This is a genomic window from Bacillus cereus group sp. N12, from assembly GCF_016483575.1.
GTDB lineage: Bacteria > Bacillota > Bacilli > Bacillales > Bacillaceae_G > Bacillus_A > Bacillus_A toyonensis.
The window spans coordinates 1-96,472 of the sequence record NZ_JAEHBO010000013.1 but is presented as its reverse complement, the minus strand read 5'-3'; the positions used below and the strand labels follow the sequence as shown (position 1 = coordinate 96,472).

Below are 96,472 nucleotides of genomic sequence, written 5' to 3'. Positions count from 1 at the left end.
CATCACGATGATTTTTTAAAGCACCCATCATAAAAAATCTCTCCTTTACCTCTTTTTTATCAGTGTTGACACATAAAAAGAGGTTCAGACACATAAACAGGCTGTGGAGAAGACTTTCTCCACAGCCTGGAAAACTCCTCTTAATTAGAGGAGTTTTTGTATTTATTAAGAGCAGCACCATATCGCTTTATCAAATGATTTTTTCGGAATATATACTTTATCATTTTCGATTTTGTATTGAATATTATTTTTCTTAAAAGCTGCTGTGTCAACAGAATGAATACTATCACCCCACCGAACAAATTCCCTATCGTCACCGATGTCCCCAAAATACAAACTTACAAATACGATAAGAAGACATGAACATAGAGCGAGCAACTTCTTTTTCTGCAAATATCTCACCTCATCTGTGTTTCCTTTTAACCGCAATTAAAAACGCAATAAATAATACGTTCACACCGACGATTAAGGAGATAAATAACCAATTCACACCTGTTTCTTTACTAACAGTATACACATTCGATTCTTCGCGCTTTAAAACGAGATAGAACTTCCCGTTTTCTTCTCTTATAATTTCGTCTTCTAACAATCCTCTTAACTGTTGTTTTTCACCAATTGCACTTGCAGGTAAGGCAACTTTTTGTGTTTCTTTCGTATTATTAATTGCTACTAATGTTACTTCATCTTTGTACTTTCGTTTTAATATACTCATTCCATCTTTATCATATAAAAGTTCAAACGTACCACGTCGTAAAGATGGTCTCATTTGTCTAAGTTCGCCAAGCTTTGTTATGTGCTGCATAAACTTTTCATCTGATTTAAAATCCATTAATCGGCGATTATCCGGTACGCTTCCTCCATCTAATGCGATTTCAGTTCCGTAATAAAAATTCGGAATCCCTGGTGATGTTAATAAATAGGTAAGAGCTAGTTTCAAACGTGATGGCGGGTAATACATATTTTCTTTTGCGATACGTGCAAACCTTTTTGTTTCTTGATTATCTAAAAACGTAACAAACTCCTCTTCTTTTTTACTCACATCATATAACGATTTCACCGATACATCCGCTTCGGAAAACGATTCTACTATTTTTTCATTGTATTCACTATCTTCTTTTGTCATAATACGAAAATCTTTCTTTATCACTTGCATATCCTTTTGAACGTCACCCCAGAAAGAACGCGGCTTTTTTTCACTATGTATTACATAACTTCCATCTAAATCGACTTCTTTTACCCACCATTTCATCGAGTCGATTACTTGTTGTTCGTTTTCTCCAAATGGAAATTGAAATACAACTTTCATTCCTTTTTCGTGAGCTTCTTTTACAAGCTCTTTCACATCATTTTCTGTTCCGAAATGTTCATTTACTTTTTGAAAATTTCGCACGTCTAATCCATCATACTGTCCACTTTCAAAAAGCGGCGAAAGCATAACAGTCGTAAAACCCATTTCTTTTATATAATCCAGCCTTTTTATAATCCCTCTTATATCTCCGCCCTGATAACCTTCTAAATTACCAACGTCTAACTGCTTGTCATTTTTCGGTTCTCCATTATTGAAGCGATCAATCATAATCGAATATATGACTTCATCTCGCCACTCTCTTTTTTCATCTGCAAAAGTATGTATTGGTACAAACAAAACGACAGCTAAACAAAAACAAATGAATAGGTTCCTAGTCCATATTTTTTCCACACGCATCCCCCAAGTTTTTTAATTGTAAGAATATTATACCAATTATCCAAGCAAATCGCATACGCTGATTTCATTCCTTCAAAAATACATAATGTTAGATTTTCTTACATGATTAATAAAATTTTCTAAAAATTCAGTTGATTTTCACCTCAATTTCGAATATGATATAAAACATAACAAACAATGTAATATTTTCTAACATTATAGGAGGGGATTGAATGAATACGGGAGATACAGTTTTTATGTTTGTAACGACAGTAATGGTCATGTTAATGACACCAGGATTAGCACTTTTTTACGGAGGCATGGTTCGTAGTAAAAATGTATTGAGCACAACGATGCACAGCTACAGCGCAATGGCTATCGTCTCAATTCAGTGGATTGTAATCGGTTATTCTTTATCTTTCGGACCAGATTGGCACGGACTTATAGGCAATCTCGATTGGTTCGGCTTAAACGGAGTTACCTACGTACCAAATCCAGACTACTCATCTACTATTCCTCACAATTTATTTATGATGTTCCAACTCATGTTCGCTATTTTAACTCCAGCTTTAATTTCAGGTGCATTCGCTGAAAGAATGCGTTTTTCTGCCTTTCTTATTTTTATTCTTCTATGGACAACACTCGTTTACAATCCCGTCGCTCATTGGGTATGGGGCGTTGGCGGATGGCTAAGAGAACTTGGCGCGTTAGACTTCGCTGGTGGTAATGTCGTTCATATCACTTCTGGTGTTGCCGGTCTTGTATTAGCGATCTTCCTCGGAAAACGAAAAAACATAAACGGTACCTCTCCTCACCATTTACCATTTACGATGTTAGGTGCAGGTTTACTATGGTTCGGGTGGTTCGGTTTTAACGTCGGGAGTGCATTATCATTAAACGACGTCGCTTTAACTGCATTTATTAATACAAATATAGCCGCCGCTGCCTCTGCTCTAACTTGGATGCTATCTGAATGGTTCTTCCAATCGAAACCGACTGCGATGGGAGCTGCTTGCGGGGTTGTTTCCGGTTTAGTCGCAATTACGCCAGCTTGCGGATTTGTTACACCTTTCTCCGCCCTTCTTATCGGAGCAATCGGGGGCGTATTATGTTTCGGTGCTGTCTTCTTCTTGAAAACGAAATTTGGGTACGACGATACACTTGATGCATTCGGATGTCACGGCATTGGAGGAACTTGGGGCGGTATTGCAACTGGACTTTTCGCAACTACTACTGTAAACGGTGATGGCGCTAACGGTCTGTTTTACGGAAACGCAGCTTTACTATTTAAACAACTTGTCGCAATCGGAGCAACATATGCATTCACAATTATAATGACATACGCCATTATTAAAGCGATCAACTACTTCCTCCCTGTTCGGGTAGATGAGCACGAAGAACATATGGGACTTGATATTTCGATGCACGGTGAGAAGGCTTATGAGTATACTGAGCGAGTGAATTAAAAAAGAGATGCAATCTACTACTAGTAGATTGCATCTCTTTTTATTATACTGTCGGTGGTATACCCTAGTTGGTATATTCATGAATATATCAGCGATTATTCGGATATATCGACGATTTTTTAAATATATCAGCGATTCTTTCATTATATCGACGTTTCGACACAAAATATCGATTTACCAACAAATTCCGACATGATAAAAACGAAAAATACCCCGTGTAAAGCTTATTTTACACATAAAAAGACGACCGAAAACCGGTCGTCTTTTTCTATTTATTTCGGAGCATTCCCTACATATTGCGTAATATCAACATTTAACGCTTGAGCTAAACGCATACCGTACTCTTGATCTGCACGGAAGAAGTTACAAACAGCTAATAATTTCGTGCGCTCATTTACGTCTTTTAAGTCGTTTGTTAAGTTTGCAATTAAGTTATCTTGCTCTTCTTTAGAAAATGAACGGTAACGCTCCCCTGCTTGTTTGAAGTCATTTGGTTTCTCAATTTTTTCACGAGATACGTAGCCTTCTACTTTCATAGTTGAATCGCGGTAAGTTGGATCTTCAACCGGATTTTCCGTATGACGGCTCGGTTCGTAGTTTACCGTAGATGGGTTTTGATTTACTTGCATTGCACCATCACGTTGTTGGTTATGAACAGCTGCATATGGGCAGTTTACAGGAATTTGTAAGTAGTTTGCACCAAGGCGATAACGCTGTGTATCTGGGTAAGAGAATAAACGTCCTTGTAATAATTTATCTTCAGATGGTTCAATACCATTTACAGTTGCACTCGGAGAGAACGCCACTTGTTCTACTTCCGCAAAGAAGTTTTTCGGATTACGATTTAACGTCATTGTTCCTACTTCCATTAATGGGAAACGATCTTCGGGCCATACTTTCGTTGGATCTAGTGGATCAAAGTCTAAAGAATCCGTTTCATCTAGTTGCATCACTTGTACGTGTAAATCCCACTTCGGATAATTTCCTTTTTCGATTGCATCGAACAAGTCACGAGTTGCATGGTTGAAGTCTTTCCCTTGCACTTCTTGCACTTCTTTTGCATTTAAGTTACGTACACCTTGCTGTGGTTTCCAGTGATATTTAATGTAGACGATTTTACCTTCTGCATTAATCCATTTAAATGAATGGACACCGAAACCTTCCATTTCACGATAACTCGCTGGTGTACCGTAATCAGAAAATACCCACGTCATCATATGTGTAGATTCCGGACTTAACGTCATGAAATCCCAGTAACGATCTGGCGTTTGAATGTTTGTATCAGGTGCTGGTTTTAAAGAATGCACCATATCAGGGAATTTAATTGCATCACGAATGAAGAAGACTGGTAAGTGGTTACCTACGATATCGTAATTTCCTTCTTCTGTATAAAATTTAACAGCGAACCCACGTGGATCACGAGCTGTTTCCGGAGAACCTTGACCATGAATAACCGTTGAGAAACGAACAAATACAGGCGTTTCAGTTCCTTCATTTTGTAAAAATGCGGCTTTCGTATATTGCTTCATGCTGTTTTTCGTTACGAATACACCGTGAGCACCTGCACCACGCGCATGCACAACACGCTCTGGAATACGTTCACGATCAAAATGTGCAAGTTTTTCTACTAAATGATAGTCTTCTAACAATACCGGTCCACGGCGACCAGCTGTACGAGAGTTTTGATTATCTCCAACTGGAGCACCTTGGTTTGTTGTTAAGCGATTATTTGGATTCATCTGGGGATCCTCCTCTTTCTTTCGTAGTAATTATTATTTATTTAAAATAATTATAAACTAATTATTATTCAAAACTAAATCTTTGTCAACTATTCCCTTCATTTTTTTGGAAACAATTTCAGCTAAACAATCAATAAATACAGGTTGTGCATTTGGCATATTCGGTCTAAAATATTGGGCGTTTAATTCATCCGTTACAACCTTACATTCATAGTCGTTGTCATATAAAACTTCTAAATGCTCTGCCACAAATCCAACTGGGCAATATACGAAAGATTCATATCCATGCTCTTCAAATAAATCTCTCGTTAAATCTTGCACATCTGGTCCAATCCATGGGTCTGGTGTATTTCCTGCACTTTGCCAACCAATTGTATAGTGCTTTACACCTGCTTCTGTAGCAATTAAATCTGCTGTTTGCCGTAATTGCTCTACGTATGGGTCACCTGCTGCAATAATCTTCTCTGGTAAACTATGCGCCGAAAAAATTACGACTGCTTTTTCTTTATCTTTAACTTTTGTAAACGTTTCTTTTATTTGATCTGCCCAATAGGAAATAAACTTCGATTCGTCGTACCATTGTTCAATTGGTTCAATAACAGGGCCACCAATTTTTTCCGAAAGACGAATCGCGCGTTCATTATACGCTTTAATGCTGAATGTAGAGTAATGCGGTGCTAATACGATACTAATCGCATGCTCAATCCCATCTTTCTTCATCTCTTCTACTGCGTCTTCTATAAATGGTGCAATATGTTTTAATCCTAAGTAACAAGTAAATTCATACTCTGTAAATATATTATTCATTGAATCCGTTAATTTATGCGCTTGCTCTTTCGTAATTTTCGCAAGCGGTGATATTCCACCAATTGCTTTATAACGCCCGATTAAATCTTGGAGCGCTTCTTCTGTTGGCTTACGCCCATGACGGATATGTGTATAATACGCTTCTACATCATCCAATGACTCCGGCGTTCCATACGCCATTACGAGTAAACCTATTTTTTTCTTTGCCATCTATTTCACACCTCAATTTTTGAAAATGAGAATCTTTTTCAAGAACGTTTGTTTCCAATTATAACAAGCAATAATAAGTACGTCAAAATAATAATTCTAAATAAATATTATTTATAAGGTGGTTTTTAATTTTATATGACAATTTATTTAATAAAAAAAGCGGCTCACGTACATGTAAGCCGCTTTTTTGCTATTCTTTAATATTTACCCCATACTCTTTAAACCAAACGTGAATTTGTGCTAAATGAGCTAGAAGTTGCGGCCCAGTCATTAATTGACCGAACCAAGGTGTTTGGAATGCACTTCCGCCTGAGTGGATTAATCCATTCAATTGCTCTTTATCAAACAATTCATGCAAAATTGAGCCTTTATCCGTTAATAAATCCTGTAGCCATACTGTTACCGCTTTTGTATAATGCGGGTTATGCGTTTTCGGATAAGGACTCTTCTTTCTATATAAAATGTCATGTGGAAGTATCCCTTCTAAAGCTTTACGCAATAGACCCTTTTCGCGGTTTTCATACATTTTCATTTCCCAAGGAATATTCCACGCATATTCGACAAGTCGGTGGTCCGCAAATGGAACGCGCACTTCTAAGCTTGCTCCCATACTCATGCGGTCTTTTCTGTCTAATAATGTTGTCATAAACCATACCATATTTAAATAAAATAATTGTCGTCTCTTCGCTTCTAGTGGGCTTTCTCCCTCTAAAATAGGAACTTCTTGAATGGATTCTTCATAGCGCCTTTGTACATATTGTTGTAAATTTAATTTACTTCTCCATTCTTTCTTCAGAAGTTGTTCACGTGCTTCTGTAGAGCGCATCCATGGGAATGCACTTGATTGTAAATCATCTTCTCTATAAAACCACGGATACCCACCGAAGATTTCATCTGCACATTCTCCAGATAAACCGACGACAAAGTCTTGTTTAATTTCGCGGCAAAACCATAATAATGAGGAATCGATATCTGCCATACCAGGCAAATCACGAACGAGCACCGCTTCTGTTAAACACTCTGCTAGCAGTTCATTTGAAATGACGCAACGATGGTGAGTCGTTTGAAACGTTTCAGTCATTAAGTTAATAAACGGCGCATCTGAATTGGGTTGGAATGCATTTGCTTTAAAATATTTTTCATTATCTTCATAGTCAATAGAATACGTGTGTAATGGCCCTTTCCCTGATCTTTCATATTCTTTTGCAGCAATTGCTGTTATAGCACTTGAATCTACACCACCTGATAAAAAAGTGCATAACGGTACATCAGAAACGAGTTGCCTTGTAATAGCATCTTGTAATAAAAAGCGTGTTTTCTCTACTGTTTCTTCAAAGGAATCTTCATGTTTTTTGCTTTCTACATTCCAATATCTCCATATACATAAACCATTTTTTGAAAATGTCATTGCGTGGCCCGGTCGTAATTCTTTTATACCAGCATAAATACCGTGACCAGGCGTTCTAGATGGTCCGAGGCCGAATATTTCTGATAACCCTTCTAACGTTACTTCAGCCTTCACATCAGGATGCGCTAGTATCGCTTTTAACTCTGAGCCAAATAGTAATCGTCCACTATCATATTTATAAAATAGCGGTTTTACACCTAATCGATCTCTTGCAATAAATACTTGTTCTTTCCGTTCGTCCCATACAGCAAACGCATATATACCGTTTAAATGATCGACACATTCTTCTTTCCATTCAATATACGATGCTAATAATACTTCCGTATCAGAATGACCTTTGAACGTATATCCTCTTCTTAAAAGTTCCTTTCGAATGTCTTCCGTGTTATAAAGTTCGCCGTTATAGCAAATTGCATAATTCGCTTCATCCTTTAAACAAGTCATCGGCTGTTTACCACCCTCAGGGTCAACAACGATTAACCGTTTATGCCCAAACGCGACATTACCCTTAATCCAAACTTTATTATCATCTGGGCCACGCTTCGCTAACGTCTCAGCCATCTTCATAACGACGGCCCTTTCTCCTTCTAATGAGCGTTTATAATCCACCCATCCTGTAATCCCGCACATATAAATCATCCTTCCATCTTATTACTTTTCCTGAACGTGCAGTAATCCCCACTCTAAAAGTGCGGATACAAAAAAATGACAAACTTGACGATAACCTACCATCCGTATACGGAATAGTAATTTCACTCAGTAAAACGTGTTTTATTGTATGCCCACCTATGTCCGGATGTGTCTAGTTATAAAGAACGCGCGAACTGTCTATAACAAGAATAACTACTTTTCATAAAGGAGAAATCATGTATGATACAACGTAAACATATTTTATATAACCAGCCTCGTGCTCATTCAGTCGGTAATGTAGAATATATAAACAATGAATGGGTATTCTTTGATGATGAAAATGACGAAGCATTTTTATTAGAAGATATTGCCGAAGATGGCTTTGAGGTTTTATATAACAACAACTGGCTACCAGCTCGTTTTTATGAACAAAACATATTGCAAATCGCAAATGAACAACATCCCCTCCAAAACGGGGAAATGATACGCATTCGTAAAAAATTACTCCTTAGCTATCATGAATGGCTTGAGGAATTACCCGATTCTGTTTTTGCGTTATTAACAGAATCATTGCAATCACTTCATTACTCTCTATATGATTGCATGTATTGCCATAATTATTTATCCTTCTTACCGAAAGAGGAAGCATGCGAGGGAGTAAATATTCTTTTATTTGATAATGAAGAGATGATCTGTACACTGCAGCACCATTTCGTTCGTCACTCTTCTTCAAATAAAAATATTTTCCGTTTTACGAAAGTAAATGGAGAAGAGTTGCATATCGATGCGACATAAAAATAAAAACCACCGTATCCCCCAAACATTTGAGAGATACGGTGGTTTTATTTTTTATTAGAATACTTGCCAACCAATCGGTAATTTCAGTCCAAGGTAAAATACCGCTACTAGTGCGACAATAAATAATCCCCAAACTGCCCCTGTTGCCTTATTCTTGCTCATTTTCACAAGAACCATTTCCATTCCACCGATAACTAAAATACCAGCTATCATTTTTAAACCGTACCACATGTGCATGTTACTTGTTGCAGTCTTCATAATACCCATGTACAACATGAAACCTGTCACAATAATGATAATGTACATAAGACGAAGCCCCATATGTACACCTTTCCCTTTTCTTCCTGCTGAATAAAGTGAATACGCAACGAAGAATAAAATTAAACCTAACGCCCATGCTGTAATATGCATATGTACCATCGTATCCCCTACCTCCTCTTTTCACACTTTTTCACTCTATATGATAACATGTTCATTTATTTTCAGGAAATGTTTCGCTTTTTTACATTTAAATGATATAATATTTAGAGTATTTACAAACTTCTTGTAATAACAAAAGGGGGAACAATCATGATTCAAACTAAGGATATTATCGAACTTACAGACACATACGGAGCAAATAACTATCACCCACTTCCAATCGTTATTTCTAAAGCAGAAGGCGTTTGGGTAGAAGATCCTGAAGGAAATCGCTATATGGACTTATTAAGTGCATATTCTGCAGTTAACCAAGGTCATCGTCACCCAAAAATTATTAACGCTTTAATTGACCAAGCTAATCGTGTTACGTTAACTTCTCGTGCTTTCCATAGTGATCAATTAGGCCCTTGGTACGAAAAAGTTGCGAAACTAACTAATAAAGAAATGGTACTTCCAATGAATACAGGTGCAGAAGCTGTTGAAACTGCAATTAAAACAGCTCGCCGCTGGGCTTATGATGTGAAAAAAGTAGAAGCAAACCGCGCTGAAATCATCGTTTGTGAAGATAACTTCCACGGACGTACGATGGGTGCTGTTTCTATGTCATCAAACGAAGAGTACAAGCGTGGCTTCGGTCCAATGCTTCCTGGCATTATTGTAATTCCTTACGGTGATTTAGAAGCGTTAAAAGCTGCAATTACACCAAATACAGCAGCATTCATTTTAGAGCCAATTCAAGGTGAAGCAGGAATTAACATTCCACCAGCTGGTTTCTTAAAAGAAGCTCTTGAAGTATGTAAAAAAGAAAACGTTTTATTTGTAGCAGATGAAATCCAAACAGGCTTAGGCCGTACTGGTAAAGTATTTGCTTGCGACTGGGACGATGTAACTCCTGACATGTACATACTTGGTAAAGCACTTGGTGGCGGCGTATTCCCAATCTCTTGCGTTGCAGCAAACCGCGACATTTTAGGTGTATTCGAGCCAGGTTCTCACGGTTCTACATTCGGTGGTAACCCACTTGCATGTGCTGTTTCTATCGCAGCTCTTGAAGTGTTAGAAGAAGAAAAATTAACAGAGCGTTCTCTTCAATTAGGAGAAAAATTAGTTGGGCAATTAAAAGAAATTGATAACCCAATGATCACTGACGTTCGCGGTAAAGGTTTATTCATCGGTATCGAATTAAACGAGCCAGCTCGTCCTTACTGTGAACAACTAAAAGCAGCTGGTCTGTTATGTAAAGAAACACACGAAAATGTAATTCGTATCGCACCACCTCTAGTAATCTCTGAAGAAGATTTAGAGTGGGCATTCCAAAAAATTAAAGCTGTTTTATCGTAATGATAGAGAGGTTGTCCTACGCGTTAGGGCAACCTCTTTCCTTTTATAGTGATTTATATTAAAGTTTAATTGTAATTTTCTGTTTTTTATTCATAGAAGGAGGTGCGACATGCTATTAAGATATGGTAAACATATTAACTATTTAGCTACAGCTTTTATTTTAGTTACATTCTTTGGTTTCATCCTTTCCACAACATGGCTTCATTACTCAACTCCTACTACACTCACACTACTGAAAGCATCATTTTGGACTGCTGTTATTCTTACTATTATTGGATTTGGACGAGAAAAAAGCGCACTTGCGGTTATATTATTTGGCATTTGTACACTTGCATTAATTGGTCTTTACACTTTTGCCGTTATCGATTACCTCTATAACCCGAGACCATAGAAAAAGCTATCTTTATACAAGATAGCTTTTTTCTTCATTTCACTACATTTCGCAAAGTACCAATTCCCTCTACTGTAATGACCACTTCATCACCAGCGTGTAAAAACTTCGGTGGTGTAAAGCCCTTTCCGACACCAGCCGGCGTTCCTGTTGCGATAATATCGCCTGGTTCTAATGTCATCCCTTTACTTATCGTTGAAATAATTTCTTCAATTGAAAAAATCATTTTATTTGTGTTTGAAGTTTGTCTTACTTCTCCATTTACTACTGTTTCGATGTGTAATGCGTTCGGCGTTTCAACCATTGATTTATGCATTAAATACGGTCCCATCGGACAAAACGTATCGAAGCTTTTCCCAAGGAAAAACTGTTTATGTTTCCTTTGAATGTCACGAGCGGTTACATCATTTATAACTGTATATCCGAAAACATGGTCTAGCGCTTTTTCTTTTTTTATTTGCTTCCCGCGCTTACCAATAACAATAGCTAGTTCCCCTTCATAATCTAGTTCATTCGTTGCGTGGGAATGCCCATTGATTTTCTCATCAATTCCAATAACTGTTGTTGGTGCTTTCGTAAAAATCATTATATTTTCCGGAATAGACTCTACTCCGCCCATCTCGATTGCATGTTCACGATAGTTTTTCCCAACACAAAGTATATTCTTTCTTGGCCTTGGAATTGGTGCTAATATTTTCACCTCTGTTAACGGATAATACGCTACCCCTTCATTTTCCTTTGCCCAATGTACAATTTCACATATTTTCTCAAGACATTCAGTCCCTCTTTCAATACACTCTAACATTGTAATCGGAATCGTAACTTTTTCCCCTTTTTGTCTTTGCGCTTCTCTTAAGTGCAGTACTTTTTCTTCCTCTTCGTCTACAATACCTACAAATACCTTTTCCTCTTTCTTCGCCGTTACAAAACGCAATATTTCCACTCTCCATCCTAAAACTCATACCATTTAATTGTATTCGCATCTATAAGAAAAAAACCTTCTCATGCACGCTAATTTTTACAATATTCTTCTCACGCCTTATTCGTTACTCATTCATTATTTGACATAAAATGTAGAATTTTTACTTTTTTTAGCGAAGTTGTTTCTTTTTTATGCGATTTTTGTATAATATGTACTACATATATACTAAAAATTTCATTTAGAGATGGAGCCGATTTCAATGTTTGAGCAAGCTATTGAAAAAAAACGTGAAAAAATGATCTATTTTGCTGAACGCTACGGAATGACTTCTCAAAAAACAGTGGATTGTAGCCAAGAACTGGACAGGCTCTTAAATGTAATTTGGCATGTACATACGAATTTTCACCATAATCAAACACTCGATACACACACGCAATAACGTGTGTGTTTCTTTTATTTCAAAAAAACACACATTTTATTGAAAACGCCCATACAATAGTAGAAAAGAAAATTTTAAAAACGAAAGGTGTTTTATATGCCAGCTATGGTCGGACATATTCGTATCGTCAATATTGGGTCAAGTGGTATTTTTCACATTGGAGATGTATTTGCGATTAGGCCTATTAGTTATTCACGTGCTTTCGCTGGGGCCGGCTCTTTTAACGTTGGAGATAATGTTTCTGTCTACAATTATCAAAGCGCAACGACTGTCAATGATTCAGATGTAATCGATCAAGCGATAATTGGTTCAACTTAAAGGAGGCAATTGCATTGAATTTTTACGTGAACCAAAGTATTATCATTAACAGTATTAGAATCGATAGCATTACGACTTCTTCTGTATTCCAAATTGGTACAGCCGGAAGTATTAAAGCTCTATCTAAATTTTCAAATACGGGTGGATTTACAGAGCCTCTTCGCCCATTACAGGCGAAAGGACAAATTATTTCTATCAAACCATCAAATAGTTCTTCTTAAGGCATCCTTGTCATAAATATATAGCAGGAATATATTTACCCTCCCTATTGAAAAGGAGGTTTCACAAAATGAATCAAGATATATATACTTACTTACACCAACTTCAGCAAGCTCTCCAAATACAACAAGCAACCATCCTTAGCCTAGAAGATCAAGTCCGCCAATTACAAGAAGAGCTTAATGAATTAAAAAGTCGCCCCTCCTCTTCTATAGGAAAAGTGGAATACAAATTCGATCAATTAAAAGTAGAAAATTTAAATGGCACTTTAAATATTGGTTTAAATCCATTTTCAACAAAAGGACAACAAATTGAAGATTTTCAAGTTGATACAGAAACATTGAAGGTCAATCCTGAAACTGACACCAACCCTGACTTTTATCAAGGTATCCTTCAAGAAATGCATCGCTACTTAGATGAAGAAGCATATAATCGAATTCTCCATTTTGAACAAGAAGAGAGAACACCGCTTGATGAAATGTATCGACAAATGATGGTTGATGACATAAAAAAACAGATGGAGCATAGACTTCCTTATTATTTATCACAAGCTCAATCATATGAAGGTATTTCAACGGATCCAGATTATTTACGAGACCTCATTATTCAAGCAATGAAACAAGATATCGACAAAGCCTTTCTATCCTTTATTCAGCACATACCGGGAAATTTCCGAAAGGAGTAAGTATGTATGAATCTTAACGTTGTAAATCGTGAGTTAAAAGTCGGACAGATTAAAATGAACGGTGTATCTTCGTCCGCTCTCTTTTTAATTGGGGATGCAAATTTCCTCATTTTATCTTCTATTCTTGATACACCGTTTGAAACTGTTACAGAGGGTCCATTTGTACCATTAGTAACAGATGTCCCTCCTACTCCAGGTTAAGGAGACTGAGAAATTATGTTACATCATGTGTCTATTGTCCAAAATGTTTCTATTATTTCTTTAGGGATTACTGCTGTATTTCAAGTTGGAGATGCAAATCAAATGGAATTAAAAAGTAGAGCTCTTGCCGTCCACAGGGAAATCCCTTGTTATATAAAAGGTGAAGGGCGCTTAGATGCATTTGAAATCTTTACAGATGAACACATTACAATCCCAAAGCGAACGACAGATGTCAAATTAAATATTATAAATGAATGCCCTTTTATTGAAGTAAATAACGTTGAATTGCGAACACTTTTAAATTCTGGTTGCTTTCAAATTGGAAATGTTGATTATGTTTTTAATAACTCTCGTATTATGCAAATCCGCCAATATATTACGGATGAACCTTCCGCTCAATAATTCATATAGTAATTAAAAAGCTTAGTAAAGTAGGTGGATGGTATGCCTTCTGTTGTTGGAAATCTCGTCGTTCAAAACAGTAACGGTTCTTTCAATTTAGGAGATTTTTATAACGTGTCTCCGAAAGAAAACACGAAAGCTTATAACGGGTCCGGAGCTTCTAATGTCGGATTTGTCGTCAACACTTTTAACGGCGTTAGTGCAACAAATACGTTTGATTCTGATGTGGCAGATCAAGACCAGATTGGAACGGCATAAAAAAGAGGTGTCTCCTATAGGTGACACCTCTTTTTTATATGAAATAGTAACGGATCTTTTCTTTGAAAATTATTCATCACATCACCATTTATTTAAATGATAACCCGCTCTCCTCCAAAGCCTTCCTAAGCTTCGGCAAAGACGCAGGTCCCATACCATGCAGTTTTAAAATTTCTTTTTCACTATATTTTGAGAGTTCTTCTACAGTTTGAATTCCATGGTGTTCTAATGCCCTTCTTGCTGGCGCTGAAAGAAGAGAGAGAAAACCTTCTTTTGGCTTTCTCTCTTTCTCACAGGTTGGGCAAGTTGGACAATCGCTACTTTTATAGTACTCGTGTCCCTGTTCACAAGTTCTTAACGTTGTCATTTTTTATAGCCCCTTTCTGTTGTCTATTCCTCAATTTTCACAACATGATTCCCATCAAAGAAGTATAAGCATTTCTCTTTCACAGGATGTTGTAAGCTTTTTTCGAGTGCTTTTGCATATAACGAAAGCTGCACTTTATAGCGATCTTCTAAAATTGGTTTTGCTTGTTCAAATCCGCCTGGGAATTTACCTTCAATCGTATCTGTTTTGAAATCGATTAGCGTAATACCATCTTCTTCTTCAATCATGCAGTCGATAACCCCTTGGACAAGAATCGATTCCCCGCTATTCCCTTGCCAATCTTGATATGCTTCTTCTGCTGATAGCATCATCGTAAATGGAACTTCACGCTCAACACTTTTCGCCGCTAATACCCTTTTACCTAAGTCACTGTCAAAGAATGAAATTACTTTTTCAATCGCTATTTCTTCCGCCTGCTCGAATGTTAATAATTCCTTATTTACCATTCCAGCAATTTGTTCTTGAAGAACTTCAACCGTAATCGGCTTCTTCAAATCAACATGTTGCATAACGGCATGGACTGCCGTCCCACGCTCTGCGTACGTTAATCCTTTTTTCTCCATAAAGCGCGGACGTGTTTTAATTGGTGCACGTAGTTTTTTAATAAAGGCGTTATCGCTACCTTCTTCAGATTGATAATTTCTCTTTATTTCTGTAACAGATTGCTTCGCACGATGAGAGGTTGCTTCCTCATACCCGTACTTCCACATTAACCTATCGTACACTTCTTCTTTTCGTTCACTTTGTAACGGCACAGCCTTTTTCTCACGAAGTGCTTCTAACAACTCTTGTTTCTCTTCTTGAACTGGCTCTGGTGCAAGTAGCGTGTTACCGTCCACAACTTCTACTTTCCAGCTAGTGTCATACCCGTAAATTTCATCTGGAATACTTCCTTGTCCTAATTCAAGAAGCATTTCACTATCACGGTGTCTATATAATGAAGGTGCAATCCAGTCTAAATAACAAGACGCTCCAGCACGTATGTGATCTGGTAATAACCATTCACTATGTTCCCTCGCATCGAGCCATTTTTCCATTTCCTTATTTGCATCCTTAACTGTTCCGATTAAAATTAACTTCTCTTTTGCACGCGTTAAAGCTACGTATAATACGCGCATTTCTTCCGCAATTAATTCCATTTTCATTTTACGTTTAATTGCAAGCTGTGATAATGTCGTATATTTAATTCGTTTACGCGGATCAATGAACTGTGAACCGAAACCGAAGTCTTTATGCAGTAAGAAACGCTTCATTAAATCTTGTGTATTAAAACGACGACCGAGTCCAGCTACAAATACGACCGGGAACTCAAGTCCCTTACTTTTATGAATCGTCATAATGCGAACAACATCTTCTTGTTCACCAAGAGCTCTCGCCGTCCCCATATCGTCACCGCGTTCTAAAATACGTTCAATAAAACGTAAGAAGCGGAATAATCCTCTAAATGATGTTGCTTCATATTGCCTTGCGCGGTCATATAATACGCGCAAGTTTGCCTGCCTTTGCTTTCCAGCTGGTAAACCGCCGACAAAGTCATAATACCCTGTCTCACCGTACACTTTCCAAATTAAATCAGAAAGTGATTGTTGGCGCGCAAATTCACGCCATCCTTGCAGTAAGTTATAAAACCATTCTAGTTTTTCATGAAGTTCTTGTTCTTCTTCAAGCGGTGCACCTTTTAAGAATGAGCTCATTACTTCATAAAATGACCCTTTCTTTCCGTGGGCACGAAGCGTCGCAAGTTCTTCATCATTTAATCCAACGATCGGTGAACGAAGTACTGCTGCAAGTGGAATATCTTGCATCGGATTATCAATAACGCGGAATACGTTCATCATAATATTTACTTCTGTCGCTTCAAAGTAACCAGTCGCAAGGTCTGCATATACTGGAATTCCTTGTAGCTTTAACTCTTCCATAATTTGCGGTGCCCACGGCATAGAGCGAAGTAAAATAACGAAATCACGATATTGCACTGGTCGCATACTATCCGTTTTTCGGTCATACACTTCATAACCTGAATCGACCATCGCTTTAATGCGCTGCGCCATAAGACGAGCTTCCAGTTGCGCCTTTTCGACTTCCGTACCTTCTTCACCCTCTAGCACTTCTTCTTCAGTTTGCTGAATGCATAATAATTCAGCCGCTACATCTTCACCTTCTGGATAACTAGCGCCTAGTTTTAATTCAGCGTCAGCGTCGTAGTCAATCTCTCCAACTTCTTCGCCCATAATTTGTTTAAAAATAAAGTTCGTACCTGCTAGTACTTCATGACGACTACGGAAGTTTTTCGCTAAATCAATCTTCATTCCGCCGCCCGATCCTTCTTGCGTGAAGCGTTTATACTTTCCTAAGAATAAGCCTGGTTCTGCTAGTCGGAAACGGTAGATTGACTGTTTTACGTCACCAACCATGAACAAGTTCCCTTCACTCTCAGAATCTTTCGTTACAAATTTAATAATCGATTCCTGTACGAAGTTCGTATCTTGATATTCATCGACTAATACTTCAGCAAATTTATTACGATATTGAAGCGCTACTGCAGACGGCTTCATTTCACCGTCTTCACTTTGCTCGCTTAAAATTTGTAAACAGAAATGCTCTAAATCTGTGAAATCAACCATTCCTTTATCTCGCTTCATCGCTTGGAAACGCTCTGTAAATACTTTTACGAGCTTCACGAGTTTTTCTAATACAGGATGCATATCTTGAAAATCTCGTAAGAAACTTTCAGGTTTGCGGCTAAATAACTCTTCTTGTAATTTCTTCACTTCATCTTTCGCTTTATTACGAAGAGAGTCTACTTGTTTTACAACATCCTCGTTGTAATCACTTTTCTTAATACGCTTTAACGTTTGCCACGATACGTTTTGCATCGCTTCATACACGCTTGTCCACGATTCACGAGCTGCTGATGATAACATTCCAAGTAAAGCTGCATCCGCTTGTAGGGTTTCAACGCGAGGCGCCGGGCCGTCAGGAAGCATTGCGAGTTCGGTTGCTTTACGAATATGTTGTTCCGCTGTTTCAAGCTGGAATCTCACATCTTCTAATAAGTAAGAAGCATACACTAAATCTTCAATTGTCTTTCCTTCCACGTCGTATGCTTCTACTAATTTATCAAGCCATTTTTCCGGATTTGGATGCGCTCTTGATTCTGTATGAAGCGCTAAAATCATTCTTTGTAAGTCATCATCACTACGGTCACTCGTATAGCGATCAACTAATTCAAAGAAAATACTATTATCTTCGATTCCATACTCTTCTTCTAATATGTCATCTAGCACTTCTTCTTTTAACAACTCATTTTCTGTTTGATTTGCAATACGAAAACGAGGATCAACATCAAGCATGTAGTAATACCCTCTAATTACTTGTAAACAAAATGAATGGATCGTTGAAATAGATGCTTTATTTAATAGGCTCAGCTGTTTTCTTACATGCTGAGATCCTGGCTCATCAATTAGTACTTTTTCTAACGCTTCTCCAATTCGATTTTTCATCTCTTGCGCCGCTGCATTCGTAAATGTTACAACGAGCAGGCGATCGACATCGACTGGATTTTCCTCATTAATAATCTTTTTAATCATACGTTCAACTAATACTGCTGTTTTTCCCGATCCAGCTGCTGCTGCGACTAAAATGTCACGTCCATTCGCTACAACGGCTTTCCACTGGTCATCTGTCCATTGACTACCTTCTGGTTTTTTAGGCCAATTTTCTATCATTCTCCGTCAACCTCCTCTCTAATTTTCTCCATCGCTTCACTATCTTTCATATCTTTTAACGTACGGAATTGATTATCTTCAAGTGATTCATCAAACTGACAGACAGATTTGAAGTTACAGAACGTACATGCCGCTTTATTCCCCTTTTTGTAAGGAGCAATATCAATAACACCTTCTGTAATGTCTTTTCCGATATTTTCAAACGTATGGTGTACATATTTTTGCAGCACGTTAAACTCTTGCTCACTTGCAATGCTAGAACGCGCACTAAAACTACCGTCTTTTTTCAGACCAGCAGAAATAATATCTGAAGTTCCTGTTGAAAGTTTATTATCCATTAAACGAACAACGTCAGCATCTCCTAGTACGAGGCCTTTCATTTTAAATTTCTTTAAAATTTCTTTTTCAATTTCAGCTTCAGATGCGTCACCTTTCATTTCAACAATCGGGTTATGAATATGAAAGTACAGTACACCAGCGGGTGATGCTGCGTGGCCTTTTTTCATCCACGTTTGTGCATTTGTAGTAACGACATCTAAATACGTTAACATTTGAAGTGCCAATCCGTAATACACTTCCGTTAAGTCTAACGCTTTTGAACTTGATTTATAATCAATAATACGAAGGAATGTTCCGTTTTCATCTTCAGCCTTATCCACACGGTCAATACGGCCGATAACTTCCATCTTCACACCATTTGGTAATGAGAATTCCATCGGCGGAAGCGATCCCGTACCGCCCATACCGAATGGCACCTCTAAATCAACTGGTACGAAACCACTCGACTTCGCGTGTTCACGAAGAATGATTGACGTACGGAAAATGATTTGTTGTAGTTTTTGTTTTAAATAGAAATGACGATTTGAGCTTAATAAAATTTGTCTTTGTAATAACGGTGCGATTTCTTCTATTACTAAAACAGAAAGATGCTCACACTCTTTTATTGATAAATCCGCCCAAGTGCGGTTTTCGCGTAATAGCCTGTCTGCAATTCTCTTCAGTGCTGCATGGAATAGTTCACCGATATCTGGTGCATCTAGTTTAAAAATATCACGCTCTCTTAACGATAAACCGTGCTGCGCGAAATGAGCGTACGCACAACGGTTGAAGAGTTCCATACGAGAAACGCTTCCTTTTATTTTATCTCCGTATAAATCTCTACTTACTACCGTACTTAGTTTCTGCGCACGATTTCGATAGAATAAACTTGATAACACGCGACTACTTTTTTGTTTCCATTCATCCGAAGTGACGTAGAAGTTATAGACGTCCCACCAAAAATCTAGATTTCCTTCAAATCCGTATCGCTTCCACGTTTGTAGTTGCTGCATGATATAAGATAACGTCACTTCTGGCGTTGCTACGTATGAAATTTGTTCCGAACGCGATAAGTCGTTTACGTCATTCGTAATAAACGAGTCTTTCACATTAGGAAACATTCTTTTTATTTTCTTAATAAAGCTAGATGCAAGTAATGTCTTTCCTTCTTCATCTGCAAGTGGGCATGAAATATATAATTTCTCAGACGCTCTCGTTACCATCTGATACATAACGAACTGCTCTTCTAATAAAGTTTGTCTCGTCGTTGGCGCGAGTTCAATTCCTGCCGCACCAAGAACTTCTCTTTCCTCATCAGAAAGCATCCCTTCATCCATCGGTGCTGCTGGAATAACTCCTTCATTTACGCCGATAATAAACGTTGCTTTCACATCTGATAACCTGGAGTGATCAATATTAGCAACTAATACTTGATCTAATGATGGCGGAATGTTAGCGAATTGAAGTGCCTCAAGTCCTGTCGACATAACGTCCGTGAACATAGATAGTGACATCTTCTCCTCACCAAGCATTTCTACAAACGTATCAAGAAGGCTCATTACTTCTTCCCATACTTGTTCATGGTCTGTTGCAAATAAGAAATCTCCGCTCTCTTCTGCACGTATACGTAATTCTTCTAACTTCTTTGGAACGTCAAGTTCTTCTAAAAATAAGTAAACCGCTTCGCACATTTGCATCACTGTTCCCGCACGCTTTAACCTTTTTTGCATGCGAATAACTGGCGTTCTTACAACGTCACGCAGCCTGTTTATTTTCTCTTCCATTTCACGTTCAATATCTGTTATCATTCCGTTTGTATCGTCAAGTGAACGGTAACGGCGATACATCCACGGATCCTCAGAAGTCCATCTCTTCCCTTGTACACCGTACGCTAAACAGTAGTTTTCGAACTCATCCATCTCTTCACGCATCATTTCTTTCCTTACGTCTAATGGATATAGAAGCTCTGTTTTCACGCAGCGAAACACCGCGTCATAACGCCAATTTCCGCTAATAATTTCTAAGGCAGAACGAATACACTCTACTAATGGATGATGTGACATCGGGCGTTTTTCATCGATGAAGTGTGGAATATTATAATCTGTAAATAACGTTCGCATCACATCGTAATAACTTTCCCCGTTACGAAGAAGTACTGCAATATCTCGGTAACGATACGTTTCATCCGCGACAAGTCTACGAATTTCACGAGCAACCCCTTCTACTTCAGCTCGTAAATTCGCCGCTGTACTAATTGTTACACTTGCTTCATCATAATACTTTTCATTCGGACGCGCTTCATAATGCGTTTCTAAATGAGCTAATGCCGGAGAATGAAAACGCGGTTGTTCCATAAGTGGAATTGTTTTTTCAATTTCTATTTTCTCTTCACGCGCTACTTGTTTTATTTTTTCATATGTTAACGTCGTTTCATAAAATAAATCCAGTTCATTCACTGGCTGCGCTAATGTTTTTTCATCTATCGTTAACGTAATTGTGACTCTCGCTCCACAAATCATGAGCTGTCTTACAATTTCAAGTTCTTGCGGAGAAAATGAATGAAACCCATCTATATAAATTTCAGCACCATTTACATACTCAGACTGCGGAAGCTTTTCCACTAGCAATTGTAAATAGTCTTCTGAATCTAAATATTTCCCGATTAAAGCACGTTCAAAATCATCATATAATAGCTGTAAATCATATACTTTATTCGCTAATAACTTTTGCTCAGCACTGCTACTATGCGCATCTAATTGTTGCCACATTTCATATACGTTAGATGGCGTCACATTGTAACGTTTAAACTCCGCAATCATACTGCCAAGATGTTCAAAGAAACCGTTTTGCTCCGCTGCTTTTTGGAACACCGATAATCCATCTTTACGAGATTCTACAATTTTACGAAGTAACATATGCACACCCGCTTCATCAATATGAAGACGACTCGCTCCGCCAACTTCTTGCAACACCTTCCAAGCTAATCGTGAAAAACTAAAAACTTGTGCCCGAATAGAACCTCTTACATCCTCCCTTTCAATTAACGCCTGCTGCGTCTGGAATGTCATCTGTTCTGGCACAAGATATAATATTGTTTTGCCTCTCGGGCGCTGTTTTAACTCTTCTTGCACTTCTCGTAAACAAAGTGTACTCTTTCCACTTCCCGCTCTACCAATCACCAATCGAAGTGACATGTAACCCCACCTTTCACTTACACAACGAACGTTAGTTTGCTACTATAATTGTATTATAGTACACGAAAAAAGACAAACGGAGTTGTTTGTCTTTTCTATACTTCTACTTCATTATATCAACCTTTTGAAAAATTCGTTTGCACCTCTTGAATTGGCCAATATCGTAAATCGACTTTACCGACAACTGTATCAGCCTTCACAAAGCCAAAGTGTCTACTATCCCAGCTCCCAAGGCGGTTATCGCCTATTACAAAAATATGACCAGCTGGCACCACCTTTTCTTTCGTTAACTCTTCTAATGTAAAATCACCTGTTAGTTGCCTTCCATTTATCTCTTTCTTGTACTTCTCTAAATAAGGCTCATCAATAAATTGACCGTTTATATACAACTTATCATGCTTATATTCAATATGGTCTCCAGGTAAACCGATAATTCGCTTTACATAGTCTTCTTTTTTATTCGCATGAAAAACGACGACATCGAACCTGTTCAAGTCCCCCACTTGATAACTCACCTTATTTACAACGAGCATATTACCATCTTGCAATGTCGGCATCATTGACTTCCCCTCTACAACGTACGTTGAAAAGAAAAACGTTCGAAAAAATACAGCTAATAGTACACCAATTAAAATTGTTCGTATCCACTCTAGGCCTTCTTTTTTCAAAGTTTTCTTCATCCGCTTCTCCCCTTACCCTTTAATAATGAAGCTTGCATTTATAAAGTGAAACTTAATCGGTGGGGGTTTTGTTCATCCCGCACCGATCGGGCAGTTTGATCCCCACCTAACTTCTCTGCTTCAGCCGAATTTTTTGGAGGGAGTTTCACGGCCCTCAAATAGTGGGACAAAGAAGACTATTCTTAATGTAGTTCTAACTTTACTTCAATTCTTTTACCGACATACCATAAAATAAAAATAACAATCGCTACAATAACTGATTTCACCGGCTTATGAATAAACGACATTAAATCATGACCGATGTACGTTAAAATAAAAATCATCACAAGCTTTCCGAATGCGAGCGCAAGTCCGAACTGTTTTACGCTAATGCGAGATAAACCAGCTACAACGTTTATAAGCGCAGACGGTGTAAACGGAAAACAAAATATAACAAACACTGGCGCGAATCCTTTCCTTTCAATCCACCCCATTGCCTTCCGCACTTTCTCATGCTTATTTACAAAAGAAAAGAAACGGCTTCGTCCAAAATGGCGGATAATGAAAAAAACAAGCATAGCACCGATTACTGATCCAAGCCATGAATAAAGGAAACCCAGCCAAAATCCAAATGCAACAGCATTCGCTAGTACAAACACAATAAGTGGTAATGCTGGAATAAGTGCCTCTATCATCGGCAAACCGATGCCAAGAAGCGGTCCGAACGCCTTATAACTTTCAACAATATGATCCATATTTTCTGGTGAAAAATACTCTTTGATTGACTGAAAATCCATTCTACACTTTACCCCTTTACTCTAATTACTACCTCTACTGTATCATTGCTTTTCTGAAAGAGGAAATGGTAGATACGACATATGGAGATGTAATTATTAAGTTTCCATGTCCTTCATTAGAATTCCTTCATTATTTAGCTATGATAATCTTTCAATATTCGACAGGATATGAAGATAATTTAGACACTATACACAAATTGTAACTTAACGGTTACGTTTGATGAAAAAGCAGAAACTACAGAAAGTAATAATTCGTCTTTTTCAAAAAAATACCCTTACTGCACGTAAGGGTATTTCTACCTATATAGAAAGAAGTATCATGTATGCCACAAATATAAAATGATATATATTCACACGACATTAAATATATATAAGGAAATCACCATTATATTGTTCCATTAAAGAACAATATATTTGTACATCTCGCTCGTTTTATTTATGAATCTTACAGCGTAAACTGTATATATAATGAAATAAAAAAAAGGATGAGTTTCCTCATCCTTTTCCTCTCACACATCTTCTTCCCTAACAAAATACACTTTCTCATAAGCTGGTCTTAATGTTGATTCATCTCTTTTATCAATTTCTTTAAAACAAGGATTTCCTTGTTTCTTCTTTCGATCTTCATATTCTGTACGCAGTTTCGCTGTACGATTTTGTTGATTTTCAAAACTACTTTTTGATATTTCTAATTTCACAGCAAGGCCATTTATAAATCGAATAATAAGATTTCCATCTTTTAATTCTCGATTACTTTCGATATAAAAATGCGACAGCCACGCGCACTCTTTTCTAGAATAAGAATAAGTAGGGAAAAAATAAAGTTGATCTGTCGGACTGATTGCAATCGGTGCTTTATGTGTAATGTGCGTTAACTCTTTCGTTCCTTCTTTTCTGCCCAAAAAACTAGATCCATGCTTACGACAACTTCTCTCTATAATATCTAGAGGCTTTTGAAATACGAAAAAAGAATCTTCCATTTCAACAACTCGCGTAACAATTTTCTTTTCACTTAGAATAACAGGAAGTAAGGCCATTGTATTTTTAGTTACAACATAATTTTCGACATAGCGTTCTACTTTACTTTCCATATCCTATTATCTCCTTTTTTCATTTTCTATTTATATTAGCAGCTGCATATATAATTTTAGCACCTATGAAAAGGAAATAGGTAACAGGTTCCGCTTTTTTACAATTTTTTATCATTTATCAAACATTTGTTAAATTATTAAATAATAGTATGCACATTCACATATTAAAACCTATACACAAAGCATTTATACTAACTAAAAATACTTATAATTACTTCTTCTTTTCACAGCATTACAACAATTAACTTTGCTATAATTAAAAGACAAATCCAATATATGGAGGTTCTTTATGGAAGAAAAAGAGATTCAACCAACTATTCACATGAAAAACAGTAGCATTGTGATCGTGAAAAATTCAGCTAGTATTATATTCGGTTTATTTTTCATTCTGCTATTCTTCGCTAAACCATTTCGTAAATCGAAATGTCCTGAATGTAAAAAACGCGAGAAGAAAAAAGCAGGGATTGAAGAGTAAAAGGCCTTCCTTTTTGGAAAGCCTTTTACTCTTCTTCATTACCTCTATAAACGTCGAGTACAACTTCATTTACATATATCTCAACAACAAAAAAAGGATGGCATGAGCCATCCTTTTTTCCATCATCAACTATAAAATTATAGTTTGATTACGTTTTTAGCTTGAGGTCCACGGTTGCCTTCTTCGATTTCGAAGCTAACTTTTTGACCTTCTTCTAAAGATTTGAAACCTTCAGTTTCGATTGCAGAGAAATGTACGAATACATCGTTTTCGCCTGGAACTTCGATGAAACCGAAGCCTTTTTCGTTGTTAAACCATTTTACTTGTCCTGTTACTGCCATGATTATTTCCTCCTAAGAAAATACAAATTATTTTAGTCTTCCTGTATAAAAAAAGAATCCACACATTATCAAACACGAAACATAAACTAGTTCTCACATACTTTTTCTCGTTCGTTTTCGGCACTTGATAATATATGGATTGCTTAATTTAACTATTCAACTGACATCATCATAGCATACTTAAAATAAAATGTACAATCTTTTTTGAAAATAACTGACAAATTAAGTTGAGTATACGCTCACAAATATATTATATTAACATGTGCAAATTTCAATATTAAATAAACAAACACAACATTTGAATACGATTACATTTCTTTTTCCGAACTGTTAAAATATAATCATATAGTGTTTACTGGAGGGGATTTATTAGATGTCAAACTACACTAACGAAGAAAAGCTAACAGGGGGAAACGTCTCAAACGTATATCGTTCTGAAAATACTGTTCGGCGGGAATTAAAGCCAGACAGTACAAAAATTCATAAGCTATTACGTCATCTAGAAAACAAAGGATTTCATTATGCCCCAAAGTTTTTGGGCATAGATGAAAAAGATAGAGAGATTTTATCATTTATAGAAGGCGACGCAGGCAATTATCCTTTAAAAGAATACATGTGGTCTAATGATGTGCTGAAAGAAATCGCAAAGATGCTCCGTCTGTACCATGATGCTGTAAGTGACTTTCCGTTATTAGATGATTGGAAACCGATGGATCATACCCCACATAACATTGAGGTTTTATGCCACAATGATTTTGCTATATATAACATTATTTTCAATAATGAAAAGCCAGTCGGTATTATTGACTTTGACGTCGCTGCTCCTGGTCCAAGAATGTGGGATATCGCTTATACGCTTTATACTTGTGTACCTTTAAGTCGAGTGTATTATACAGAATCAGGAGAAGCCGTTCATTACGACTCATCGCAACACGCAGGTCGTATTAAAGAAAGAGTGAAGTTGTTTGCTCAGTCCTACGATAAAGATATGGACGAAGATTACTTCGAAATGGTGTTACTACGTTTAGAAGGGTTATGTACATATGTGAAAAGAAAAGCACAAGAAGGAGACGGAAATTTCCAAAGAATAATTGATGAAGGACATCTAGATCATTATGAAAAAGATATGACGTTTATTCGTAAGCATGGGAAAGAATGGATCTAATATTATTTCTATTTTTGTTAGTAAATATATTTTAAGTTGTGTTACATATATCCGAATAATCGTTCATATCGTTTCTTTTCCTACCGGAACTATCACATCACTATCAAGCTAAAATCTCGAGATACCCCCTAACGAAATTTTAGCTTTCTATAGTTATGTAAGAGAATTCAGCCCATTTTTTCGTTTCACAAAAATTTTATAATAATTAAAATCACATTATAAAAATATTATATTATAATGCAACTAGTTAAAGGGAAACTTTAATCAGTGGGGTTTTGTGCATCTCCCACGTAACTTCTTTGCTCCAGCCAACTTTTGAGGCGGGAGTCTTACTGCCGCAAATAGCGGGATAAAATTACAAGGCCGTTTGCCATGGGGGATTTACATACATGAAAAAGATTTTATTTTTGTTATTGGCTACTATTATTACGTTAACATACCTTCTAGTTTTTAATAAGACTATTGATTCTGAAATTAAAGGATTCCCTATACCTTATGAAGCTAAATTAATTCATACTACTGAGGAGATAGGTGAGTATGTATATAAAGGCGATTGTTTTGAATCAGGTTTATCTATATGGTATCAAATACATATAAAATTAAAGGGATGGGATAAAACTTTTGCAGAGGGTGGAATGAAAGTTTATGAGAAGGATAATAAAAAAGTAACCGTAATATATTTAACGGGAGAAGATGTTATCAGTTTATATAAAGAGTAATAAAAGGAAGGTGATCACTTAATTGTGATCACCTTCCTTTTATTTCGTAAACTGAGCTTCTTCTGTAGAACCTTTTAACGCTGTCGTTGATGAAGTACCGCCTGTAATGACTTGTGCTACTTCATCAAAATAACCTGTTCCTACTTCGCGTTGATGGCGAGTTGCAGAGTAACCGTGTTTCTCTGCTGCGAATTCCGCTTGTTGTAATTCAGAATATGCTGCCATACCACGGTCTTTATAGCCACGTGCTAATTCAAACATGCCGTAGTTTAATGAGTGGAATCCAGCAAGTGTTACGAACTGGAACTTGTAACCGTAAGATGCGATTTCTTTTTGGAAGCTCGCAATCGTTTTTTTATCTAATTTTTGTTTCCAGTTAAATGACGGTGAACAGTTATAAGCAAGTAATTTCCCTGGATATTTTTTATGGATTGCGTCTGCAAATCGTTTTGCATCTTCTAAATTTGGTTCAGACGTTTCACACCAAACGAGGTCTGCATACGGTGCATACGCTAAACCACGTGCAATTGCTTGATCCAGTCCTGCTTTCGTACGATAAAATCCTTCTGGTGTTCTTTCTCCTGTAATAAACGCTTTATCAACCGGATCGATATCACTCGTAATTAAATCGGCTGCATCTGCATCTGTTCTTGCAACGATAATTGTCGGCACTCCCATTACGTCCGCAGCAAGGCGTGCGGAAATTAAATTACGTACCGCTGTTTGTGTCGGCAGTAATACTTTTCCACCTAAATGTCCGCATTTTTTCTCTGAAGATAATTGATCTTCAAAGTGTACACCTGATGCACCCGCTTCAATCATACCTTTCATAAGCTCGAATACGTTTAATTGTCCGCCAAATCCAGCCTCTGCATCTGCTACAATCGGTACGAAATAATCTGTATCATCGCTTCCTTCCATATGCTGAATTTGATCCGCACGTTGAAGTGTTTGGTTAATTCGTTTTACTACAGCTGGTACGCTGTTCGCTGGATATAAGCTTTGGTCTGGATACATATGTCCAGAAAGGTTTGCATCAGCCGCTACTTGCCAACCACTTAAGTAAATTGCTTTTAATCCCGCTTTCACTTGTTGCATCGCTTGGTTTCCTGTTAATGCACCAAGTGCGTTAATATAATCTTCCGTATGAAGCGATGCCCAAAGCTTCTCAGCACCGCGGCGTGCTATTGTATGTTCAATATCAATCGAACCACGCAAACGAATTACATCTTCAGCTGAATACGGACGTGTTATTCCTTTCCATCTCGTATCTAATTCCCAGTTCTCTTGTAATTTATCGATTCTTTCGTTTTTCATTTATTCCATCCCCTTTTCACTTTATAAAATTTCATAACCCGGTAATGTTAAAAATGGTACGAACTCATCATTCCGAACGAGGTTTGTAAACAATGTTGTCGCCTCTTGGAATCTCCCTTTCTTAAAGGCTTCTTTACCAATCTCTCTTTCTATCTTTACTAATTCTTCTTCTTTCCATTCTTCCATTAATTCGAGCGTAATATTGCGGCCATCATTTAGCTTTCCGCCTTCATGACGAATCCATTGCCATATTTGTGCTCTGGAGATTTCCGCAGTTGCTGCATCTTCCATTAAGTTATAAATTGGCGCTGCTCCCCGTCCACTTAACCAAGATGCAATATATTGAATACCTACACTAATATTCGTGCGAAGACCTTCTTCTGTAATCGTTCCCACTGGTACTTCTAATAAATCTTTTTCTGTAACACGTATTTCTTCACGTTTCCTAAAAATTTGATTCGGCGTTTTCATAATGTGATTAAATACTTCCATTGCAACCGGTACAAGTCCCGGGTGGGCAACCCAAGTCCCATCATGACCGTCTAAAGCTTCACGCTCCTTATCAGCACGCACCTTTTCGAAAGCCGCTTCATTCGCTTCTGGATTATTTTTAATCGGAATTTGTGCTGCCATTCCTCCGATTGCTGGTGCATTACGGCGATGACATGTTTGAATTACTTTTAAAGAATACGCGCGCATAAACGGCGCCGTCATCGTGACTTGCGCTCTATCTGGCAGTAAAAATTCATTATGATTACGGAAACCCTTTAAGAAGCTGAAAATGTAATCCCATCTTCCGCAGTTTAAGCCAGCAGAATGATCTTTTAGCTCATACAAAATTTCATCCATTTCAAACGAAGCGTGAATCGTTTCCAATAGCACAGTCGCTTTAATTGTTCCGTTTGGAATACCGATGTATTTTTGAGCAAATACGAATACATCGTTCCATAATCTCGCTTCTAAATAACTTTCCATTTTCGGTAAGTAAAAGTACGGGCCACTTCCTTTTTCTAAAAGTGCCTTCGCATTATGGAAAAAATACAGACCAAAATCCACTAAGCTGCCGGACATATTTTTCCCATCAACTTGCATATGCTTTTCCTCTAAATGCCATCCTCTTGGACGCACAATGAGTACAGCTGTTTTATCATTTAATCTATATTCTTTTCCTTTATCATTTTTGTGTGAGATCGTTCCCTTTACTGCATCTCGTAAGTTAATTTGGCCTTCAATTGCATTTTCCCAAGTTGGTGAATTCGAATCTTCAAAATCCGCCATAAAAAGATGAGCTCCTGAATTTAAAGCGTTAATGACCATCTTTCTATCTACCGGCCCAGTAATCTCTACGCGGCGATCCTCTAAATCTTTCGGAAGCTTGGCGATTGTCCAATCCGTTTCACGTATGTGCTTTGTTTCTTCTAAAAACTTCGGAAACTCCCCTGCATCAATTCTTTTTTGTTTCTCTACACGTTTTTGTAATAGTTCTGTGCGGCGCTCATTGAAATTTTCATGTAGTTCCTTTAAAAAACTAAGCACCTCAGGTGTCAATATTTCGTTGTACGCTGGTAACATTTCTCCGGGCAATGTAACCCGTGAAGTTTGCGTCGACATATTAGCATCCCCTTCTTAAACTGTTTTATAACAGATTTGATTTTATGTTTTATATTATATAACAAATCTTCAGAAAAGGAAGTTTTTTTTGAAAATTCATTTCATTTTTTTTTGAAAACGCCGTTCTTTCGTGCTCTATTCCATACAAAAAAGGCTACTGTTATACAACAACGGCCTTTTCGTAACATCTTCCAAAATTAAAAATGAAATTATATCAAATACAACTTTACATTTCAGAGGTAGCACTTCCCTTCACCGATAGCTCCTTTTCTCTTCCTTTACGAAAAGTGAGTGCCATTCCTACAAAAATAAGGACAATCCCTGCAACTTGCATACTAGTCGGTCTAAATCCGGTAAAGACCGTATCTAACAAAATTGCAACAGCAGGATCTAAAAACACTAATACAGAAATAAGTCTCGTCGATAAATCTCTTAAACTGTCAAAAAACAAGTAATATACAAACCCAGTATGTATAAGTCCTGTTGCCGTTATCATCATCCAGTTCGTCTCTGTTAAACCTTGAAACTGTCCGAAATCCACAAATGGTAACAATAAAAATATACCTAAAAACGTTTGTACAAATGTCATCGCATATGCACTCGTATGCTTGATTCCTTTTCCTAATAAAGTCGTAAAAGCATAAAATAACGCTGCAAGTAGTGCCCATACCATTCCAGATGACATGAGTTTCTCGAGCGACACACTTCCATCTACTCCAGCTACTAAAACCGTGCCGAGGAAACAAATGACAATGGACATAACGGCAAACGCTGTTAGCCTCTCTTTAAATACGATACTCCCAATCATTAATACGATAATTGGAGCGAGATGATAGACAGAAATTGCAATTGTAATTGACATAACTTCAAACGCTTTAAATAGAAATACCCAGTTAAAAACGAGAAATACGCCGCACGCTAATATTTGCACAATCTCTTTTTTATTCCACTTTTCATTTTTATATTGTCCAGTCACTAACCAACATAACGCTAAAAATATAGTTGCACAAATACAACGAACAAATACTAATTCAAAAGACGGTAAACCTGTTTGGACAGAAAAAAATCCAATTGATCCGAAAATAGACATCGAAAGGATCATTTTTATAGTCGGCATTGATTTTTTATTGTACACCCTTTCTCTCCTCCTACAATCACTCTCTTATAAAACTAAAAATTCTAAAAACATTACTTATTATTATATATTACAATCAAAAAATTGTAAAAAACTAGAATATAACGAGTGACATCCACACAAAATTTTCATAATAAAAAATCATCCTTTTGTATTCCATAGGATGATTTTTTATACGTATTGAGAGGTCTATATATTTATAAAGACTTACATATACTCTACTATTTTTGAAGAGTAAATTGGGAAACTATTTGTTTTAGTCCTCCTGCTACGTTGTGCAGATGTTCAATTGAAGTCGAAATCTCTTGAACAGATTTTTCTTGCTGTTGAATAGACTCTTTTACCCTATCAGTTCGATCAGATGATCTTTGAGAAATTTGCGCCATATCTTCTGTAGAAGCAGAAATCTCCTCACTACTCGCTGCAATTTCATCTGTAGACATAGATACCGTTTGAATTTGCTCAGATACTTGCTGCACTTTTTCTGTAATAGTTCCAAATACTTTTTCTGTATGCATTACTACTTGTGTACCTGCCTGTACCTCATTATCTACTTTCCCCATCATATGTACCGTATGATTCGTTGTTCCCATAACTTGAGTAATAAGCTTCTCAATTTGTTTAGCAGAATCACTAGATTGTTCTGCTAATTTTCGTACTTCATCTGCCACAATTGCAAATCCTCTACCACTTTCTCCAGCACGTGCAGCCTCAATTGCGGCGTTTAATGCTAATAAGTTAATCTGAGAGGTAATACCTTGCATAACATCAATGATTTTAACAATTTCTTCTGATTGTTCTTTCATCGTCTCTACTTGTTTCACACCGCTATGTACTGAATTTTGGATTGTATCCATCTGCTGAATCATTTGTTTCATTAATTTGTTACCACTCTCTGCATCTAATGCTGATTGAGCAGACAATTCATTTACAGAGGATGATGTATTCACTATGCTCTGCATTCCTTGTGTCAACTCTTCCATCGCACCCGCAGTCTGTTCCATTGCTTGCATTTGGCTCTCTGCGCCATTGGCAACTTCTTCAATATCCATAGTGATTTTCTTTGCTGCACCGCTAGATACTTCTGATGCAGATACTACTCCGTCTGCATGTTGGAATAAAAGCTGAATATTATTCTCTACTTCTTGCATATTTGTTCTTAGCCCTGCAATCATCTCGTTAAAATCACTTACTAATATACCTAATTCATCTTTAGCATTATAATCACCATGTACAGTTAAATCTCCCTCTTTTGCTCTTTCCATCATACGACTAACCGTTTGTAAAGGAGCAACTATAAGCTGGCTAATAATATAACTTACTATACATATAATGATTGTAGTAACTACTGCAAGAATGATAAAGGTAATAACGGACCGATCTATCATTTTTTGAGAATCTTTAAATACTTGGTCAGCTAAGTTTGAAACATAAGTTTCTAAATCTACAGCATAACCAGCTAACTCTACTCCCTTCGGTTTTAAGTCCTTTTGAAATTCGTTTACCATTTGAGATTCATTTGTTCCCTTCGCTTTGTCAAACAACTTCTTATATGTCTCCATATAACTTGGCAAAGATTTCTTCATCTTCTGAAACAGCTCATCCTCTTGCTTACTTAAATTAACGCCATCATCATATTCTTTTAATAAAGAATCATATTTTTTAAGATCCTTTTCAACATTACTAATAATCCCTTCTTTATTTGTCTCCTCATTTTGTGACGTTGTAATTAATTCTAGTAAGTTATATTCTAGTGAATTTTGTGTACGAAGCATTCCTTCTAATATAACTGCAGAATTTTGATAATCATCTACTACAATCTCTGTATCGCGCTTAATCTTATTAATAGAATTAATTGCTACACAGCTCATAATTGTCATGCCCAAAACTGCTAATGAGATAAGTAAGAATAATTTATGTTTCACTTTTAAATTTTGTAAAAAATACATATTTCCACCTTTATTCCTTTATATATAGATTTTTAGAATTTTATAGCTTATTATTTACAAAATCTCAATAAAAAGCAATGATAAATATTCCCAATACCAAACTGATATTTCTATAAAAAAGAAGTAGCATAATCGCTACTTCTTGTTTTTTTGTTTCTCATATTGTTCAAACGTATGAATTCTTTCAAAAATTGGTGGATGTGTGTATAAGAAAAATTTTACTAACGCTGGTGGATTCACTTGACTTAAACTTGTTTTTGATAAATATTGAAAAGTTTTCACACCTGATTTCCCATCTTTCGTCATATTTAAAGCGTATTGATCGGCCGCGCGTTCTTCTATTCGTGAAACGTAGTTTGTTGCTGGTTGTGATGCAAAGGATAGTACAGAAGAAATTAAGAAAAATAAAGGTAAAATTGAAAAACATGCCATTTTGGAAATTTGCAGCGTATCTCCCCATTTTCGAATACACATATTTAAAATACGACTAATTACATACATACCTATAAACGATATGAAAATATAACTCGCAACGCCCCAATATATATGTTTCATTACGTAATGTCCCATTTCATGGGCCATAATAAATAAAATCTCTTTATCTTTTAATTGCTTAAGCGTTGTATCCCACATTACAATACGCGAGTTAAGGCCAATTCCTGTTACATATGCATTTAACGAATTCGTTTTTTCCGACATATTTACTTCATATACGTGTTTAGCAGGAATGTCAGCTTTGTCTGCCATCGCTAAAATTTTCGTTTCTAACTCTTTATTTTTCAGCGTCGAGAAGTCATTGTAAAGCGGATCAATAATAACAGGTTGCACGAACGTTAAGAAAATTGTAAACGGTACAGAGAGTGCCCATCCTGCTAGCCACCATCTCTTCGGAAATTTACGGATAAGCCATAAAAGAACTGTAACAATGAGTAACATCGTCGCATAATTAACCCAAAAATCGATAACGTGATCTTTTATCCAGCTTTGTGTACTTTGCGTGGAAATACCGTAATCAACGGACACTTTACGGCCGATCCATTGCATCGGTAATGCAAGAATGGTTGTCAGTAGTGATAAATAAAAGAAATAAATCGCAATTTGTAAGACATTTATTTTGGTCGTTTCCTTCGACCACTTCTCAAACTTTTTTGAAATACCGAGCACGAGTACAAATAATAAAATAATCCATTCAAGGGGCGTCGCTAAAAAGAAAAGTAAATTTTTCACGCGCGAATAATCTTGGCTTAGCGTAAGCTCTTTCGCATTCATAAAGGTTTCTGGATCTGCACTCGTTCCTTTATACATGTCCGGAATGAGTTCATGATTCCATCCAAATAAATACCAATATATAAATAACGCAAATCCAACGTACAAAAAAAGCGACCACCCAATAACTTTCCTCACGTTATTCCCTCCTCTATGCTGCCTGTCTATTATTATTGTAAGTTCGTACATGCTAAATTAGAACAAGCTAATTACGAGAATTGCTCGAGAGCCTTCTATTTACATAAAGTGAAACTTTAATCAGTGGGGGTTTTCTTCATCCCCCACTGATTATTAGCCTTCACCAATCGGGCTTTTACGGGCAGTTAATGCGGGATAAAAAAAACTCTTCTACATAAGAAGAGTTTCACCTATTTTTAGACACTTTCCTCGGTTCATAATTCGGAATAAGAAAAGCACTTACAAACCAGCACATTAAACCAGCGCCTTTTACATATTTTACATATTCATAGTCTTGAAAAAATAGCGTCGTTATAATAATCGTAAAAAAACCTACTAAAACAAATATATACCCTATTTGTTTCTTCGATAACATAAGTACTTATCCCCCTTAAGGCAGTACATCTATTAACAAACTGAAATCTTGTACAGAAAAAGAACTATATTTCATAATACCTTGTACAGCTAAAAGTAAAACAAGACCGATCACACACATATAGTTAACACTTTCGCCACCCTTTTTTTCAGTAACCATGCCACCACTTATACATAAGACCCCTAATAAATGGAGCGCTAAATACATGAAAAAGTAGGCTTCCTCCCAGCGGAGAATAACATTTACTGTCGTTATTAGCACTATGCTAAGTAAAATCAAATAAAAAAACTTATTTGATGATATTGTTTCATTCATATAATTTTATACATTCCTTTCAAATTTAGAATTAATGATGTCTCAAAGCTATAAAGTAAATGATTGTTTTCATACCATAAAACAAAAGGAAAGCTCCCATTACTTTCGCGAATACTTTATGAACCCGCACATACTTCTCTTCATTTTTTCTGAAGATACGCTTCATCATTGCTTCTAACATTAGACTGAATATTATTAAAATCCCTAATACAATAAGAAGAGAAATAATATTTTCTTTTAAATGAGTACTAGAAAATAAGTAATACTCCGGAAACACAATTGTATCTACTACAGGTTAAAAAGCCAATGACAAAAGCCTTTATCACACATATCTGTAATAGACGTAGCATCTATAATGTCTTTCAATATTTTTTCAATCGTTTTCTTCGTCTCATTTATCTCCCACTACATCTGCAAAACTCTCTACCTGCTCTGCGTATATAACTGGCACTTCTTTACTCCAGTATTTGCGGTTAACAAATAAAAAGATGAGTACTAAATTTAATCCTGTTATAAAAATAATCAGTCCTGGAAAGAACGTCGTATAGTTTGAGAAATCTGCAAAACTCATGATCTTCTCTCTACTTACTAGGAACGATGCACAAAGTACAAATGTATTATTTAACATATGTATCGCAATTGGCATGAGTAAGCTTTTCGTACGAATATATACGATTGATAATACGATACTAAATACGGCGGCACCGAGAAAATCGACATGTAATATCGCAAATAAAAGTGCCACTGCAATCATCGCTATACTCGTTCCCCATTTCGCAGCAAAGCGCTGAAGTAAAAATCCACGAAAAACAAATTCTCCAATAATAGGTGCGATAAATACAACCATAATAAATTGATATATATATCCCCCGGCACTATCTACAATCGGTTTGTGTAAAGCATTCATAATAAAATCTGGTGTAATCCATGCAAAGCTGTACATGTATAAAATCAGATACCCGTAACTGAACATGCACAACATAATCGTAATGTATATAACTTGCACCAAGTTAAATGTTTCATTTTTATTAAGAAATAATGAAAATGAAACACGGTGCTTTCTATACTCATAAAAAATCCATGCAATCGGAAGGATATAAAATATAAGTATATTTATAAAAGATGAATTTTGTATATGAAATGTACTTTCTAGCAATTTTTCACTACTTCTCGCTACTAAAATTAATAGTGCAAATACAATTAAAAAATATCTAGCTCGCATCATTTGAAACGGATTCACACTCATCTCCTCCCCTATGTTACTTTTATCATATCATTTGATTCTTAATTTTTTATAAAAGAAAACCTTAAATTTTCCTTAAAAATTCCATATGTTACAAAAAGATGATATGATATTCGAGGAAATTAAGGGGGATTCTTATGTATCAAGCAAATATATTACTCGTCGATGATGAAACAGCAATTTTACAACTACTAACTACCATTCTTGAAAAAGAAGGTTTTTCTCATATTACAACTGCAACATCAGCTGAATTAGCTTTATCTCTCATCGAACAAAACAATTACGATTTAATTATTTTAGATGTCATGCTTCCTGGACAATCTGGTTTTGATATTTGTCCAATTATTCGCCAACAAACAGATTGTCCGATTTTCTTCCTATCAGCGAAGGCATCTGATCTAGATAAAATATCTGGATTTTCATACGGTGCAGATGATTATATTACGAAGCCATTTAATCCATTAGAAGTCGTAGCTCGTATGAAAGCACAACTTCGAAGACATATGAAACAAACCGTACCACACGAACAAAAAGCACACTCCATTTCATTTGGGAGATTTGAAATTGATCAACATTCCGCAGAACTTACAGTAAATGGACACGTTGTCGAATGTTCCGCTCAACTGTTTCAACTACTACTCTTCTTTTGTGAGAATCCGAACTACGTATTTTCGAAAGAAGAAATATACGAAAAAGTTTGGGGAGCACCCGCCTATAATGGCGATGACAATACTGTTATGGTCCACATTCGAAAGCTACGCGAAAAAATTGAACAAGACCCAAGTAAACCAGAATACATAAAAACTGTTCGCGGACTTGGCTATAAGTTCGTTACAAAGTAGGGTGACAATATGAATCTTAATAAACGACTTATCATCCAATTTATACTGCAACACGTTTTTGTTTTAGTTACATTACTTATTGCTGTAGTCGCTGCTTTCACTTATTTAATTTTTCTTGTTACTAGTATTTCATACGAACCTAATATTCCGGATTCTGATAGTTTTACAATTTCAAGATATATCTCTTCAGAAGATGGCGATATTACGTTAAAAAAGGAAGTAAAAGATTTAATTAAAGAGAAAAATGATTGGATTCAGATTGTAGAAGAAAACGGCAAAGTCCTCTATCAATTTAATACACCAAGTGATGTCCCAACTTCTTATACGAAAACATCTTTACTCGCACATATACAGAATCATATAGAAAGCCCTTATACATTTACATATTGGGAAATTGAAGTAGAAGAAAAGAACGTACTTGTTATTTATGGCGGTATGTTAAAAAGTAATGCATTACTAAAAACAATTCAGAAAGAACACCCTTCTGTTTCTACAGATTCGTTCACATTAACGGAACAAGAAAAACAGTTACTCTCTAAAGAAAAAGCAACAATGCAAATATTTAATCATAATGGCGAAGAGGTTTTTTCCTATCCGACTGGAAAGAAAAAAACACTTTCAACAATACAGACTGCTCTTAACGAAAAAGAACCGTGGAATCATAAAGAAAACACGTCTAGCTTTTACGATGCAAATAGCGGTCAGCTTCTCGTCATTACCGCAAAAAATGAACGCTACTATCCAGATGATGAAATTGAGGATATATTTACTAAGAAGTTTCTAATCGGATGTGGATTAATCCTTCTTATCGTCTTTGTTTATTTAGTCATTCTATCTATTTGGTACGGAAATAAGTTTGGGAAACCGTTACTACACGCAATGCGTTGGCTTAAAAATATCGCTGGTGGAAAATATGAAGAGCCTGTTAGTAAAAAAGGAAAACCAGTTCGATTCAGGCGATCTGGTAAAGAAAAATGGTCATTTCGCTTATTTAGAGATGTTACTAGCTCACTAGAGCACCTTTCAATTACACTCAAAAAAAATGATGCGATGAGGCAAGTACTGCAGCAAACACGTGAAGAATGGATTACCGGTCTAACGCACGATTTAAAAACACCACTTAGCTCTATATATGGCTACGCATTATTACTAGAATCAAAGCAGTATAACTGGACTGATCGTGACATTCAGCAATTCGGCAGCGTTATGAAAGAGAAATCTCAATATATGACTACACTAATTGACGATTTAAGCTTAACGTATCAATTAAAAAACAATAGCCTTCCTGCCCAGCACGTAAACATTGAAATGAATCAATTCGTCCAAAAAGTATTATTACAATTTATTAATAATCCGACACTGCAAAATCAAAATATTGAATTCGTACCGAGCTCAAATAAAATTCAATATTTCATTGAAGAAAAATGGTTCCAGCGTATTATCGAAAACTTACTAGCAAACGCTGTGAAACATAATAATGAAACGACAAACGTAATCGTAAAGCTTTCGCAGGATGTAAATTCATTTACACTATCTATTTCAGATAACGGAAAAGGAATGGACGATAAAACGAAAGAACTTCTATTCGAGCGATATTACAGAGGAACGAATACAGAAGAAAGCAACATCGGAACTGGACTTGGTCTCGCCATTACGAAACAGCTCGTTCATGCCCATAACGGGACAATTTCTATTGATAGTGAACTCGGGAAAGGAACGACGATTGTTCTTGTATTTCCGTTTCGTTCGTAGGAAAGGCGCTATGTGGCGTCTTTTCTCTTTTGGAGTGATTTTTTGGTAAATGAAATTATATCGCGTGTCTTTTATCAGTGGTTCGTCGGTAAAAGAAATTATATCGGCGATTTTCTAAATATATCGGCGCAACTCGAAATATATCAGCGATTTTTCAAATATATCGACCGCAACTCGAAATATATCAGCGATTTTCCAGATATATCGATTTGTCGACAAAAATCATCAAATATAGCAATCTATATGATAAGAGGATCTGTATTTCATACTTCTTACAAAAAACAATTCAATATTCTCCCCGTATTACGGATAAAAAAGCGAACCTCTCTGGTTCGCTTTTCCCCTATTATTTCTTCTTCACTGGTAGCCAAAGTTCAATTTGAGCAAACTCACTTTTATCTGCATGGGAACGCTCATCATATAGTTCAAACTCTGTAACGCCGCAATGTTCATATCCTGAATGCGGGAACCATTCTGAGAATACTGCATTCCACGTTTGATGAATAGACGACACCATTTCTGCATGAGGAACTTTCGGTGTTGTAAATACGGCATATGTTGCTGCTGGGAATGTACGCTTTGCAATTTCATTTGGTACATTTTCAAAGCCTGTAACTTCCATTCCGATAATATAAGTGAAGTCCCCTGTTTCTAAATTAAAATCAGTACATAATCCAAGCTCTACCCATTGACTCGTATCTTTACGATTCGGAATTGTCGTTCCAAGATCTTTTTGTAAATATTCTTGCCAAAATGTTGGAATGTCTTGATGGTTTTTTCCTTCTTTACTTGTCGTCTTCAGTTCATAACCTGCCATTAAAAATTCTGGTTTATTTACAATACGATATTCCATTTGTATGCCCCCTAAATACGGATTTAATTTTCTTTGTTTTACATTCACACTGTAATACATCGGTGTTTCAATTTCTTGTTTTCGATATTCACTCGGTGTCATTTGAAATAATTTTTTAAAGGCTCTCGTGAACGTTTCGTGAGATTGAAAGCCATGCTCAAATGCGATATCAATAACTTTTTCATCCGTATGAGAAAGTTGATAAGCTGCCCGGGCTAACCTCCTCTTTCGAACATACTCCATTACCGTATCACCTACTAACGCCTGAAATACACGATGAAAATGCGACTCAGAAAAACCTGCAATGCGAGCTAAATTACGCAGCGTCTGTTTTTCCATTACATCTTCCTCAATATAATCAATGGACCTTTGAATTTGTGTTTCATAGCTTTCCATCTCTGTTCACCCGCCTTATATGTATTATGATAAAAGAGAATCCTATCCAATTCTTGACGTTTTTTACTATAATTTTAAAAACAAATGTAACTTTTTTATATGTATTTCGTTGTTATGTATGAAGGGAGGGAAATTAGTGAAACGCAAACAATCATTAGAAGACATTTATTCAGATCATATGCATGATTTATTTCGCTATCTTCTCTCCCTAACCGGAGATTCCCACTACGCGGAAGATCTTATGCAAGAAACATTTTACCGAATGCTCGTCCATATTGACTATTACAAAGGAGAAGAAATTAGACCTTGGTTATTTACAATTGCCTACAACGCCTTTATCGATTGGTATCGAAAAGAAAAGAAAAGAAATATAAAACAACTGAAGTTGCAGAATTCCATTTACCAAACGTGCCAAGTACAGAACATGCATATTTCGTAAAACATGAGATTACTAGTTGGTTAGACCGTTTATCCTCACTTCCGCTCGAAAGACGAAACGTGCTGCTACTACGAGATTACTACGGATTCTCTTATAAGGAAATAGCAGAAATGACCGGTCTCTCATTAGCGAAAGTGAAAATTGAATTACACCGCGGACGAAAAGAAGCAAAAAGCATAAAGGAGTGATACAGATGGGTTGTGCAGAGTTTAAAAAACTATGGGAAAAGTACGAAAACGGAACGCTCACGCATGATGAACAAGAGCAGTTAGAAAGTCATATAGAAACTTGTGCAGAATGTGAAGCTCATTTAGATGAATTGCTTACGAAGAGTGAACCCGTAAAGAAAAAATTACCGCCAAAAAATCTTAAAGTTCCTTTTTGGAGAATTAAGTGGAAACATCGGTTACAAACGTTTGGTTTTATATTATCCATTTGCATCGTTATATATATAATCGGCGGGGTATTATCAGCCTTTTATTTTCAAGCTAATAATGATAAAAGGCTAGAAGAAATTAGAGAGGTTCCTTCACTTGCACTTGAAGCAACGATCCCAAATAGCCGCGTTATGGGGGGCGGAACAAGTGTAGAAGCTTTTTTCCGTACGAACAGCAGCTTTGATTTAGTAAGAACCGTCGGTAAAAAAGAAATGCCACTCGGTACAGTAGAAACAAAAAGCTTCTTATCATCTGTAGATGTCACGAAACAAACTTGGATGAATCCGTTCTATCAACCAAAGCTTTTCTTTGTTCATCCTAAAACAAAGCAGGGTGATGATCTAAAGGATTCCTCAAAAAAAGTATGGGATACACTTGCAAAAGTACATGATGGCACGGTTGCAGAAGCAGCAATTTCTTTTGATAAAGCTTACACTTTAAAAGAATTAGAACCGCTTTTATATAGCATATTTGAAGCACAAGAACTCCCCCCAACTCCTGTATGGTACGCTTTAGATACAGGACAAGAAAGAAAAAATGCAGAAGACTATATCCTCCATGGCGGAGAAACTATAGGATTTCCAGAACATGTAAGATTCCTCGGTAATGAAACTGACAGGCAGAAAACGCAAGAAGACAAAGTAATCGAAATGATGCGCGTCCTTTCTACCCATAAAAAAACGGTAAGCAAAATAGCTGCGCTTCCAGAAAACGAACTAAACTTAGATAAACGTTATCAATATGTAAAAGATAACGGCGTAAAAGTATATGGCATTGTCATTACCGGCCCGTCGAAAGAATTATTAAAATTACAAAACTCCCCGCACGTACGTTATGCGACTCTTGGAGATATTGAGATGTGGAATTGGTTTGATAATTAACAGGAAAGAAGTAGAGCATCCAAAAGTGATGCTCTACTTCTTTTTAATTAGAAATCACTTTCACATACATCCCTCTCACCGATTTTTCATAAGCGATATCGCTCATCTCTCTTATTTTTTCTGATACGACAGTTGACTGAACGATTTTCCCTTCACGAAGTAATGGCGGATCAATAAGACGGACTTTATTTTTCTGATGTAAATCATACTCACTTCTATCTTCTCTTACTTTTACATTTGGATGGACTTTTCTTAATAAAGCATGTATTTCTGAATCGTTACATAGCTGCAATTTTACTATAAGCTCATGATCTTCAAGAAGAAAATCCTCTGCATGAATAACTTGTTTATGAAGAGCTAACTTTAACGTCTTAGCTAACATATCATTTCCGTAAATATTAGTTGGTTGCATAAAGAAATCGATTACTTCTTTGTAATACGTTTCTGTAAACCATTCTGCCATTTTGATATTTTGAAGAACCATTTTCCCATCTACTTCGATGACATCCGATAAAAAATTGTGAACTTCTTCTAAAGAAACATATCCGTATGTATACATATCTCGTAATGTGTAATCCACCCGGTCTGCACATAATTCCGGCGCGGATCTTTCCAGTAACGTCCACTTCGAATCATCTAACAAAATATCTTCATAGTTATAACCATACTTTGAAAGAATTGCTGGAATTTCTGAGTTTTTCACAACAGAACTAAATATCTCTTCATGATAACTTTCATTCATATTATCAAAAACGTAATCTATTACATGAGAAAAAGTAGTATGTGATACGTCATGCAGTAAACCAGCAATCTGTTCTTCTACCGAACCACCTAGTTTTTTTATTAACAACATAACACCAACTGAATGATTAAATCGCGTTACATTCCATTTCTCATTCATTAAGTAACTTGCTCCGGCTTGATGAATCCCCTTCAACCTTTGCACTGGTTTACTTAAAATTAATTCTTCTAACACTTGATCTACTTCAAATTCTCCGTATAGTACATCTGATATGATCACTTACAGTCCCCCTTTTCAAGCAGAGTCTTTTTATAATATCTCTTTTTTAAAGAAGAGTAAATATACTATTCTGTCATTCCAATATGAACGTTCTGTTTTCAAAAAAGCGGTCCTCTATTCTCATCAAGTTAAATCATAAAAATTAAAATATTCCCACAGTTCTTCTTTTTTGTTTTAATAGATTCATAAATGCATATTCATTTAAAAACAGAAATAATTTGAAATCGCTTCACCATTATAGTATGAAAGGTCGGATAACTATGGATAGTTATTTTCCAAAAGCGGGGAAGCTCATTGGTGGAATCATTATACTTCTTATTTTACTTTCATCTCTTTGGCTTATATGGATCGGAGAAACAAACATTCGTTACAGTGGGGATCATACGGGCACACTGCCTTTTTGGAACAAATGGATTCCTGTTATTGTCGGTATACTCCTTGTTCGTTTCTTACCATCTCATCATAAAAACTATAATCCCCTTCAACAATTTGAACTAAGGCGCATCATAATTCAAACTGTTATTTTATTCTCGAGTGGTTCCCTCTTCACGATTTGTCTCCTCACCACGAACTTTGAAGGAATGACATTACAATTGTGGTTTATGATATTTAAAATTATTTTATTATTATTCACTCCATTCATGCTTCTTTTGTTTTATAAAAGTAACCCCGAAAAAGAACGACAAAAGCCTGTAAAATCAACGGGAGGTAATAGATGGTATCGGTTTACACCACTTATTGTCATTATAGTCTGGGGTTACTTCAACTTCTTTTCTACATTCTCTACACCATTTGTTTCAGCGAGAATGGAACCCACGATTTTAATCTTAATTTTACTTGTAGGATTTCTTATAAATAGTGTACTGGAAGAGCTTTTTTATAGAGTTTGGTTGCAAACACGTTTGGAACTATTACTAGGTACTTGGCCGGCTATACTTCTTACATCATTGTTATGGGCAAGCTGGCATATTGCATTACACGGCTCTGGTCATTGGGATATTGATACAGCTACGGTCATTGTGAACCATGGTATCGTAGGTCTATTCCTTGGATATTTGTGGGCGCGTTATCGCAAGGTATGGGTAATTATTATTGTTCATGGATTAATTAATGCACATCCACAACAACTAATTGAGATTATATTCAAGTAAAGGTCGCGATTACGAAATAAAAAATAAAAGGGATTATACATATTAATCATGTATAATCCCTTTTATTTAACCTTATTCAAACGTAACTTCTACCTGCACAATCTCCGACCTACTACCAAGTCTAAGCGGCGGTCCCCAAAATCCGAATCCAGAAGAAACAATTGCGTGGAATGCGCCTTTTTGTGCGTATCCCCAGTCTAGCTCGTACATTCTTCTCGTTACAATATGATTTGGTGCCATTTGTCCGCGGTGCGTGTGACCGGATAATAATAAGTCTACACCTGCCGCTGCTGCTTGTTTTAACTCAAATGGCTGGTGATCCATTGCTATAACAGGCATCGATTTATCCACTATATTCATAAGTTGTTCAAAGCTTTGGCGATCTCGCTCTGTTTTATCTCTTCTTCCAACGAGATAAAAGTCATCTTTAATTGTGATCACTTCATCTAAAAGAATACGAATATCAATCTTATCCATCTCTTGTAAAAACTCTGGAACCGCTCTGCCGTAGTATTCATGGTTTCCTAAAACACCATATACGCCTAATGGAGCTTTCATTTGTTTCATAATATGACCCATGTTTTTTTGAATAAATACCCCTGGATGATCATCGATAATATCCCCTGGCAGTAAAATAATATCAGGCTGCATTTCATTTACGTGACGGACAAGTCTTTTTAAATGCGAAACACCAGACAGTTTACCGAAATGCATATCAGAAGCCATCGCAATACGTAAACTTTTGCGGCCCTTCACCTTTTTCGGTATGTGCACTTCATATTTTCTTACTACCGGACTATACGCATTAAATACTCCATATGCAAAGATAAAGATAAACGCAGCTAACACAGCCGCCCCTGTCCAAATAATTGCTGTTTCTTTCTCAACCGAAAACTGTAAAAGAAAGACTGTTATATCAGCTAACGGCAATAACATAAGGGCGTATTGTATGACTGCAAACCAAATTGAACCAATCGTTCGAAGGAATGGGAGAAACTTAAACACTTGCACGAGAATATACGCATAAGAAATAAATCCGACTACGAAAGCATAATACCCCCAGGACTCCCAGCCAAATACTGCATGAAGCCAAACCCATCCGTTCCAGCCGATGTAAAACATAAGTAGCGTGTATATAATTAACATAGTAAATATATTGAAATAACGAAGATTCTTCACAGCTAGCCTCCTTATTGATTTCTTCTATTATAACTTGTTATGCACGTTTAACGTAAATATTAAGCACAGCAATCTTCACAATAAAAACATTGATAAGCACATCGTTTTAAAATTTTTAGGAACTGCTGTAATGGGCATTTTAGAATCTTACGTGTTAGGTGAAATTGATAATGATATTGAATATGTTGCGATGCAGGTTGGGTTGGAAACAACGTAAAAGATGTTGATCAAAAAACATTTAATAAATCATTTACACTAGATTGAAAGAATAAAAAATTAGTAGAGAAAAAATAAAGAAAACCGAACCGCCACTTAGATGACGGTTCGGTTTTTAAAGTTCATTACCTTACTTTCAACAATTGAGCTAGCTCTTTAAGACTCCCTCTCAAAGAAAGTTCGTTATTTATGTTAAAATATTGCGAGTAAGTTTCTGTCCTTAACGATTTTATCACGTATTAAACAAAATCATTTAAAAACGAAGAAAGGATGGTACTAACATGGAAAACTTATCAGATTTACATAAAGAGGAATCAATAAAATCCTTACAGTCCACAATCCGTAAACTCGAAAGTGCCTTGTCACAAATGACTCAGAAAGGCTCAAATACTACGTTAGTAAAGAAACGCCTTCAGGCAGCTTGTATCGGCTTAGCAATGCTAGAGAGTGTTTGGAATCAAAAACCTCATCATTACAACCAGGAAGATTTAGCAGCAGCTCGCAATGTTCTTACCGGTTTGCTTCCATCAATTGAAAAAATTTACGTTAAGTCAAAGGTTGGTAGTCCTCAAAGAACTCTTTTAGAAAGAAGGATTAAATCGTTGGAACTTGCTATTCAAGCGATTAATAACACTTCTAATGAGTAACTTTTCCAACTAAAAAGTGGCAGGTGCTTTCATTCATTAAGAACAAAACAACTGTAAAGAGCCTTACTACAAACGTGTAGCAAGGCTTTTATTTCGAGCTTTATTATTTATAAGTACAATTATAAGCAGATTAATTTATCGTCTTAAACCCATTGTACTCATCCTTTTATTGATAACAATTATCAATAAATATCAAAAATAATAAACACCCCATCAAATGATGAATGTTTATTTATTACACAAATATGCTTTACGATCATTTTTAAATAATAAATAGTGCGCTGTATGAACTTTCCTCTCCAAATAATCAATTGAATACGTACCAGATGGATCTACTAAATCACCAATTGCTCCTGAAAGCTGGTCAATTACTTTCTGCAGTGTTTCTAAGTTTTTCTTCTCATTTTCAGCGTTCATTTCATCCATAATGTCACAAATAAGATATTGCACTCGCCGCAAACGTAATTCCTTCTGCTCCATGTATATCTCCTCCCTACTAGTCATATTACGGTTTAAATATATGGCGTCATAGCTTAACCAATGCAAAAAAATAGAGGCAACCAACTTCATAAAGCTGGTTGCCCCCATTCTTACACTTGCATCGCTTTTTCTCTCAAAGCTCTTCTTAACAACTTACCCGTCGTATTCTTCGGCAATTCTGTTAAAAACTCTATGCTCATTGGCACTTTATATTTTGCTAAATGTAACGTGCAATAATGCATCAGCTCTTCTTCTGTTACGTTCGTTTGTTTCAGAACGACGAAAGCACGCACTGCTTCTCCTAAGTTTTCGTCTGGTACACCAATTACGACAACTTCAGCTACTGATTCGTGCGTATATAGTACCTCCTCTACTTCACGAGGGTAGACGTTATAACCACCAACTAGGACGATATCTTTTTTACGATCAACGATATAGAAGTAACCTTCTTCATCCATTTTCGCTAAGTCTCCTGTATATAGCCAGCCATCTTTTAATGTCGCAGCTGTATCTTCTGGTGCATTATAGTAACCCTTCATAACGTTAGGTCCACGAACAATTAATTCACCGACTGCGCCGACTGGTACGTCTTCCCCAAGTTCATTCACAATTTTATTTTCTACATGCCAAATATTTGTGCCGATTGACCCTGGTTTACGCGGGCGATCTAACGGATTGAAACAAGTAACTGGTGATGCTTCTGATAAACCATATCCTTCTGAAACAATTACGTCAAAACGTTTTTCAAAGTTTTGCAGAAGAGCAACAGGCATTGACGCACCACCTGAAATACAAAGACGAAGTGTCTTCACGTCTTCTGCGCTTGCTTCTTCAAATAAATATAAGTAATTGTACATCGTCGGTACACCAGCAAAAATCGTTGGTTCATACGTACGACAAATACGGAACACTTCTTTCGGACTAAACTTCGGTAACATTAAAATCGTTGCCCCGTTCACAATCGGTGCATTTACCGCAACTGTTAAACAGAATACATGGAACATCGGCAGTGCCGCAACGACGCGATCATCGGCCGTATATTGTAAATACGACGCCACATCGCTTGCGTTACTATATAAATTTTTATGTGTTAACATAGCACCTTTTGGTTTTCCAGTTGTGCCTGAAGTGTAGAGGATAACCGCTACATCTTCTTCATCTAGTTCCGGACCTTCGTAAGTCGCATCTCCAGTTCCTATAAAACTAGTAAACGTTTTCATTTTTTCGGTTTCTATATGATTAAAATCTGATGAGGTTTCGCATATGATGATGTTCTCTAGTGAAGGAAGTCTTGTTGTAAGAGATTGTATAACAGGTAGAAGGACGTCGAGTACGATGATTGTTTTTACATCTCCATTTTGTAAAATATAATGCATTTCGTCTGCTGTATAAATTGGATTAACTGGTATAACAGTTGCCCCGGCTTTCATTGTTCCGTATAAACCGACTAAAAAATGTGGTGAATTCCCAACAACTAATGCGACATTGTCCCCTTTTCCAATGCCCATTTCTGCTAAATTGCTAGAAAACCTTGTGACCATTTTGTTTAATTGGTCATATGAGACCGACTGATCCATAAAAACATAAGCCGGTTTATCCCCCTTCTTTTTTGCCGTTTCAGCCAAAGATTGAACGAGATTCACACAAACCCCACCTTTATAAAATTTAGAATATTTAAAAATTCTAAATTAATTATATTAAAAGAAAATTAAAGTGGCAAGTAATATCCTATTAACTGCATATACACGGCGTACTTCCTATTGAATAACTTTGGGAAAATATAGTGATTTCACTTACCAACAAATTATTAAACGAGGACAGAAATCATTTTAGGATAATATGCACCTATCTTTTCTGTAAGCTTTTCAAGTTCTTCTTTATTTAAACTTGTATGCTCTCCATACAAGTTTATCGCGTCCGCTCCATTTTCATGAAAGTACACTGTAACATATACTATCGGTAACCCTGTAGCGTCTTCATCTATAGACAAGACAACATCTGGTATTTTACCAACAGTACTAAACATTTCATTTCTTTTCCATTTCTTATTTTGAAACATAGTTTGTATATCATCTATCTTTCGTTTATTATCTGTATGCGTAAAATATATAACATTATCCTCCGCTGGTTTTCCGATAAACAAAATTGTACGACTTGAGGGCGATCCACTGTTACACGCCGTCATTCCGATGACGAAGCTGAGTAATAATACAACGTACATTACTCTTTTCATTTCGATCCGCCTCCTTTTGAATATATATATTCCTTTACGAGGGGCAAATGTCCTGTGATTTTATATTTTATGGTAAATGAAATTATATCAGCGCAACTCGATTTATATCGGCGATTTTCCAATTATATCAGCGCAACTCAATTTATATCGACTTACCGACAAAACCTGACAATCTACGCAAAAAGAAAGAGGCTGCCCATTATGGCAACCTCCCCCATTTTTAGAAGAATAAATGTAAGAAATCTTCTGTTGTAATATTACCGAAGTAGCGTGCGATATCTACGCCTTCTAAAGCTGTAGTGAATGCATCTTTATCGAACTGTACGCCTGTTAAGCGTTCTTCAATGTCATGAACATCTAGTGATCCGAAGAAGTCACCGTAAATTTTACATTCTGTTACTGTTCCTTTTTTCACTTCAAGACGAACGTCAACTTGTCCAACTGGGAAACGGTGCGAATGTTGTAAGTTGAACTTCGGAGATTTTCCGTAGTTCCAATCCCAATTACGATAACGTTCTTCAGAAAGTTTGTGTATTTCTTTCCAATCCGCTTCTGTTAATTCGTACGTTGGAATTTCTGTTTCACCTTCGAAAATGGTTTCTAGAAGAAGTTGTCTAAACTCTTCTGTCGTCATTTTTTCGTTTAAGAACTCTGTAATATTCGCAACGCGGCTACGGATTGATTTAATTCCTTTTGATTGAATCTTATCCATTTTTACTTTTAATGCCGATACGACGTGATCGATTTCAGAGTCAAATAGTAACGTACCGTGACTGAACATACGACCTTTCGTTGAGAACTGCGCGTTACCTGAAATTTTTCTACCCTCAGCTAAAATGTCGTTACGACCACTTAGCTCTGCATTTACGCCTAATTTACCAAGCGCTTTCGTTACAGGCTCTGTGAATTTTTTGAAGTTGCTGAAACTATCTCCATCATCCTTCGTAATAAAGCTGAAGTTTAAGTTTCCTAAATCATGATATACTGCACCTCCGCCTGATAGACGACGAACGACATGAATACCTTTTTCTTTTACGTAATCTGCATTAATTTCTTCTACTGTGTTTTGGTTTTTACCAATGATAATGGAAGGTTCGTTAATGTAGAACAGTAAATATGTTTCGTTAATATCTAAATTCTTCACACAATATTCTTCAATCGCTAAGTTTATTCTAGGATCTGTAATCCCTTTATTATCAATAAATAACATCGTATCACCTCATGAATTCCATACGTAGCCACTATGAGCTAACGTAATATGGCCACTGAAAATTTGTTTTGCTTCTGTTACTAAATCAGATGGGTTTCCTATATGCGGTAAGTGCGTTAATAAAAGTTCTTTTACATTCGCATCTTTCGCAATACTTGCCACTTCTGTACTATTCATATGCCCTGCTTTTGCAGCCTCTTGATGTGCATACATATTACACTCACAAATGAAAAGATCCGCATCTTTTGTGAATGGAATAAATTCAGGAATATAACTGGAATCTGCGCTATATACTACAGCGTTACTACCAGCTGTAATACGCATCGCAAAGCATGTAACAGGATGAACAGTTTTTAAGAATGAAATAGAAAACGGTCCAACTTGAAGTGTTTCTTCTGGGTTGTACGCGATTCCTTTCGTATGCGGTGCATGCGTTAAAGAATGGAATCCATTCTCGTCAAACGTATGACCGTATATTGGCAATTCCGGTAGTTGTCCCTTTGTCGCACTTGTAATTAATCTCGCATATTGCAATACCCCAATGTCTGCAACATGATCGTGGTGGTAATGCGAAAGTACAACTGCATCTATATGAGATGGTGTTATATATTTTTGAAGCTGTGCTAGTACACCACTACCACAGTCTACAAGTAAACGAAAACCATCGTGTTCAAACAAATACCCCGACGTTGCTTCTCCCGCTTCTGGAAAGCCGCCCCAAAAGCCGACAACAGTCATTTTCATATGTATCCATCCTTTCTAAAACCGAGTAGGAATGCAGTTTTTCTCCGTACTTGAGAAAGTTTTTTACTTACATCCTACATTGTTAACTATAATCCATTTCCTAAACTTTTTCATTAATTTTCAATTTGTTATAAAACAGTTGTTGACTTTTATTTTTTGTACTAATACAATGATAGTAAGAAATGGAAATGGAGGGATTGACATGATCGATCAACCAATGGAGTTTTTCAGAAATTTACCGACGAAAACTTGTGCGCACTGCGGGAAAGAAATTGATGAGCAGCACGAAGCATACCATAACAAATGTGATGACTGCGTTCACGAAGAGTAGTAGTTTGTGAACAGAAAAAAAACCTAGCAGACATAGTCTACTAGGCTAATAACATCGTATCCTTCATCGTTGAACCTTTCACCAAGAGCTCCAGTTCAAACTCATACAATTCTTTTTTACGATAATTTTTCGTATGGATTTTATCCATCATCAGGTCGACAACTTTTCGAGCCATTTCATCAATTGGCTGTTCAATTGTCGTAATACCTGGCTCAGTAATCTGCGATAAAATTTGATTATCAAAACCGATAACAGCGAGATCCTCTGGAATACTCCAGTTATGGCGCTTCGCCTCTGAGATAATTCCAGCTGCAACCTCGTCGCCTCCTGCCAAAATCGCGGTAGGATTTTTTTTGTCCTTTAATACTTCATGGAATATTCGCTTCCCATCATCCCAAGAGAAAGCGTTTTCAAGAAAATCAATCGCTTCTACTTGGCGGCTCTTCTCAGTTATTGCACGTAAAAAGCCCATTTTCCGCTGTTGGCTAACAACTTTGGTTTCGTTACCACGGCAAAAAATAAGATTACGATATCCTTGTTCTAATACATGATTGGCAGCTATGTATGCTCCTTGTGCATGATCAAATTTCACTGTTGGAACATTTGCTTCCTCAATATATTCATTACATAACACGATTGGACCGTGCTGTAAGTACGGCTCTACATCTTCCCACGGATTTTCTAGTGAACATAGAATAATCCCATCTACTTGTTTCGTAGATAATAATTGTAAATACTCCATCTCTTTTTCTGGTAAATATCTTGTTTGACAAATAATCAGTTTATATTTATGCTCAGAAGCAGCAATCTCGATTGCTTCAATAAATCTACTAAAAAAAGGATTTGTAATCCTTGGAACAAGCACCGCAATTGTTTCTGTTTTTTGTTTACGAAGCCTTCTCGCCGCAGAATTAGGAACGAAGCCTAAATGCTTCATTGCTAATTGAACCCTTTTTTTCTTCTCATCTGAAACATATGGATGATTATTGATCACCCTAGAAACCGTTGTCCTTGATAACCCCGCTAATTTCGCCACGTCCTCGATAGTCGACACGAAATTCTCCCCCTTTGCATGAAAACGTTTTCTTATCCTGATTATATAGTATATTATTGGAAACTGCAATATAGGTTGTTATGATTTTACTATATTAATATTATACATAGGGAAAAGTCTGTTAATAGTAGGGGAAAATGTATTACTTTTAGAAATTTACAGTGATCATATTTATAAAAATAAAGGATGATATTTCATGAATCGAACGGATCGTTTATTAGCGATATTAATTGAATTACAAAGAAAACAAACTGTTACAGCACAAAGTTTAGCTGGAAAATTTGAGACAAGTATAAGAACTATTTATCGAGATATGGATGCACTTAGTGAATCTGGTGTCCCAATTTTTGCAATGCCCGGCCACGGCTACTCATTAATGGATGGATATTTCTTACCACCCATTCAGCTTACCCCTGAAGAGGCTGTTACCCTTTTATTAGGCGGTGATTATATCGAGAAAACTTTCACTTCTTCTTTTTCTGCACATGCACAATCGGCAAAAGAGAAACTTGAGGTTATCCTCCCTACTGATCAAAAAAAGAAAGTTGAGGGGTTACGAGGTACTTTCCGTTTCCTTTCTCCTATATTTTCAAACCAGCAAGCCGAGCAAGAAAAACTAGAGAACCAACTTTTCTTGCTACAAGAAGCAATTCAAAACGAGCAAGCTATCTCTTTTTCTTATCGTAAGCCAAGAGAAACCACAAAAATAGAGCGGACTGTTCATCCTTACGGTTTAGTCAATATTTCAGGAATTTGGTACATCGTTGCTCATTGCTTACTTCGGAAACAAATACGTAATTTTCGTTTAGACCGTATGGATACATTACAGCAAGAACAAGAATTTTTCACAAAACCGAAGGACTTTTCTTTACAAAACTATAAGCCTGAAAGCAATCGTACTGTTACAATCCATTTATTGTTTCCATCTCATATTGCACATAAAATTATTGAGTCACGATACTTTTTTATAGATTCATACGAGCATAAAGATAATGGTTTCCATGTCTTTTTGAAATCAAGAAACATAGACGAAGTATTTCAGTGGGTATTAAGCTTTGGGAGCCAAGTGCAAGTACTTGAGCCAAAAATTCTTTCTGAGAAAATCCGTGATGAAGCAAAAAAAATGTTAAAACTTTAATTTCACTACTGACATAATGTTGTCAGTATCCCTCCTTTATAGTAGGTAGTAACAAATACATTTTCATAAAAAGGAGTTAACAATATGAATAAATTTGAGGAGTTAGCAACGTATTACATAGAGGAATTAGAAAAATACTCTATAGAGCAATTTAGGATGAAGCCTTCTAGTGAGGAATGGTCTCTCGGTCAAATGTATAATCATTTAATTGCTTCCACATACATGCAATTAGATGCAATCACAAAATGTAAAGGCGAAACACCATCAGTAACTAACAAAAAAACGGATATGGGTGAAAAAGTATATAAACTTGGTGCTTTCCCAGACATACAAATCAAAGTACCAAATCATCCTGGATATACGCCAGAAAATCCAATTAACAAAGAAGAAGTACAAGAGCGTTTTCTGAAATTAATTACAGTTGTTAAAGACATTGAACCAACAATTACTTCTATTCCAAGTGCTTATAAAGTCGAACACCCTGGGCTTGGTTACTTAAATGCGGCAGAATGGTTTCAGCTCATTTCTATGCATTTTGCACATCATCTTCGTCAGAAAGAAAGATTGGAAACAAAAGTTCTATAATTCTACTTCCCACATATCCTTACAGTTTAGATATTTCCTGCATAAATCCAGCCATGCTCGCTAATAAACTAGTGAAAACGAAAAGTGCAAGAATAAGAGGAATAAGTAATAACTAACTGTAAAGATGAAAAAAACACCTTCACAGGTGTTTTTTTCATCATAGAAATATCTTAAAATAGATATCTATTGTCATTTATTCAATTAAAAATCTTTGTTACATCATAACGCCATCATTTTTGAATGAATACCATTTTCCATTAATGAAATGTTTGCCCACTGCCATTGCACCATTGGATTGTAAATAGTACCATTTTCCATCTTTTTGTAACCAATTTGTTTTCATCGTTCCATCTTCATTCAAGTAATACCATGTGCCATTCACTTGTACCCAACCAGTTGTCATTGGGCCATCATAAAAGTAATACCACTTGCCATTGTAGTTTAACCAACCTTCATGATTCGCTCCACTTTTCTCATCAAAGTAATACCAGTCACCATCCACTATTTTCCATCCAGTCACCATAGATCCATCTGGATTAAAATACCATGAAGTGCCGCCTTCAGCTAGTTTCCCTGTACGCATAGCACCACTGTCATCGAAAAAGTAGCGCTTTCCTCCTTCATCTAACCAACAGTCTTTCCATCCATTTTCTGAACTTTTCATCGTGCCATTTGAGTTCAGATAATACCATTTTCCATTATCTTTTACCCAGCCTGTTTGCATTGTGCCGTCTGTATTCATGTAGTACCATTTTCCATTATCTTGTACCCAACCTGTTTGCATCTTACCACCTACAAAATAATACCAGCTTCCTTTATAGCTTAGCCAGTCATTATAACTAAGCCCCTTACCGTTAAAATAGTACCACTTATTATCAATTGAAGTCCAACCTATTGCCATTGATCCATCTTCGAGAAAATAATTGCCTGTATGATATTCCCCAATCCAAGCTTTCGTAAACATCTGCCCATTATCTGGATTTAAAAAATAAGTTTTCCCATTATATTCAAGCAATCCGTAATGTAGCTTTCCACCTTGATGTACATAATACCACTTTCCACCATACTGAATCCAACCTTCATTGGCATACATTGTACCGTCCGCTCCCAGTAAGTAACCCTCATATTGATATACAATATGACCTGTTTGCATTTTTCCATTACCATCAAAATAGTACCATTTTCCACCATCTTGTAACCAGCCTGTTTTCTTCATACCTTTTTGGTCATAGAAATACCATGTATCCCCTACTTTTACCCAACCACTTTGCTGAATTGTCTGCTCTGTTTTTGCAGTAGTCTGTTTCACATTATCTTGTTTTTCAGCATGTGATACCGCCGGAACTATAACCATAGCAGACATTAAAATTGGTAAAATAACTTTCTTCATTTTCTATATCCCCCAAATAATGAATAATTTTTGTTTTTATTTCCACAAACAGTATTATATTACGCTATTTAGATATAATCAATAGTTTTTGTAATATAATCGTAATATTTTTAAATAAAATAAAATAAAAGTATAATTAACGTCATTAAATTCACTTTTTCGTTACATTGTAGGTGATATTACACATCTATCAACTTAAAATATTACTTGTTCTAAAACGAAAAGGATGAGCCGAATTTTCAGTACTAACTATAAACAGGTGAAATTTTCATTATGTGGGGATGGGTATGTCGCAAAAACTCATAAATAAGTGCTTTTGTGTGGCTACATCTTCATAAAGAAAAAACACTCTTATAAGAGTGTTTTTTCCATAATTTTTTAGCATGAATTGAGCAGGCCCTTTTAAAAATAAAGAAGAGACATCTTAAGGTACCTTTTTTATGAATAATCAAGCATCAGACTCTCATTTCATTATAAATATATAAAATAACTTTTCACTATTTTCTATTTTGGGTCCTGACGTCAAAATACGGATATTGTACGTTGAGCAAATCTACAGCACTCATTAACTTCTATTTCCTGTTCGATTGTATTGCCATTTCAATTGGCCAGGGGGGATGTTCATTCCAAATAACAAATCCTTTTGAATTGCAGAGTTGACGAAGTGAATATCCTCGAAATTACTTCAAACATAAGACTACTAACGTGCAAAAAAATCCCCCTTCCCCATTACATTTATAACTCTTCCCACCTCGTCCAAACTTCTCTCCCGTTTATATGGTACATATTATCCTCCCGATTCATAAAGCCGTGCACGATAAACTCTCTTCTGATCGTACAAAAATCATCATGATATTGTTTTATGAACACATTCATTTCTTTCTCTGTATATTGATTTTCAACGTTTAACTTGCTAATCAAATGTTCTAATAACACTAACTTTTTCTTTTTCTGACCTAGAATCGATTTTAAACGATTCTCTTTATCGAAAAAGTTACGAATGTTCGTATCCCTAAATTTCATTTCGCTTTAGGTCATTTTGTTATCCTCCATCACTTTTTTTCTTTATCTTTTCACTTAAAATATCAATAAAGTAATATCCACCCATTAACACATAGTAGAACGTAAGTATTCCAAATGCATCTTTCATACTTGTATATACTTCTTTATCAAACAATATAGGTGAAAGGGCATAAACAAGAAAGATTATTAGCGGATTTACGATAAAATAATAAGTAAGATTGCCTTTCATCATATCAACTCCTCTACCCTATGTTTCTCTGTAAATTGTTGTAATTCCTTTTCTTTCGTTTCCATAGCTTTTAGAAAGATTTATAGATGAACTAAGGAAAAGATGCCCTCTATTAAAATAAAAAAGCACCAAAAAGGTGCTTTTATCTACGCTTCAACCGATTGATTTTCAGCAACATTTTTAAATTTTCGTTTGTGCATCAAAGTTAAGGAAGCGATCGTTCCAAGTGATAATACAACGATAAAGATCATGAGCATTCCTATGTTTTGCCACATAAAGTCAAAGTCTCCACTCGATACGACTGCTTTCAATCCTGATACAGAGTATGTCATCGGTAACCACGTATTAAATGGTTGTAAAAACTTCGGAATCAATTCTAGTGGGAATGTTCCAGCACTTGTTGTAAGCTGAATAATTAATGTGATGATGGCAATAAATCGCCCTGCATCACCGAATGCTGTTACTAAACATTGAATTAATGCGATAAACGCTAAACTTGTAACGATGCTAAAGAGTATGAAGTATGGAATGCTTTGCACTTCTACACCTAATCCGAACAGTAATATGACATCTGCTACTATCGCTTGAATAATACCGACTGATAGTAAAACGCCGAACTTACTAATAAACCAGCTAAATCCTGATTTTGGAACGCCGACTGTATCGCGTAATGGGTATACGATAGATAATAGTAATGCCCCAACGAATAAACCGAGTGATAAGAAATACGGTGTAAATCCAGTTCCGTAGTTTGGAACTTCCGCTAGTTTCTCTGTCTTCACTTTTACAGGGTTTGCAAACATATCATATGTTTTATCCGTCCCTTTCACTTCACCAGTTTTCTCTGCCCCTTCGCCAAGTTTCTCAGCAAGTTCACCTGAACCATCGTTTACTTTGACGAGGCCATCTGTTACTTTTCCTGATCCATCTGCTAGTTTATTTACGCCGTCGATTAGCTGTGTTGAGCCAGTTGATAATGTACTTAATCCTGTTGTCACTTGACCGGAACCATTTGCTAATTGCGTTATTCCGCCTGACATTTGGCCCGCTCCTACAGATAATGTATCTAAACCGCCTGTTACTTGGCTTGAGCCGTCTGCTAATTTCGTTACGCCTACAGATAATGTACCTAAACCGCCTGTTACTTGGCTTGAGCCATCCGCTAATTTCGTTACGCCTACAGATAATGTACCTAAACCGCCTGTTACTTGGCTTGAGCCATCTGCTAATTGATTTACTCCTGCAGATAATTGACCTAATCCTGCTGTCACTTTTCCTGATCCGCTTTGTAATTGCGTTACGCCATCAATTAATTGAACCGATCCATCTTTTAATTTATCAGCACCTATTTTTGCATTATCTAATCCCTCACCAAATCCATGAAACTTACTAACAAATTCATTTTGTGCGTTCGTTAGTTTCTCAACACCACCCGCCAGAGTTTTCACCCCTGCTGGATTTGGTAATGTGTTTTGCAAGCCACTTGTTTTTTGATCTATTTCGCCTGTTAATTGTTTTACTTCTTCATTTAATTTATTTGTTCCACCTGCTACTCCGGCAGCTTTTTGCTGAACTGTCGCTGTACTTTTTACAGCACTTGTTATGAATGGTTGTAACTGCTCTTGATATTCTTTTGGTAAACTTTCAATTTGCTTTTGTAAATTCGCTACCTCTTGCGCTGCGTTTTTGGCATCTCCTGCTGTTGATTGTGTAAGTTCATTTAACTGATTTACATTCGCCCCAGCTCCATCTATTTTCTCATTTACTGTATTCAATATAGAAGGAACTTTCGACTGCATTTCCTCTAAGCCTGCAGCAGACTTTTGTATGTTACTATTTAAATCTTGCAATCCCTTTTGAATTTCTTGAGACCCTTTTTCTAATTGACTTTTCCCTTCAGCAAGTTTTCCCATACCATTTGATAGATCAGTTGTTCCTGTTTTTAATTCACCGGATTTACTTACTAATTTGTTCAAGCCACCGGTCACTTTCTCAGACCCATCACGCAATTCACTTGTTTTGCTATTTAATAGATGTAAACCATCTGTTATTTTTCCGGAGCCGTCTACTAATTTCCCGATACCCACATTGCTATTTAGTGCATGTAAACCATCTGTTACTTTTCCAGAGCCATCTACTAATTTTCCGATACCTGCATTGCTATTTAATACATGTAAACCATCTGTTACTTTTCCGGAGCCATCTACTAATTTTCCGATACCTATTTGCATCTCACCTGTTTTGCCGTTTAACGTACTTAAACCTACTGTCACTCTTCCAGATCCATCAAATAGTTTCCCTACACCATCCTTCATCTCCCCAGACTTCCCTCGAAGTGTATGAAGGCCATCCGTCACTTTACTTGAACCATCATGCAGCTCACTTGATCCGTCATGTAGTTTATTTGCCCCTTCCGCCCCATCTGCTAATCCTTTCGAGACGTCTTGAATGGAATCAAACATTTTCTCTGCATATGTTTTCGTTAACGTACTTGATACTTCACCTTTAATTTTTTCAATGGCTGTTCCGCCAATTTGTGAAGATAAGAAGTTTAAGCTTTCGTTTGGAATGTATTCTAAGTTTAATGGTTTGGGATCATCTTTTAATAACGTTGTAGCGTTACTTGAGAAGTCATTTGGAATGCGTACTAGCATGTAATACTTTCTACCTTCCATTCCTTTTTTCGCTTCTTTTTCACTTACAAATTCCCATTTAAAACTTGTGTTATCTTTTAAATTATCAACGAGCCCTTTTCCGACCTCAATTGGTTTCCCATCAAATACTGCACCTTTATCTAAATTGACTACCGCAACTGGTAAATCATCTAACTGTTCATACGGATCCCAAAAGGCCCATAAAAACATACCTGCATATAAAATTGGCACGAATAATACCGCGATAATTGGAATTAATATTTTTTTACTTTTTATAATTTCAGTAAACTCTTTACTAAGTAACTGATTCCATTTCATCATTTCTCCCCCTTTTCTAAATGACCAAATTGTTCATTTGGTCATTTTCTCCCAAATAAAAAGGCTATACCTATTCATACATATGCCTTATTCCCGAATTTATACTATGCAACTGTTTCTTAATATGAAGTGAATATTTATATTATCCCTCCTAAAATAAATATATGACTACTTTGTTCAATTGGTCACTTTTTTTATAATAATAAAAGGATTATCTTAGTTTGACAATCCTTTTAATAAATAAAGTTCAAATAATTCTGCGATTTTTTCTTTTTCTAGCGGTTCATGATTTTTTTCCCAATCAAAAATAAGTGATACGTATAGGCGAAGCATAATAAATGCTGTAATTTCTGGGTCACATTTGCTAATTTCACCTTTTTCAATCGCAATCTTTAAATACGATTGAATAACAGAAACGATTTCCACATCAACTTGTTGCATCACTTCTTGTACTTCTTTCGTTCCCATATCGCGCTCTTCTTGAATTAATTTAATCATGAGCTGATGCTCTTTTCTAAATTCTAAGATGCTATATAATGCTTTATGTACATTTTCAAAAAATGAAACATCTGAACGAATTGCGTTTTCTGCAACTTGCTTCATTTCTGTAATTAAATTAGAAATAATTTCGCCAAATAGCTCTTCTTTATTTTTGAAAAAAGTATAAATCGTTCCTTTTCCTACATTCGCTAATTTCGCTACTTGATCCATCGTTGTTGCTTTATAACCGAACGCTGAAAAAGACTTTGTTGCAGCTTCAATAATAGAACGTTTTCGATCTATTGCCACATCATCACCTCCAAAAATGACCAATTGGATAATATAGTCAATCAGTACATATTTGATATTACCACACGCTCACATTCTATACAAGTTCTCTTTTTTAATTATTCCCAGTATGAAAAAATTCCAGTCCATTCATATAATACTGTCATAGTGTATCAGAAGGAAAGAGAAAAAGAAAAGGTATTCTTAAGATGTATAGATAAACCTTACTTAACGACAACAAATTTCCCTTTTTTCAAATAATCAAATAAAAAAACAAGAAAATCTTTACAATTAATAGTAATATAGAAAATAGACAAGTTTATCAAAATAGTGGAGGCTTTTTCAGTCATGATGCGTGCGCTTCGTTTAAGTATAAAGCAAGCTTTTTGTAATCGTGTTTCTTTAATTATTATGTTTAGTGGATTAGCTCTTATCTCTATCTATCATTATTATTATGTAATTCGTTATATTGGAGACGGAACGGATGCGTTTGTAACAACGGCTTTTAAATGGATTGGATTTCGCGACAATGAAATGGATGTTTATTTATTATTAATGCCAGTTATTGCAAGTCTCCCCTTTAGTACAAGTTACAACTCAGATAAATCAGATGGTTTTAAGACATTTATAAGTAAAGAAATTTCGTTACTTCCTTATTCAGTAACGAAATATATCGTTACATTTTTTTGCGGAGGACTTCTTTATACGTTTCCATTTATCTTATCATTATTATTTTGCAAATTAACCATTCCAAACGGAGCACCCGCAGCCGGTTCAGGTATTATAAATGACAACGGGATGTTCGCAAACTTATATTACGGCTCCCCCATCACTTATATTATTGTATATATCGGAATTAATTTTTTATTTGCAGGGTTAATGGCTCTTTTAGGACTTGCTGCATCTGCATGGTCACAAAAGGACTATATGGCGATTCTGTTTCCATTTGCAGTTACCTCCATTCCTTACGTCCTGCTCAATACGATATTCCCTACAATAGGCGGAGCACCTATTCATTTATATGATCCAAAGCAACCGTTACAGGGCATGTCATCGTATATATTAACGATACAATGTGCCTTCTTCTTCTTCTTCAGCCTATGCATGTATATAAAAGGCGTACAGCGTGATAGAAAAAGGTACAAAAGAAGATTGCAAAGAAGGGATCGGTGTAGAAAAGCGTTTCAAGCATAAAAACCTAATTTCCTCATGTCTTCTTGGAAATTAGGTTTTTTATTTATTATTCATTTAGGGCGTACCAGCCAATCCCCATAAAATAACAATAGCTACAAAATAAATCGCTTTAATAGCTACTACTAAACATAATAAAACAATTGCATATTTACTCAATTCTCTTCTTGCACCTATTAAAGTAAAAATCACTGCCAAGCTAAATGTTATATATGACGTTGTTGTATTTATTAAGTTATACGTAATATCTAAATTTTGCGTAAATCCTGTTACTTCAGCTATAAACTGAAGCATGGCGATACTACTAAAAAAGATTGCGATTTGATTCATTAATTTTCCATTTAGTTGTACCTGCATCGTTGCCCCCCCCTTTTTTTGAAACCTGAATATTCAATTAATTTTACCATGAATTTTACAAAAAAGAGTTTCTATATATAATCTTTTACAATTAGTTACACTCTATTTTCCAAATAAAATGACCACCGCTACGGTTTGCTTAAGAAACCCTAAAATTCCCCACAGAAATCAAGCTCTAAATAGCTAGATGCCCACCTCAAAATTCAGTGAATACAAGGAAGTCAGGTGGGAAATCAACTGCTCGTAAAAGCCCGATTGGTGAAGACTAATAATCGGAATAAAAGTGCACCTCCAATTGTTAGACCGTGTCTAACAATTGGAGGTGCACTTCATAATAATAGGTTTTTCTATAAAAAAACGAACAATACTTTACGGTGTCCCTGCCAACATCCATAAAACTACAATAACAACTATATAAATTATTTGTATTCCTATCGCCGAACATAAAGAAATAATTGCATATTTACTTAATTCCTTTTTCATACCCAATATAGTAAAAATCACAGCTAAACCAAATGCTGTATAAGTGATGCTCTGCCTTATTGTACCTAAATAATGAATACCTAGTGATTGCGTAAGACCTGTTACATCAGCTACAAACTGAATCAATATAAAAACACTCAAAAAAATCGCTAGTTGATTCATTAATTTCCCATTTAGTTGGGCTACCATATATCTACACCTCCCTTTCTATAAAACAGAATATTCGATTAATCACATCGTCAGATTACAAAAAAAGGAATCCCCTCTTTGTAATTAAATGACGATGCAAAAACAAAAAAAGAACGCTTAGTTACCTAAGCGTTCTCTCACTTTAAGAAGCTTTCTTCAAATCAATTTGAGCAAGTACTGGGTCGTGGTCGCTTACACGTCCATGCTCTTTCATAATGTTTGAGTTTAAGTGTACTGGGTCTACAACTGTGTGCGGTGCGATGTTGTTCGTTACTAAAATATGATCTAACACTTGTGCATTCCCTTCATGAATGTACGTGTAACGATTCTCTTTCGGCACAGTGTTTAGCATATCTTTTAAGATTGTTCCCTCTAATGCTTTTAGTGGTTTCGAGAACTCAAAATCGTTCATATCACCTAATACAACAACAGGTGCATTTGCATTCTTTTTCTGAATACCTTGTACGAAATGATTTACTTCTTGCGCTAATTGAATTCGTTTTTCTTCACTCTTTAATACGAGCGGCTGCACTTTTCCAAATGGCGTTGCATCTCCTAGTTTTGAGTTTAAGTGATTTGCAACGACAACAACGTTTTGTCCTTGGAATGTAAATTCTGCTGCTAACGGTTTTCGTGTACTATCAAATAATGCATTTTCGTCTCCAATACGAACTACATTTTTATCAAGTAACTTCGGTACTGTTGCTAATTTCACACGTGATGGGTTATAGAAGAAACCGACGCGAATATTAGCTCCAGGCGCTCCCCCGTCTTGATTGTTGCTTGGCGCAATTTCTACATACTCATACTTCGGTCCGCGAATTTCTAGAACTGCATCAATGATACGTTTTGCGCTTAATGAAGCATCTGTTGTCCCATCATTAATTGATCCATTATTATCTTGCATTTCCTCTACACCGATAATATCTGGCATTTTTAAATTGTATTTAATAGAATACGCTAACTCTTTTACTTTTTCGTCCGTCGTTTCTTTTTTATTTGCTGAGAAGTTTTCAATGTTATATGTAGCAACTGTTAATTTATCAAGACGTGGCTGAATATTTGCCCCTACTCGCTTAAACCCACCGTCCACTACAGATGGTAATTCCGTCACTGGCGAAATACGGAACGAACCGTAATCATATCCTACTACCCCTGTTATATCTCCTGTGAAAGTATCTCCTACTTTTGCTACATAATCACGAGGTACTTTTACAGAAAGACGCTCTGGGTTTAATTGATTTTCATCTAAAAGAGGTGTACCATATTTCGTTACTACTTTATCCCCGCTATTTTTTACTGTTACATATAAATTTCCGTTTTTCTGAGGTGCAATAATTTTTGGTGTTGGCATCGTAACGCGCATACCTTCTATACTTTCATAAAAGTCGATTGCATCTTCATTTGAATCAAATAAACCGAATGCATCATTATCGATAATTTGATCAGGAATTTTCACACCGTTTTCTCCGAGTACGATGGGTGCTGGTAAAGGTTGATCTTTTGCGATTACAGCAACGCGACTCGCCTTAATTTCCGTCGTTGTTAAGTCTGTTTCAAACCTTTCTGCATATCCAGGCCCAACATATTCTTCTACTTCTCCATCAACTTGAATAAGGTCTCCAACTGCTACATTTGCATCTTTTTTGTATACGTACATACCTTCTGAAGTAGCTGGATCATTATCCGGTTTATTATCTTCTATATAAAAACCATTTTTATCAAGCGCTGTTACAACGCCTTCCACATTGTTTACTTTCTTCCCTTTGTAAGGAGAAATATGTGATTTCCCTTGAATATCATGAATACGAACTGGTTCATTGTTTACGATAATAAATGAAAATGTCGAAATCGCTGAAGAAGTAAGACCTTCTTTTTCTGCGATTGCTTTCACTACACTATTTTCATTCACTACAATTTGTCCGTTATAGCGAACACTTTTATTTGTAGGATTAGAACCATCTAACGTATAGTAAATTGTTGCTCCTTCTGTATTCGTTGTTAATGTTACCGCTGTTCCTTTCGCAACTTCCCCGCCCCCAGGTGAAGCCACTACATCGCTAACACGGTTTTGTTCTTCCCCTTGAAACTTATGCGCTGTTACTGATTTTAAACCCGGACTACTAAAATATAATTCAAGCGTCCCTGTTAAGCTAACTTTCTTCCCAATATTTTCAGGATGATCTTTCACATTCACTGCCGATCTCACATCGCCTTTTGGCAACTGAACAGGCATGATTTTATCTGGATTTGTTTCGTTTGGTGAATCGGCAATTGCCACATTTGTGTCGTCAAACTTAGCCGGATCCTTCGTGTACTTAGAAGGACTTTGCGTATATCCGACAATATATCCTTCCACTATCCCCTTCGTTTTTCCTTGCTGCTTGAATACTTGAATTGCTTTTTCTACCGACATAGAAGTAGTTTCTTCTGCTTGTGCTAAAGTTCCAGTAAATGATAGTAATAGTAATAATGATAAAAAGACACTTAACAATTTCTTCACAGCTATTTTCCTCTCCCTATTTCATATTTTCTCAGCATATCTATCATAACAAATGATTCGTTATATAGAACTATATTTCGACAAGTTTTACAAAAAATTAATCTCAGCTATACGTTTAAAACAAAAATTACTTATGCTAAAAACAGATGGAATATGTAAGGTACAAACTTCTATTTTCCAATAAAAAACTACCACTTCATTAGGAAGTGGTAGTTTTTTATACATTCAAAGCATCTCGTTCACATTCTACTATTTTTTCAATATGTGATAACACACGTTGCGCTACCAACTCACCTTGCCCAATACAATCTGGCAGACCAGAACCAGCGTAAGAACTTCCAGCTAAGTACACACCTGGCAATTCTTTCTCCATAAATGTTGTAAGCTTTTTCATTCGCTCGTTATGACCTACTGTATATTGAGGCATCGCTTCTTTCCAGCGGCTTACGATTGCAAACTCCGGGTCCTCTATAATATCCATCGTCTTTCGTAAGTCTTCTAGTACGAGCTGAACGAGTTCCTCTTCTGTTTGTTCTACAATCGCTTCATCACCAGGGCGTCCAACGTAACAGCGAAGAAGTACCTTACCTTCTGGCGTTGTATGCGGCCATTTTTTATGTGTCCACGTACATGCTGTAATGGAGAAGTCACTATTTCGTGATACGACAAATCCCGTTCCATCAATATCGCGCTGAATGGCTGATTTCGGAAAAGCAAGTGCTACATTCGCAACTGATGTGGACGGAATGTTGCGGAAGAAACGAAATTGTTTATACTGCGCAAACATAGAAGGCAATACTTTATGTGAGCTTGCCACTACGATGGCGTCCGCTTCTATTTCTTTTCCGTTACTAAGAGTAATCGTGTAACCATCCCCCAGTTTTGCAACTTTTTCAATGCGAGTTCCCTTTATTATCGTACCTTCATGCATCTTCACTTCGAGAGATTCTACTATAGATTCTAAACCTGTTTTCACCGTTTGGAAGATTCCCTTTTTCGGTTCAGCCTTCTCTTCTTTCGGAGCGAGCGTACGCATACCGAGTGAAATACTGCGATGTTTCTGCTCAATTTGATACATTTGCGGGAAGGTCGACATTAAGCTCATTTCATCAATATCCCCTGCATAAATACCCGATAGTAATGGTTCTATTAAGTTTTCAACCACTTCGTTTCCGAGGCGATGTCTGAAAAACTGCCCGAGTGATTGGTCAGATACTGGTTTTGATCTAGGCATTAACAGATCAAAACCAGCTCTTAATTTACCAATTGGGGAGAACAACCTGGAAAATAGAAACGGCGTAATTTGCGTTGGAATTCCCATCATTGATCCACTCGGCATTTTATGTAACCGATTGTTTACGAGAATAAATGATTGACCGGCCCTATTATTTACAAGTTCATCGCCAAGACCTAATTCTCTCACCAATCTAGACGCACTTTCTTTTCGTGCTAAAAAAGAATCCGGTCCGCGTTCAATTGTAAATCCATCTTTTCGAACGGTTTGAATTTTCCCGCCAAGTTTACCCGATGCTTCTACAAGTAATGTATCTATCGGCAAGTCCTTCTCACGAATGTCTTTTTGTAAGTGATACATAGCTGTTAATCCTGTGATACCACCGCCGATGATCACAACTTTTTTCCTCAAGCAGGCTCCCCCTTTCTTCTTACAATACAGATTCTTTTTTCTTTAATACAACATCCGTTAAGCAATCAATGAATGCATCCGATGCGTTTGGCATTTCTGGACGATAATATTTCGCGCCAATTTCATCAATCACCACTTTACACTCAAAGTCATTATCATATAAAACTTCTAAATGTTCCGCAACAAATCCAACTGGTGCATAAACAAATGAAGTATAACCGTACTTTTCATTTAATTCTCTCGTTAAATCTTGTACATCCGGACCGATCCAAGGATCTGGCGTGTTTCCTGCACTTTGCCATCCTACTGCATAGTTTGCTACTTCAGCGCCCCTTGCAATATAATCAGCTGTTTCATTTAATTGATCTGGATATGGATCGCCGAGTGCGATAATTTTCTCTGGTAAGCTGTGAGCAGATACGATTAATACTGCTTTTTCACGTTCTGCTTCTGACATACCGTTATATATACCTTTCACTGCATCGACCCAATACTGGATAAACTTCGGTTCTTTATACCAGCTATCAATGCCATGAATTGTTAAGTTTCCAAGTTTCTCAGCTTCTTCTTGCGCTCGTCCAACATATGATTTCACGCTAAATGTAGAATAGTGAGGCGCAAGAACAAGTGCGATTGCATCCTCTATTCCATCGTTATGCATAGCTTGTACCGCATCTTCAATAAACGGTTCAATATGTTTTAAACCAAGATACATGCGGTACTCTACTTCATCTTGTATTTCATTTAAACGCATTTCTAACTTTTTAGCTTGCTCTAATGTAATAGTAGCTAAAGGAGAAATACCACCAATTGCACGGTAACGCTCTGTTAAATCTTCTAGCATTTCAGGACTTGGCTTTCTTCCTCTGCGAATATGTGTATAGTAACGTTCAATATCTTCTTCTTTATATGGCGTTCCGTATGCCATTACAAGCAAACCAATTTTCTTTTTCATACAGCCAATCTCCTTTACTTCGCTAACTGTTCTTTAGAGTACTCATGAATAAATGTAGTTAAACGTTTTAATGTATCTGGATTTACTTCTGGGAATACACCGTGACCTAAGTTAAAGATATAACCCGGCTGCTTCATCCCTTGATCTAAAATACCTTTTACATGTTCTTCAATAACAGACCATGGTGCAAGTAAGAACGAAGGATCCATATTACCTTGTACCGCCTTATGAACGCCGCGTGCACGCGCTTCTTCAATCGGTAAGCGCCAGTCTAAGCCGACTACATCAAGCGGTAAGTCGTGCCACTCATTCACTAAGTGTGCAGCTCCTACGCCGTGCATAATCATCGGTACACCCATCGTACGAACTTCTGCAAAAATACGTTCCATTGCTGGTTTAATAAATACGCGATAATCTACTACATTTACTGTTCCAACCCATGAATCGAAAATTTGAACTGCTTTTGCTCCTGCGTTAATTTGCGCTTTTAAATATGTAATAACCATATCAGCAAGCTTATCCATTAAAGCGAACCAAGCTTTCGGCTCTGCATACATAAACGCTTTCGTATTATGGTAGTTACGAGATGGACCGCCTTCAATCATATAGCTCGCTAATGTAAATGGAGCTCCTGAAAAACCGATTAACGGTACGTCTAACATTTCTGTCGTTAATAAACGAATTGTATCTAATATGTATGGTACGTCATCTTCTGGATTGATTTCCCCTAGTTTTTCTACGTCTTGTAAAGAACGGATTGGATTATCAATTACTGGTCCAATACCAGATTTAATTTCTACATCCACACCAATTGCAGGTAGTGGTGACATAATATCTTTATAAAGAATTGCTGCGTCTACGTTATATTGATCAACTGGTAACTTTGTAACGTAAGCACATAACTCTGGATTGTGTGTAATTTCAAATAAAGAATATTTTTCTTTTATCTTTCTATATTCCGGCTGCGAACGACCTGCTTGACGCATATACCATGCTGGTACATACTCTGTACGTTCCCCCCTACATGCTTTTAAAAATGTCTCATTTATAGTTCTTACCAAGACCCTTGCTCCCTTCCCTACCAATGCTTTTGCTTTAAATACGTTCTATTCCGATATTTATCTTTTTTTACTATACAGCTTGTAAAAACAAAATGCATAACATTATGTACGTTGTTCATGAAATTGACACAAACATTCGTAAAACCGCTTACTATTTTCACAACATTCTTATTATAACACAGAGAAAATCTACGGTTTAGCTACTTTTGACTTTTCTCCTTCACGGTTCGTTTGTGTGTTAAATGGCACAACGTAAAAACTCGGTTTTGAGAATATGTTAATAAACTTTTCCTCATATTCTCCGACACCTGTTACAGTACTCACATGCGTATGAATTCCGTTTTCCACTCTATAAATTCGATACATAATTCTTTCATCTGGAAGTGGTGTCCAGTTTAATTTTGCTTTAAATAAACCGAAAGGACTAAATGATAGTTTCATCTTTACATCTTCAATCTTGCGTAAACGAATTGGGGCACCAATCGTTTCTACACCTTCTGGCTGCATAAACTTTTCTTTCTGTTCTACATTTGCCTTCGTTAAAATTTTCTTAAATAACTTCGTTGCAGCTGCACTTTCGCCTTGCAATTTGTGCTCTTTATCCGTGTGATCATAGCCGACCCAAACTGCTCCCACTAAATTCGGCGTATATCCAACAAACCACATATCCCTTGCTCCATTATCATCATTAGGAATTGAAGTGGTACCCGTTTTTCCAGCCAACGCACCGTTATAGACACCTACTTTGGCTGTCCCTTCCTTTACAACTCCTTCTAACATTTTCGTCATATACCATGCTGTTTGTTTCGAGAAGACTTTCGTCTCTACTTTTGGCGATTCTCCAATGACTGCGCCGTGTCTATTTAACACTTTATCAATAACATGCGGCTCAATAATATTGCCGTTTGCTAAAAATGCACGATACATTTTTACAAGATCAAATGGTGAAACACCGTTTTTCAGCCCGCCAAGCGCTGTACTTAACCCAGTATCTGCAATATGAACTTTTCCTTTCTCTAAATATTGCTTTCCTTCTTCGACCCCTAACTCATTTAATAAAGAAACTGCCGGTACGTTTGCTGAATCTAAAATCGCATCATACATCGTCATTTCTTTCGTATATTGACGATTGTAATTTCGAGGTTCATAACCTTCAAAAGAAGCTTTGTCATTTGTTAATAACGAATACGGATTATACTTTTTCGTTTCTAATGCTGGTGCATAGACGATAAGTGGTTTCAGAACAGAGCCCGGTTGCCTTTTTGCAAAAATACGATTAAATCCTCTCGGGACATACTTTCTTCCGCCAATCGCAGCTTTAATCCCGCCCGTACGATTATCCATTAATAAAAATGCACCTTGCGCCCCATTTTCTTTACCAGGGAAATTTCGCGCATCTTGAAACTGGTTATACGCCACCTTTTGAATCTTTTCATCCATCGATACGACAAACGTATATCCTCCGCGAAGTACTTCTTGATGAGACAATCCGTATAAACGAGCCGCTTCATCTATGACCATATCAATATACGGCATATATGCGAGTTCATTCTCATCTAAGTTTTTATATAGAGCAATTGTCTTTCCTTGATAGCGAACGCTTTCTTCAGCAGTCAAATAACCTTGTCTATGCATAAGTGACAATACGAGATCACGGCGCTCCTTACTCTTCTCTGGAGAGAAATACGGTGAATATCCGTTTGGTGACTTCGGAAGACCTGCAAGCATTGCCCCTTCTTCTACTGTTAAATCTTCTACATTTTTATTAAAATACAACTTTGCTGCAGCTTGAATACCGTAAGCTCCATGTCCAAAATAAATATGATTCATATACATTTCAAGAATTTGTTGCTTCGTATATTTTTGCTCTAATTGAAGGGAGATTGCGACTTCCTTCAACTTACGCGTAAATGTTTTTTCACGAGTTAAAAAGACATTTTTAGCAAGTTGCTGCGTAATCGTACTACCGCCTTCGACCTTCTCTCCAGCTAACGTGTCTTTATAAAGAGCACGGAATATTGACGGATAATCAATTCCTTGATGCTCATAAAAACGAGAATCTTCCACCGCAATAAACGACTGCTGCACGTATTTTGGAATTTGCTCGATTGGTACGAGGTCTCTATTTTCTACGTATAATTTCGTAATTTCTTTCCCTTTCTGGTCAACGATACGTGATGAAGAGTGGAAAACGAGCTGCTTTTCATCCATCATATAGCCACCAGCTAACACAATAAGTTTATAGATTACAATCGCTAATACAAGCGTCGCTAACCCACCTAATAAAGTCCACTTTACTTTCTTCATACATCGGCCTTCTTTCCAAATGATGGTACATTTATTATTTGAAAAAGAAGTATCTTTATGTATATAATCTTCGAAGTTTTTTAAGAGAGTTGATATAATAGAAACAAATAAGTAAGGGGGCATTAAAATGAAGGCTATTATTTCATACGAAACACCTCTAAAACAAGCACATTTCACTGCAAAAAATAATGAAAAAGATATGTTTTATAAAGAAAATACAGAAGAATCTGTAGAAGGATCTCTTCAATATGACGTACTAGATGCTGTTGGCGAATTTAAAGGACAACCTGGCTATATCGTTTGTAACAACATTTCTGTCACAGACGAAGGTCGCCCTGTATTTGAAAACCGTTTTAAAAACCGTGCAGGCCTTATTGAAAACGAACCAGGATTTCAAGCGATCCGCGTTCTACGCCCATTAAGTAACGATACATATGTCATCTTAACGATGTGGGAAACAGAGCAAAACTTTAAAGACTGGACAGAATCACGTTCATTCGAAAACGCTCATAAAAAACGTCCTGCACAAGCAGAGGGACAATCACAGGCTCAGGTGCATCCACATGCAGAACAGCAAAAGAGTATTTTCTCTCGTCCTTCTTTTGTGACTACTTTTGATGTGTTAGTTTAATTAAAAAGTAATACAACACTATCAGTACGTGAAATTATATTAACGATTTTCCGAATATATCTATCACATCTTGAAATATATCAACGATTTTCCGAATATATCTATCACATCTTGAAATATATCAACGATTTTTCGAATATATCTATCACATCTTGAAATATATCAACGATTCGACTAAAGATATCCATTTAATAACAAAAAAGGAAACACCACTACGCACCGGTGTTTCCTTTTTCTTTGTACCAATTATATATACGAAGTGTGTCCTCTTTTCGCATGTGCTTCACTTTATAACGATGCCCTGCTACCGATACGGCAGCTGTACATAACTCGTCTTTCTTTTGAAAATATGATTGATTGTACCCCACCGCTTGAATATGCCTTCTACGCATGATTCCTGTATATTTCGCAAGACCTCTGTACACCATCGTTAATTGATTTTCTCTCATCATATAACCGCCGCTAGTATAACGAGCGTATGCGAGTATTGTAACTCCGATACATAGCGGGATAAGAGTGAATAACGCGATATATTGTTTGAAATATATACTCGCACTAACGATCGGCACAGCGAGCACAGCAGTTGTAATCCAGCCCATGATGATGTAACGGCGCAATGCCGTTTTCGGTAAATGAACGATTTCCTCTTCCATTTCATACGGCAACTGTAAATATGCGAGTAACTGCTGCACATCTTTTTTCTTCATAAAAGGATGTAACATCACTTCATTCCCAGCGGATTCTATACTTTGAATGACTTCTACTTCGACAGAACAATAACCGAAAGGCTGACGGAGAATGCCTTCTTTCACAGTAATTGCTTGAATACGGTGCAATTTTAACACAAACTCTTTCTTATCAAATAACCCTTGTACGATGCGAATTTCATTTCCGTTTCGCTCAATTTTAAAGTTTGCATATTTTAACGCATAGCCTGCTGTTGAAATAACCCAAGAAATTGCCATTAAAATTGCGGCCATAACGATTAATTCATATACACCGTTATCCATCACATACGCTTCCACTTTATTGATGAGCCATTCTGGTAGAAATTGATTAAACTCTGTGTAAAGGATTACTAACATAGAAAACACTAATCCAAATCTACCAGATGTAATAGATGCGAATAAAATTTCTTTCGCTTTTAACTGATAAACTGTCTTACTACCTTCTTCCGCAGGCACCTCTTCAGCTACAACGCTTCTTTCTTTATGCAATAAAGCAATTAGTTCCTTCGCTTCATCTTCTTTAATACCAGCTAACATCACTTCTGGCTCACTACCGCCGCCTGCAACTTCTATATTTAATTTTGTAAGTCCAAGTATTTGATAAATGATGTTAGAAGATGTACTAACATTTTGCACACGTTCGTTATTTAAGTAGCTTTCTTTCTTTACAAACACACCATGCTTTATATGTAAAATATTATTCTCAATCCAGTACACTTTGAAATACCATTTCACAGCGGAGAAAATAGCCATCACGAATAAAAGAAACAATAAAACAAAATAAAATAAATACCAAGGCTCATTTTCATCTGAGCGAAATATTACAAGAAGGATAAAAGGAAATAAACCCGAAATTCGAATACCCAATAATATCGTGATCGGATGTTGCCTCTTATACATCCTTATCACTCACTTTCGCAAGTTCTCCAATTTGTCTTTTCAGTTGTTCTGCTTCTTCTTTCGTTAAACCTGGAATACTATGAGAAGTTGCTGCTGTTGAAATGTGTAATTCTGCTAAATTATACTTTCTCATAATCGGCCCTTGCTCAATCGTTACGTGCTGCACACGGATCATCGGAATAAGTACACGTTTTACAACGAACATTCCCTTTTGAATCTCAATCTCTTCTTCATTTAATCTGTAACTATAATAGCGTTGACGTAAATTTGGAAATACAAAATAATCAAGCGGGATAAATGTAATAGCGCCTGTTACTAACAATCCGAACAGCCAACCCCACCAGTTAAAGTTAATCATAAAAAAGAAATACGCAATTACGACTGCTAGTATAACTGCCGCCCCAATTAAAGCGTGAATTCGCCACACTTTCAGCATATTAGAATGAATCTCCCTTTCTAACGGCTGCATCTCATCACTCCAATTATATGAATGTATTACTTATATATTAGTTGGTATATACATTTTTGTAAAATTATAGTTTTTTACATCGTATCAAGCATTTCTTTAAAATTCCCTTCATTAATCGAATACACTTGAAACTGGATGTAATCTATCTCATTCGTATCTGGTTTAGCAAATGGCAAAATGTTAAATCTCGCCGCCGATCTTCCTAGCATATCTACAATCATAAGAGAAACGTCAATATATTCGAAGTCTATACGGAATACTACTGCTTCTTTTGTAAACTCATAATCTTTAATCGCATCATAAGACTTATTCGCACTTATGAGCGTCACTTTTAATAATTGATTTAAATTTTCTGGTTTAAAATTAATCATATGTACAGCTCCTTTTTTTAACAAAAAACTACGAAAATAGTGTAATCTTTTCCTTTCACGGCTTCACACATCAATTATATAAAAAATAAAGCTAGTTTTTTATAAATTTTTTGATATAATTACATACGGGAAAAGGGAAGAATTTTGTCTTCCCTTGTGTTTTTTATTTGCATCTAGTACTTTTGCTAGATGCCTTTTTTTATACTAAAAAAGCATCCTCAAAGTATGTGAGGATACCTTTTCAACAATTGTACTTACATAATCCAGCTTCATTTTCTAGTTTATATTATTTCTGAGTATACTCTAAAGTTCGTTTTCATTCATTCTCTATAAGCAATTGCATTTGGCAACTGTAAGAATCCGTACTAAAAAACTCATCTAATAATTCCACTTCAATGCAATTTTTAATTGTTACATTATTTTTCTCTATATAATCTTTTAATTTCTCCATACTTTCTTCTTTATTATTCTTTTTATAGGCCAGCGTTAAATAGTTACCTTCTGGTAAGATATCTATATTTTGCTCTTTCTGTGTGTAATCATATTTACATAACACAGAAAAAGCATACTTTGGTTCAAATCTATATTTTGAATGAACCGTATATGCTATACCAATCTCCATCGTTGTTTCTAAATTTCTCTCCTGAATAATTTTATCTACCTCTGAATAATAAAGGAATTCTTTAAAATTACCCACTTCTTTGCATGGAGCAGTGACGATATAACGTTTCTCAAAATACTGTATTGTTATTTGATTATGTACTAGTACCTTTTTAGCGACTTGTACACTATTATCTAGTTTATCAATCGTATGAATGACTGCTTGCATCTCTTTTATCTTTTGCTCAGTTTCTTCTCTTTTTAATGCTAAAAATTTTAATAATTCATCCATATTCTTTTCCGTGAAAATTTTTTGCAGTTCTTTCGTACTCGTTCCTAAAGCTCTACAAACTTTAATTATATCAATATAAACAAATTGATCTACCGAATAGTATCTATAACCCGTTTTTGCATCAATATATACTGGGATAAGAATGCCTGTTTGATGATAATATCTTAAAGCTTTTATTGTAATGCCTTTCATATTAGCAACTTCACCAATAGAAAATAAATTTTCCAATTTATATTGCCCCCTTATTCTTGACTCTCCTCTAAAGGGAGACGTTATTATTTTATCGTTAAAGTTAGTGGAAGGATAATAAAAAATGGGTCGTGTAAAATATGGAAACCTTAAAAGAAAAGATTATAAATAAGTGAGTTTAAAAATCAACTTGGCAGTCTTAGAAAAGTTACTAGGTGCCATTACAATCATCGAATTTATTTAAAAAAGAGGTTAAAATAGATGATACATTTTTTCTAGCTAACTAATTCAATGAAAGAAGGATATAATATGAAAATTGATAGACCAAAAATTTCGCCAGAGTTATCTTTAAAGAATTTTCACGATATTTTTTATGAAGAAGATTCAACATTAGAAATGTGTGAAATCATCGATTCCACTTTTGAAAATGAATCTGTAGATAGAGTGCGTTTATATAATGCAGTGATAAAAAATTGTAAGTTTACCAATACAGACTTTAGCAATATTGATATTACAGATGTTTGTTTTGAGAACTGCGATTTATCAAATGTTAATTTAAGCAACTCTTCTGTTCACAGAGTCGAATTTAAAAACAGTAAATTAATTGGCGTTAATTTTACGGAATCTAGCTTAGGAAATGTTACATTTGAAAATTCAATTTTGAATTTAGCTTCACTTGGAAATTCTAAACTAGAAAAGATCATATTTAATGAAACTTCATTAAATAATGCAGATTTTTTTGACTGTAAACTAAAAAAAGTTGAATTCAATTCATGTAGCCTTGACGAAGCAAATTTTGATCAAACATCACTGAAGGGAATAGATATTAGTTCTTCTAATTTTGATACACTTACCGTTTCAGTGAACAATCTAAGAGGATGTAAAGTATCATCATATCAAGCTATTCAGTTTGCAACATTACTCGGATTAATAATTAAAGATTAGTCATAAAGAACGATTTAAAATGTAAAAAGGTATCCTCGTACTTGAAGGATACCTTTTTATTATCTCTATTTTTGACAGATTACTGTTTTGTATCATATTCTTTTCATCAATCTAGTGCACTTCAACAATTGTACCATCTTCGAATACTTTGAATACACCAGTAAATCCTGATCCAGCTGCACCTTCTATTTTATATGTCGTACGCACTCTTATTTGATAATATTTCTTTCCATTTTCTACTTGCGTATTCTCTAGCGTGTAATCATATTCTTCTTTATATTCATTTTTAATATATTCTTTAGCTTTCTCAAAAGTAAATGCATCTTGATTCTTTCCTGTCTCTACCTTTTGATTCTTCTCTGTCTCTGTTTTTTGGTTCTTTTCTGTTGCTACCTTTTGATTCTTTTCAGGCTCCACTTTTTGACTCGTTCCTGCATCTGTTTTTTGTGCCTTCGGTGCTGCTGTTTCACTCTTTGCAGTTTTTTCCTCTTCACCAATTTTAGTAACTAATCCTACAGCTTTTTTATTATATTCTTCAAAGTTCTTGTTACCTTTCGTTTCGGAAACTAGCTTATCTAATATCTCTTTCGCTTCTGCATAATTTTTCTTACTTATGAACTCTTCACTTTTCGTCAGTTGCTCGCTATATTTCTTTTTTTGTTCTAAGATGGCTAGTAATGCTGTTCGTTCTTCCTTCGCTTGTTTTATCAGCGTATTACTTCCATTCTTCACGCTCTCTACTTTTTCAAATGACTTGATTGACTCTTCTACCTTTGTTTCCTCTTTTAACTTCACTGCTTCAATCATTGCTTTCGTTTGTTCTATAAGTACTTTTACATCTGAATCATCTTTTTTCTCATCTAGCGCTCGTTCAAATGACGATAAGGCTGTTTTATATTCTTTATTCGTTAGTGCAGTCTTTCCCTCATCCATTGCTTTTTCAAAGTTCCCATTACTACATCCAGCCAACATTAAAAATGTAAGTCCAATTACCGTTAATAACTTTCTCATTTTCTCTCCCCCTATATACTCCTAAAACAATAACATCATATGTATAAAAATCTGTGTAGTACTTAGACTAACAGTAAAATATGTACTACATTGTGTGCGGGAACGGAAGTACATTTCATTTACTATCATTACTTAAAACTCCTAAATAGTTGGTAGTCTTCTTCTTTTAAGACCGAAAGGAATTTTAATAATGCGGATAAAGCTCCCACTCAAAATCTTTACTACACACTCTCATACACATAGAAAAACCATTTTTAGTTTATAGTTTGTTATTTCTTCAACTTTAAATATTCTCAGTTGATTGGAAATACGAACTACAACTCGTAATCTATCGAAAACATAAGAAAACAAAACGTAACAAAAGTTACGTTTTGTAACTTATCTGTAACACAAATGTAACATAACGTTTTTAAACATACAATAGTTTTTTTACATTATTTTCCCCACCTACCGTTGGACTATCCCCCTTCAAACATGTAAGGAAAGAAACTTCTTTCCTTACGCGTTAAAATTAATTACATAGATAGCCCTTTTTTCAACAAAACACTATGAAAACGTGAGGACATTTATCTTCCCTTGTATTTTTATTTGCATCTAGTACTTTTGCTAGATGCTTTTTTTATGCCAAATAAAATAAAAAAGGTATCCTCAAATACTTGAAGGATACCTTTTCACTTTTATTATCTCTGCTGTTTTCTACCTAATACGAGTAATCCAAAACTCATCATTACAAGAAATGCTCCCATATATGGTTCCACAGGCATTTTCTGTCCTGTCTTCGGTAATTCTTTTTCAGGTTTTTCTGGATTTGGTGTTCCAGGCTTCTCTGGATCTGTTGTTTCCGGTTTTTCTGGATCTGTTGTTTCTGGTTTTTCTGGATTCGTTGTTTCCGGTTTTTCTGGATCCGTTGTTTCCGGTTTTTCTGGATCTGTTGTTTCAGGCTTTTCTGGACCTGGTGGTGCTAAATGACTCAATTTGTTTAACACTTCTAATTGAACCGAACTTATCATTCCTTTTGTAATTTCAAATGGAATTGGATTAGTTAATTTTTCATATCCTTTTGGTGCTTCTACTTCTACAAGTGTGTAGTTACCTACAGATAGATCTGAGATTTTTGCTTTTCCAGCTTTATCTGTCGTTACTTTCGCGACTACTTTGCCCTTTTCATCATGAACTTCAAACACAGCTCCTGCTAATACTTCCTTGCTTTCAGCAGCCATTTTTGTAATGTCCACTGAACCTTTGTCTAACTGCTCATTCTCTACTTTCAATGATAAGACTTTCGTCATACCTTGTTGGATTTCAAACGATACTGGTTCTGTTAATTGTTTGTAACCTGGTAAGCTTGCTTTTTCTACTAATTTATACTTTCCTACTGATAAATCTGAAATTTTTGCTTTTCCATCTTTATCTGTCGTTACTTCGGTTACTACTTTGCCTTGCTCATCTTGTACTTCGAAGACTACGCCTTCTAATACTTTTTGGCTATCTTTATCTACTTTTGTAATTTCTACGTTACCCTTGTCTAACATTTCATTTTCTACTGTTAAAGCAAGAGATTTCGTCATACCTTTTTCAATTTGGAAAGTAATCGGATCTACCAATTGCTTATATCCTTTTGGTGCTTTTACTTCTACTAGCTTGTATGTGCCAACTGATAAATTAGTAACTTGTGCTTGTCCTTTTTTATCTGTCGTTATTTTAGCGACTACTTTTCCTGCTTCATCTTGAATCTCAAATACTGCATCAGCTAAAGCATCTTTCGTTTCTTTGTCTACTTTTGTAATTTCTAAATTTCCTACATCCACTAATTCATTTTCGACAGTCAATTGTAATGCTGTAACTCTACCTTTTTCAATTTCGAATGAAATTGGTTTTTCAAGTGGCTTGTATCCTACTGGTGTTTCTACTTCTACTAACTCATACTTTCCAATAGATAAATCTGAAATGTTTGCTTTTCCTTCTTTATCCGTTTTTACTTTCGCAACTACTTTTCCTTTTGAATCACGTACTTCAAATACAACATTTTCTAATGGTGCTTTACTGTCTTTATCTATTTTTGTGATTTCTACATTCCCCGTATCTACCATTTCATTTTCTACAGTGAACGCTAAAGATTTTGTCATACCTTTTTTAATTTCAAATGGTACAGGCTTTTCTAATTTTTTGTAACCTGGTAAACTCTCTACTTCTACTAGCTTGTACTTTCCTACTGATAAATCTGCAACTGTTGCTTTTCCAGCTTTATCTGTCGTTACTTTCGTTACTACTTTGCCTTTTTCGTCTTGAACTTCAAAGACTACACCTGCTAACGGCGCCTTATTATCTTTATCTATTTTTGTGATTTCTACATTTCCCGTATCTACCATTTCATTTTCTATTTTTAATGATAGAACTTCTGTCATGCCTTTTTTGATTTCAAACGATACTGGTTCTGTTAATTGTTTGTAACCTGGTAAGCTTTCTTTCTCTACTAATTTGTATTTTCCTACAGATAAGTCTGAGATTTTTGCTTTACCATTTTTATCTGTTTTTACTCCTGTTACTACTTTGCCTTGCTCATCTTGTACTTCGAAGACTACACCTTCTAATACTTTTTGACTGTCTTTATCTACTTTTGTAATTTCTACTGAGCCTTTGTCTAACTGCTCATTCTCTACTTTTAATGATAAGACTGTCGTCATACCTTTTGTAATTTCGAATGATACTGGCTCTGTTAGTTTTTTGTAGCCTGGTAAATTCTCTACTTCTACTAGTTTGTAACTTCCTACAGATAGATCTGAAATTTTCGCTTTTCCTTCTTTATCTGTTTTTACTTTCGTTACTACTTTTCCTGCTTCATCTTGGATTTCAAAGACTACGCCTGCTAATGCATTCTGGCTATCTTTGTCCACTTTTATAATTTCTACTGAACCTTTATCTACTAATTCGTTCTCTACTTTTAGTGATAAAACTTCTGTCATACCTTTTTTAATTTCAAACGATACTGGTTTTGCTAGTTTTTTATATCCTGGTAAGCTTTCTACCTCTACTAGCTTATATTTCCCTACTGATAAATCTGAAACGTTTGCTTTTCCTTCTTTATCTGTCGTTACTTTTGTTACTACTTTATCTTTTTCGTCTTGCACTTCGAATGTTACGCCCGCTAATACTGCGCCACTTTCTTTGTCCACTTTTGTAATCTCTACTGAACCTTTATCTAACAGTTCGTTCTCTACTTTCAATGATAAAACTTTCGTCATACCTTTTTCGATTTCAAACGATACTGGTTCTGTTAATTGTTTGTAACCTGGTAAGCTTTCTTTCTCTACTAATTTGTATTTTCCTACAGATAAGTCTGAGATTTTTGCTTTACCATTTTTATCTGTTTTTACTCCTGTTACTACTTTGCCTTGCTCATCTTGTACTTCGAAGACTACACCTGCTAGTACTTTTTGACTGTCTTTATCTACTTTTGTAATTTCTACGTTACCCTTGTCTAACATTTCATTTTCTACTGTTAAAACAAGAGATTTCGTCATACCTTTTTCAATTTGGAAAGTAATCGGATCTATTAATTGTTTATATCCCTTTGGTGCTTTTACTTCTACTAATTTGTATGTGCCAACTGATAAATTAGTAACTTGTGCTTGTCCTTTTTTATCTGTCGTTATTTTAGCGACTACTTTTCCTGCTTCATCTTGAATCTCAAATACTGCATCAGCTAAAACATCTTTATTTTCTTTGTCTACTTTTGTAATTTCTACATTTCCTGTATCCACTAATTCATTTTCGACAGTTAATTGTAGTGCTGTTATTCTACCCTTTTCAATTTCGAATGAAATTGGTTTTTCAAGTGGTTTGTATCCCGCTGGTGTCTCTACTTCGACCAACTCATACTTCCCAATGGATAAATCTGAAACATTTGCTTTTCCTTCTTTATCCGTTTTTACTTTTGCAACTACTTTTCCTTTTGAATCACGTACTTCAAATACAACATTTTCTAATGGTGCTTTACTATCTTTATCTATTTTTGTTATCTCGACATTCCCTGTATCCACCATTTCATTTTCTACTTTTAATGATAGGACTTCGGTCATGCCTTTTTTAATTTCAAATGATATTGGTTTTTCTAGCTTTTTATAACCAGGTAAACTTTCTATCTCTACTAAGTCATACTTTCCTACAGGTAAATCTGAAACATTTGCTTTTCCAGCTTTATCTGTTGTTACTTTTTTAACTTCATTACCCTTTTCATCTTGGACGATGAATATTACTCCCGCTAATGGTGCTTTATTATCTTTATCAACCTTTGTTATCTCGACATTTCCCGTATCTACCATTTCATTTTCTATTTTTAATGATAGAACTTCTGTCATACCTTTTTTGATTTCAAACGATACTGGTTCTGTTAATTGTTTGTAACCTGGTAAGCTTTCTTTCTCTACTAATTTGTACTTTCCTACTGATAAATCAGAGATTTTTGCTTTACCATTTTTATCTGTTGTTACTTCCTTTACTACTGTTCCAGCTTCATCTTGCACTTCAAAGATTACGCCTTTTAATGCTTTTTGACTGTCTTTATCTACTTTTGTAATTTCTACTGAGCCTTTATCTAACTGCTCATTCTCTACTTTCAATGATAAGACTGTCGTCATACCTTTTTTAATTTCAAATGATACTGGATCTGTTAGCTTTTTGTAACCTGGTAAGCTTTTCATCTCTACTAATTTGTATTTTCCTATTGATAAATCAGAGATTTTTGCTTTACCATCTTTGTCTGTTTTTACTTTTGTTACTACTTTACCGTTTTCATCTTGCACTTCGAAGACTACGCCTTCTAATACTTTTTGACTATCTTTATCTACTTTTGTAATTTCTACTGAACCTTTATCTAACAGTTCGTTCTCTACTTTCAATGATAAAACTTTTGTCATACCTTTTTTGATTTTGAACGATACTGGTTCTGTTAGCTTTTTGTAACCTGGTAAGCTTTTCGTCTCTACTAATTTGTACTTTCCTACTGATAGATCTGAAACGTTTGCTTTTCCATCTTTATCTGTTGTTACTTTTCTTACTACTTCACTTTTCTCATTTTGGACTTCAAATTCGACACCCGCTAATACTGCACCGCTTTCTTTGTCCACTTTTGTAATTTCTACATTACCTTTGTCTACCATTGCATTTTCTACTGTTATTGGGAATATGCCGTCCCCTGTTACATTTACTTCGAACTCTTTTTCTTTTAATTGGTATCCTTCTGGTGCTTTCGTTTCTTTTAAAATATATTTCCCTGGTACTAACGGTTTAGAAATTGCCTTACCATCTTTATCTGTAACAATATGTTCGACTACTACACCGTCTTTTACTATGTCAAACTCTGCATTTGCTAATGGCTTTTCACCATTTTCCGAATCAATTTTCTTTAATTCAATTTGACCCTTTTGTATAGTATTTTTAATTTCAATTGTTTTTGTTTCTCCAGCTTGAAGTGTAACCTCTACTGGTTCTTTTAATTTTTGATATCCTTCTGGTGCTACTATTTCATAAACTTTATACGTCCCAGGAGCTAAAGTTTGAGGTACTGAAAAACCTTTTTCGTCCGTTTTCAGTTTTGCAACAACTTCATTTGCACTATTTCGAACTTCAAATTCGGCACCTTTTAACCCTTTATTCGAATCCTCAGCATCTATTTTATGAATTGATACTGTACCGTCTTTTGGAGTTTCAGGCGGCGTAACAGTTACTTCTTTCGATGTTAATTTCTTATCATCAAAATGTAATTCTGCCTTATTAGGAATCTTCTTATCTACGTAAGAAGATAAGTCTGCATTAGCTTTAATTTTCGCCTTAATATTCAAGTTAATTATCTGGTCTTCATATGATTTATAGTCAAAGTTCTCACCGAACGTAAATGTCACTTCACTTTTTTGTTTATCTATCTTTAATGTTCCTTTAGAAGTAATATCTTGACCATTTTGATCATACACTTTTGCCTCTAATACTTCTAAAACATCTTCTAAATCATCACTAATTACCATAGATGTGTATTTAGGAGGATCGTTCGGTATATGTGTACCAACTTGGTATTGAATAACTTGATCCATTTGTGTTAACTGCTCATTCTCTACAAGCTTGCCATTCTCATCAACTATATTTTTTTCAATGCTAGGTGGATTATCGTCACCTGAACCGGATCCTCCCCCACCACTTACAAATACTTGTCCTACTTTTTCTTCAGTTTTAATATTTTTACCTTCTAATTTCACAGTATTTTTATGAGGTTTTGCAGCAGGATTTGTAACCTTTGTTTTATATCTTAAAACATAGCCTTTGGAACTGTCTGGAAATTCAATTGTAAATCCAGCCTTTGTCGCATTAATTTTAATGTTAGATAAATCTGCTGGCTTAATATTTGTTGGTGCATAACCATCTTCAAATACAGCCTCTTCTAATACTACGCTGTCTGTAATTAACTCATGCCCAGGTCCTAATGTATCTGTTAATTTAAGATCTTGCATTTCTGTTCCAGTTGCATTTACATATACAAGCCAATCAGCAATGGACGGATCTTCTTGATTATAAGAACCCCATTTCAATAGATTATCTGTATTGGGCTGTGGCTTCGGTCTCTCTGTCGTATTACTTACATTTACTTCTTTATTTACGATTTGACCATCAACGTTAAATTCTAATGGAATTTCTTTGACACCATCATATGCTTCTAGACCAAAGTAGAATTCTACAAATAAAGAACCTTTAACGTTATTCTTTCCTTCTACGTAATCACCCATAGTACATGTTAATAGGCCCTTTTTCATCTCACATGTACCAACTGTTTTTCCTTCAGCATCTTTTAAAGGAAAACTCATATTCATAAGGTCTTTTCGAAACTCTTTTGGCATATCAATTGTGAATTGATCTCCACTTTTTATTTTTTCTTTAGCTGACCACTTCACTTCTACTTTCATACCATCTGAGGCTTGATACGGTTCAGATGTCGTGCCATCAGTACGGGAAATATTAATTTCGTCCACTGGACTTTTCATCACAGCAGCTTGAATAACTGGAGCCCACACATTCAGCACTGAAAATAATACTAGAAAAACTAATGAAACCATTGAAATATGCCTTTTAGTACTTTTCATTTGCATAGTTCCCTCCTATTTTTTATATTTATATAACAAAAAAAGACCGTCCGGTTGCATCAAAAATGTGCAACCAGACGATCTTAGTAACCAATATATATTACCGTAGACTCTAAGCTTTGCGGCCTATCCTTTCGAATAGTGTGCTAAAAATATCTTTTATTCTTTTTTTGTTTCATTTTCCTCTTAAACCAAATATTACTATACCGTCTGGACGGTTATAATTCAACACCCTACAAAATTGTTCTATTATTCTAACAAAAAAAATAATTCACCACTGGATTAAATAACTAACGGTGAATTATCGTATATTATATAGTTAGTATATTCTACTTATATGAATTATTAATAAGAGCTTGAATCACTTTTTCTCTTAACTCGGGGCTTAGTCTTCCAATCCCTAAACATTCCGAATACCATAATCCATCTGCTGCTAATCTAATAATTGTGGCACAAACTGAATCTATTTCATCATTTTCTATATTATTCTGAAGTTGGTGAAATGCTTGTTGTAATGGCTCAAGTAATTCAGGTTTTAACATGAATGCTGTCATCATACTACTAGACAGCTCTTCTGATCTTCTCTCATTACTTAATCTTTCCTCTACAAAAGAGCGAACCCATCTTCCTTTTCTCTCTGAGTCTTCCTCTACTTTATTGTAAATAGCGTCTTGATACTCCTCCGTTCCTTTGAGTATCATACCTTCTATTAAAGCTTCTTTATTTGAAAAGTGATACAACAATCCACCTTTACTTACGCCCGCCTCTTTTGCCACTGCTTCTAAGGTTAATTTAGCAACCCCTTTATATTGCACAATGTGAGAAGCAGCTGATAAAATTTTTTGCCGTGTTATGCTTGTACTCATTCCTTTTTAAAACCCCATTTCGACTAAAATTATATAAATACGTATCTTATTTTTAATATTGTTGAGTACTACTAACTATTTTCTTTATACAACAAAAGCTTCATTACCTTTGAATTTTTAGTTACTTATTCTATTAAAAATTTCCATATCATTCAATATGATAACATCAAATACACAACACTGACTATACATCTATACTTTTATATTCATTTCTAATATATTCATGAATAGGATTTATTAGTTTAGCTTTTCCTATTACTTTATCACCTTCATTAGTTTATCTTATTAGACAACTGTAATTCTCTCAGTACTAAATAAAAAATGTTATTCCTCCCGTTGAATGGAGGAATAACATTTTTTATTTATAAACTACTTAACAAATTTGATTCCAACTAGCATCCTTCACATCTTCACTAGTCGGTTTTCTAACTGATTTCACAAAACATTCCTCGCAAGCACCGAACGTAATGAAATTTTTCTGTGCTTGTCTTAACGAAGGTTCATTTGCCCCGCCTTCAAAGTCAGGATTGTTAAACTGAACCTCATCATCTTCCCAATAACATATACTGCAAATTCCATATGTACCTGTTGGTTCTTCTTCTATTGTTTTATACCCACAACACGGACAAGTGTATTTCATGTTCCCACTCCATTACTAACTTGTTTTTTCTCCCATATATCCCGACCCACAAAGAATGTAACAGCACAAATCATAGTTATCCCCATGAAAAAAACATTGGAATCTTCATATGTATTTGGAATCCCTACCGTTATGAAAACAATACTAAAAGCTAAGAGTAAATATAATAATACAGATATAATATAGCTAAATTTAAATCGTAAAATGATACCTCTAAACAATATCTCACCAAGAAGACATCCACCTAAAATAATAGGTACTCCGAAATACAATGTAAGGACTCCCATTTGCGAAATAGATTGAATTATCTTTCCAAGTATGTTCGGCGAAATCATCTCATTATTTTTTCCCATCCTATCATATAAATCAAGTGCCGTTGCTGAAATAAAGAAACTTAATATAGAAAATGAATACGGAATTAAAAATTTGCTCACTCTCATTCACCTCACTTTTTTCCTTTCATATATATTATTCACTATTTTCTATCATTTTCACATAAAAAAATAACCCTCTATGATAAAACATAGAGGGAAGAATTTCTATATAAAAACCTATACCTTATCCTGAAGTGAATTCCGAAAACAGAACACATATCAAAACACCTAAACCATCTGCTCCCTATATTCGGTTTAGATGTTTTATCCCGCTATTTGCGGGCAGTAAGACCCCCACCTCAAAATTTAGCGAAAACAAAGAAGTTAGGTGAGGAATCAACTGCCCGTAAACGCCCGATTCGTTCAACTAATAATCAGTGGGGATGAAGAACCCCCCACTGATTAAAGTTTCACTTTATTAGAAAGTAGTACCTTCTTTTTTGTAATATTCTTTTGAAATCTCTTCATAAAACGCTGCCGATGTCGAATAGAAGTAAGGTGCTAACCATAAGAAACCGATTCCTATAGTAAGAATACTTAAGATGAACCAGCCAAGGAAACTTAAGCATAGTAAAAAGTAATCCATTTTATGTCCGTTCATCATATGGCGACTTTCGGTAATTGCTTGATTCGCTGTGTATTCTGGATGATCATTCAAAATAAAATACGTCATAGAATAAGAAAATGATTTAATAATACCCGGAATAATAAGAAGTAATGTCCATAGAATTACGTATACATACATTAGTAAATATGTTAAAAATGCCTTCATAAACTTACTTCCATCGCTAAACCATCTAAATACATGACCAATACTAGCATTAGTTCCACGAATTACATTTAAAACTAGGTAATAAGCACCCGTTGTTAACGGACCGATAATAAGCATTGCAATAATAGTTACTGTAAGCGAATCACTTGCTTCTTCCCAACCCCAAAACATTGAGAAAATACCTGTGGTTAGAAATTCCACAGCTCCAATAAGAATTCCAATTAATAAGGTTGCTCCTACTGCTAATCCCCATTTTCCTTTTAATGCATCAAGTGCTTCTCTTTTCAACTGACTTATCATACATAGCCTCCTAATATTATTTCTACATTATTATACCATTTATATCAAATATTTCACGAATTCCCCTTAAATAGAAGCACACTTCCTTTTTTCTGATACATATTCATATATGTGCGCTGTAGTACTCATATATGGATTGGACTAAAGAAAACTTAGTTCAATTGCAAACTACTCATTTCTCTATAAAAAAAGCCTGCCTATCATACTAGGCAAGCCTTTTTAAACTAATCCTCACTTATTCTCTTCTTATACCAATCCTGCATTCTCTCTGCATCTTCTACTCTCGTATGCTCTAATTTATAATTCGATGATGCACTAGAAAACTTATACGTACATAAGTCTACGCGGCGCTGGAAATATGATTGTGTCTTCTCCATTGATTGGACGTGTCTTCTTCTTACAAGTCCTGTATATTTTCCAATACTACGATACACAATTGTAATTTGTTCTCCGTTTACACCGTAACCATTTGTTTTAAATGTTGCGTATCCAAGTGTAAAGATGAGGATCGCGAGCGGTAATAATGCCCACATGATGTAATACTTTTCAAAGTATATGCTGATTCCCGTCAGCGGGATTGCTAGCATGGCGAAGAAGATGAAACTATCAATGAGATAGCGACGCAATGCTGCTTTTGGTAATGAAATAATGTTTGTATTCAGTTCGTATGGTAATTGTAAATGGGTGAGTAACTGTTGCACGCGATCTTTTCGAATGATAGGATGTAGCGTAACTTTTTCTTCTTTTCCTTCACTTTGAATGACTTCTACTTGCACAGCACAATAACCGAATGGTTGGCGTAATATACCTTCTTTTATCGTAATACCTTGAATGCGGTGTAACTTTAATACGAGTTCTTTTTTCTCAAGTAATCCTTGCGAAATACGGACTTCATCATTTTTTCGATTGACTGTGAAATCCCCATGTTTTAACGCATATCCAATTGTAGATATAATCCAAGAAACGACAAGTAAAATAGCTACCATGTAAATCCAGCCATATATATCATGATCCATAACATAAGACTCTACGCTATTTTTGATCCATCTCGGAATGTACTCGTCCACTTGGTTATAAACGAAAAATATTAAAGAGAATAATAATCCAAATTGACCAGATGTAATAGACGCTATTAAAATCTCTTTCCACGTTAACTTGTACTCTGTCGTTTGTTTTTCCTCTGTAATAATTTCTTTTTGTACTACTTCTTCTGATGTTTCTTCTACTTTTACTACCGAGGTTGGCTCATTTAACATTGTAATAAGCTTTGTTGCCTCTTCTACCGTAATACCAGCTAAACTAACTTCCGGCTCATTTCCTCCGCCAGCTGTTTCAATTTTAATTTTCTTTAGTCCTAACACTTGGTACAGCATGCCTGAACTTGTATTAATCGTTTGAACACGTTCTTTATTTAAGTAGCTCTCCTTCTTCACAAAGAGCCCATCTTTAATATGTAATACGTTATTTTCGACCCAATATACTTTGTAGTACCAGCCTACGATAGCTGAAACAATCGTGATTACCGCAAAACCGATAGGAACTAAATACCAAAATGGAAACTTTCCTTTTAAACTAAAAAGAAAAATAATAAATGGTATAAAATCTGTTATTTTTAATTCTAATAACATCGTGATTGGATGCTGCCTCTTATACATCCTCATCACTCACTTTCGCTAATTCTGCGATTTTCGTTTTCAACATTTCTGCCTCATACATCGTTAAACCTGGGATACTATGAGAAGTCGCCGCTGTTGAAATGTGTAATTCTGCTAATCCGTATTTCCTCATAATTGGCCCTTGTTCAATTGTAACGTGCTGCACACGAATCATCGGTACTAATACACGTTTTACGACGAAAAGACCGTGCTGAATTTCAAGTTCTTCTTCATTTAGTTGGTAGCTATAGTAACGTTGACGCAATTTCGGGAATGTAAAGTAATCAAACGGCGTATATACAATTGTTAATCCGATGAGCACATAAAAAATCCAAGCCCACCAATTAAACTTAATCATAAAGAAAAGATATGCCAAAATGACGATAATACTAATTCCTAACTCAATTAAGGAACGCGTTTTCCACACCTTGACCATGTCAGGGTGAATTTCATTTTTCAATGGATCCATGTAACCACTCCAAATCTAGTAATCTAATATATGAATACTCTCAATCTATATTTTACATAACTTTACAGAAAATTGAAATTTAATTATCTTTCTTCTCTGGAATAAAATATCCGAACCAAAGTAACCAAATGAAACCGATTAACTTCAGCCAACTTCCATCCGCCTGAAAAGCCTCTATCATACCTGGAATTTTATACACTCCAATGAATCCAAGAAAACCGAGCCACCAGTTTTTTTGCATTTTCACTTTTACTCCTCCTTTATGACGTTTTTCACATTTCGAATCCAAATTTCTTTATACTTTAACTGGAATCCCATTAACATGTAGTTGCTCATATTATCGATAACGAGCGCTAACGTATGAGCATTCTCTTCTGTTGCATGTTGTGACACAACGTCAAGTTCTACACCTTGCTTTAATAAATCATGAAATCCATTTAAAAACTCTTCTTGTATTTCAAATAAACGTTTCTGATACTTCTCATTTCGCGCCGCAGTTACGATAAATTCATTTATGACGCGTAATATACCTTCTTGTCCTTCATACTCAGACAACATATGTAAACCATCTGCAATTAACTTTTTTGCAAAATTTTCTTTCGTATATTGATCTTTATCGAAGTAAGAAGAGAAATGATACCCAGAAAAAATTTCTTCAAATAAAAAATCTACTAACGCTTCTTTAGAAGAAAAATGATAGTAAATGGCCGGTTTTGAAATACCTACCTCTTTCGCAATCATGGAAAGGCTCATTTTCTCAATACCGTGCTCTGCCATAAGTTTAAATGACGCCTCTACAATGTTCTGCGATGTTTGTAAATTCTTTGTCATACTGTACCTCACTTGTTTTTACTTACCGGTCGGTAAGTAAATTATAAAATGAAACGAAATGATTTTCAAGTTAGTTAGCGCTTTAGAAGGGGGTTATTGGTAAATGTAGAAAAACATAAAGTAAAAGCAATATATAACAATAAGGAGGATGTTCATATGGGACTTGGTGGTAAAGGCGGTAGCGGCGGAACTGGTGGCGGTGAAGATGGACAAGCTGGTAAGAGCGGATTTCCATTCATCATTGTACTCTTTATCGTATTAATTATAGTTGGAGCTAGCTATAGTGGACTTGGCTTCTAAGAAAAGGCGCCCTACATTACACATGTAGGACGCCTTCTTTTTAATCCCTATTCAACAATCGCATACGATAACAATTCATCGTCACTTCTCCAAGTCTTTGCAGTAATTGATAGTTCGCATATGCGCCGACCGGGGCACCGATTATCGGTACGAGCTGAAGCATTTTTGCTAAATCGATATAGTCTCGGTACTCTGTTTGGAACTTTTCCCAGTCCATATGATTTTCTTCTTCTGTATCCCACGTTTCGATGGCTTTCCATATTTCTTTTCGATGATCATCACTTGAAAAGGCGAGTTGGAAAACGTGAAGGATAAAAAGGCGCTCTTCTTTGTTACTCGTATCAAATCCGTACAACGTTGCTGCATCGAATAAAAATTTAATTTTAATGCCGAGTAAAAGCGGAAAGTCAGCAAGGCCAAGGAGAATACCACCAGCTCCAGTCCCTGCTCCTTCCGCCGCTGCTATTTTTTTGTACTCATCCATTTTTTTGAGTACTTCATCGTCACGTCTTTGCAGTGACCATGTCGTCTCTTTTAATTTCGGCTTTATAAAGTTTGATCCGGCGCTGATCGTTTGCACCATCATACGAATCGTCTCTGTTAACACCTTTTGTACTTTCGCCGGAATGAGCTGTTGTACTTTCGTCTGCACTTTTTTGGAGAACCGTGTCATCATAGAAGAATCTTTCATGAATGTAGCTTTCCACTGCTCCAATTCTTTTATAACCTTCTCTTCATATGTAATCATAGGTTCATTCCTTTCAATTTAAACGCTCAATGCGCTTCGCCCCGTATTGGTAAACGAAACCGATACTAAATAATATGCTTACGATAAGTAAAATTCCTGTCATCATGAAATCTTTCGTTGCTAGTGCAAATATAACTGTAAAGATTACGCTCCCGATGATTAGAATCGCGTTTAATAAAGTAAGAAAATCTTTCTTCTTTTCATCTACCTTTACTGGATACAAATCAAGCCAAATTTTCATGCGGTGATGTTTCCATAAAGTTAATAGCTGATAGCCGATTAAGTATAGGAAGATAAAACTCACGATGAATCGTCCATATAAAAATGGAATGAAGTAAAGAATAACTCCTCCAAGAGCGAGCAAACGCACATATAATCCAAAATAGTTACCTGATCTTAAAAATGTTCTCGTATATAAGTATAAATATGTACGCTTTTCGCCGATTATCGAAAGAATGAAATCAAGCCATTTCTTGCGGGATACTCTCTCTTTTAATGCTGGTACATCAACGAACATATTCGCAATGCGGTACAGTAACATCATCTTTTTACCTTCTTCAGAAATTAAATACTCCCAGTTCAGCGGCTTCCCTTTCACCATTTGATGCATGATAGCAAGGTATAACACCATGAATAGAACAATTCCGCCAATAAAAAGAACTGAAGTACGTTCTACAAGGAAATATACAAATAAACCGTTTAAGATAAAACGTATGAACCAATCCGCCTTTTGTACATTTTGATCTGTTAAAAAGGACTTTTCCCACGCTATAAATAAATTCCAAGCTTTCACAATGACAAACGCGATTACAATCCATATGTAAGCCGCTCCTGTTTGCTTCATTTGCTGGAAGTATAACGGGGCAAGCGCAGCTGCTACGATTGCGATTATGTATAACTGAATCATAAACGTAAAGAGAAAGGCCTTTGTGAAGTAAGGCTTTAGCTTCTCTTCAACTGGCAGTAAGTAAACAAGGTCTGCTTCTTTTAATAACGTTTGCATTGATCCAGCTGTTAAAACTAGTCCAATTAGCACTGCCATTACGAGCGCAGTTGGAAACGAAGGTGTTAACGTTTGTAACCATTGTTGGTAATAATACGCTCCCGCACCGATGATAAACACGAAAATAAATTTCAAATGATCGTTAAATACGTATTTACTATATGTACGAACTTCTTTTAGAAAGTGACGAAATCGTTCTTTCCATAATGCTGTACTATTCATAATCTTCTTCCTTTGTTAAGGCAATATAAATATCATCTAACGTTGCACCTGGCATATTAAACTGTGATTGCAGTTCAGATAATGTTCCCATCGCTCTTACTTCGCCTTGATGTAAAATAATGAACGAATCACAATAACGCTCTGCCGTCGCTAAAATATGTGTACTCATTAAAATACCTGCGCCGCTCTTTTTCATTTGATCCATCATTTGAAGTAGAGATTGAATTGCTAACGGATCCAGTCCAACGAAAGGTTCGTCTACTATGTAAAGAGATGGCTCCACTAAAAATGCACTCATAATCATTACCTTTTGTTTCATCCCTTTTGAGAAATGAGATGGAAACCATTTTAAACGATTTTTCATACGAAATTCTTGCAATAGTTGTCCTACACGTTCTTCGTACTGTTTTTCATCGACACCGTACGCCATCGCTGTTAATTTCAAATGCTCTTCTAGCGTTAGCTCATCATATAATACCGGTGTTTCTGGAATGAATGAAAAGCTAGAACGGTACGCTGTCATATCATCACGAATTGTTTTCCCATTAATTGTGACAGTTCCTTTTTTCGGTTCCATTAAACCGATAATATGTTTAATCGTCGTACTTTTACCAGCCCCATTTAAACCGATTAAGCCGACAAGTTCGCCTTTATTAACAGAGAACGAAACGTCTTTTAATACAGGTCGTTTCGTATATCCTCCTGTAACATTTTCTACACGCAATAACTCGCTCATACGACACCACTTTCTTCATTAGTATTCATTCTATATTCATCTTACCAAAAATTGCGCTGTACTACATAGTATCGATGTGTTCAAAAAAAATTTAAATTTGTTAGCATATATTTTTACGAAAGCGGACATCATAATTAGTGAAGAAGGAACACATTGAAAAAGCAACCACCAATTGATGAGTATAACAACATAGTGAAGTCATCATGAAATGGGGTGTCCATGTTGGACAATGAAATTTACACATAACCAGATCATTTGTTTCATTTTCGAAACGGGGTGTCTCCGAAAGAGCATATACTGTTTTAAAAAATAAACAATTTCATTTTAAAAAGATTGCAATTCATTTCACTTGAAAATGGGGTGTCTACGGCAGAAACTTTAGCCGATTTACCATGCATTTCTTAAATAAATGGGGTGTCTGCGAAACGTAAATTACGATAATGCTTTTTCAATCCCTCTTCAGAAAACAGGAAGCTGAGTCAGCTTCCTGTTTTTCGTGTTTGTTCTCTTATGTAATTATGGTAAAATACGGCTAAGGATATTTGAAAGGATGAGATCGATGAATCATACAGCAGACAATTGTATTTTTTGTAAAATCATTGACGGGCAAATCCCTTGCTCAAAAGTATACGAAGATGAACATGTGCTTGCATTTTTAGATATTAGTCAAGTAACAAAAGGACATACTCTTGTTATTCCGAAAGTTCACAAACAAGACATTTTTGCGTTAACGCCAGAAATCGCATCACACATTTTTTCTGTCGTTCCAAAAATCGCAAATGCGATTAAAGCAGAGTTTAATCCAGTTGGCTTTAACCTACTTAACAATAACGGTGAAAAAGCTGGACAAACTGTGTTCCACTTCCACCTTCATTTAATTCCACGCTACGGTGAAAACGATGGTTTCGGTGCCGTTTGGAAATCACACCAAAATGAATATACAATGGAAAATTTACAAAACATCGCAAGCACAATTGCAAATAGTGTGAAATAGTGACACTATAAGAAGACGTAATACATAACAAGCCGATTCCCCGAAGTAATTACATATTGCAAGGCTTGTTTCTTCACTCCATATACCGGGGTATACTTTTCTGTGCATAGCGCACTTACAAGAAGGAAAAGTTCTCTTTTCTTTCTCTTGTTTTAAAGATATGCATACTATTTCACATCATGAATACGAACGAAAAATAAGGAGGTCTCTTTTTATGTCAAAAGCTAAATCCTTTATTACAGGTGTCCTTTGCGGCGGAGCAGTTGCTGGATTAGCAGTTCTTTTCTCTACTCCTTCTTCTGGCAAAGCCATGCGCGGCAAGTTAAAAGAAAAAGGAAATGATATTAAAAAGACTTTAGCTGATATTACAGCTGATACAAAGTTATTAAAGCGTCAAATCGTTGAAACTGCTTCAGAAGGTAAAGAAGTGTTTCAAGAATTAAAAGACGACATGCAAGACACGCTTTCTAACTGGAAACAAGATATTTCTCAAAACAAGCGCCATATTGAAAAAGAAATTTTGGACATTCAAAAGTCAATTGAGAAACTACAAGAAGCTGTTCCAGAAAAAGCGTAAACAAATTCCTGCTTAGTTTTTGCATATAACAAATATTTTTTATATAAATTGACCTTAACACGGCATATCACATAGATATGCCGTGTTTTTATGCATTTACAATATATGTTAGCCATTAACATGTAAGGACAACACATGTACTCACGACTCATAAACCGCTTCCATAGTTATGCATGATTTGTATAGAATGTCATTTTTTTAAAAAATTTTCACAATTCTCACAAAAAGACTTTATTAATTTTTATTTTACTGGCATAATAGATAGTAATGAAAAAGAATGTTAAAGTGGGTGAGTAAATGAAAAGTGGAGAAAAAGATTACTCGGTAAAAGAAGCGATGATTTTCAGCCAACGCATTGCTCAATTATCGAAAGCGTTATGGAAATGTGTAGAGAAAGATTGGCAAATGTGGATTAAGCCTTACGATTTAAATATTAATGAGCATCATATTTTAACAATCGCTTATCATTTAAAAGGGGCTTCTATTTCTGAGATTGCTAAGTTTGGAGTTATGCACGTATCAACGGCGTTTAACTTCTCGAAAAAGCTTGAGGAACGCGGCTATCTTGTATTCTCGAAAAAAGAAGATGATAAACGAAATACGTACATTGAAATTACAGATAAAGGGGAAGAATTACTACTTCGCTTAATGGAGGAGTACGACCCTGAAAGTAATTCAGTGTTTAATGGGGCTCTTGCACTTCGTAATTTTTATGGGAAGTTCCCAGAAAATATCGAGCTGATTGCTATCTTGCGCAATATTTACGGACAAGACTTCATCGATATTTTTGAGAAATCATTAGAAGATATTGAGGAGAATTTTACGGAATCCGATCAGAAGTTAGTTAAGAAATAATCTATTTATTTTTTCGCACTCATGCGTAAGAATTCATTCATAAGTGGGTTAAATAAACCTTGTTTTGCTAGCGCTTCCGCAGTTTCGTTTACTTCGAGCTGATGTGGAAGCGCTTTTTCAAATTGATCTAACAGCGCATCGAACAATAAAAGGCCTTCTGCTTTCTCCGCTACATATTGTTCGTTCAATGTTTCACAAAGTTTCAGTATACGTTCAATATCTTTTTTACGAGCTTTTTTCTTTATGATTAAAGAATAAAATGGACACTTTTCTTCATCAATCATTTTAAATAGTAGGTCTACGTAGTATTCAGCTTGTTCTAATCTTCTAACAACGTCCATTTTCTCCCTCACTTTCTAACACAAAGTCTTCTATTTCTGAATTTTATAACACGAACAAAATATCGTATGATACAATATATAAAGTATATGTATTTTAGCCAAAAGGAGGTCTCGCCTCATGACACTTATAACAGTTGTTTTTGTCGCATTCGCACTTCTTGTTATATTTTACACGAATTTCATGACACATACACTGTGTGAACGAAAACAAATAGCTGCGAGCCGCCAGCCCGGTGTCTTTCGGGTTATTAATGTATGTATA

The 96,472-nt window shown here is 35.8% G+C and carries 91 protein-coding genes, 4 pseudogenes and 1 riboswitch; of the genes and pseudogenes, 31 read left to right on the top strand and 64 right to left on the bottom strand.

Features of this window, described 5'->3' with window-relative positions:
• Positions 1-165 precede the first annotated feature (165 nt).
• Both JDS92_RS09870 and JDS92_RS09865 read right to left on the bottom strand, forming a co-directional pair.
• Positions 166-393: a hypothetical protein gene (locus JDS92_RS09870; protein WP_199631886.1), complete on the bottom strand. Its 228-nt coding sequence runs from the start codon at positions 391-393 to the stop codon at positions 166-168.
• Between the two features lie 10 nt (positions 394-403).
• Entirely contained in the window at positions 404-1,699 is a 1,296-nt protein-coding gene (locus tag JDS92_RS09865) for an alpha-amylase family glycosyl hydrolase (protein ID WP_000412000.1), read from the bottom strand.
• 218 nt (positions 1,700-1,917) lie between these two features.
• On the opposite strand from JDS92_RS09865, the gene JDS92_RS09860 reads away from it, so the two are divergent.
• The gene (locus tag JDS92_RS09860; protein ID WP_199631885.1) at positions 1,918-3,150 is read left to right on the top strand and encodes an ammonium transporter; all 1,233 of its coding nucleotides are present in this window, start codon (positions 1,918-1,920) and stop codon (positions 3,148-3,150) included.
• A gap of 272 nt (positions 3,151-3,422) precedes the next feature.
• On the opposite strand, the gene katB is transcribed toward JDS92_RS09860, so the two are convergent.
• The 3 genes from katB to asnB all read right to left on the bottom strand — a co-directional run bounded on the left by katB (position 3,423) and on the right by asnB (position 7,944).
• The gene (gene katB, locus JDS92_RS09855; RefSeq protein ID WP_001069169.1) at positions 3,423-4,889 is read right to left on the bottom strand and encodes a catalase KatB; all 1,467 of its coding nucleotides are present in this window, start codon (positions 4,887-4,889) and stop codon (positions 3,423-3,425) included.
• Positions 4,890-4,946: 57 nt separating this feature from the next.
• Positions 4,947-5,906, bottom strand: coding sequence for a ferrochelatase (gene hemH / locus JDS92_RS09850; RefSeq protein ID WP_001075094.1), 960 nt, complete (start codon positions 5,904-5,906; stop codon positions 4,947-4,949).
• A 190-nt stretch (positions 5,907-6,096) separates the two neighbouring features.
• The gene (gene asnB, locus JDS92_RS09845; RefSeq protein WP_000333956.1) at positions 6,097-7,944 is read right to left on the bottom strand and encodes an asparagine synthase (glutamine-hydrolyzing); all 1,848 of its coding nucleotides are present in this window, start codon (positions 7,942-7,944) and stop codon (positions 6,097-6,099) included.
• Between the two features lie 240 nt (positions 7,945-8,184).
• On the opposite strand from asnB, the gene JDS92_RS09840 reads away from it, so the two are divergent.
• Positions 8,185-8,739 (top strand): DUF2777 domain-containing protein, encoded by a 555-nt coding sequence (locus JDS92_RS09840; RefSeq protein ID WP_000616037.1) that lies wholly within the window; start codon positions 8,185-8,187, stop codon positions 8,737-8,739.
• A 57-nt stretch (positions 8,740-8,796) separates the two neighbouring features.
• On the opposite strand, the gene JDS92_RS09835 is transcribed toward JDS92_RS09840, so the two are convergent.
• Positions 8,797-9,162, bottom strand: a complete 366-nt coding sequence (locus JDS92_RS09835) for a YisL family protein (RefSeq protein WP_000233490.1) — start codon at positions 9,160-9,162, stop codon at positions 8,797-8,799.
• A 150-nt stretch (positions 9,163-9,312) separates the two neighbouring features.
• Between JDS92_RS09835 and rocD the strand changes: the two genes are divergently transcribed.
• Complete coding sequence (gene rocD / locus JDS92_RS09830) at positions 9,313-10,503, top strand: ornithine aminotransferase (RefSeq protein ID WP_000616647.1); 1,191 nt, start codon at positions 9,313-9,315, stop codon at positions 10,501-10,503.
• 109 nt (positions 10,504-10,612) lie between these two features.
• Positions 10,613-10,894, top strand: coding sequence for a hypothetical protein (locus tag JDS92_RS09825; protein WP_000926856.1), 282 nt, complete (start codon positions 10,613-10,615; stop codon positions 10,892-10,894).
• 34 nt (positions 10,895-10,928) lie between these two features.
• Here the strand turns inward: JDS92_RS09825 and JDS92_RS09820 are convergent, their stop codons facing one another.
• A complete protein-coding gene (locus JDS92_RS09820; protein WP_176519418.1) occupies positions 10,929-11,828 on the bottom strand; it encodes a fumarylacetoacetate hydrolase family protein in 900 nt (299 codons plus the stop codon).
• A gap of 247 nt (positions 11,829-12,075) precedes the next feature.
• Here JDS92_RS09820 and JDS92_RS09815 point away from each other — a divergent pair, with 247 nt between their 5' ends.
• The 7 genes from JDS92_RS09815 to gerPF all read left to right on the top strand — a co-directional run bounded on the left by JDS92_RS09815 (position 12,076) and on the right by gerPF (position 14,338).
• On the top strand, positions 12,076-12,255 hold the full coding sequence (locus JDS92_RS09815; RefSeq protein ID WP_000462852.1) for an aspartyl-phosphate phosphatase Spo0E family protein: 180 nt from the start codon (positions 12,076-12,078) through the stop codon (positions 12,253-12,255).
• A 96-nt stretch (positions 12,256-12,351) separates the two neighbouring features.
• On the top strand, positions 12,352-12,573 hold the full coding sequence (gene gerPA / locus JDS92_RS09810) for a spore germination protein GerPA (protein WP_001111187.1): 222 nt from the start codon (positions 12,352-12,354) through the stop codon (positions 12,571-12,573).
• Between the two features lie 14 nt (positions 12,574-12,587).
• Positions 12,588-12,794, top strand: coding sequence for a spore germination protein GerPB (gene gerPB / locus JDS92_RS09805; RefSeq protein WP_001012514.1), 207 nt, complete (start codon positions 12,588-12,590; stop codon positions 12,792-12,794).
• Between the two features lie 68 nt (positions 12,795-12,862).
• Positions 12,863-13,477: a spore germination protein GerPC gene (gerPC, locus tag JDS92_RS09800; protein ID WP_001070753.1), complete on the top strand. Its 615-nt coding sequence runs from the start codon at positions 12,863-12,865 to the stop codon at positions 13,475-13,477.
• A 6-nt stretch (positions 13,478-13,483) separates the two neighbouring features.
• The gene (gene gerPD / locus JDS92_RS09795) at positions 13,484-13,678 is read left to right on the top strand and encodes a spore germination protein GerPD (RefSeq protein WP_001052804.1); all 195 of its coding nucleotides are present in this window, start codon (positions 13,484-13,486) and stop codon (positions 13,676-13,678) included.
• 15 nt (positions 13,679-13,693) lie between these two features.
• Entirely contained in the window at positions 13,694-14,080 is a 387-nt protein-coding gene (locus JDS92_RS09790; RefSeq protein WP_000902326.1) for a spore germination protein GerPE, read from the top strand.
• A gap of 42 nt (positions 14,081-14,122) precedes the next feature.
• Positions 14,123-14,338: a spore germination protein GerPF gene (gene gerPF / locus JDS92_RS09785; RefSeq protein ID WP_001141566.1), complete on the top strand. Its 216-nt coding sequence runs from the start codon at positions 14,123-14,125 to the stop codon at positions 14,336-14,338.
• Between the two features lie 88 nt (positions 14,339-14,426).
• Here gerPF and JDS92_RS09780 read toward each other — a convergent pair whose 3' ends face one another.
• The 6 genes from JDS92_RS09780 to JDS92_RS09755 form a co-directional block, all read right to left on the bottom strand.
• Positions 14,427-14,705, bottom strand: a complete 279-nt coding sequence (locus tag JDS92_RS09780) for an RNA polymerase alpha subunit C-terminal domain-containing protein (protein WP_097958866.1) — start codon at positions 14,703-14,705, stop codon at positions 14,427-14,429.
• A 23-nt stretch (positions 14,706-14,728) separates the two neighbouring features.
• Positions 14,729-18,454: a helicase-exonuclease AddAB subunit AddA gene (gene addA / locus JDS92_RS09775; protein ID WP_199631884.1), complete on the bottom strand. Its 3,726-nt coding sequence runs from the start codon at positions 18,452-18,454 to the stop codon at positions 14,729-14,731.
• A complete protein-coding gene (addB, locus tag JDS92_RS09770) occupies positions 18,451-21,966 on the bottom strand; it encodes a helicase-exonuclease AddAB subunit AddB (protein WP_199631883.1) in 3,516 nt (1,171 codons plus the stop codon). Before addB ends, addA begins: the two co-directional genes overlap by 4 nt.
• 116 nt (positions 21,967-22,082) lie before the next feature.
• Positions 22,083-22,646, bottom strand: coding sequence for a signal peptidase I (gene lepB, locus JDS92_RS09765; protein WP_000751914.1), 564 nt, complete (start codon positions 22,644-22,646; stop codon positions 22,083-22,085).
• 182 nt (positions 22,647-22,828) lie between these two features.
• Positions 22,829-23,422, bottom strand: coding sequence for a TVP38/TMEM64 family protein (locus JDS92_RS09760; RefSeq protein ID WP_000347508.1), 594 nt, complete (start codon positions 23,420-23,422; stop codon positions 22,829-22,831).
• Between the two features lie 509 nt (positions 23,423-23,931).
• Positions 23,932-24,513 (bottom strand): competence protein ComK, encoded by a 582-nt coding sequence (locus JDS92_RS09755; protein ID WP_000444437.1) that lies wholly within the window; start codon positions 24,511-24,513, stop codon positions 23,932-23,934.
• A gap of 289 nt (positions 24,514-24,802) precedes the next feature.
• Here JDS92_RS09755 and JDS92_RS09750 point away from each other — a divergent pair, with 289 nt between their 5' ends.
• On the top strand, positions 24,803-24,988 hold the full coding sequence (locus JDS92_RS09750) for a hypothetical protein (protein WP_097958861.1): 186 nt from the start codon (positions 24,803-24,805) through the stop codon (positions 24,986-24,988).
• 137 nt (positions 24,989-25,125) lie between these two features.
• Here JDS92_RS09750 and cspA read toward each other — a convergent pair whose 3' ends face one another.
• Complete coding sequence (gene cspA / locus JDS92_RS09745) at positions 25,126-25,329, bottom strand: RNA chaperone/antiterminator CspA (RefSeq protein WP_000301522.1); 204 nt, start codon at positions 25,327-25,329, stop codon at positions 25,126-25,128.
• Between the two features lie 373 nt (positions 25,330-25,702).
• Between cspA and JDS92_RS09740 the strand changes: the two genes are divergently transcribed.
• Positions 25,703-26,494 (top strand): phosphotransferase, encoded by a 792-nt coding sequence (locus tag JDS92_RS09740; protein WP_199631882.1) that lies wholly within the window; start codon positions 25,703-25,705, stop codon positions 26,492-26,494.
• Positions 26,495-26,883: 389 nt separating this feature from the next.
• Complete coding sequence (locus JDS92_RS09735) at positions 26,884-27,213, top strand: hypothetical protein (RefSeq protein ID WP_000721808.1); 330 nt, start codon at positions 26,884-26,886, stop codon at positions 27,211-27,213.
• A gap of 39 nt (positions 27,214-27,252) precedes the next feature.
• Here JDS92_RS09735 and aceA read toward each other — a convergent pair whose 3' ends face one another.
• The 10 genes and pseudogenes from aceA to JDS92_RS09690 all read right to left on the bottom strand — a co-directional run bounded on the left by aceA (position 27,253) and on the right by JDS92_RS09690 (position 36,599).
• A complete protein-coding gene (aceA, locus tag JDS92_RS09730) occupies positions 27,253-28,530 on the bottom strand; it encodes an isocitrate lyase (protein WP_199631881.1) in 1,278 nt (425 codons plus the stop codon).
• Between the two features lie 21 nt (positions 28,531-28,551).
• A complete protein-coding gene (gene aceB / locus JDS92_RS09725) occupies positions 28,552-30,141 on the bottom strand; it encodes a malate synthase A (protein ID WP_097953201.1) in 1,590 nt (529 codons plus the stop codon).
• A gap of 226 nt (positions 30,142-30,367) precedes the next feature.
• Positions 30,368-31,276 carry a DMT family transporter gene (locus JDS92_RS09720; RefSeq protein ID WP_097958854.1) on the bottom strand — a complete coding sequence of 303 codons (909 nt, stop codon included), beginning with the start codon at positions 31,274-31,276 and terminating at the stop codon, positions 30,368-30,370.
• A gap of 221 nt (positions 31,277-31,497) precedes the next feature.
• Positions 31,498-32,289, bottom strand: coding sequence for a methyl-accepting chemotaxis protein (locus JDS92_RS31695; RefSeq protein ID WP_404841128.1), 792 nt, complete (start codon positions 32,287-32,289; stop codon positions 31,498-31,500).
• 156 nt (positions 32,290-32,445) lie between these two features.
• Positions 32,446-33,225 (bottom strand): annotated as a pseudogene (locus JDS92_RS31690) (MCP four helix bundle domain-containing protein); the annotation flags it as partial.
• A 135-nt stretch (positions 33,226-33,360) separates the two neighbouring features.
• Positions 33,361-34,629 (bottom strand): M48 family metallopeptidase, encoded by a 1,269-nt coding sequence (locus tag JDS92_RS09710; protein ID WP_199631879.1) that lies wholly within the window; start codon positions 34,627-34,629, stop codon positions 33,361-33,363.
• A gap of 226 nt (positions 34,630-34,855) precedes the next feature.
• Positions 34,856-35,044: a hypothetical protein gene (locus JDS92_RS09705; RefSeq protein ID WP_000949414.1), complete on the bottom strand. Its 189-nt coding sequence runs from the start codon at positions 35,042-35,044 to the stop codon at positions 34,856-34,858.
• A gap of 15 nt (positions 35,045-35,059) precedes the next feature.
• Positions 35,060-35,359 carry a hypothetical protein gene (locus JDS92_RS09700; RefSeq protein WP_002093819.1) on the bottom strand — a complete coding sequence of 100 codons (300 nt, stop codon included), beginning with the start codon at positions 35,357-35,359 and terminating at the stop codon, positions 35,060-35,062.
• 31 nt (positions 35,360-35,390) lie between these two features.
• Positions 35,391-35,689 (bottom strand): annotated as a pseudogene (locus tag JDS92_RS09695) (malate synthase).
• A 61-nt stretch (positions 35,690-35,750) separates the two neighbouring features.
• On the bottom strand, positions 35,751-36,599 hold the full coding sequence (locus JDS92_RS09690) for a CPBP family intramembrane glutamic endopeptidase (protein ID WP_001067942.1): 849 nt from the start codon (positions 36,597-36,599) through the stop codon (positions 35,751-35,753).
• Positions 36,600-36,739: 140 nt separating this feature from the next.
• Between JDS92_RS09690 and JDS92_RS09685 the strand changes: the two genes are divergently transcribed.
• Both JDS92_RS09685 and JDS92_RS09680 read left to right on the top strand, forming a co-directional pair.
• The gene (locus JDS92_RS09685) at positions 36,740-37,444 is read left to right on the top strand and encodes a response regulator transcription factor (protein ID WP_000283866.1); all 705 of its coding nucleotides are present in this window, start codon (positions 36,740-36,742) and stop codon (positions 37,442-37,444) included.
• Between the two features lie 9 nt (positions 37,445-37,453).
• A complete protein-coding gene (locus tag JDS92_RS09680) occupies positions 37,454-39,196 on the top strand; it encodes an ATP-binding response regulator (protein WP_199631877.1) in 1,743 nt (580 codons plus the stop codon).
• A gap of 346 nt (positions 39,197-39,542) precedes the next feature.
• Here JDS92_RS09680 and JDS92_RS09675 read toward each other — a convergent pair whose 3' ends face one another.
• Complete coding sequence (locus tag JDS92_RS09675) at positions 39,543-40,445, bottom strand: AraC family transcriptional regulator (protein ID WP_098711137.1); 903 nt, start codon at positions 40,443-40,445, stop codon at positions 39,543-39,545.
• A 136-nt stretch (positions 40,446-40,581) separates the two neighbouring features.
• Here JDS92_RS09675 and JDS92_RS09670 point away from each other — a divergent pair.
• A pseudogene (locus tag JDS92_RS09670) lies at positions 40,582-41,072 on the top strand (RNA polymerase sigma factor).
• A 5-nt stretch (positions 41,073-41,077) separates the two neighbouring features.
• A complete protein-coding gene (locus JDS92_RS09665) occupies positions 41,078-42,202 on the top strand; it encodes an anti-sigma factor (protein WP_098138339.1) in 1,125 nt (374 codons plus the stop codon).
• A gap of 43 nt (positions 42,203-42,245) precedes the next feature.
• Here the strand turns inward: JDS92_RS09665 and JDS92_RS09660 are convergent, their stop codons facing one another.
• Positions 42,246-43,223: an HD domain-containing protein gene (locus JDS92_RS09660; protein ID WP_199631876.1), complete on the bottom strand. Its 978-nt coding sequence runs from the start codon at positions 43,221-43,223 to the stop codon at positions 42,246-42,248.
• 260 nt (positions 43,224-43,483) lie between these two features.
• On the opposite strand from JDS92_RS09660, the gene JDS92_RS09655 reads away from it, so the two are divergent.
• On the top strand, positions 43,484-44,374 hold the full coding sequence (locus JDS92_RS09655) for a CPBP family intramembrane glutamic endopeptidase (RefSeq protein WP_000378921.1): 891 nt from the start codon (positions 43,484-43,486) through the stop codon (positions 44,372-44,374).
• Between the two features lie 72 nt (positions 44,375-44,446).
• On the opposite strand, the gene JDS92_RS09650 is transcribed toward JDS92_RS09655, so the two are convergent.
• Complete coding sequence (locus JDS92_RS09650) at positions 44,447-45,553, bottom strand: metallophosphoesterase (RefSeq protein WP_199631875.1); 1,107 nt, start codon at positions 45,551-45,553, stop codon at positions 44,447-44,449.
• 34 nt (positions 45,554-45,587) lie between these two features.
• Here JDS92_RS09650 and JDS92_RS09645 point away from each other — a divergent pair, with 34 nt between their 5' ends.
• Both JDS92_RS09645 and JDS92_RS09640 read left to right on the top strand, forming a co-directional pair.
• Positions 45,588-45,770: a hypothetical protein gene (locus tag JDS92_RS09645; RefSeq protein WP_002042824.1), complete on the top strand. Its 183-nt coding sequence runs from the start codon at positions 45,588-45,590 to the stop codon at positions 45,768-45,770.
• Between the two features lie 280 nt (positions 45,771-46,050).
• On the top strand, positions 46,051-46,416 hold the full coding sequence (locus JDS92_RS09640) for a hypothetical protein (RefSeq protein WP_199631874.1): 366 nt from the start codon (positions 46,051-46,053) through the stop codon (positions 46,414-46,416).
• Positions 46,417-46,644: 228 nt separating this feature from the next.
• On the opposite strand, the gene JDS92_RS09635 is transcribed toward JDS92_RS09640, so the two are convergent.
• The 5 genes from JDS92_RS09635 to JDS92_RS09615 form a co-directional block, all read right to left on the bottom strand.
• Positions 46,645-46,896, bottom strand: a complete 252-nt coding sequence (locus JDS92_RS09635; protein WP_000435466.1) for a hypothetical protein — start codon at positions 46,894-46,896, stop codon at positions 46,645-46,647.
• Between the two features lie 110 nt (positions 46,897-47,006).
• Positions 47,007-48,539: a fatty acid--CoA ligase family protein gene (locus JDS92_RS09630; protein WP_001055192.1), complete on the bottom strand. Its 1,533-nt coding sequence runs from the start codon at positions 48,537-48,539 to the stop codon at positions 47,007-47,009.
• 164 nt (positions 48,540-48,703) lie between these two features.
• Positions 48,704-49,129: a hypothetical protein gene (locus tag JDS92_RS09625; RefSeq protein ID WP_199631873.1), complete on the bottom strand. Its 426-nt coding sequence runs from the start codon at positions 49,127-49,129 to the stop codon at positions 48,704-48,706.
• 220 nt (positions 49,130-49,349) lie between these two features.
• Positions 49,350-50,339, bottom strand: a complete 990-nt coding sequence (locus JDS92_RS09620; RefSeq protein ID WP_087970743.1) for a lipoate--protein ligase — start codon at positions 50,337-50,339, stop codon at positions 49,350-49,352.
• 9 nt (positions 50,340-50,348) lie between these two features.
• Complete coding sequence (locus JDS92_RS09615; RefSeq protein WP_000784684.1) at positions 50,349-51,083, bottom strand: MBL fold metallo-hydrolase; 735 nt, start codon at positions 51,081-51,083, stop codon at positions 50,349-50,351.
• A gap of 202 nt (positions 51,084-51,285) precedes the next feature.
• On the opposite strand from JDS92_RS09615, the gene yhfH reads away from it, so the two are divergent.
• Positions 51,286-51,414 (top strand): protein YhfH, encoded by a 129-nt coding sequence (gene yhfH, locus JDS92_RS09610; protein ID WP_000567010.1) that lies wholly within the window; start codon positions 51,286-51,288, stop codon positions 51,412-51,414.
• 40 nt (positions 51,415-51,454) lie between these two features.
• Here yhfH and JDS92_RS09605 read toward each other — a convergent pair whose 3' ends face one another.
• Positions 51,455-52,468, bottom strand: coding sequence for a LacI family DNA-binding transcriptional regulator (locus JDS92_RS09605; protein ID WP_000103728.1), 1,014 nt, complete (start codon positions 52,466-52,468; stop codon positions 51,455-51,457).
• Positions 52,469-52,664: 196 nt separating this feature from the next.
• Between JDS92_RS09605 and JDS92_RS09600 the strand changes: the two genes are divergently transcribed.
• Complete coding sequence (locus JDS92_RS09600; RefSeq protein ID WP_097958838.1) at positions 52,665-53,606, top strand: helix-turn-helix transcriptional regulator; 942 nt, start codon at positions 52,665-52,667, stop codon at positions 53,604-53,606.
• 84 nt (positions 53,607-53,690) lie between these two features.
• A complete protein-coding gene (locus JDS92_RS09595; protein ID WP_199631872.1) occupies positions 53,691-54,191 on the top strand; it encodes a DinB family protein in 501 nt (166 codons plus the stop codon).
• 19 nt (positions 54,192-54,210) lie between these two features.
• Here the strand turns inward: JDS92_RS09595 and JDS92_RS09590 are convergent.
• The 6 genes and pseudogenes from JDS92_RS09590 to JDS92_RS09565 all read right to left on the bottom strand — a co-directional run.
• Positions 54,211-54,297, bottom strand: a pseudogene (locus JDS92_RS09590) (YknW family membrane protein); the annotation flags it as partial.
• A gap of 108 nt (positions 54,298-54,405) precedes the next feature.
• Positions 54,406-55,581, bottom strand: coding sequence for a glucan-binding protein (locus JDS92_RS09585; protein ID WP_199631871.1), 1,176 nt, complete (start codon positions 55,579-55,581; stop codon positions 54,406-54,408).
• A gap of 735 nt (positions 55,582-56,316) precedes the next feature.
• Positions 56,317-56,604 (bottom strand): DUF2087 domain-containing protein, encoded by a 288-nt coding sequence (locus tag JDS92_RS09580; RefSeq protein WP_141523551.1) that lies wholly within the window; start codon positions 56,602-56,604, stop codon positions 56,317-56,319.
• Between the two features lie 19 nt (positions 56,605-56,623).
• The gene (locus tag JDS92_RS09575; RefSeq protein ID WP_001986098.1) at positions 56,624-56,836 is read right to left on the bottom strand and encodes a hypothetical protein; all 213 of its coding nucleotides are present in this window, start codon (positions 56,834-56,836) and stop codon (positions 56,624-56,626) included.
• Between the two features lie 143 nt (positions 56,837-56,979).
• Positions 56,980-59,805, bottom strand: a complete 2,826-nt coding sequence (locus JDS92_RS09570; protein ID WP_199631870.1) for a YhgE/Pip domain-containing protein — start codon at positions 59,803-59,805, stop codon at positions 56,980-56,982.
• Between the two features lie 216 nt (positions 59,806-60,021).
• Positions 60,022-60,594 (bottom strand): TetR/AcrR family transcriptional regulator, encoded by a 573-nt coding sequence (locus JDS92_RS09565; RefSeq protein ID WP_000963370.1) that lies wholly within the window; start codon positions 60,592-60,594, stop codon positions 60,022-60,024.
• 327 nt (positions 60,595-60,921) lie between these two features.
• Between JDS92_RS09565 and JDS92_RS09560 the strand changes: the two genes are divergently transcribed.
• Positions 60,922-61,767 (top strand): hypothetical protein, encoded by an 846-nt coding sequence (locus JDS92_RS09560; RefSeq protein WP_000984181.1) that lies wholly within the window; start codon positions 60,922-60,924, stop codon positions 61,765-61,767.
• Between the two features lie 54 nt (positions 61,768-61,821).
• Here the strand turns inward: JDS92_RS09560 and JDS92_RS09555 are convergent, their stop codons facing one another.
• The 7 genes from JDS92_RS09555 to JDS92_RS09525 all read right to left on the bottom strand — a co-directional run bounded on the left by JDS92_RS09555 (position 61,822) and on the right by JDS92_RS09525 (position 71,264).
• Positions 61,822-62,121 (bottom strand): hypothetical protein, encoded by a 300-nt coding sequence (locus JDS92_RS09555; RefSeq protein WP_001198068.1) that lies wholly within the window; start codon positions 62,119-62,121, stop codon positions 61,822-61,824.
• A 369-nt stretch (positions 62,122-62,490) separates the two neighbouring features.
• A complete protein-coding gene (locus JDS92_RS09550; RefSeq protein WP_000226526.1) occupies positions 62,491-62,793 on the bottom strand; it encodes a hypothetical protein in 303 nt (100 codons plus the stop codon).
• Positions 62,794-62,935: 142 nt separating this feature from the next.
• Positions 62,936-65,302 carry a DUF6359 domain-containing protein gene (locus JDS92_RS09545; RefSeq protein WP_199631887.1) on the bottom strand — a complete coding sequence of 789 codons (2,367 nt, stop codon included), beginning with the start codon at positions 65,300-65,302 and terminating at the stop codon, positions 62,936-62,938.
• A gap of 211 nt (positions 65,303-65,513) precedes the next feature.
• Positions 65,514-66,941 carry a protoporphyrinogen oxidase gene (gene hemY, locus JDS92_RS09540; RefSeq protein ID WP_199631869.1) on the bottom strand — a complete coding sequence of 476 codons (1,428 nt, stop codon included), beginning with the start codon at positions 66,939-66,941 and terminating at the stop codon, positions 65,514-65,516.
• A gap of 19 nt (positions 66,942-66,960) precedes the next feature.
• Positions 66,961-67,896, bottom strand: a complete 936-nt coding sequence (gene hemH / locus JDS92_RS09535; RefSeq protein ID WP_199631868.1) for a ferrochelatase — start codon at positions 67,894-67,896, stop codon at positions 66,961-66,963.
• 14 nt (positions 67,897-67,910) lie between these two features.
• On the bottom strand, positions 67,911-68,957 hold the full coding sequence (gene hemE / locus JDS92_RS09530) for a uroporphyrinogen decarboxylase (RefSeq protein ID WP_070172836.1): 1,047 nt from the start codon (positions 68,955-68,957) through the stop codon (positions 67,911-67,913).
• A 189-nt stretch (positions 68,958-69,146) separates the two neighbouring features.
• A complete protein-coding gene (locus JDS92_RS09525) occupies positions 69,147-71,264 on the bottom strand; it encodes a transglycosylase domain-containing protein (protein WP_199631867.1) in 2,118 nt (705 codons plus the stop codon).
• Positions 71,265-71,391: 127 nt separating this feature from the next.
• On the opposite strand from JDS92_RS09525, the gene hmoB reads away from it, so the two are divergent.
• A complete protein-coding gene (hmoB, locus tag JDS92_RS09520) occupies positions 71,392-71,895 on the top strand; it encodes a heme-degrading monooxygenase HmoB (RefSeq protein ID WP_199631866.1) in 504 nt (167 codons plus the stop codon).
• 212 nt (positions 71,896-72,107) lie between these two features.
• On the opposite strand, the gene JDS92_RS09515 is transcribed toward hmoB, so the two are convergent.
• The 4 genes from JDS92_RS09515 to JDS92_RS09500 all read right to left on the bottom strand — a co-directional run bounded on the left by JDS92_RS09515 (position 72,108) and on the right by JDS92_RS09500 (position 75,483).
• The gene (locus JDS92_RS09515) at positions 72,108-73,523 is read right to left on the bottom strand and encodes a PH domain-containing protein (RefSeq protein ID WP_199631865.1); all 1,416 of its coding nucleotides are present in this window, start codon (positions 73,521-73,523) and stop codon (positions 72,108-72,110) included.
• Positions 73,516-73,992 (bottom strand): PH domain-containing protein, encoded by a 477-nt coding sequence (locus JDS92_RS09510; protein ID WP_001182713.1) that lies wholly within the window; start codon positions 73,990-73,992, stop codon positions 73,516-73,518. Before JDS92_RS09510 ends, JDS92_RS09515 begins: the two co-directional genes overlap by 8 nt.
• Before the next feature lie 74 nt (positions 73,993-74,066).
• On the bottom strand, positions 74,067-74,363 hold the full coding sequence (locus JDS92_RS09505) for a hypothetical protein (protein WP_000606830.1): 297 nt from the start codon (positions 74,361-74,363) through the stop codon (positions 74,067-74,069).
• Between the two features lie 316 nt (positions 74,364-74,679).
• Positions 74,680-75,483, bottom strand: coding sequence for a MerR family transcriptional regulator (locus tag JDS92_RS09500; RefSeq protein WP_000429187.1), 804 nt, complete (start codon positions 75,481-75,483; stop codon positions 74,680-74,682).
• Positions 75,484-75,753: 270 nt separating this feature from the next.
• On the opposite strand from JDS92_RS09500, the gene JDS92_RS09495 reads away from it, so the two are divergent.
• Positions 75,754-76,389 carry a pentapeptide repeat-containing protein gene (locus tag JDS92_RS09495; RefSeq protein ID WP_000687251.1) on the top strand — a complete coding sequence of 212 codons (636 nt, stop codon included), beginning with the start codon at positions 75,754-75,756 and terminating at the stop codon, positions 76,387-76,389.
• A gap of 111 nt (positions 76,390-76,500) precedes the next feature.
• Here JDS92_RS09495 and JDS92_RS09490 read toward each other — a convergent pair whose 3' ends face one another.
• From JDS92_RS09490 to JDS92_RS09445, 10 genes are all read right to left on the bottom strand, one after another.
• The gene (locus JDS92_RS09490) at positions 76,501-77,400 is read right to left on the bottom strand and encodes a hypothetical protein (protein WP_097958815.1); all 900 of its coding nucleotides are present in this window, start codon (positions 77,398-77,400) and stop codon (positions 76,501-76,503) included.
• Positions 77,401-78,080: 680 nt separating this feature from the next.
• The gene (locus JDS92_RS09485) at positions 78,081-84,533 is read right to left on the bottom strand and encodes a SpaA isopeptide-forming pilin-related protein (RefSeq protein WP_199631864.1); all 6,453 of its coding nucleotides are present in this window, start codon (positions 84,531-84,533) and stop codon (positions 78,081-78,083) included.
• A 59-nt stretch (positions 84,534-84,592) separates the two neighbouring features.
• A riboswitch (cyclic di-GMP riboswitch) is annotated at positions 84,593-84,685 on the bottom strand.
• Positions 84,686-84,856: 171 nt separating this feature from the next.
• Entirely contained in the window at positions 84,857-85,393 is a 537-nt protein-coding gene (locus JDS92_RS09480) for a TetR/AcrR family transcriptional regulator (RefSeq protein ID WP_098138363.1), read from the bottom strand.
• Positions 85,394-85,766: 373 nt separating this feature from the next.
• Complete coding sequence (locus tag JDS92_RS09475) at positions 85,767-86,033, bottom strand: CPCC family cysteine-rich protein (protein WP_199631863.1); 267 nt, start codon at positions 86,031-86,033, stop codon at positions 85,767-85,769.
• The gene (locus JDS92_RS09470; RefSeq protein ID WP_081339513.1) at positions 86,030-86,473 is read right to left on the bottom strand and encodes a hypothetical protein; all 444 of its coding nucleotides are present in this window, start codon (positions 86,471-86,473) and stop codon (positions 86,030-86,032) included. Before JDS92_RS09470 ends, JDS92_RS09475 begins: the two co-directional genes overlap by 4 nt.
• Positions 86,474-86,825: 352 nt before the next feature.
• The gene (locus JDS92_RS09465; RefSeq protein ID WP_000625391.1) at positions 86,826-87,479 is read right to left on the bottom strand and encodes a DUF975 family protein; all 654 of its coding nucleotides are present in this window, start codon (positions 87,477-87,479) and stop codon (positions 86,826-86,828) included.
• Positions 87,480-87,703: 224 nt separating this feature from the next.
• Positions 87,704-89,134 (bottom strand): PH domain-containing protein, encoded by a 1,431-nt coding sequence (locus JDS92_RS09460; RefSeq protein ID WP_199631862.1) that lies wholly within the window; start codon positions 89,132-89,134, stop codon positions 87,704-87,706.
• On the bottom strand, positions 89,127-89,603 hold the full coding sequence (locus JDS92_RS09455) for a PH domain-containing protein (protein ID WP_000371349.1): 477 nt from the start codon (positions 89,601-89,603) through the stop codon (positions 89,127-89,129). Before JDS92_RS09455 ends, JDS92_RS09460 begins: the two co-directional genes overlap by 8 nt.
• 79 nt (positions 89,604-89,682) lie before the next feature.
• A complete protein-coding gene (locus JDS92_RS09450; protein WP_000783814.1) occupies positions 89,683-89,850 on the bottom strand; it encodes a hypothetical protein in 168 nt (55 codons plus the stop codon).
• A 2-nt stretch (positions 89,851-89,852) separates the two neighbouring features.
• A complete protein-coding gene (locus JDS92_RS09445; protein WP_000164841.1) occupies positions 89,853-90,434 on the bottom strand; it encodes a TetR/AcrR family transcriptional regulator in 582 nt (193 codons plus the stop codon).
• A gap of 156 nt (positions 90,435-90,590) precedes the next feature.
• Here JDS92_RS09445 and JDS92_RS09440 point away from each other — a divergent pair, with 156 nt between their 5' ends.
• The gene (locus tag JDS92_RS09440; RefSeq protein WP_000522751.1) at positions 90,591-90,734 is read left to right on the top strand and encodes a YjcZ family sporulation protein; all 144 of its coding nucleotides are present in this window, start codon (positions 90,591-90,593) and stop codon (positions 90,732-90,734) included.
• A 40-nt stretch (positions 90,735-90,774) separates the two neighbouring features.
• Here JDS92_RS09440 and ecsC read toward each other — a convergent pair whose 3' ends face one another.
• Genes ecsC through ecsA form a run of 3 tightly spaced genes read right to left on the bottom strand, consistent with a single transcriptional unit; the run spans position 90,775 to position 93,443 of the window.
• Positions 90,775-91,482, bottom strand: coding sequence for an ecs operon protein EcsC (gene ecsC, locus JDS92_RS09435; protein ID WP_199631861.1), 708 nt, complete (start codon positions 91,480-91,482; stop codon positions 90,775-90,777).
• Positions 91,483-91,495: 13 nt separating this feature from the next.
• On the bottom strand, positions 91,496-92,707 hold the full coding sequence (ecsB, locus tag JDS92_RS09430) for an ABC transporter permease EcsB (RefSeq protein ID WP_001089113.1): 1,212 nt from the start codon (positions 92,705-92,707) through the stop codon (positions 91,496-91,498).
• Complete coding sequence (gene ecsA / locus JDS92_RS09425; protein ID WP_001292604.1) at positions 92,700-93,443, bottom strand: ABC transporter ATP-binding protein EcsA; 744 nt, start codon at positions 93,441-93,443, stop codon at positions 92,700-92,702. The genes ecsB and ecsA overlap by 8 nt, the downstream gene beginning before the upstream one ends.
• 559 nt (positions 93,444-94,002) lie before the next feature.
• On the opposite strand from ecsA, the gene JDS92_RS09420 reads away from it, so the two are divergent.
• The 3 genes from JDS92_RS09420 to JDS92_RS09410 all read left to right on the top strand — a co-directional run bounded on the left by JDS92_RS09420 (position 94,003) and on the right by JDS92_RS09410 (position 95,869).
• Complete coding sequence (locus JDS92_RS09420) at positions 94,003-94,437, top strand: HIT family protein (protein ID WP_001016840.1); 435 nt, start codon at positions 94,003-94,005, stop codon at positions 94,435-94,437.
• A gap of 214 nt (positions 94,438-94,651) precedes the next feature.
• Positions 94,652-95,014, top strand: coding sequence for a YtxH domain-containing protein (locus JDS92_RS09415; protein ID WP_000030306.1), 363 nt, complete (start codon positions 94,652-94,654; stop codon positions 95,012-95,014).
• A 297-nt stretch (positions 95,015-95,311) separates the two neighbouring features.
• Positions 95,312-95,869, top strand: a complete 558-nt coding sequence (locus JDS92_RS09410) for an HTH-type transcriptional regulator Hpr (RefSeq protein ID WP_000834919.1) — start codon at positions 95,312-95,314, stop codon at positions 95,867-95,869.
• 5 nt (positions 95,870-95,874) lie between these two features.
• On the opposite strand, the gene JDS92_RS09405 is transcribed toward JDS92_RS09410, so the two are convergent.
• Positions 95,875-96,210 carry a DUF1878 family protein gene (locus JDS92_RS09405; protein WP_000383648.1) on the bottom strand — a complete coding sequence of 112 codons (336 nt, stop codon included), beginning with the start codon at positions 96,208-96,210 and terminating at the stop codon, positions 95,875-95,877.
• Positions 96,211-96,472: the final 262 nt, after the last annotated feature.

Bases quoted from the DNA above. Each gene is read 5' to 3' on its own strand.
- JDS92_RS09860 (WP_199631885.1), top strand. From the start codon at position 1,918: ATGAATACGGGAGATACAGTTTTTATGTTTGTAACGACAGTAATGGTC.
- katB (WP_001069169.1), bottom strand. From the start codon at position 4,889: ATGAATCCAAATAATCGCTTAACAACAAACCAAGGTGCTCCAGTTGGA.
- hemH (WP_001075094.1), bottom strand. From the start codon at position 5,906: ATGGCAAAGAAAAAAATAGGTTTACTCGTAATGGCGTATGGAACGCCG.
- asnB (WP_000333956.1), bottom strand. From the start codon at position 7,944: ATGTGCGGGATTACAGGATGGGTGGATTATAAACGCTCATTAGAAGGA.
- JDS92_RS09840 (WP_000616037.1), top strand. From the start codon at position 8,185: ATGATACAACGTAAACATATTTTATATAACCAGCCTCGTGCTCATTCA.
- JDS92_RS09835 (WP_000233490.1), bottom strand. From the start codon at position 9,162: ATGGTACATATGCATATTACAGCATGGGCGTTAGGTTTAATTTTATTC.
- rocD (WP_000616647.1), top strand. From the start codon at position 9,313: ATGATTCAAACTAAGGATATTATCGAACTTACAGACACATACGGAGCA.
- JDS92_RS09825 (WP_000926856.1), top strand. From the start codon at position 10,613: ATGCTATTAAGATATGGTAAACATATTAACTATTTAGCTACAGCTTTT.
- JDS92_RS09815 (WP_000462852.1), top strand. From the start codon at position 12,076: ATGTTTGAGCAAGCTATTGAAAAAAAACGTGAAAAAATGATCTATTTT.
- gerPA (WP_001111187.1), top strand. From the start codon at position 12,352: ATGCCAGCTATGGTCGGACATATTCGTATCGTCAATATTGGGTCAAGT.
- gerPC (WP_001070753.1), top strand. From the start codon at position 12,863: ATGAATCAAGATATATATACTTACTTACACCAACTTCAGCAAGCTCTC.
- gerPD (WP_001052804.1), top strand. From the start codon at position 13,484: ATGAATCTTAACGTTGTAAATCGTGAGTTAAAAGTCGGACAGATTAAA.
- JDS92_RS09790 (WP_000902326.1), top strand. From the start codon at position 13,694: ATGTTACATCATGTGTCTATTGTCCAAAATGTTTCTATTATTTCTTTA.
- gerPF (WP_001141566.1), top strand. From the start codon at position 14,123: ATGCCTTCTGTTGTTGGAAATCTCGTCGTTCAAAACAGTAACGGTTCT.
- JDS92_RS09780 (WP_097958866.1), bottom strand. From the start codon at position 14,705: ATGACAACGTTAAGAACTTGTGAACAGGGACACGAGTACTATAAAAGT.
- addA (WP_199631884.1), bottom strand. From the start codon at position 18,454: ATGATAGAAAATTGGCCTAAAAAACCAGAAGGTAGTCAATGGACAGAT.
- addB (WP_199631883.1), bottom strand. From the start codon at position 21,966: ATGTCACTTCGATTGGTGATTGGTAGAGCGGGAAGTGGAAAGAGTACA.
- lepB (WP_000751914.1), bottom strand. From the start codon at position 22,646: ATGAAGAAAACTTTGAAAAAAGAAGGCCTAGAGTGGATACGAACAATT.
- JDS92_RS09760 (WP_000347508.1), bottom strand. From the start codon at position 23,422: ATGGATTTTCAGTCAATCAAAGAGTATTTTTCACCAGAAAATATGGAT.
- JDS92_RS09755 (WP_000444437.1), bottom strand. From the start codon at position 24,513: ATGGAAAGTAAAGTAGAACGCTATGTCGAAAATTATGTTGTAACTAAA.
- JDS92_RS09750 (WP_097958861.1), top strand. From the start codon at position 24,803: ATGGAAGAAAAAGAGATTCAACCAACTATTCACATGAAAAACAGTAGC.
- cspA (WP_000301522.1), bottom strand. From the start codon at position 25,329: ATGGCAGTAACAGGACAAGTAAAATGGTTTAACAACGAAAAAGGCTTC.
- JDS92_RS09740 (WP_199631882.1), top strand. From the start codon at position 25,703: ATGTCAAACTACACTAACGAAGAAAAGCTAACAGGGGGAAACGTCTCA.
- JDS92_RS09735 (WP_000721808.1), top strand. From the start codon at position 26,884: ATGAAAAAGATTTTATTTTTGTTATTGGCTACTATTATTACGTTAACA.
- aceA (WP_199631881.1), bottom strand. From the start codon at position 28,530: ATGAAAAACGAAAGAATCGATAAATTACAAGAGAACTGGGAATTAGAT.
- aceB (WP_097953201.1), bottom strand. From the start codon at position 30,141: ATGTCGACGCAAACTTCACGGGTTACATTGCCCGGAGAAATGTTACCA.
- JDS92_RS31695 (WP_404841128.1), bottom strand. From the start codon at position 32,289: ATGCAAGCAATGGAACAGACTGCGGGTGCGATGGAAGAGTTGACACAA.
- JDS92_RS09705 (WP_000949414.1), bottom strand. From the start codon at position 35,044: ATGTTATCGAAGAAACAAATAGGGTATATATTTGTTTTAGTAGGTTTT.
- JDS92_RS09700 (WP_002093819.1), bottom strand. From the start codon at position 35,359: ATGAATGAAACAATATCATCAAATAAGTTTTTTTATTTGATTTTACTT.
- JDS92_RS09685 (WP_000283866.1), top strand. From the start codon at position 36,740: ATGTATCAAGCAAATATATTACTCGTCGATGATGAAACAGCAATTTTA.
- JDS92_RS09680 (WP_199631877.1), top strand. From the start codon at position 37,454: ATGAATCTTAATAAACGACTTATCATCCAATTTATACTGCAACACGTT.
- JDS92_RS09675 (WP_098711137.1), bottom strand. From the start codon at position 40,445: ATGGAAAGCTATGAAACACAAATTCAAAGGTCCATTGATTATATTGAG.
- JDS92_RS09665 (WP_098138339.1), top strand. From the start codon at position 41,078: ATGGGTTGTGCAGAGTTTAAAAAACTATGGGAAAAGTACGAAAACGGA.
- JDS92_RS09655 (WP_000378921.1), top strand. From the start codon at position 43,484: ATGGATAGTTATTTTCCAAAAGCGGGGAAGCTCATTGGTGGAATCATT.
- JDS92_RS09640 (WP_199631874.1), top strand. From the start codon at position 46,051: ATGGAAAACTTATCAGATTTACATAAAGAGGAATCAATAAAATCCTTA.
- JDS92_RS09635 (WP_000435466.1), bottom strand. From the start codon at position 46,896: ATGGAGCAGAAGGAATTACGTTTGCGGCGAGTGCAATATCTTATTTGT.
- JDS92_RS09625 (WP_199631873.1), bottom strand. From the start codon at position 49,129: ATGAAAAGAGTAATGTACGTTGTATTATTACTCAGCTTCGTCATCGGA.
- JDS92_RS09620 (WP_087970743.1), bottom strand. From the start codon at position 50,339: ATGTTATTTATTGATAATAAAGGGATTACAGATCCTAGAATAAACTTA.
- JDS92_RS09615 (WP_000784684.1), bottom strand. From the start codon at position 51,083: ATGAAAATGACTGTTGTCGGCTTTTGGGGCGGCTTTCCAGAAGCGGGA.
- yhfH (WP_000567010.1), top strand. From the start codon at position 51,286: ATGATCGATCAACCAATGGAGTTTTTCAGAAATTTACCGACGAAAACT.
- JDS92_RS09600 (WP_097958838.1), top strand. From the start codon at position 52,665: ATGAATCGAACGGATCGTTTATTAGCGATATTAATTGAATTACAAAGA.
- JDS92_RS09595 (WP_199631872.1), top strand. From the start codon at position 53,691: ATGAATAAATTTGAGGAGTTAGCAACGTATTACATAGAGGAATTAGAA.
- JDS92_RS09585 (WP_199631871.1), bottom strand. From the start codon at position 55,581: ATGAAGAAAGTTATTTTACCAATTTTAATGTCTGCTATGGTTATAGTT.
- JDS92_RS09580 (WP_141523551.1), bottom strand. From the start codon at position 56,604: ATGAAATTTAGGGATACGAACATTCGTAACTTTTTCGATAAAGAGAAT.
- JDS92_RS09575 (WP_001986098.1), bottom strand. From the start codon at position 56,836: ATGATGAAAGGCAATCTTACTTATTATTTTATCGTAAATCCGCTAATA.
- JDS92_RS09570 (WP_199631870.1), bottom strand. From the start codon at position 59,805: ATGAAATGGAATCAGTTACTTAGTAAAGAGTTTACTGAAATTATAAAA.
- JDS92_RS09560 (WP_000984181.1), top strand. From the start codon at position 60,922: ATGATGCGTGCGCTTCGTTTAAGTATAAAGCAAGCTTTTTGTAATCGT.
- JDS92_RS09555 (WP_001198068.1), bottom strand. From the start codon at position 62,121: ATGCAGGTACAACTAAATGGAAAATTAATGAATCAAATCGCAATCTTT.
- JDS92_RS09550 (WP_000226526.1), bottom strand. From the start codon at position 62,793: ATGGTAGCCCAACTAAATGGGAAATTAATGAATCAACTAGCGATTTTT.
- hemH (WP_199631868.1), bottom strand. From the start codon at position 67,896: ATGAAAAAGAAAATTGGTTTGCTTGTAATGGCATACGGAACGCCATAT.
- JDS92_RS09525 (WP_199631867.1), bottom strand. From the start codon at position 71,264: ATGAAGAAAGTAAAGTGGACTTTATTAGGTGGGTTAGCGACGCTTGTA.
- hmoB (WP_199631866.1), top strand. From the start codon at position 71,392: ATGAAGGCTATTATTTCATACGAAACACCTCTAAAACAAGCACATTTC.
- JDS92_RS09515 (WP_199631865.1), bottom strand. From the start codon at position 73,523: ATGTATAAGAGGCAACATCCGATCACGATATTATTGGGTATTCGAATT.
- JDS92_RS09510 (WP_001182713.1), bottom strand. From the start codon at position 73,992: ATGCAGCCGTTAGAAAGGGAGATTCATTCTAATATGCTGAAAGTGTGG.
- JDS92_RS09505 (WP_000606830.1), bottom strand. From the start codon at position 74,363: ATGATTAATTTTAAACCAGAAAATTTAAATCAATTATTAAAAGTGACG.
- JDS92_RS09495 (WP_000687251.1), top strand. From the start codon at position 75,754: ATGAAAATTGATAGACCAAAAATTTCGCCAGAGTTATCTTTAAAGAAT.
- JDS92_RS09490 (WP_097958815.1), bottom strand. From the start codon at position 77,400: ATGAGAAAGTTATTAACGGTAATTGGACTTACATTTTTAATGTTGGCT.
- JDS92_RS09485 (WP_199631864.1), bottom strand. From the start codon at position 84,533: ATGCAAATGAAAAGTACTAAAAGGCATATTTCAATGGTTTCATTAGTT.
- JDS92_RS09480 (WP_098138363.1), bottom strand. From the start codon at position 85,393: ATGAGTACAAGCATAACACGGCAAAAAATTTTATCAGCTGCTTCTCAC.
- JDS92_RS09475 (WP_199631863.1), bottom strand. From the start codon at position 86,033: ATGAAATACACTTGTCCGTGTTGTGGGTATAAAACAATAGAAGAAGAA.
- JDS92_RS09470 (WP_081339513.1), bottom strand. From the start codon at position 86,473: ATGAGAGTGAGCAAATTTTTAATTCCGTATTCATTTTCTATATTAAGT.
- JDS92_RS09465 (WP_000625391.1), bottom strand. From the start codon at position 87,479: ATGATAAGTCAGTTGAAAAGAGAAGCACTTGATGCATTAAAAGGAAAA.
- JDS92_RS09460 (WP_199631862.1), bottom strand. From the start codon at position 89,134: ATGTATAAGAGGCAGCATCCAATCACGATGTTATTAGAATTAAAAATA.
- JDS92_RS09455 (WP_000371349.1), bottom strand. From the start codon at position 89,603: ATGGATCCATTGAAAAATGAAATTCACCCTGACATGGTCAAGGTGTGG.
- JDS92_RS09445 (WP_000164841.1), bottom strand. From the start codon at position 90,434: ATGACAAAGAATTTACAAACATCGCAGAACATTGTAGAGGCGTCATTT.
- JDS92_RS09440 (WP_000522751.1), top strand. From the start codon at position 90,591: ATGGGACTTGGTGGTAAAGGCGGTAGCGGCGGAACTGGTGGCGGTGAA.
- ecsC (WP_199631861.1), bottom strand. From the start codon at position 91,482: ATGATTACATATGAAGAGAAGGTTATAAAAGAATTGGAGCAGTGGAAA.
- ecsB (WP_001089113.1), bottom strand. From the start codon at position 92,707: ATGAATAGTACAGCATTATGGAAAGAACGATTTCGTCACTTTCTAAAA.
- ecsA (WP_001292604.1), bottom strand. From the start codon at position 93,443: ATGAGCGAGTTATTGCGTGTAGAAAATGTTACAGGAGGATATACGAAA.
- JDS92_RS09420 (WP_001016840.1), top strand. From the start codon at position 94,003: ATGAATCATACAGCAGACAATTGTATTTTTTGTAAAATCATTGACGGG.
- JDS92_RS09415 (WP_000030306.1), top strand. From the start codon at position 94,652: ATGTCAAAAGCTAAATCCTTTATTACAGGTGTCCTTTGCGGCGGAGCA.
- JDS92_RS09410 (WP_000834919.1), top strand. From the start codon at position 95,312: ATGAAAAGTGGAGAAAAAGATTACTCGGTAAAAGAAGCGATGATTTTC.
- JDS92_RS09405 (WP_000383648.1), bottom strand. From the start codon at position 96,210: ATGGACGTTGTTAGAAGATTAGAACAAGCTGAATACTACGTAGACCTA.